This window comes from Streptomyces sp. NPDC088254 (assembly GCF_044740925.1).
Classification (GTDB): Bacteria; Actinomycetota; Actinomycetes; order Streptomycetales; family Streptomycetaceae; genus Streptomyces.
This window is the reverse complement of record NZ_JBIURQ010000002.1, coordinates 226,609-339,176: the sequence shown is the minus strand read 5'-3', so window position 1 is coordinate 339,176 and position 112,568 is coordinate 226,609. Positions and strand designations below refer to the sequence as shown.

The 112,568-nt window shown below is 70.7% G+C and carries 101 protein-coding genes, 1 tRNA gene and 3 pseudogenes (2 of these 105 only partly in view); 51 read left to right on the top strand and 54 right to left on the bottom strand.

Features of this window, described 5'->3' with window-relative positions; all coding sequences use genetic code 11:
• Nucleotides 1-1,493, bottom strand: partial view of a phage tail sheath family protein gene (locus tag ACIOC0_RS08420; RefSeq protein WP_402153753.1) — the 5' portion only. Its footprint begins 100 nt before the window's first position; only the first 1,493 of its 1,593 coding nucleotides appear in the window; the start codon lies at nt 1,491-1,493; the stop codon falls past the left edge of the window.
• A gap of 236 nt (nt 1,494-1,729) precedes the next feature.
• Here ACIOC0_RS08420 and ACIOC0_RS08415 point away from each other — a divergent pair, with 236 nt between their 5' ends.
• From ACIOC0_RS08415 to ACIOC0_RS08405, 3 genes are all read left to right on the top strand, one after another.
• Nucleotides 1,730-3,517, top strand: a complete 1,788-nt coding sequence (locus tag ACIOC0_RS08415) for a DUF4157 domain-containing protein (RefSeq protein WP_402153751.1) — start codon at nt 1,730-1,732, stop codon at nt 3,515-3,517.
• Between the two features lie 90 nt (nt 3,518-3,607).
• A complete protein-coding gene (locus tag ACIOC0_RS08410; protein ID WP_402153749.1) occupies nt 3,608-5,047 on the top strand; it encodes a hydrolase in 1,440 nt (479 codons plus the stop codon).
• A 122-nt stretch (nt 5,048-5,169) separates the two neighbouring features.
• On the top strand, nt 5,170-6,594 hold the full coding sequence (locus ACIOC0_RS08405; RefSeq protein ID WP_402153747.1) for a ricin-type beta-trefoil lectin domain protein: 1,425 nt from the start codon (nt 5,170-5,172) through the stop codon (nt 6,592-6,594).
• An 18-nt stretch (nt 6,595-6,612) separates the two neighbouring features.
• Here the strand turns inward: ACIOC0_RS08405 and ACIOC0_RS08400 are convergent, their stop codons facing one another.
• From ACIOC0_RS08400 to ACIOC0_RS08390, 3 genes are all read right to left on the bottom strand, one after another.
• Nucleotides 6,613-8,718, bottom strand: a complete 2,106-nt coding sequence (locus ACIOC0_RS08400; RefSeq protein ID WP_402153745.1) for an ATP-binding protein — start codon at nt 8,716-8,718, stop codon at nt 6,613-6,615.
• Complete coding sequence (locus ACIOC0_RS08395; RefSeq protein WP_130438923.1) at nt 8,715-9,377, bottom strand: DUF4255 domain-containing protein; 663 nt, start codon at nt 9,375-9,377, stop codon at nt 8,715-8,717. Before ACIOC0_RS08395 ends, ACIOC0_RS08400 begins: the two co-directional genes overlap by 4 nt.
• Before the next feature lie 156 nt (nt 9,378-9,533).
• A complete protein-coding gene (locus ACIOC0_RS08390; RefSeq protein WP_402154357.1) occupies nt 9,534-10,205 on the bottom strand; it encodes a LuxR C-terminal-related transcriptional regulator in 672 nt (223 codons plus the stop codon).
• Between the two features lie 282 nt (nt 10,206-10,487).
• Between ACIOC0_RS08390 and ACIOC0_RS08385 the strand changes: the two genes are divergently transcribed.
• The 4 genes from ACIOC0_RS08385 (at nt 10,488) to ACIOC0_RS08370 (ending at nt 15,762) form a co-directional block, all read left to right on the top strand.
• Entirely contained in the window at nt 10,488-10,625 is a 138-nt protein-coding gene (locus ACIOC0_RS08385) for a hypothetical protein (RefSeq protein ID WP_402153743.1), read from the top strand.
• The gene (locus tag ACIOC0_RS08380) at nt 10,622-13,717 is read left to right on the top strand and encodes an AAA family ATPase (RefSeq protein ID WP_402153741.1); all 3,096 of its coding nucleotides are present in this window, start codon (nt 10,622-10,624) and stop codon (nt 13,715-13,717) included. Before ACIOC0_RS08385 ends, ACIOC0_RS08380 begins: the two co-directional genes overlap by 4 nt.
• Nucleotides 13,718-13,845: 128 nt before the next feature.
• Nucleotides 13,846-15,321 (top strand): FAD-binding protein, encoded by a 1,476-nt coding sequence (locus tag ACIOC0_RS08375; RefSeq protein ID WP_402153739.1) that lies wholly within the window; start codon nt 13,846-13,848, stop codon nt 15,319-15,321.
• A 69-nt stretch (nt 15,322-15,390) separates the two neighbouring features.
• A complete protein-coding gene (locus tag ACIOC0_RS08370) occupies nt 15,391-15,762 on the top strand; it encodes a DUF952 domain-containing protein (protein ID WP_402153737.1) in 372 nt (123 codons plus the stop codon).
• 21 nt (nt 15,763-15,783) lie between these two features.
• On the opposite strand, the gene ACIOC0_RS08365 is transcribed toward ACIOC0_RS08370, so the two are convergent.
• Complete coding sequence (locus tag ACIOC0_RS08365) at nt 15,784-16,146, bottom strand: antibiotic biosynthesis monooxygenase family protein (protein ID WP_402153735.1); 363 nt, start codon at nt 16,144-16,146, stop codon at nt 15,784-15,786.
• A gap of 45 nt (nt 16,147-16,191) precedes the next feature.
• Nucleotides 16,192-17,472 (bottom strand): hypothetical protein, encoded by a 1,281-nt coding sequence (locus ACIOC0_RS08360; protein WP_402153733.1) that lies wholly within the window; start codon nt 17,470-17,472, stop codon nt 16,192-16,194.
• 166 nt (nt 17,473-17,638) lie between these two features.
• Here ACIOC0_RS08360 and ACIOC0_RS08355 point away from each other — a divergent pair, with 166 nt between their 5' ends.
• Nucleotides 17,639-18,223, top strand: coding sequence for a TIGR03086 family metal-binding protein (locus ACIOC0_RS08355; protein ID WP_402153731.1), 585 nt, complete (start codon nt 17,639-17,641; stop codon nt 18,221-18,223).
• Nucleotides 18,224-18,242: 19 nt separating this feature from the next.
• On the opposite strand, the gene ACIOC0_RS08350 is transcribed toward ACIOC0_RS08355, so the two are convergent.
• The gene (locus ACIOC0_RS08350; RefSeq protein WP_402153729.1) at nt 18,243-18,800 is read right to left on the bottom strand and encodes a tellurite resistance TerB family protein; all 558 of its coding nucleotides are present in this window, start codon (nt 18,798-18,800) and stop codon (nt 18,243-18,245) included.
• 132 nt (nt 18,801-18,932) lie between these two features.
• A complete protein-coding gene (locus ACIOC0_RS08345) occupies nt 18,933-19,121 on the bottom strand; it encodes a hypothetical protein (RefSeq protein WP_402153727.1) in 189 nt (62 codons plus the stop codon).
• A 139-nt stretch (nt 19,122-19,260) separates the two neighbouring features.
• Here ACIOC0_RS08345 and ACIOC0_RS08340 point away from each other — a divergent pair, with 139 nt between their 5' ends.
• Together ACIOC0_RS08340 and ACIOC0_RS08335 are read left to right on the top strand one after the other, a co-directional pair.
• Nucleotides 19,261-20,400: a glutathione-independent formaldehyde dehydrogenase gene (locus ACIOC0_RS08340; RefSeq protein WP_402153726.1), complete on the top strand. Its 1,140-nt coding sequence runs from the start codon at nt 19,261-19,263 to the stop codon at nt 20,398-20,400.
• Nucleotides 20,401-20,547: 147 nt separating this feature from the next.
• A complete protein-coding gene (locus ACIOC0_RS08335; protein ID WP_402153724.1) occupies nt 20,548-21,435 on the top strand; it encodes a polysaccharide deacetylase family protein in 888 nt (295 codons plus the stop codon).
• A gap of 202 nt (nt 21,436-21,637) precedes the next feature.
• Here the strand turns inward: ACIOC0_RS08335 and ACIOC0_RS08330 are convergent, their stop codons facing one another.
• The 4 genes from ACIOC0_RS08330 to ACIOC0_RS08315 form a co-directional block, all read right to left on the bottom strand.
• Nucleotides 21,638-21,958 carry a GYD domain-containing protein gene (locus ACIOC0_RS08330; RefSeq protein ID WP_402153722.1) on the bottom strand — a complete coding sequence of 107 codons (321 nt, stop codon included), beginning with the start codon at nt 21,956-21,958 and terminating at the stop codon, nt 21,638-21,640.
• An 87-nt stretch (nt 21,959-22,045) separates the two neighbouring features.
• Nucleotides 22,046-23,281 (bottom strand): serine hydrolase domain-containing protein, encoded by a 1,236-nt coding sequence (locus ACIOC0_RS08325; protein WP_402153720.1) that lies wholly within the window; start codon nt 23,279-23,281, stop codon nt 22,046-22,048.
• Nucleotides 23,282-23,376: 95 nt separating this feature from the next.
• Nucleotides 23,377-24,087, bottom strand: a complete 711-nt coding sequence (locus tag ACIOC0_RS08320; protein ID WP_402153718.1) for a response regulator — start codon at nt 24,085-24,087, stop codon at nt 23,377-23,379.
• Nucleotides 24,084-25,265: a sensor histidine kinase gene (locus ACIOC0_RS08315; protein ID WP_402153716.1), complete on the bottom strand. Its 1,182-nt coding sequence runs from the start codon at nt 25,263-25,265 to the stop codon at nt 24,084-24,086. Before ACIOC0_RS08315 ends, ACIOC0_RS08320 begins: the two co-directional genes overlap by 4 nt.
• Nucleotides 25,266-25,541: 276 nt before the next feature.
• Here ACIOC0_RS08315 and ACIOC0_RS08310 point away from each other — a divergent pair, with 276 nt between their 5' ends.
• Both ACIOC0_RS08310 and ACIOC0_RS08305 read left to right on the top strand, forming a co-directional pair.
• Nucleotides 25,542-26,873 (top strand): phosphatase PAP2 family protein, encoded by a 1,332-nt coding sequence (locus ACIOC0_RS08310; RefSeq protein WP_402153714.1) that lies wholly within the window; start codon nt 25,542-25,544, stop codon nt 26,871-26,873.
• Between the two features lie 316 nt (nt 26,874-27,189).
• Nucleotides 27,190-27,921 carry a polysaccharide deacetylase family protein gene (locus tag ACIOC0_RS08305; protein WP_402153712.1) on the top strand — a complete coding sequence of 244 codons (732 nt, stop codon included), beginning with the start codon at nt 27,190-27,192 and terminating at the stop codon, nt 27,919-27,921.
• Nucleotides 27,922-28,000: 79 nt separating this feature from the next.
• Here ACIOC0_RS08305 and ACIOC0_RS08300 read toward each other — a convergent pair whose 3' ends face one another.
• The 14 genes from ACIOC0_RS08300 to ACIOC0_RS08235 form a co-directional block, all read right to left on the bottom strand.
• A complete protein-coding gene (locus tag ACIOC0_RS08300; RefSeq protein ID WP_402153710.1) occupies nt 28,001-29,182 on the bottom strand; it encodes a S1 family peptidase in 1,182 nt (393 codons plus the stop codon).
• A 61-nt stretch (nt 29,183-29,243) separates the two neighbouring features.
• A complete protein-coding gene (locus ACIOC0_RS08295; protein WP_402153708.1) occupies nt 29,244-30,914 on the bottom strand; it encodes a hypothetical protein in 1,671 nt (556 codons plus the stop codon).
• The gene (locus tag ACIOC0_RS08290; protein ID WP_402153706.1) at nt 30,911-31,600 is read right to left on the bottom strand and encodes an ABC transporter ATP-binding protein; all 690 of its coding nucleotides are present in this window, start codon (nt 31,598-31,600) and stop codon (nt 30,911-30,913) included. Before ACIOC0_RS08290 ends, ACIOC0_RS08295 begins: the two co-directional genes overlap by 4 nt.
• The gene (locus tag ACIOC0_RS08285) at nt 31,597-31,833 is read right to left on the bottom strand and encodes a hypothetical protein (protein WP_402153704.1); all 237 of its coding nucleotides are present in this window, start codon (nt 31,831-31,833) and stop codon (nt 31,597-31,599) included. Before ACIOC0_RS08285 ends, ACIOC0_RS08290 begins: the two co-directional genes overlap by 4 nt.
• A 44-nt stretch (nt 31,834-31,877) precedes the next feature.
• Nucleotides 31,878-33,701, bottom strand: a complete 1,824-nt coding sequence (locus tag ACIOC0_RS08280) for an ABC transporter ATP-binding protein (RefSeq protein ID WP_402153702.1) — start codon at nt 33,699-33,701, stop codon at nt 31,878-31,880.
• Nucleotides 33,698-37,027, bottom strand: coding sequence for a lantibiotic dehydratase (locus ACIOC0_RS08275; protein ID WP_402153700.1), 3,330 nt, complete (start codon nt 37,025-37,027; stop codon nt 33,698-33,700). The genes ACIOC0_RS08280 and ACIOC0_RS08275 overlap by 4 nt, the downstream gene beginning before the upstream one ends.
• A gap of 62 nt (nt 37,028-37,089) precedes the next feature.
• A complete protein-coding gene (locus ACIOC0_RS08270) occupies nt 37,090-38,436 on the bottom strand; it encodes a lanthionine synthetase C family protein (RefSeq protein WP_402153698.1) in 1,347 nt (448 codons plus the stop codon).
• A 92-nt stretch (nt 38,437-38,528) separates the two neighbouring features.
• Nucleotides 38,529-38,708, bottom strand: a complete 180-nt coding sequence (locus tag ACIOC0_RS08265; RefSeq protein ID WP_402153696.1) for a hypothetical protein — start codon at nt 38,706-38,708, stop codon at nt 38,529-38,531.
• 142 nt (nt 38,709-38,850) lie between these two features.
• A complete protein-coding gene (locus ACIOC0_RS08260) occupies nt 38,851-40,683 on the bottom strand; it encodes an ABC transporter ATP-binding protein (protein ID WP_402153694.1) in 1,833 nt (610 codons plus the stop codon).
• A gap of 41 nt (nt 40,684-40,724) precedes the next feature.
• Nucleotides 40,725-41,312, bottom strand: coding sequence for a hypothetical protein (locus ACIOC0_RS08255; protein ID WP_402153692.1), 588 nt, complete (start codon nt 41,310-41,312; stop codon nt 40,725-40,727).
• Nucleotides 41,309-42,262 carry a T3SS effector HopA1 family protein gene (locus tag ACIOC0_RS08250; protein WP_402153690.1) on the bottom strand — a complete coding sequence of 318 codons (954 nt, stop codon included), beginning with the start codon at nt 42,260-42,262 and terminating at the stop codon, nt 41,309-41,311. The genes ACIOC0_RS08255 and ACIOC0_RS08250 overlap by 4 nt, the downstream gene beginning before the upstream one ends.
• Nucleotides 42,259-43,482 carry a phosphotransferase gene (locus tag ACIOC0_RS08245; RefSeq protein WP_402153688.1) on the bottom strand — a complete coding sequence of 408 codons (1,224 nt, stop codon included), beginning with the start codon at nt 43,480-43,482 and terminating at the stop codon, nt 42,259-42,261. Before ACIOC0_RS08245 ends, ACIOC0_RS08250 begins: the two co-directional genes overlap by 4 nt.
• A gap of 14 nt (nt 43,483-43,496) precedes the next feature.
• Nucleotides 43,497-43,931 carry a hypothetical protein gene (locus tag ACIOC0_RS08240; protein WP_402153686.1) on the bottom strand — a complete coding sequence of 145 codons (435 nt, stop codon included), beginning with the start codon at nt 43,929-43,931 and terminating at the stop codon, nt 43,497-43,499.
• Between the two features lie 145 nt (nt 43,932-44,076).
• Nucleotides 44,077-44,328, bottom strand: coding sequence for a response regulator transcription factor (locus tag ACIOC0_RS08235; protein WP_402153684.1), 252 nt, complete (start codon nt 44,326-44,328; stop codon nt 44,077-44,079).
• 433 nt (nt 44,329-44,761) lie between these two features.
• On the opposite strand from ACIOC0_RS08235, the gene ACIOC0_RS08230 reads away from it, so the two are divergent.
• On the top strand, nt 44,762-45,421 hold the full coding sequence (locus tag ACIOC0_RS08230; RefSeq protein ID WP_402153682.1) for a response regulator: 660 nt from the start codon (nt 44,762-44,764) through the stop codon (nt 45,419-45,421).
• A gap of 7 nt (nt 45,422-45,428) precedes the next feature.
• On the opposite strand, the gene ACIOC0_RS08225 is transcribed toward ACIOC0_RS08230, so the two are convergent.
• Nucleotides 45,429-46,547, bottom strand: a complete 1,119-nt coding sequence (locus tag ACIOC0_RS08225; RefSeq protein ID WP_402153680.1) for a sensor histidine kinase — start codon at nt 46,545-46,547, stop codon at nt 45,429-45,431.
• Between the two features lie 158 nt (nt 46,548-46,705).
• Here ACIOC0_RS08225 and ACIOC0_RS08220 point away from each other — a divergent pair.
• Nucleotides 46,706-46,975, top strand: a pseudogene (locus ACIOC0_RS08220) (GyrI-like domain-containing protein); the annotation flags it as partial.
• A 78-nt stretch (nt 46,976-47,053) separates the two neighbouring features.
• On the opposite strand, the gene ACIOC0_RS08215 reads toward ACIOC0_RS08220, so the two are convergent.
• Nucleotides 47,054-47,827 (bottom strand): polysaccharide deacetylase family protein, encoded by a 774-nt coding sequence (locus ACIOC0_RS08215; RefSeq protein WP_402153678.1) that lies wholly within the window; start codon nt 47,825-47,827, stop codon nt 47,054-47,056.
• Between the two features lie 241 nt (nt 47,828-48,068).
• Between ACIOC0_RS08215 and ACIOC0_RS08210 the strand changes: the two genes are divergently transcribed.
• From ACIOC0_RS08210 to ACIOC0_RS08200, 3 genes are all read left to right on the top strand, one after another.
• Nucleotides 48,069-48,542 (top strand): hypothetical protein, encoded by a 474-nt coding sequence (locus tag ACIOC0_RS08210; protein ID WP_402153676.1) that lies wholly within the window; start codon nt 48,069-48,071, stop codon nt 48,540-48,542.
• Nucleotides 48,543-48,743: 201 nt separating this feature from the next.
• Nucleotides 48,744-49,538, top strand: coding sequence for a hypothetical protein (locus ACIOC0_RS08205; protein ID WP_402153674.1), 795 nt, complete (start codon nt 48,744-48,746; stop codon nt 49,536-49,538).
• A gap of 52 nt (nt 49,539-49,590) precedes the next feature.
• A complete protein-coding gene (locus ACIOC0_RS08200; RefSeq protein WP_402153672.1) occupies nt 49,591-49,755 on the top strand; it encodes a hypothetical protein in 165 nt (54 codons plus the stop codon).
• A gap of 368 nt (nt 49,756-50,123) precedes the next feature.
• Here ACIOC0_RS08200 and ACIOC0_RS08195 read toward each other — a convergent pair whose 3' ends face one another.
• The 4 genes from ACIOC0_RS08195 to ACIOC0_RS08180 form a co-directional block, all read right to left on the bottom strand.
• Entirely contained in the window at nt 50,124-50,540 is a 417-nt protein-coding gene (locus ACIOC0_RS08195; protein WP_402153670.1) for a DUF5994 family protein, read from the bottom strand.
• A gap of 460 nt (nt 50,541-51,000) precedes the next feature.
• Nucleotides 51,001-51,561 carry a DUF5994 family protein gene (locus ACIOC0_RS08190; RefSeq protein WP_402153668.1) on the bottom strand — a complete coding sequence of 187 codons (561 nt, stop codon included), beginning with the start codon at nt 51,559-51,561 and terminating at the stop codon, nt 51,001-51,003.
• A 59-nt stretch (nt 51,562-51,620) separates the two neighbouring features.
• Complete coding sequence (locus ACIOC0_RS08185; RefSeq protein ID WP_402153666.1) at nt 51,621-52,004, bottom strand: hypothetical protein; 384 nt, start codon at nt 52,002-52,004, stop codon at nt 51,621-51,623.
• Nucleotides 52,005-52,038: 34 nt separating this feature from the next.
• Nucleotides 52,039-52,341, bottom strand: a complete 303-nt coding sequence (locus ACIOC0_RS08180) for a hypothetical protein (protein WP_402154355.1) — start codon at nt 52,339-52,341, stop codon at nt 52,039-52,041.
• Between the two features lie 877 nt (nt 52,342-53,218).
• Here ACIOC0_RS08180 and ACIOC0_RS08175 point away from each other — a divergent pair.
• From ACIOC0_RS08175 to ACIOC0_RS08155, 5 genes and pseudogenes are all read left to right on the top strand, one after another.
• Nucleotides 53,219-55,585 carry an N-6 DNA methylase gene (locus tag ACIOC0_RS08175; RefSeq protein WP_402153664.1) on the top strand — a complete coding sequence of 789 codons (2,367 nt, stop codon included), beginning with the start codon at nt 53,219-53,221 and terminating at the stop codon, nt 55,583-55,585.
• Between the two features lie 1,060 nt (nt 55,586-56,645).
• Complete coding sequence (locus ACIOC0_RS08170) at nt 56,646-57,302, top strand: PadR family transcriptional regulator (protein WP_402153662.1); 657 nt, start codon at nt 56,646-56,648, stop codon at nt 57,300-57,302.
• 204 nt (nt 57,303-57,506) lie between these two features.
• The gene (locus ACIOC0_RS08165) at nt 57,507-58,244 is read left to right on the top strand and encodes an ABC transporter ATP-binding protein (RefSeq protein ID WP_402153660.1); all 738 of its coding nucleotides are present in this window, start codon (nt 57,507-57,509) and stop codon (nt 58,242-58,244) included.
• Nucleotides 58,241-61,108 carry an FtsX-like permease family protein gene (locus ACIOC0_RS08160; protein WP_402153658.1) on the top strand — a complete coding sequence of 956 codons (2,868 nt, stop codon included), beginning with the start codon at nt 58,241-58,243 and terminating at the stop codon, nt 61,106-61,108. The genes ACIOC0_RS08165 and ACIOC0_RS08160 overlap by 4 nt, the downstream gene beginning before the upstream one ends.
• A gap of 99 nt (nt 61,109-61,207) precedes the next feature.
• Nucleotides 61,208-61,282 (top strand): annotated as a pseudogene (locus ACIOC0_RS08155) (DUF2587 domain-containing protein); the annotation flags it as partial.
• 108 nt (nt 61,283-61,390) lie between these two features.
• Here ACIOC0_RS08155 and ACIOC0_RS08150 read toward each other — a convergent pair.
• A pseudogene (locus ACIOC0_RS08150) lies at nt 61,391-61,570 on the bottom strand (hypothetical protein); the annotation flags it as partial.
• 373 nt (nt 61,571-61,943) lie between these two features.
• A tRNA-Gly gene (locus ACIOC0_RS08145) sits at nt 61,944-62,014 on the bottom strand.
• Between the two features lie 294 nt (nt 62,015-62,308).
• On the opposite strand from ACIOC0_RS08145, the gene ACIOC0_RS08140 reads away from it, so the two are divergent.
• The 3 genes from ACIOC0_RS08140 to ACIOC0_RS08130 all read left to right on the top strand — a co-directional run bounded on the left by ACIOC0_RS08140 (nt 62,309) and on the right by ACIOC0_RS08130 (nt 63,714).
• The gene (locus ACIOC0_RS08140) at nt 62,309-62,494 is read left to right on the top strand and encodes a hypothetical protein (RefSeq protein WP_402153656.1); all 186 of its coding nucleotides are present in this window, start codon (nt 62,309-62,311) and stop codon (nt 62,492-62,494) included.
• A gap of 126 nt (nt 62,495-62,620) precedes the next feature.
• A complete protein-coding gene (gene dcd, locus ACIOC0_RS08135) occupies nt 62,621-63,196 on the top strand; it encodes a dCTP deaminase (RefSeq protein ID WP_351090249.1) in 576 nt (191 codons plus the stop codon).
• Nucleotides 63,193-63,714 carry a phosphoribosyltransferase gene (locus ACIOC0_RS08130; RefSeq protein ID WP_402153654.1) on the top strand — a complete coding sequence of 174 codons (522 nt, stop codon included), beginning with the start codon at nt 63,193-63,195 and terminating at the stop codon, nt 63,712-63,714. Before dcd ends, ACIOC0_RS08130 begins: the two co-directional genes overlap by 4 nt.
• A gap of 41 nt (nt 63,715-63,755) precedes the next feature.
• Here the strand turns inward: ACIOC0_RS08130 and ACIOC0_RS08125 are convergent, their stop codons facing one another.
• From ACIOC0_RS08125 to ACIOC0_RS08115, 3 genes are all read right to left on the bottom strand, one after another.
• Entirely contained in the window at nt 63,756-64,259 is a 504-nt protein-coding gene (locus ACIOC0_RS08125; protein ID WP_402153653.1) for a hypothetical protein, read from the bottom strand.
• Nucleotides 64,260-64,473: 214 nt separating this feature from the next.
• Complete coding sequence (locus ACIOC0_RS08120; protein ID WP_402153651.1) at nt 64,474-65,475, bottom strand: Yip1 family protein; 1,002 nt, start codon at nt 65,473-65,475, stop codon at nt 64,474-64,476.
• A 272-nt stretch (nt 65,476-65,747) separates the two neighbouring features.
• Nucleotides 65,748-68,039, bottom strand: a complete 2,292-nt coding sequence (locus ACIOC0_RS08115) for a (Fe-S)-binding protein (RefSeq protein ID WP_402153649.1) — start codon at nt 68,037-68,039, stop codon at nt 65,748-65,750.
• 203 nt (nt 68,040-68,242) lie between these two features.
• Here ACIOC0_RS08115 and ACIOC0_RS08110 point away from each other — a divergent pair, with 203 nt between their 5' ends.
• The 5 genes from ACIOC0_RS08110 (at nt 68,243) to ACIOC0_RS08090 (ending at nt 73,840) form a co-directional block, all read left to right on the top strand.
• The gene (locus tag ACIOC0_RS08110; protein ID WP_402153648.1) at nt 68,243-69,577 is read left to right on the top strand and encodes an MraY family glycosyltransferase; all 1,335 of its coding nucleotides are present in this window, start codon (nt 68,243-68,245) and stop codon (nt 69,575-69,577) included.
• Nucleotides 69,578-69,672: 95 nt separating this feature from the next.
• Nucleotides 69,673-71,523: a molecular chaperone DnaK gene (dnaK, locus tag ACIOC0_RS08105; protein ID WP_352244707.1), complete on the top strand. Its 1,851-nt coding sequence runs from the start codon at nt 69,673-69,675 to the stop codon at nt 71,521-71,523.
• The gene (gene grpE / locus ACIOC0_RS08100; protein WP_352244708.1) at nt 71,520-72,173 is read left to right on the top strand and encodes a nucleotide exchange factor GrpE; all 654 of its coding nucleotides are present in this window, start codon (nt 71,520-71,522) and stop codon (nt 72,171-72,173) included. Before dnaK ends, grpE begins: the two co-directional genes overlap by 4 nt.
• A 33-nt stretch (nt 72,174-72,206) precedes the next feature.
• A complete protein-coding gene (dnaJ, locus tag ACIOC0_RS08095; protein ID WP_402153646.1) occupies nt 72,207-73,382 on the top strand; it encodes a molecular chaperone DnaJ in 1,176 nt (391 codons plus the stop codon).
• Between the two features lie 5 nt (nt 73,383-73,387).
• Entirely contained in the window at nt 73,388-73,840 is a 453-nt protein-coding gene (locus ACIOC0_RS08090; RefSeq protein ID WP_130438710.1) for a heat shock protein transcriptional repressor HspR, read from the top strand.
• A 139-nt stretch (nt 73,841-73,979) separates the two neighbouring features.
• Here ACIOC0_RS08090 and ACIOC0_RS08085 read toward each other — a convergent pair whose 3' ends face one another.
• The 13 genes from ACIOC0_RS08085 to ACIOC0_RS08025 form a co-directional block, all read right to left on the bottom strand.
• Nucleotides 73,980-74,243: a hypothetical protein gene (locus ACIOC0_RS08085; RefSeq protein ID WP_351090280.1), complete on the bottom strand. Its 264-nt coding sequence runs from the start codon at nt 74,241-74,243 to the stop codon at nt 73,980-73,982.
• 22 nt (nt 74,244-74,265) lie between these two features.
• Complete coding sequence (locus ACIOC0_RS08080) at nt 74,266-75,762, bottom strand: WhiB family transcriptional regulator (RefSeq protein ID WP_402153643.1); 1,497 nt, start codon at nt 75,760-75,762, stop codon at nt 74,266-74,268.
• A 133-nt stretch (nt 75,763-75,895) separates the two neighbouring features.
• A complete protein-coding gene (locus tag ACIOC0_RS08075) occupies nt 75,896-76,543 on the bottom strand; it encodes a hypothetical protein (protein ID WP_402153641.1) in 648 nt (215 codons plus the stop codon).
• Nucleotides 76,540-77,619: a hypothetical protein gene (locus ACIOC0_RS08070; protein WP_402153639.1), complete on the bottom strand. Its 1,080-nt coding sequence runs from the start codon at nt 77,617-77,619 to the stop codon at nt 76,540-76,542. Before ACIOC0_RS08070 ends, ACIOC0_RS08075 begins: the two co-directional genes overlap by 4 nt.
• Nucleotides 77,616-78,242 carry a hypothetical protein gene (locus ACIOC0_RS08065; protein WP_402153637.1) on the bottom strand — a complete coding sequence of 209 codons (627 nt, stop codon included), beginning with the start codon at nt 78,240-78,242 and terminating at the stop codon, nt 77,616-77,618. Before ACIOC0_RS08065 ends, ACIOC0_RS08070 begins: the two co-directional genes overlap by 4 nt.
• A gap of 24 nt (nt 78,243-78,266) precedes the next feature.
• The gene (locus ACIOC0_RS08060; RefSeq protein ID WP_402153635.1) at nt 78,267-78,896 is read right to left on the bottom strand and encodes a hypothetical protein; all 630 of its coding nucleotides are present in this window, start codon (nt 78,894-78,896) and stop codon (nt 78,267-78,269) included.
• Between the two features lie 39 nt (nt 78,897-78,935).
• Entirely contained in the window at nt 78,936-81,119 is a 2,184-nt protein-coding gene (locus ACIOC0_RS08055; protein WP_402153634.1) for a hypothetical protein, read from the bottom strand.
• Nucleotides 81,120-81,138: 19 nt separating this feature from the next.
• Complete coding sequence (locus ACIOC0_RS08050; protein ID WP_402153632.1) at nt 81,139-81,702, bottom strand: hypothetical protein; 564 nt, start codon at nt 81,700-81,702, stop codon at nt 81,139-81,141.
• A 12-nt stretch (nt 81,703-81,714) separates the two neighbouring features.
• Nucleotides 81,715-82,278, bottom strand: coding sequence for a hypothetical protein (locus ACIOC0_RS08045; RefSeq protein ID WP_402153630.1), 564 nt, complete (start codon nt 82,276-82,278; stop codon nt 81,715-81,717).
• Between the two features lie 68 nt (nt 82,279-82,346).
• On the bottom strand, nt 82,347-85,343 hold the full coding sequence (locus tag ACIOC0_RS08040; RefSeq protein WP_402153628.1) for an ATP-binding protein: 2,997 nt from the start codon (nt 85,341-85,343) through the stop codon (nt 82,347-82,349).
• A gap of 55 nt (nt 85,344-85,398) precedes the next feature.
• On the bottom strand, nt 85,399-85,884 hold the full coding sequence (locus ACIOC0_RS08035; protein ID WP_402153626.1) for a hypothetical protein: 486 nt from the start codon (nt 85,882-85,884) through the stop codon (nt 85,399-85,401).
• 76 nt (nt 85,885-85,960) lie between these two features.
• On the bottom strand, nt 85,961-86,224 hold the full coding sequence (locus ACIOC0_RS08030; protein ID WP_130438683.1) for a hypothetical protein: 264 nt from the start codon (nt 86,222-86,224) through the stop codon (nt 85,961-85,963).
• Nucleotides 86,225-86,287: 63 nt separating this feature from the next.
• The gene (locus ACIOC0_RS08025) at nt 86,288-87,943 is read right to left on the bottom strand and encodes a conjugal transfer protein (protein ID WP_402153624.1); all 1,656 of its coding nucleotides are present in this window, start codon (nt 87,941-87,943) and stop codon (nt 86,288-86,290) included.
• A gap of 320 nt (nt 87,944-88,263) precedes the next feature.
• On the opposite strand from ACIOC0_RS08025, the gene ACIOC0_RS08020 reads away from it, so the two are divergent.
• From ACIOC0_RS08020 to ACIOC0_RS07980, 9 genes are all read left to right on the top strand, one after another.
• Entirely contained in the window at nt 88,264-88,806 is a 543-nt protein-coding gene (locus ACIOC0_RS08020) for a hypothetical protein (RefSeq protein ID WP_402153622.1), read from the top strand.
• A gap of 23 nt (nt 88,807-88,829) precedes the next feature.
• Nucleotides 88,830-89,177, top strand: a complete 348-nt coding sequence (locus tag ACIOC0_RS08015) for a hypothetical protein (RefSeq protein ID WP_402153620.1) — start codon at nt 88,830-88,832, stop codon at nt 89,175-89,177.
• The gene (locus ACIOC0_RS08010) at nt 89,174-89,536 is read left to right on the top strand and encodes a DUF4913 domain-containing protein (protein WP_402153618.1); all 363 of its coding nucleotides are present in this window, start codon (nt 89,174-89,176) and stop codon (nt 89,534-89,536) included. Before ACIOC0_RS08015 ends, ACIOC0_RS08010 begins: the two co-directional genes overlap by 4 nt.
• 136 nt (nt 89,537-89,672) lie before the next feature.
• Nucleotides 89,673-90,356: a hypothetical protein gene (locus ACIOC0_RS08005; protein WP_402153616.1), complete on the top strand. Its 684-nt coding sequence runs from the start codon at nt 89,673-89,675 to the stop codon at nt 90,354-90,356.
• A 6-nt stretch (nt 90,357-90,362) separates the two neighbouring features.
• On the top strand, nt 90,363-92,435 hold the full coding sequence (locus ACIOC0_RS08000) for a peptidoglycan DD-metalloendopeptidase family protein (RefSeq protein WP_402153614.1): 2,073 nt from the start codon (nt 90,363-90,365) through the stop codon (nt 92,433-92,435).
• Nucleotides 92,436-92,443: 8 nt separating this feature from the next.
• Nucleotides 92,444-92,974, top strand: coding sequence for a hypothetical protein (locus ACIOC0_RS07995; RefSeq protein ID WP_402153612.1), 531 nt, complete (start codon nt 92,444-92,446; stop codon nt 92,972-92,974).
• 99 nt (nt 92,975-93,073) lie between these two features.
• The gene (locus tag ACIOC0_RS07990; RefSeq protein ID WP_402153610.1) at nt 93,074-94,804 is read left to right on the top strand and encodes a type IV secretory system conjugative DNA transfer family protein; all 1,731 of its coding nucleotides are present in this window, start codon (nt 93,074-93,076) and stop codon (nt 94,802-94,804) included.
• A gap of 237 nt (nt 94,805-95,041) precedes the next feature.
• The gene (locus tag ACIOC0_RS07985; protein ID WP_402153608.1) at nt 95,042-96,151 is read left to right on the top strand and encodes a sugar ABC transporter substrate-binding protein; all 1,110 of its coding nucleotides are present in this window, start codon (nt 95,042-95,044) and stop codon (nt 96,149-96,151) included.
• A 180-nt stretch (nt 96,152-96,331) separates the two neighbouring features.
• The gene (locus tag ACIOC0_RS07980; protein WP_402153606.1) at nt 96,332-97,378 is read left to right on the top strand and encodes a LuxR C-terminal-related transcriptional regulator; all 1,047 of its coding nucleotides are present in this window, start codon (nt 96,332-96,334) and stop codon (nt 97,376-97,378) included.
• Here the strand turns inward: ACIOC0_RS07980 and ACIOC0_RS07975 are convergent.
• Entirely contained in the window at nt 97,341-98,354 is a 1,014-nt protein-coding gene (locus tag ACIOC0_RS07975) for a helix-turn-helix transcriptional regulator (RefSeq protein WP_352244737.1), read from the bottom strand. The two genes, ACIOC0_RS07980 and ACIOC0_RS07975, sit on opposite strands and share 38 nt — an antisense overlap.
• 116 nt (nt 98,355-98,470) lie before the next feature.
• Between ACIOC0_RS07975 and ACIOC0_RS07970 the strand changes: the two genes are divergently transcribed.
• Both ACIOC0_RS07970 and ACIOC0_RS07965 read left to right on the top strand, forming a co-directional pair.
• The gene (locus ACIOC0_RS07970; RefSeq protein WP_402153604.1) at nt 98,471-98,689 is read left to right on the top strand and encodes a hypothetical protein; all 219 of its coding nucleotides are present in this window, start codon (nt 98,471-98,473) and stop codon (nt 98,687-98,689) included.
• Between the two features lies 1 nt (nt 98,690).
• On the top strand, nt 98,691-99,029 hold the full coding sequence (locus ACIOC0_RS07965; RefSeq protein ID WP_130438661.1) for a hypothetical protein: 339 nt from the start codon (nt 98,691-98,693) through the stop codon (nt 99,027-99,029).
• A gap of 212 nt (nt 99,030-99,241) precedes the next feature.
• Here the strand turns inward: ACIOC0_RS07965 and ACIOC0_RS07960 are convergent, their stop codons facing one another.
• The gene (locus ACIOC0_RS07960) at nt 99,242-99,655 is read right to left on the bottom strand and encodes a pyridoxamine 5'-phosphate oxidase family protein (RefSeq protein WP_130438659.1); all 414 of its coding nucleotides are present in this window, start codon (nt 99,653-99,655) and stop codon (nt 99,242-99,244) included.
• Nucleotides 99,656-99,772: 117 nt separating this feature from the next.
• On the opposite strand from ACIOC0_RS07960, the gene clpB reads away from it, so the two are divergent.
• The 10 genes from clpB (at nt 99,773) to ACIOC0_RS07910 (ending at nt 112,010) form a co-directional block, all read left to right on the top strand.
• A complete protein-coding gene (gene clpB / locus ACIOC0_RS07955) occupies nt 99,773-102,406 on the top strand; it encodes an ATP-dependent chaperone ClpB (RefSeq protein ID WP_402153602.1) in 2,634 nt (877 codons plus the stop codon).
• Between the two features lie 115 nt (nt 102,407-102,521).
• Nucleotides 102,522-103,052, top strand: coding sequence for a YbjN domain-containing protein (locus ACIOC0_RS07950; protein ID WP_402153600.1), 531 nt, complete (start codon nt 102,522-102,524; stop codon nt 103,050-103,052).
• Nucleotides 103,053-103,474: 422 nt separating this feature from the next.
• Nucleotides 103,475-104,029: a Uma2 family endonuclease gene (locus ACIOC0_RS07945; protein ID WP_402153598.1), complete on the top strand. Its 555-nt coding sequence runs from the start codon at nt 103,475-103,477 to the stop codon at nt 104,027-104,029.
• Nucleotides 104,030-104,687: 658 nt separating this feature from the next.
• The gene (locus tag ACIOC0_RS07940; protein ID WP_402153596.1) at nt 104,688-106,343 is read left to right on the top strand and encodes a recombinase family protein; all 1,656 of its coding nucleotides are present in this window, start codon (nt 104,688-104,690) and stop codon (nt 106,341-106,343) included.
• Between the two features lie 2,162 nt (nt 106,344-108,505).
• Entirely contained in the window at nt 108,506-108,790 is a 285-nt protein-coding gene (locus tag ACIOC0_RS07935) for a hypothetical protein (protein ID WP_402153594.1), read from the top strand.
• Nucleotides 108,790-109,272 (top strand): hypothetical protein, encoded by a 483-nt coding sequence (locus ACIOC0_RS07930; protein WP_402153593.1) that lies wholly within the window; start codon nt 108,790-108,792, stop codon nt 109,270-109,272. The genes ACIOC0_RS07935 and ACIOC0_RS07930 overlap by 1 nt, the downstream gene beginning before the upstream one ends.
• A gap of 396 nt (nt 109,273-109,668) precedes the next feature.
• Nucleotides 109,669-109,956 carry a hypothetical protein gene (locus ACIOC0_RS07925; protein WP_402153591.1) on the top strand — a complete coding sequence of 96 codons (288 nt, stop codon included), beginning with the start codon at nt 109,669-109,671 and terminating at the stop codon, nt 109,954-109,956.
• Between the two features lie 563 nt (nt 109,957-110,519).
• A complete protein-coding gene (locus ACIOC0_RS07920) occupies nt 110,520-110,732 on the top strand; it encodes a hypothetical protein (RefSeq protein WP_402153589.1) in 213 nt (70 codons plus the stop codon).
• The gene (locus ACIOC0_RS07915) at nt 110,725-111,354 is read left to right on the top strand and encodes a transfer protein spdA (protein WP_402153587.1); all 630 of its coding nucleotides are present in this window, start codon (nt 110,725-110,727) and stop codon (nt 111,352-111,354) included. The genes ACIOC0_RS07920 and ACIOC0_RS07915 overlap by 8 nt, the downstream gene beginning before the upstream one ends.
• 266 nt (nt 111,355-111,620) lie before the next feature.
• Nucleotides 111,621-112,010 carry a hypothetical protein gene (locus ACIOC0_RS07910; RefSeq protein ID WP_402153585.1) on the top strand — a complete coding sequence of 130 codons (390 nt, stop codon included), beginning with the start codon at nt 111,621-111,623 and terminating at the stop codon, nt 112,008-112,010.
• Between the two features lie 78 nt (nt 112,011-112,088).
• Here the strand turns inward: ACIOC0_RS07910 and ACIOC0_RS07905 are convergent, their stop codons facing one another.
• Nucleotides 112,089-112,328 carry a hypothetical protein gene (locus tag ACIOC0_RS07905; protein ID WP_402153583.1) on the bottom strand — a complete coding sequence of 80 codons (240 nt, stop codon included), beginning with the start codon at nt 112,326-112,328 and terminating at the stop codon, nt 112,089-112,091.
• A gap of 125 nt (nt 112,329-112,453) precedes the next feature.
• Nucleotides 112,454-112,568, bottom strand: partial view of a helix-turn-helix transcriptional regulator gene (locus ACIOC0_RS07900; protein WP_402153581.1) — the 3' portion only. It continues 1,100 nt past the right edge of the window; only the last 115 of its 1,215 coding nucleotides appear in the window; the start codon falls outside the window, past its right edge — the gene reads right to left on this strand; the stop codon is at nt 112,454-112,456.

The following is a 112,568-nucleotide window of genomic DNA, read 5'->3' as shown; positions in this document are numbered from 1 at the left end:
CGGCCGACGTCGACCGACTCCGGCGGGTTGGTCTCCTCGTCGCACTTGACGTAGAAGGCCTCCTCGGGCCGTGCGCCGAACAGCGCGCCGGACCGCCACTCGTTGACCAGGAACGCCGACACGTTGCGCCGGATACGGGCCCACAGAGCGTGGTCGTTGGGCTCGAACACCACCCACTGGGTGCCGATCAGGATCGACTCCTCCAGGTAGTTGAAGTACCGGCGGACGTTCAGGTAGCGCCAGGCCGGGTCGGAGGCGAGGGTGCGCGCGCCCCAGACGCGGATGCCGCGGCCCGGGAAGGCCCGGATGCAGTTGACGCCGATCGGGTTGAGAAGGTCCTGCTCGCCCCGGGTGATCTGGATCTCCAGGTCGACCGCGCCGCGCACGACCTCGTTGGCCGGGGCCTTGTGCACACCGCGCTCGAAGTCGTTGCGGGCCCACACGCCGGCCACGTGGCCGCTCGGCGGGACCAGGCGGGCCTGGCCGGTCGCCGGGTCGAAGGCCTTGATCCACGGGTAGTACAGCGCCGCGTACTTGCTGTCGTAGCCGGCGGTCTCCTGCCGCCAGACCCGGATCTGACGGGCGTTCAGGCCCGGCGGCGGGTCGATGACGGCGACGCGGTCGCCCATCAGCTCGCAGTGCGCGATCAGTCCGAGCTGGACCGCCTTGACGGCCTCCAGGTCGATCGCGCCGCGCTGGTAGGCGGCCATCAGGTCGGGCACCGCGACCATGGACACCTCGTCGATGGCCTCCAGGCCGCCGAAGCCGGTGCGGTCCGCGCTGTCGCCGAGGTACTGGGCCGGGCCGGCGGTCCCGTCCTGGGCCGCCGGGGCGGCGGGGGCGGCGGGGGCGGGCGGAACGGCCAGCGTCACCGTCTGGTTGTCCGGGCGGACCAGCTGCGCGGCGGGCGCGGCCTCGGTCACCGTGATGAGCTTGGAGCGCTCCTTGACCTGGGTGACCACGTAGGAGCGGTTGCCCTTCTTGGCGGTCACGTCGAACGTCTCGACGGCCTTGTCGCCGTCCTTGACGATCAGCCGGAAGCGTTCGGCGGGGCCCTCACCCTCCGGGTCGGCGACCTCCACGCTCAGCGGCGCGCCGCTCTGGCCGGCCGCGGTCGCCGTCACCGCGAACGCGCCGAGCTGCGTGGGCTCGCCGGCGGGCAGCGCAGCCGGGGCCTGCGAACCGCCCACGGCGGCGGGCGACTTGGCGTCACCGGGGGCGCCCGCGGGGCTGCCGCCGACCCGGACGACGTACGCGGCCGAACCGCCGTTGTTGAAGAAGCCGTAGACGGAGTGCGCCAGGTAGTACCCGTCGGTGAAGTCACCGAACGCCGCGACGTACTGGGTCCAGTTGGTGACCAGCGTCGGCTCGTTCAGCGGTCCGGTCGGCGCGAGTCCGACGAAGGCCGCGACGGAGGTCCCCACCCCCTCGATCGGGCGGGAGCCGCTGGCCACCTCCTCGACGTATACGCCGGGCGACAGGTAGGACGGCATGCTGTGCTCTCCTCGGGGTACGCGTCAGGACATCTCTCACGGTCACGCGCGAAGCGCGTCGGTCGAAACGTCCCCGGGTGCCGAACCGGGGGCAGACCGTCTGCCCCGAAGGGCAACACCCGCAGGCCGCGCCCGCCTCCTCTGCCCCGAAGGCCCTTGCCCCGCCGCCGAGTTCTCGGCCAGGCTGGTTCGCTGACGTGGCTTCTTCACCGTCAAGGCCGTCGAGGGGAGCGCCCGTGCGCGCGCAGGACAAGGGCAGTTCGGCGAAGGAACGGACGCCCGGCTCCCGGCCCGCCGTCCGCGCGGCCAGGCCCCCGGGACCGGCGGCCACCGTGCTCGACCTCCAGCGGCTCGCCGGCAACGCGGCGGTCTCCCGCGCCGTCGACGCGGAACGCCACCAGCACTCCGCCGGCTGCGGACACGAACAGCAGCCCGCCGTGCAGCGCAGCTCCCTGGTGCACCAGGTGCTGAACTCGCCCGGCCGCGCCCTCGACACGCCGCTGGCCGGTGAGATGTCGGCCCGGTTCGGGGGCGTCGACTTCAGTTCCGTACGCGTGCACACGGACGCCGTCGCCCAGCGCTCGGCCGCCGAGATCGGTGCGAGCGCGTACACCTCACGCGAGCACGTGGTGTGGAACGGCCGGGACAAGCACACCCTGGCCCATGAGCTCACCCATGTCGTCCAGCAGCGCCAGGGCCCGGTCTCCGGCGCCGACAACGGCGCGGGCCTGCGCGTCAGCGACCCCGGCGACAGCTACGAACGCGCCGCCGAGGCCAACGCGCACCGCGTGATGTCGGGCCCGGCGCCGGTGCAGCGGGCGGTCGGGCAGGACGCCGGGCACGACCACGCCGACCACGCGTCCCCGGACGCGGCGCACGCCGGCGGGACCGACGCGTTCGTCCAGCGCCGGGCGGAGACCCCGGCGCGGGTGGGCTTCGAGTTCCAGCAGCTGAAGAGCAAGGTCGACGTCAAGGGCGGCTCGGACTCGGAGTCCGGTTCGGACGACGGCCTCTTCGCCACGGAGGAGACGAAGTCGGCGTCGGAGTCCGAGCCTGAGGTGTACGAGATCAAGGCCGAGCACTACGGCAAGGGAAGCGGCCTCTGGTACGTCGTCAAGGACGGCCAGAACCTGGAGTTCGTCACCCGACCGTTCAAGAGCATGGACGAACTCACCAAGGTCATGAACGAGATCTGGCGAGTGGCGAAAAGCATCCACCAGGCGACCAGGGCAGAGCAGGCCGAGGACCCCAGGGCGAGGCCGCAGTTCGAGCTCCCCGGTGACACCTACGTGACCGTCCACATCGCCGACGACTCCGGTCAGCCTCAGGTCAACCCCGATGTGCCGCTGGACTCCCTGCCCGGCCTCTACCAGCACGCGGCCGGCGACGAACAGCACCTCCAGGAATTCTACGGCGCCGACCAGGCGTTCTGGAAGGCGAAGGACACCAAGGAGGAGATGCAGGAGAACGCCGCGGTCGCCGCGAACGTGCTCGCCCTCGACGCCGACGTCCTCGCCCGCACCTTCCGCATGGAGGACACGTCCGGGGAGAAGCTCGGAAGCGTCCGCGGTCTGCTGCAGGTGCTCACCGCGGCGGCCGTGCACCAGGCGTTCTTCCCCAGCGCGTTGCCCAAGGACCAGCCGGTCCTGCTCAAGACCCACATGGGCAGGCTGTGGCAGGACCTGGTCGCCGACGATGTGATCGGATCCGATGTGTCCCCGAACGACGTGGTGGCGCTGATGTGCGGGCTGCACGGGGACCTGGTCGAGAAGGCGGGCGTCTGCAAGGGCATCGTCAGGAAGGTGATGCAGGGAGTGGACCCGGTCTGGGCAGGTCCGCTGGACTCCGTCGACATCGGTGCCCCGACGCAGGCCGGCGGGCCGGCGACGGCCGACCGCAAGCAGGTGCTGGTCGAGCTGCGGCGCGTTCCGGTCCTCCCCGTCGACGAGTGGCGGAGCTTCGCGGCCACCGCCTTCTCCCACTTCATCGAGGACACCGCCGACCGCTACCACCAGGACCTGTGACGCCCGGGCCGCAGAGCTGCCCGAACGGGCACACCCCCCTGCCCCTGGGCCTCATGACGCCCCCGGCGGGCCGGACGTAGCCTCGCCGGGGTGACCCTGTGGACTTCTCTCGAACCCGCCTCCGTCACCGTCGACCCCGGCAGCCGGGCGACCGTGCGGCTGCGGGTGCGCAACACCGGTGACGTCGTCGACGAGTACCGCTTCGAGCCCGTCGGCCCCACCGCGCCCTGGACCACGGTGGAGCCGCCCACGCTGCGCCTCTACCCGGGTACGACGGGCACGGTCGAGCTGACCTTCGCCCCGCCGCGCACCCCGGACGCGACGGCCGGCCCGAACCCGTACGCGGTGCGGATCACGCCGACCGAGCATCCGGACGCGGTCACCGTCCCGGAGGGGAACCTCACGGTCACGGCGTTCACGGAGGTGCGGGCCGAGCTGGTCCCGCCGACGGTCAAGGGCCGCTTCCGCGGCCGGCCCCGGATCGCCGTCGACAACCTCGGCAACACCCGCGTCACCGCCTCGCTCAGCGGCGGCGACACCGGTGACCGGCTGTCGTACGAGCTGAAGCCGTCGAACGTGCAGATCGAGCCGGGCAGGGCGGCGTTCGTCGACGCGACGCTGCGGCCCCGCGACATCATCTGGTTCGGGTCCAAGGAGGAGCACCCCTACTCGGTGGCGGTACGGCGTTCCGGCGCCGAACCCCTCCCGGTGGACGGCACGTTCGTGCAGCGCGGCTTCCTGCCGCGCTGGCTGGCGACCGCGCTGAGCGTCTCCCTCGCGTTGGCGATCGCGTTCGTGATGATCTGGATCGCCTACAAGCCGCAGGTGCGCAGCCTCGCCGAGGAGCGGCTCGCGCAGGCCGGGGTCAGCACCCTCCCGCCGCCCAGCCCCAGCCTCAGCGCCGCGCCGAGCGCGCCCCCGTCGGCGGCCGTCCCGGTGCCCGCGGCGAAGCCCGAGGGGCCGGCCACCGCCGACGCCGACGGCACGGGCGGTTCCGGTGGCGGCGGCGAGAGCGGCGGCGGGGGCGCGAGCGAGGCGCCGAAACCGAAGCCGAAGCCCAAGCCGGAGACCGCCGCCACCGCCGTCAAGCAGCTCGCCGCCCGCAGCGAGGGCCGCCACATCTGCTACCGCGCCTATGTGGCCGACCGGGGCTGGCAGAAGCCGGTGTGCGACGGCTCCGAGGCCGGCACGACCGGCAAGGGCCTGCCCATCAAGGCGCTGAACATCGCGGTGGCCGGCACCGGCGGCGTCAGCGGCAACGGCGCGCACGTCGTCGAGGACTGGCTGACCGGCGACAAGTGGTCGAGCGCGGCCGACGGCAAGGACATGTACATCGGCAGCAGCAAGGAGGCCGTCTCGCCGCTCCAGGGCTTCACCATCAAGGTCAACGACGGTTCCGTGTGCCAGAACGCGAACGTCAAGGGCAAGGGCTGGATGGGCCTCGGCTGCACCAAGCCCGGCGACTGGCGGTACGGCGGCAGCAACATGGACGAGGGGCTCCAACTGGAGGCTGTCGAGTTCACGGTCTGAGGAATCCTGAAGTCCGTTGTCCCGCTGGGGACTTCGGGGGCAGGGCAGGTCGTCCCCTTCGGGCAGCGGTCCTGCCCCGCCGCTTCCTGACGGGCCGCCGCCCTCCCCCATAGCGTCGACAGGTGACTCTGTGGACCTCCCTGGAACCGGCGGCGGCGACCGTGGACCCCGGCGGCAGCACGACCGTCCGCCTGCGGGTGCGCAACACCGGTGACGTCGTCGACGAGTACCGCTTCGAGCCGGTGGGCAGCGTGGCGCCCTGGACCACGGTGGAGCCGCCCACGCTGCGGCTCTACCCGGGCACGACAGGCACGGTCGAGCTGACCTTCGCCCCGCCGCGCACCCCGGACGCGACGGCGGGCCCCAGCCCCTACGCGGTGCGCATCACGCCCACGGAGCACCCGGACGCGGTCACCGTCCCCGAGGGCAACCTGACGATCACCCCGTTCACCGAGATGCGGGCCGAGCTGGTCCCGCCCACGGTGAAGGGCCGTTTCCGCGGGCGGCCCCGGCTCGCCGTCGACAACCTCGGCAACACCCGGCTGACCGCCTCCGTCGCCGGCTCCGACAACGGCGACTCCCTGTCGTACGAGATCCGGCCGGGCAACGTGCAGATCGAGCCGGGGCGGGCCGCGTTCGTCGACGCGACGCTGCGGCCCCGGCAGATCATCTGGTTCGGGTCCAAGGAGCAGCGGCCGTACGCCCTCACCGTGCAGCGTTCCGGTGCGCAATCCCTCGTCCTGGACGGGACGTTCGTGCAGCGCGGGTTCCTGCCGCGGTGGCTGGCGACCGCGTTCAGCGTCGGTCTGGCGCTGGCGATCGCGTTCGTCATGATCTGGCTGACGTACAAGCCGTCCGTCACCAGCCGCGCCACCGAGAAGCTCGCCGAGGCCGGCAGCACCGCGCTGCCCAGCCCGGTCGCCTCCGCGCCGGCCGCGCCGAAGGCCGACGCCTCCGCCGCGCCGCTGCCCGTCCCTGAGGCGCCGTCCGCGCCCGCGCAGACCCTGGACCCCGGCTCCGGCACGACCGGCGCGGCAGGCGCGCAGCCGGACTCCCCGAGGTCGGGCTCGGGTGCGTCGGGTTCGGGGACGTCCGGGTCCGGCGGGGGCAAGCCGGCCACCGGCTCGACGCCGAAGCCGAACCCGAAGCCGGTCCCCGGGCAGCTGATCATCGGGCAGGCCTCCGGGCGGTGCGTCGACGTCACCGGCGCGGCGGACGGCAAGGGCAAGGACGGCACCCCGCTCCAGCTGTGGGAGTGCGCCGGGACCGCCAACCAGAAGTGGGTGTTCCACGGTGACGGCACCGTCCGCACGCTCGGCATGTGCATGGACGTCGCCTGGGGCTCGCGGGACGACGGGGCCGTGATCCAGCTCGTCCGGTGCAGCGGCAACCCGGCGCAGCAGTTCGTGCTGAGCACCCGGGGCGACCTGGTGAACCCGCAGGCCGACAAGTGCGTCGACGTCAAGGACAACGGCACCGGCGACGGGGCCCGGCTCCAGCTGTGGACGTGCGCGGGCACACCGAACCAGAAGTGGCGCGTGCAGTAGGGCACTCGGCGAGGTGCGCTACCAGCCGGCCTCGCCCGGCACCAGGCGGCCCGCCTTGCGGTACTCGCGGCGGGCCCCCTCCAGCAGGTCCCCGTCGCCGACCGGTTCGCCCCGGCCGGCGGCGAGGTAGGCGGCGGTGACGACCGCGCTGCGGATGGAGCCGCCGGCCAGCTCGAACTGCGCGGCGAGCGGGGCGGGGTCGATGCCGTCGGCGCACGGCACGTGGGACAGCCCGTGCCGCCACAGCGCGAGCCGCTGCCCGGCGTCGGGGAACGGGAAGTCGACGACGAGGTCCAGCCGGCGGGTGAACGCCTCGTCGATGTTGGCGCGCAGGTTGGTGGTGAGCAGCGCGATCCCGTCGAAGGACTCCAGCCGCTGGAGCAGGTAGGCGCTCTCCATGTTGGCGTACCGGTCGTGCGCGTCCTTGACCTCCGACCGCTTGCCGAAGACCGCGTCGGCCTCGTCGAAGAGGAGCACGGCGTCGGTGCGGTCGGCCTCGGTGAAGATGCGCTCCAGGTTCTTCTCGGTCTCGCCGACGTACTTGTCCACGACCGACGACAGCTGCACCACGTACAGGTCGAGGCCGAGTTCGGCGGCGACGACCTCCGCGGACAGGGTCTTGCCGGTGCCGGACTCGCCGGCGAACAGCCCGAGCACGCCCCGGCCCCGTCCGCCGCCCGCGCTGAGCCGCCAGTCGCCGAGGACGCGGTCGCGGTGGCGGGCGCGCAGGGCGAGCTCCTGCAGCTGGATCAGCGGCCGCTCGGGCAGGACGAGGTCCTGCCACCCGACCGCGGGCCGGATCCGGCGCGCGTGCCGCTCCAGCCCGGACGCGGACTGCTGACGTGCGGCGAGCCGGATGTGCGCCGCGGTGAGCGGGCCCCCCTCGAACGCGGCGAGCCCCTGTGCGGCGCGTGCGGCCCGGACGATCCGCTCCCCGCCGAGCCGGTACGGCGCGACGGCGGCGGCCAGGTCGAAAGCGCCGGTGTGGCCGTTGTCGTCGGCGGGACTGTTGACGTCGGCGGGACCCTTGTCGTCGGCGGGACTGTTGACGCCGGCGGGACCCTTGTCGTCGGCGGGCTCCGTCTTCCGCGTCGCCGCCGCCTCCAGTGCCGCCGACCACGCCGCCGTGCCGCCGGTGCGGCGGCGGGGGGCGTCCAGGGTCAGCGGGTCGTGGGGGGACCAGTGCGGGTCGTAGGGGCGGGGGTCCGTCAGGAGGACGGTGACGTCGGTGGCCGCGGTGAGTGCCGTGACCAGCGGGCCGGGGCGTTCGGGCAGGCCGGACAGGACGAGGGCCAGGCCGCCGAGGCGGGCCTCGCGCAGCAGTTCGGGCACCCGGTCCTCGGGTCCGGTGAACCGCAGCGCGCGCACACCGGCCGCCTCCAGGGCGGCCGCGAACGAGGCCACCCCGTCGCCTTCGCGGTGCTCGCGCAGGTAGGCGGTGAGGGGGCCGTTCCTCAGCAGGGCGGCGAGGCGGGCGGTGAAATGCTCGTCGTCGGCGGGGAGCGGCTCCGGCAGGGGGTGCAGACGGCCGTGCAGGGCGGCGTCCGGGGTGTCGTCGCCGAGCAGATGGCCGAGCACCCGGTCGGGGACGCGCAACGGGCGGGAGAGGAAGGGCCGTTCCGGCTCCTCCACGTCCAGCAGGCCGAGCGCGCGCAGCGGTGCGCCGGCGTGGAGGCGGGCCCGGGCGGCGGCGAGATGCGCGGGCACGGCGCACAGGTCGAGGGCCAGCCCGGTGGTGGCCCGGCGCCGGCTGACGTCGTCGTTGAGGTAGCCGTAGAGCGGCTCGAAGCGGCGGTCCAGGTCGGGGGCGAGGGCGACGAGCAGGATCGCGGTGTCGAGGTCGGTGAGGGAGAGGCGGGCGGCGAGGGCGGTGAGGGGGTCGGGGCCGGGGGCGCCGAGCGGGGAGTCGGGCGCGTCCGGGGCCGCCGTCGTCGCCGGGGCGGTCAGCAGGTGCCGTACCGCCTCCTCCGACAGGTAGAGGCCGCGCAGGGGGTCGTCGGCCGTCGGGTCGGTGGCGGCGCGGCGGTCGACGAGGGCGGCGACGCGCTCGCGCAGCCGGGCGAGACGGGCGAGGAGGGGGCTGACACGGCTGTCGGCGGGGGCCTCGGCGCGCAGGTCGGTCATCGGGGGTTCCGGGTCTCGCGGGCGGCGCGGGCCGCCGCCACCTGGTGGGGACGGTGGACGCGCTCACCGGACTCCGGCGGCTCGCCGTCCATGCCGCGCAGGCGCACCGCCGCGCCCTCGGTGACGGGCGGCCCGGCGTCGTACTCGGGGTAGGCCGGGAACGGCGCGGTGACCACCAGGTCGAGGGACGGCTTGAGCTCGCCGCCGAGCGCCGACCAGATCTCGGCGAGGGAACGCGACTCGGTGTGCAGACCGGCCACGGTCAACGGCACCGCGAGCCCCAAAGCGCCGAGAGCACCCGGGAGTTCCTCGGCGGGGAGCAGTTCACGTGGGATGAGCGTGGCCAACACCGCCGACAGCAGGCGGTGTTCGTCCTGCGGGGTCTTCGTCCACGCCGTCACCAGGTACGACAGCCGGAACCAGCGCGGGGGTTGGCGGCGGCGTACGACGAAGTCCCGCTCGTCGCGTACCGGCATCTGCCCGCGCTGCCGCCGGGCCACGTCCTCCCGGATGTCGTACAAGTAGGCGTTGACGACAGGGGCGTTGCGGCGGGCGGCCCAGTCGCGGGTGGGCGCCTCGAAGGAGACCTCGATGCCCGAGCCGGTCAGCGCGCCGCCGCCGAGCAGCCCTTTGAGGACCTCGTCCACCTCGTGGATCACGTCGTGCTCCTCAACTGCCCTGCTGTAGCCGGTCGTTCACGGGCGTCCCGCCCTGTCGTCGATCGTCCCCCGAACGCCGCGGGGGCCGCACGCGCGGCGGGGTCGGCGGACGGGCAGGTGTGCTGCCCGCGTGTCCGCCTTCGATTGCCCGTTCGGTCAGATGTAGCCTTCCCGAAGGGCATATGCCACGGCGTGCGCCCTATTGCGCAGATGCAGGCGCGTCGTGAGTCCGTGCATCACGTTCTTGACGGTTCGTTCGGAGTAGGACAGCTTGCTGGCGATCTCCCCGGTGTCGAGGCCCTCGGCGACCAGCCGCAGGACGTCCACCTCCCGTGGCGCGAGCCCCAGCGAGGGGGTGCCCGCGCGGCTCGCCGCGCCCCGGTGCAGGGTGCCCACCTGGCTGATCAGCCGGCCCAGCAGGTCGGCCGGCAGGTCGCCGTCACCGCGTGCGGCGGCCTGGACCGCCGCCACCAGCCGGTGCGCGGTCGCCTCACGCCGCCAGACGATGGCGCCGACGCCGCATTCGATGACGTCCAGCAGCTCGTTCTCGCGGATCGTGCCGACGACGAGCACGGCCCGGCCGCCCTCGCTGCGCACGATCCGGCGCAGCCGGGCGAGGGCGGCCTCGTCGAGGGCGTCCTCGACCAGCAGGGCGACCGTGTCGACGCCGCTCTCCTCGCGGATCTCTATCTCCGGGCGGGCGCGGAGCTGGCTGACGGCGCCCTCATGGCTGATGGGGTCGCAGGCCTGTACGACGACGGGCGTGCGGCGCGGGGTCCGTACGGCGGCGGAGTCCCCGGTGCGGTCCTGCGTTCTCGGCGTGGGCAGGTCGTGCGTCCTCGCCGTCGGGTGGTCTGGCGTCCGGGGCGCGCTGAGCAACCGAATCCCCCCTGTTCACGGACCCGCCGACCGGCGCGGGACCGGTGACGGGAGATCGTGCCCCACATTTCTGCGCGGGGCGCGGCGGCGCAATCGTGGAGCACCACGAGGCGGACCACGAGAGCAACGCCGGTACGCCACCACGAGAAGCGTCCCGCGTGAGTATCACCGCAGGTCAGAGAACGTCTGCCGATGCATCGGCGGCTCTCGGGCGCGGGTCCGCGTCCCGCCGTGAGCCTCACCACAACCGCCGTCCGCGCCGCCCCCGGCCGCGACCCCGCACACGTCACCGACGTCTACCACGCCGTACGCGTCTCCACCACCGTCCGCGAGTACACGAGTCACCACGAGCACAGGAGGCAGGGATGACCGCACCACCGTTGCCTGAGCGCGAGGAGGCGCACGCGCTGCTCGTGGCCGAGACGGAACGCGCCCTGGCGGGCAGCGGCCGGCTGGTCCTGCTGCGCGGAGCCACCGGGACCGGCCGCTCCGCCGTGCTGGAGGCGGCCGCGGCGCACGCGGCTGGGCGCGGTCTGCGGGTGCTGCGGGCCCGCTGCTCCCCCGAGGACACCGGGGTGCCGTTCTCGGCGGTGCTCCATCTTCTCGGCCCCGTGCCGGAGTTCGCGGACGTGGCGCCCGGTCCTGACGACCGGGGCAGCGCGGCACGGCTGTGGCGGGTGCTGCGCTCGTACGCGGCGCGGTCGCCGCTGCTGGTGGCGGTGGACGACGTCCATCTCGCCGACGCGGCGTCACGCCGTTGGCTGGTGGAGGCGGCCCGGCGCATCGACCGATTACCGGTGCTGGTGGTGGCCACCGAGCGCAGCCAGTACGACATCGGTCCGCAGCCCAGCGGTCTGACCCACGCGCTCTCTCCCTCCCTCGTCCGCACCCACACGCTCGCGCCGCTCTCCGACACCGCGTCGGCGGAACTGGTCGTGTCCGCCGTCCCGACGGCGCCGGCGGACTGGACGGCGGACTGCGTGCGCGCCGGGGCGGGCAGCCCGCTGCTCCTGCGCGCCCTCCTGGAGGACCTGCACGGCGCTCCGCCCCCGGCCCCGGTGCCGGACACCTGCGCGGCCCTGTACCCGGGGGCCTACCCGGCGGCGGTGAACTGGTGGCTGGACAACACGGACCCGGACACAACAAACCTGGCCCGAACCCTGGCAACCCTGCAATCACCGCTCCAGCCCCGCCCCACCATCCCGGCCGCCTGCGCCCCCCCGGGAGGCGACGACGGAGTTTCGTCCGGCGGCGCACCGGAATCCGATACTCCGGTCTCGGCCTGCGCCCGCCAGGGCGCCGCCTCCGCGGCCCCGCCCACCCGGCAGGGCGCCGACGCCCCCGCCCCCTCCCAGTCGGGAGCCGGCGCCTGCCCCGTCCCGGGCACCACCCCCGCAGCCCAGGACGCCCCGCAGGGCGCCGACGCCCCGGCCTGCGCCCAACCCGGCCTCGCCGGCCCGGCGGGCGGCCACCCGGCCGAGGGGTGGCGGTCCGGTGCGGGCCGGGTTGTGGCCTTCGCCCCTCCGCCGGAGGCGTTCGTCGGGTTGCTCGCTGATGCCACCGGGTCTGATCCCGCGCGGGTGGCCGGGTGGCTCACGGCGATGGTGCGGCTGGGGATGCTGCGGCCGGGCGGGGAGGGGGACGGGCGGCCGCGTTACGCGCATCCGCTGCTGCGGGACGCCGTCCTCGCCGGCTGGTCCACCGCCCGCCGGCAGGAGGCCCACCGGGCGGTCGCCGAGGCGATGCTGCGGCGTGGCGACCGGGTGGAGGAGGTCGCCCGGCAACTGCTGCACAGCGGCCCGGTCGGCCTGCCCTGGGCGCTGCGCGTCCTGCGCGACGCCGTCACCGTCGCCGAGCGCGAGGCCCGCCCCGGCGACGCCGTCGTCTACCTCCGCCGGGCGCTGCGGGAACCGCTCGCCGACGACCTCAGGCAGCGCCTGCTGACCGAGCTCGGCTCGCTGGAGTACGCCTCGGCCGACGCCCCCGCCGGCATCCCCCGCCTCGCCGAGGCACTGACCCTGACCGCCGAGCCCCGCGACCAGGTCCGTACCGCGATGGCGCTCGGCACCGCCCTCGCGGGCCACGGCGAGGTCCGCACGGCGATGGAGGTGATGCGCCGGCTGGAGACGCGGCTGACCGACCACCCCGAGCTGGCCGGCACCGCGCGGACCGCCTCCGCGTTGCTGTCGGACCAGGACCAGACGGTCCGCCGGGAGGAATACCGCCGGCTGACGGACATCGCGGAACGCTCCCCGGAGCTGGCCGGCGCCACCGGCCAGGCCCTGCTGGTCCGCTACGCGGCCACCGCGGGCGCGATCTCCGCACGGGCGGCGATGAACCGGCTGCGCGCCCTGCTCACCGAACCCGCCGACCCCCTCGCCGAACCCTTCCTGCTGGGCACCGCCGGCGCGGTCGCCCAGTGGGCCGACGAACTCGACGAGGCGGAGCGGCTGGTCGAACGAGGCCTGGCGGGGCAGCGTGCGTCCCTGCTCCATCCGATGCACCGGGCCCTGCACGACGTCACCCTGGACATCGCGGCGGCCAGGGGCGAGTACGGCCGTCTCCTGCCCCCGCACCCCGGCCCGCCGGCCGGGGAGAACGCACGGCACGCCCCCGCCAACGCGGACGCCCACGCTCTCCTCGCCCTCGTGGAGACCGGCCGCACCCGCCAGGCGCGTCGGCTCGCCGACGGCTTCGACCTGCGCCAGGCGCCCGACTCCTGGGAGCTGAACCGCTTCCTCTACGCCCGCGGTGTCCTGCGCCTCACCGAGGGCGACGTCACCGGCGCCCTGCACGACTTCCTGGAGTGCGGCCGCCGCCAGTCGGCCCGCACGGTGCTCAGCCCGGTCGTCACCCCGTGGCGCTCGGCGGCCGCCGTGTGCCGGCTGGCCCTGGGCGACCGGCGGGAGGCCCTCGCCCTCGCGCAGGAGGAACTGCGGCTGGCCCACGTGTGGGACACGCCCCGCACGACCGGCCGCGCCCTGCGGGTCCTGGCAGGGGTGACCGGCGGACGGCGCGGTGCGGAACTGGCCGACGACGCGGTCGGCGTCCTGCGCGACACCCCGGCCGGTGCCGAACTGACCGCCGCCCTCCTCACCCAGGGCCGGCTGCTCACCGCCGCCGGGGACCGCTCCCGGGGGCGGGACGTCCTGCGCGAGGCCGCCGAACACGCCGAACGCCTGGGCGCCGTACGCCTTCGCACCCGTGCCGAGGAAGCCCTCCGCGCCGGAGGCGCCCGCCGCACCGCCGCCGCCCGCACCGGCTCCGGCGCCCTCACCGACAGCGAACGCCGTATCGCCGAACTGGCCGCGGACGGCCGCACCAACACGGAGATAGCCGACCTCCTCCACATCGCCCGCCGCACCGTGGAGACCCACCTGACCAGCACCTACCGAAAGCTCGCCATCCGCCGCCGCACCGAACTCCCCACCGCGCTGACGGAGGAGGACCCGAGCGGCTGAGTCCACGGGGCGTGGCGCGAAACAGTGCCGCGGATGGCCGGACTGCACCGCATGCGAGGGGCCCAACTGCCTTACGCTGGCGCAGATTTGATCATTCCTCCCGCACCGCTCGAAAGGTGGTATCGCGCATGCCCCGCACACCGTCCAGACGCAACGTCCTGCGTGGACTCACGGTCGCCGGCACAGCCGCGGTGGTCGGCTTCGACACCGTCTCCCGCAGCTGGGCCACCGACGGCACGACGTCCGTCGCGTTGACCGGCATACCCGCGCTGGACGGCACGCTCCTCACCGACGCCGCATCCCTCACCGCCGCCGCCGACGACTTCGGCCACATCGTGCACCGAGGCCCCCGCGCCGTCCTGCGCCCCGGTTCCGTGCGCGACGTCGTCAGCATGGTCCGCTTCTGCAACACCCACTGCCTCCCCGTCGCCCCCCGCGGCCAGGGACACGCGCCGTTCGGCCAGGCCCAGGCGGAAGGCGGCCTGGTCATCGAGACCACGCCCCTCGCGAGCATCGGCCCCCTCGGCCCCGACAGCACCACCGTCACCGTCGGCGCGGGCGCACGCTGGAGCGAGGTCGCCCGGGCCACCCTGGCCCACGGCCTCACCCCGCCGGTCTTCACCGACTACCTCGAACTGTCCGTCGGCGGCACCCTCTCCGTCGGCGGCCTCGGCGGCCAGGCCCACCGCCACGGCGCGCAGGTCGACAACGTCACCGAGCTCCGCGTCGTCACCGGCGCCGGCGAACTCGTCCGCTGCTCGCCCACCCGCCGCGCCGACCTCTTCCACGCCGTCCTCGCCGGCCTCGGCCAGTGCGCGGTCATCGTCGAGGCCACCCTGCGCCTCGTCCCCGCGCCCGAGACCGTGCGCCACTACCACCTGCCGTACACCGACCTGGAGACCTTCCTCGACGACCAGCGTCTCCTCATCGAGGAGGCCCGCTTCGACTACGTCGACGGCCAGGTCTCCGCGGACGCCGACGGCGCGTTCCGCGTCTACACCCTGGAGGCGGTCGCCTATGGTGCGCCCGTCGGCCCCGCCCCGGACGACGCCGCCCTCCTGCGCGGCCTGCGCCACGACGCCGCCCGGCTCAGCTACGAGGACAAGCCCTACTTCGACTTCCTCAACCGGCTCGCCCCCTGGGCCGCCGCGCTGAAGGCCGCCGGCGTCTGGAACTTCGCCCACCCCTGGCTCAACCTCATGGTCCCCGGCACCCGCGCGGCCGCCCTCGCCGCGCCGCTCCTGGACGACCTCACCCCGGAAACCCTCGGCCCCGGCGGCGTCGTCCTCTTCTACCCCCTGCTCCGCGACCGCCTCACCACCCCCCTGCTGCGCGCCGCCGACGAGCCGACGTCGTACCTCTTCGACATCCTGCGGGCCGTCCCGCCGGGCGACACCGCCGCCGTCGACGGCGCCCTGGCCGGCAACCGCGCCGCCTACGAGTCCGTCGCCGCCGCCGGGGGCACGCAGTACCCCGTCGGCAGCATCCCGTTCACCCCCGCGGACTGGCGCGCCCACTTCGGCCCCGCCTGGCCCGCGCTGAAGGCGGCCAAGCGCACGTACGACCCCCGGGGCATCCTCGTCCCCGGCCAGCACGTCTTCTGACGTCCCCGGCCCCGGCCGAGCGGTCGGGCCGCGGTCCCACCGCCCTGACCGCTCCCGGACAATCGGACGATGATCTACCACGTCATGCCGAAGGACGAGAAGGACGACTGGGACGCCAACCCCGGCCGGCCGTACGCCCCCGCCTCCCTCGCGGCGGACGGTTTCGTGCACTGCTCGCCGGACGAGCGGACCACGCTCGCCGTCGTGAACGCGTTCTACCGGACCCCGGGCAGGCCGCTGCTGGCGCTGCTGCTGGACGAGGAGCGGCTCGGCGCGCGGTGCGAGTGGGAGGCGGCGGCGCCCGCCCCGCCGCCCGGGGTGGCCGAGGACGTCCGGTTCCCGCACGTCTTCGGCCCGCTCGACCGGGAGGCCGTCGTCAGCGTCCTGGAGGTGGTGCGGGACGAGGAGGGGCGGGCGACCGCTCTGGCCGCGACCGGCTGACCGGCCCCTCCTCGGCCGGTGTCAGTCCTGCTTGGGGCCGGCCTGCTGGACCACCTCGAAGGACCACAGCGTCGCACCCGTCGCCGCGGGCTTCGGCCGCTCACCGCCCTCGGCGGCGTGCCCCTGAGCCGATCCTGCCCCGGCGCCGGACGCGCCGGCGTGGGCCGCTTGGCCGCGGCCCGACATCCACGCCTGGAAGTCCTCCTCGCTGCGCCAGCGCGTGTACACGAGGTAGGTGTCGGTGCCCTCGACAGGGCGGAGCAGCTCGAACCACTCGAAGCCGTCCGAGCCCTCCACCGCGCCGGCGCGGGCCGCGAACCGCTTCTCCAGCGTCTCGCGCTGCTCCTCCGGGACCGTGAGTACGTTGATCTTGACGATGCTCATGGGCCCATTGTCACCCCCGAGGGCGGCCGGGAGCGGCCCGGCGGGCTAGGAGCCGTCCGCCCGCACCGCGTACACGTACCGCGTGCCGTCGTACTCGCTGAGGTTCCAGATCACGGACTCAGGGAACGCCCAGCCGGACGCCGAGCTGCTGTGGAAGCTCAGGTCCTCGCAGCCGATGGCCAGGTCGCAGACGGTGGTGGCGGTGTTCGCGCCGGAGTTGAAGGTGCGCAGGGCGCCCTTGCGGGTGCGGCCGTCGCTCACCGAGAGGTAGTGCTTGCTGTTGCGGGAGACGACGCCCTGGATCGACTTCTGGCTGATGCTGACGGCCTCGGACGCGGTCAGGGACGACGGCTGCCGGGTGGTGTAGTCGAGGTTCCAGCGGACCACCTTGGGCGCGGTGACGCTGCCCTTGCCGGTGCCGATGTAGCCCTTCTCGTCGTAGTCGACGATGCCGGCCTCCGAGTACTCGCTGATCACGAAGCTGTCGGGGCTGCTCGCCCGGTCGAGGCCGATCGCCGAGTAGCGCAGGTAGGTGCCCGCGTTGTCGTAGGCGTGGCTCTGCGGCAGGACGTACTGGTAGCCGTAGCCGTAGTACTTGCCGTCGGTGTGCAGTCCGCACACGTCGGCCTCGGCGGTGTCGACCCTGAGGAAGTTCCGCAGGTCGAACACCCGCAGCCCCTTGTACGTGTCGACGACGTACAGCAGGTCCCCGTACCAGAGGATGCCGCCGGCGTGCCGCTGCACGGGATTGAAGGAGTAGGCGCCGGAGCTGGTCCTGACCGGTTCGACCAGCAGGACGTGCCGGTAGGTGGGGGCGGCGGCGTTGCTGTAGTCGACGAAGCTCAGCCGGATGCCCTTGTCGAGCGGGTACTCCGGCTCGGGGTCGGTGTCGGTGTTGGTCTGGAAGTACCAGGAGACGATCAGGGCCTTGTTGTTGCCGTTCGCCGGGTAGAGGCCGTTGCCGTAGGCGTCGGCGCTGGTGGTGATGCCCTGCGGGATCCAGTAGTCGACCCCGTTGTCGCCGCTCTCCCAGGCGAAGCCGGTCTGGAACGCCTCGACGGTGCCCGGGGCGGAGGTGAGGCGCTGGGCGTTGCGGTTGGTGTCGGCGAGGACGGTGGCCGCGTCCACCTTGGGCAGGACGGCGGCCAGACCGGCCGTCAGGTCGGCGAACTCGCCGTGGCTGTTGCGGGACCGGCTGGTCAGACGGAACTGGCCGGCGTCCACGGTCGCCGCGTGTGCGGTGGCCGGTGCCAGCACGCCGGCGCCGGCCGCGATCACCGGTGCGGCGGCCATGCTCTTCAGGATTGCCCTGCGGGTCGTGGTCATGACGCGCAAAAGTAGGCGCATTCGATCAAGCGGCACAAGCGGGCTCCGGCGGTCGCCTTTCTTCAAGACGCCCTCCGCCGGGCCGTTTTACGCTGATGACCTCACAGAACGTCAGGATGAACCGCGCGGGGAACCGGCGCGGCATTGCGGAAGCGGAGGGTCTCGCATGCAGCCCGCAGACGTCATGACCCGGGCCTCGGACACGGCCGTCGCCGTCGTGCGCGCCATCACGCCGCAGGACCTGGACCGGCCCACGCCGTGCCCCGAGCTGACCGTCCGCGGTGTGGTGAACCACCTCGTCCTGTGGACCGGCGTACGAGGACGCGCCTGCGCCCTCAAGCAGCCCCCGGAGGAGGTGGCCGACGACCACGACTTCACCGGCGACGCGGACTGGGCGCGGCTCTACGCCGTCCGCTCGGCGCAGACGGCCGCCGCCTGGGGCGACCCGGTGGCCTGGGAGGGCGAGACGTCCCTCACCGGCGCGGGGAGCATGCCGGCGCCGTTCGTCGGCGGCATCGTCCTGTGCGAGTGGGTGCTGCACGCCTGGGATCTCGCCGTGGCGACCGGCCAGGAGCTGACCGTGGACGACGATCTCGCCGCCGCCGTGTACGCGGACGTGGCGGGCCGGGCCGAGATCGCGCGCCGGTACGGCGCCTTCGGCCCCGAGGTGCCCGTGCCCGCCACGGCGCCCCTGTTCGCCCGCACGCTGGGCCTGTCGGGCCGCGACCCGTCGTGGAAACGGCCCGCCTGACGGACCCGGCCCCGTCGCGTTAGAGCCCGAACTCCTGCGCGGACAGCCCGAGCACCTGGCACGCCTCGCGCAGGACCTGCTCCTCCGCCGGTGCCACGTACCCGTCGGCGCCCGCGACGACGAAGCCGGTCTGGACGACCGCTCTGGCCTCCGTCGGCTTCTTGGCGGCCTTGGCGATCTCCTGGAGCGCCTCGGCCTTGCCCTGCGGGAAGTCGAAGGCCAGCTGGTCGACGTGCTTGTTCAACCGCTGGCGCAGCTGCTCGGACGGGAAGTTCTGCAGGACGTCGTTGTGCAGGATCAGCGACTCCACGTGCTGCCGCTCGGCCGGGTCGACATGCCCGTCGGCCGCCGCGACCAGGGCGCACATGGCCATGCTCGCGTCCCGGTAGGCACCGCTCTTCAGCTCGGTCTTGAGCGAGGTGAGCTGTGACTTGAGCGCGCTGACCAGCTGGGCGCGCGAGCCCGACCCGCCCGGGGAGCCCGCGCCAGGCCGGCCGTGCCCGCCGGCGCCCCGCGCGCCCTGCGCCTGCTGCTGCAACCCCTTGGCCTGGTCCTTGATCCGATCCCACATCGCCACGCGTGCCACCTCGGCTTCAGCCCATGTCGTTCCGGTCGTCCGCGCGCCTCGCACGCGTCATTCCGTCAACGGCCGGCCACGGCGCGGAGTTCCACTTGTGCCCCACAGGCACCCGGACGGGGACGGGCCGCCTCAGATCCGGGGCGCTTCGTCGGGGTGGGTGTCCGCGAACTCCCACCAGGCGAGCGGCAGCCAGTCGCCGTCCACGAAGCCGTCGACGGACGATCCGGTGCCGCGGATGGACACCTTGGTCCCCTCGGGGTAATTGGTGCCGGACAGCCCGCACACCGGGACGAGCAGCACGCCGAGACGTCGGGTCACGTTCCTGGTCCTCTCCACACTGGGTTCGGGTAAAGCCGAACGAACGATCCCCCTGGATGCAAATCATCCCAGCATGGACGAATCTGGAATATGAGGAATCGCACACAGGGGCAGTCGAGCTGAGTGGAGGTGCTCGACAATGAGGGCTGTCGTGTACAAGGGACCGTTCGAGGTAGCGGTCGAGCAAGTGGAGGATCCCCGGATCCAGCATCCGAACGACGTGAAGGTACGGGTCACGTCATCCGCCATCTGCGGATCCGACCTGCACATGTACGAGGGTCGCACCGCCGCCGAGCCGGGCATCGTCTTCGGCCACGAGAATCTCGGCGTCATCGAGGAGACCGGCGAGGGCGTCACGACGCTCAGCCGCGGCGACCGGGTCGTGATGCCGTTCAACGTGGCCTGCGGCTTCTGCAAGAACTGCAGCGCGGGGTACACCGGCTTCTGCCTGACCGTGAACCCGGGCTTCGCGGGCGGTGCCTACGGCTATGTGGCGATGGGCCCCTACGCCGGTGGTCAGGCGGAGTACGTCCGCGTGCCCTACGCCGACTTCAACTGCCTGAAGCTCCCCGAGGGCACCGACCACGAGTCCGATTTCATCCTGCTCGCCGACATCTTCCCGACCGGCTATCACGGCAACGAGCTGGCCGACGTCCGTCCCGGCGAGAGCGTCGCCGTCTACGGCGGCGGCCCGGTCGGGCTGATGGCCGCCTACTCGGCGATGCTGCGCGGCGCGAGCAAGGTGTTCGTGGTCGACCGGGTGACCGAGCGGTTGCAGAAGGCCGAGGAGATCGGCGCCGTGCCGATCGACTTCAGCAAGGGCAACCCGGTGGAGCAGATCAAGGAGCACACCGGGGGCGAGGGCACCGACAAGGGCATCGACGCCGTCGGCTACCAGGCGCAGGCCCAAGGCGAGGATCGCGAGGAGCCGGCGACGGTGCTGAACTCGCTGGTCGAGTCGGTCCGGGCGACGGGAGCCCTGGGCGTGCCCGGGCTGTACGTCCCGCGTGACCCGGGCGGCCCGGACGAGCACTCCAAGCAGGGCATGCTGATGGTGGCCATCGGCCGCCTCTTCGAGAAGGGGCTGAGGATGGGCACGGGGCAGTGCAACGTCAAGCGCTACAACCGTCAGCTCCGCGACATGATCATCGAGGGCAGGGCGCGGCCGAGCTTCGTCGTGTCGCACGAGCTGCCTCTCGAAGAGGCGCCGTCGGCGTACGAGAAGTTCGACAAGCGCATCGAGGGCTACACCAAGGTCGTCCTGCACCCGCACGCGTAGGGCACATGCGCCCGCACGCGTGAGTCGTCTCGAATCCCCAGGTCGATGACCTGGGGATTCGTCGTGTGATCGCGCCCACCGGGGACAACGGAACTCTGGACACCCGTTCGTCGTCAACCAGTGCGAACGGGTTGTGGTGCGGACGACATGGGGTGGGGCGCGGTGGACAGGCGGATCAGGGGGGCGGCGCTGGCCTGCCTCCTCCTCGCGACGGGCGTGACGACGGGCTGCACGACCGAGTCCTCCACGAAGAGCTCGAAGTCCCCGTCCCCCACCGGGTCACGCGCCTCCGGGGCGCCCTCGGGGAGCGCGGGCAGCGCCGGGGGCGGCTCCGGCGGGCGGGCCGCCGTCGCGGCCGCCTACCGCAAGTGGGGCCTCAAGCCGCTCGCGGCTCCGCCCGCCCCGCCCGCGGCCAAGCCGAGCCCGTCGTCGCAGGCCGGGCCCGGCGTGCCGGTGGTCAGCGAGATACCCACCGACCAGAAGATCGTCTTCCTCACCATCGACGACGGGGCCGAGAAGGACCCGGAGTTCGTGACGATGATGCGGGAACTGAAGATCCCCTTCACGATGTTCCTCACGGACTCCGCCATCCGCGGTGACTACGACTACTTCAAGCCGCTCCAGGAGTTCGGCGGGGGAGTCCAGAACCACACGCTGACCCACCCGAATCTGCGCACGCTGGGCGCGGCGGCGCAGAAACGGGAGATCTGCGGACAGCAGGACAAGCTGAAGGAGCGGTACGGCACCCGGCCGCGGCTGTTCCGCCCGCCGTACGGCAACTGGAACGAGGACACCCGGGCCGCGGCGGGGTCGTGCGGCGTCGAGGCGATCGTCCTGTGGCGGGAGTCGATGCAGATCAAGAACATGCAGTACCAGCGGGGGGACAAGAAGCTGCACCCCGGCGACATCATCCTGGCCCACTTCCGCGGACCGTCCGACCTCAAGGGGACGACGATGACGGAGATGACGGCGAACCTGCTGCGGCACATCCAGGAGCAGGGGTACACGGTCGCCCGGCTGGAGGACTACCTGTAGACCCGGGCCACGTCCGCGGATGCGCAAGGTGCTGGACGCGGAGGGCGACCGGGGCGCGGTGCCGGCGAGCTTCGTCACCGGGCTCGGCCCGGACGACGAACGCCTGCCGCGGAACCTGCTCGGCCGGGCAGGGGACGAAGGGGCTTCGCAGCTGCTGCTGTGGGTGCAGAGGTGTTCCGGTAGGCCCCTCTTGCGGGGTTTCTCAGACGCCGGGCGGCCGGAAGGAGACCTGACGGCGGGCGGCCTCGTCGATCTCCTCGACCGTGAGGAGCGGGGTGGCCCGGGTGTGCAGGCCGCCGCCGGCCTTGACGGCGAGGCTGACGGCGGCCATCGAGACCGGGTCGGGGAAGTCCACGAGGAGGATCACGTCGGCCTCCCCGAAGGCGAAGTACATGGCCTCGACGCTCCCGCCGAGGCCGGAGACGACCTGCTCCACGGCTGCTCGGCGACCGCTCCCGCCCTCGCCGAGCAGCCCCTGGGCGCCCTCGGAGGTGTAGGTCGCCTGGATGAGAAACCTCGGCATCGTGGGACGCTCCTGCCGTCGCTGGTCCGGTGTGCACCATGCCCTTCCCACCGCGAGGCGGCGCCTTACGCCTTAGCTGCCCGGGATTCACTCCTCGGAGGGCTTCCCGTACACCGCCACCAGGATGTTCAGCGCCACCGGGTTCATGCCCCGGCCCTTGGCGTCGGTGGAGTTGACGCTGTAGACGAGGGTGCGCGAGCCGTCACGGGTGGATGCGATGGCCGCGTTGTAGCCCCAGCGGCCGCCCGTCTTGCCCCACACCTCGCGGCCGCCCAGCTTCTTCATCGACAGGCCGACGGCGTACGCGGCCCGTTCGCCGCTCTCGACGTCGGTCACCTTCGGCAGGGTGAACATCTCCTCCAGCAGCGGGCCGCGCACGACGCGTCCGCAGAACAGGGCGCGGGTGAACCGCTCCAGGTCGGCCGTGGTCGAGACGATGTCGCCGGCGGCCCAGCCGTCCGTCGCCCCCCACACGGACACGTCGCGCAGTCCCTTCGTCCCGTCGTCCAGCGTCATCGTCTGGTAGCCGTGGTTGTGCGGGCCGACGATGTGCGGGTTCTTCCCCGGGAAGTACGTGTCGCGCAGCCCGAGCGGCTTCAGGATCCGGCCGGCGACCTGGTGCTCGTAGGTGTCGCCCGTGACCTTCTCGATCAGCAGACCGGCGATCGTGTAGCCGATGTTGAGGTAGTGCTGCCGCTCGCCCGGCGCGAACTCGCGCTCTTTCGCGGTGGCCGAGCGGACCATGTCCTCGGGGGCGTGGATCCGGAAGCGGTCCGCGTACCACTCCTCGACCGTCGTCCCCGGGAAGTCGGCGGCCGGGATGCCGTGCGTGTGGTTGAGCAACTGCCGTACGGTGACGCCCTCGTACGAGGCGGGGATCAGCTCCGGCAGGTAGGAGCGGGCGCTGCGGTCCAGGTCGAGCCGGCCTTCGGAGGCCAGTTGCAGCGCGACCGCCGCCGTGAACACCTTGGTCACCGAGCCGGCGCGGAAGCGGGCCGCCGGGTCGGCCGGGCGGCCGCTCTCCAGGTCGTGCACGCCGGAACTGCCCCGCCAGACGCCCTCGGTCCCCCCGACGCGCACCAGCGCGGCCGTCGCGTCCGCCGACGGCAGGCCCGCGAGGGCCTTGTCCAGCGCGGGGATCGCGGACTGCGCCGGAAGGGTGTGGGAGGGCGGGGCCGACGGGGCGGCCGCGACGGCGGGGCCCGTCGCCGCGCCCAGGACGAGCGTGGCGGCGAGCAGGGCGAGGGCGCCACCGCGTGCGCCCCTCTTCCTCGCCGTGCTCGCGTTCCCGGCCGGACGCTGGTTCTTGCGCGTGCTCCGCATGGTCAACTCCGTTGATGTGAGCCGTTGTCGGTGATGGCTCCATCCTTGTGACCGGCGGCGTCCGGCGGACCGCCCGCGCGGGCGGTCCTGGAGGCTCAGTCGCTCGCCGACGCGGGGGATGCCCCGGGCCGGTGCGCTCCCCCGGGCGGGGGATCGCCGGCCGCGACCAGGCCCGTCTCGTACGCGCAGATCACGGCCTGGATCCGGTCCCGCAGTCCCAGCTTGGAGAGCACGTTGCCCACGTGCGTCTTGACCGTGTGGTCGCTGACGACCAGCTCGGCGGCGATCTCCGCGTTCGACAGCCCCCGCGCGAGCAGCAGCAGCGTCTCCCGCTCCCGGCCGGTCAGCGCGTCCAGGCGGGCATCGGGACGCCGGGGCCGGGCGGCGGGCCGGGTGTACTGCTCCACCAGCCGCCGGGCGACGGACGGCGCGAGCAGGGAGTCGCCCCGCGCGACCACCCGTACCGCGTGGACGAGGTCGTCGCGGCGGACGTCCTTCAGCAGGAAGCCGCTCGCGCCCGCGTGCAGCGCCTCGTAGACGTACTCGTCGGAGTCGAAGGTCGTCAGCATCACCGTCCGGCAGTCGCCTGCCGCACTGATCGTGCGGCAGGCCTCGATGCCGTCCACGCGGGGCATCCGGATGTCGAGCAGCGCCACGTCCGGCCGGTGCCGCCGCACCGCCTCGACCGCCTCGGCCCCGTCGCCCGCCTCCGCGACCACCTCGATGTCGGGCTGGACGTCCAGGATCATCGCGAAGCCGCTGCGCACCAGCTCCTGATCGTCGGCGACCACCACACGGATCGTCACCGGACCACCTCCGCCGCCGCGCCCGCCGCGGCCGGCGCCGGGATGCGGACCCGTACCGTGAAGCCGCGTCCGTCCGGGCCCCGTCCGGTGACCGTCGTGCCGCCGTGCGCCGCCGCGCGCTCGCGGATGCCGACCAGCCCGTGGCCGCCGCCCCCGCGCCCGGAGGCGGACTGCGGCCCCCGCCCGTCGTCCGTCACCTCGATGGACAAGTCGCTCTCCCCGTAGTCGAGATGTACGGACGCGATGCCGGCGTCCGCGTGCTTGACGGTGTTCGTCAGCGCCTCCTGGACGATCCGGAAGACGGTCGCCCCGGTCGTGCCCGGCAGCGGCCGGGCGTGCCCGGACGTCCGGTAGCGGACGTCCAGGCCGCCGGCCCGCACCCGGTCGAGGAGGCCGGGCAGGTCCGCGAGGCCCGGCTGCGGCTCGCGCGGCGCGTCTCCCGCGTCGTCGGGCGTGCCGCCCTCCCGCAACACCCCCAGCATGCGGCGCAGTTGGGTCATGGCGTCCCGGCCCGTCTCGGAGATCGCGTCGAAGGCGGCCTCCGCCCGCTCCGGCGCCGTGCGCACCGCGACCGGCCCTGCCTCCGCCTGCACGATCATCAGGGCGACCGCGTGGGAGAGAATGTCGTGCATCTCCCGCGCGATCCGCGCCCGTTCGCGTGCGGCGGCCTGCTCCGCCTCCACCCGGTGCGCCCGCCGGCGGGTGTCGGTCAGCCGGCCGAAGACATAGGCGGCCGCGAACACGAAGACGGAGAAGGTCAGTTCACGAGCCGACCGGGTGTTGAGCCACACACCCACGGGCACGGCGACCATGAGCAGCAGCCCGGTCACCAGGCGCCTTCGTGGCGGCGACAGCGCGGCGATCGTGTAGACGATCACGAGCCCGGTGTACGGCAGCGGCTGCCCGGGCCCGTCCAGGGTCAGCCGGTACAGGACGTTGGTCGCCAGGATCGCCAGCAGCACGCCGACCGGGGCGCGCCGCCGCCAGATGAGGGGGACGACGGTGAGGGTGGTCAGCCCGTACGCGGGCCAGGTCGCCGGTTCGAGCTCGGGCGGGCGCGGCACCACGAACGGCATCGTCATCGCCGCCTGCACCAGCAGCGTGATCCCGATGTCCACCAGCAGCGGATGGGCCGCCCCCAGCGTCCGGCCCCGCTCCCACCACCCCCGCGCGATCATCCGCCCTCCCCGGCCCGCGTCCCGTTCCGGCCCGAGCCGGAAGCACGAAGCCACACGGTAACGGCCCGGTCTCCCGGGCGGCGGCGGAGCAACCTTTCGGGGCTTCTCCTCGTCTATGACGTGGCTGCCGGACGGACGACCCCGACGGCGGCGCGCGGCGTCCCACCTCGGGACTTCGGACTCCCCCTACCGGCTGAATGATTGATATCCATGACATCGCGGTCATCTGCGCGAATAGAAGACAGACTCCCGACCCCGGTGCGTAGCCGGTCGCGGATGATCCTGTGGGCCGCGGCCGGCGCGCTGGTCCTCGGCTTCCAGATCGCGATGGAGATCGTCGCGCACCGGTACGGCCTTCCGGGTCCGCTCACCAACCAGGCCCGGGAGGCGCTGGCCGCCCCCAAGTCGGGATACCTGCTCTACGCGAGCCTGGTGCTGACGATGGTGGTGCTCACCTGGCGGCAGCGGTTCATCGCCACGGGCCTCGCGTTCGGCATCGACATCGTCTTCGTGCTGGTGCGGTGGGCGCTGGGCATCGAGGTGACCGAGGGCGACCCCTTCGGGAACGGCGCGCTGTGGGTGGTCCTCGGCTGCGGGGTCGTCGCCGTCACCCGCCGTACGGGAGCGGAACGCGTCCTGCTGCTGAAGGGCGTGGGGCTGGGTCTGCTGCTGGTGGCCGGCCGCAAGACCGGCGACCTGTGGCTGCTGCTCACCGCCGAGACCCGGCACACGGTGCTCGACCAGTACGTGGCGACCGCCGACCACGCGCTGGGCAACCCCTCGTGGGTCATCGGGCGGATCGTCTACTCCACCGGCCCGGCGGGTTACCGGTTCCTGGAGTTCGTCTACGGCCAACTCGCCGTGGCCGCGGTCCTCTTCGCGCTGTACCGGCTGCGTCACGTGGCGGTCGAGCGGCGCTTCCCCCGCCATCACCTCGTGCGCACCTTCCTGATGATCGGCCTGCTCGGCCCCGCCATCTACATGATCTTCCCGGTGGTCGGGCCGATCTACGCCTACGGCGGCGGCAGCGAGAACTGGGCCTCGCCCGACCACTGGTCGCAGTCGCCGTCCGTGGTCCACTGGGCGGTGGCCGACTGGTGGCCGGAGACCCCGCCGCCGGTCGGCGTCCCGGAGCCGATGCCGTACGACAGCGTCACCGCGCGCAACTGCATGCCCAGCCTGCACACGGCCTGGTCCGTCGCGATCTTCGTCCACTCCCGGAAGGCGCCCCGGCCGATCCGGTACGCGGGCGCGTTCTGGCTGGTCGCCACGCTCACCGCGACGGTGGGCTTCGGTTACCACTACGGCGTGGACCTGATCGCCGGCGTGGTGTTCGCGCTGACCATCGAGGCGGCGCTGCGCTCGCAGGCGTACGGCTGGGACCGGGCGGGCCTGCTGGTGGTCGCCCACGGCGCGGCCGTCTTCGCCGCCCTGCTGCTGTCGTACCGCTGGCTGCCGGTGGAGATGGCCGAACACGCCTGGGTGGCGGGCCCGCTCCTGCTCCTGGCGACGGCGTCGGTGGTCTACGGCTACGTCCACGCGTTCGCCCGCCGGGAGCCCTCGGCCGTACCGGCCCCGCGAGCGGAGCCACAGCCCGAACCGGCGTGAACGCGCCGGCGCAAGGGCTTCAAGTGCACGTTCGTCTGACCGTGATCGGCTCCTCGTACGACAACCCCCGAGTTCCGCCCGGGGGTTGTCGTCGTCCGGGGAGTGAGGCAAAGCGCGGCCCGGTGTCCTGAACCGAACGGATCCCGAAACCGTACGGAAAGTCCTCGAACGTCAGTGCATCCATGGGCGGTTCGTGTGCGTCCTACAGACAAGTCACCGCTCATGCGGGCAAGTCACCGCTTCCAAGCGCAAGTCCAGCGCCTGAACGGGCAAGTTCGTTGCTTGCGCGGGAAGTTCATCGCTCCGGGGGGATCCGATGCACCGACGTCTCGTCGTCTCACTCGTCACCGCCGCACTGTGCGCCACCACACTGACCGGCGCGGCCGGCGCCGCTTCCGCCGCCGGCTCGGCCTCCGCCGCCGCCGCCGTCAACTGCCGCAAGGTGAAGTGCGTCGCCCTCACCTTCGACGACGGGCCGGTCGCCGACACCCAGCGGCTGCTGCGCGTCCTGAAGGACCGCAACGTCAAGGCGACCTTCTACGTCGTCGGCAGCAACGTCCAGCGCAACCCGGCCGTCGTGCGCGCCGAGGCGCAGGCCGGCCACCAGGTGGGCAACCACAGCTGGGACCACGCCGACCTCACCAAGCTCAGCGCCGCCAAGGTCAGGTCCCAGTTCTCCCGTACGGACGCGGCGGTCAAGAAGGCCATCGGCAAGAACCCCACCACCGTGCGCGCCCCCTACGGCGCCGACAACGCGACCGTCCGCAGGGCCGCCGGCCGGCCGCTGGTGCACTGGAGCGTCGACACCCTCGACTGGAAGTACCGCGACTCCGCCCGGATCGTCCGGACCGTGACCGCGCAGACCAGGCCCGGGGACATCGTCCTGCTGCACGACATCCACAGGACGACGGTCAGCGCGGTGCCCGGCATCGTCACGGCCCTCAAGGCCCGCGGCTACCACTTCGTCACCGTCGACCAGCTCTTCGCCCCGGCCAAGCTGCCCGTCGGCAAGGTCACCTACAGCAACCGCGCCGCCTACCGTCCCTGACCCAGGGGGCGATCGCCGGCCGGCCCACGGCGGTCGCGCCCCGCGCCGGCCGGGCGAGCTCGGCCCGGGGCCCTCAGGCTCACCGGACCGACTGCTCGGGCAGCCGGGTGCCCGTGGCCTTCATGATCGTCAGCATGTCGGTGAAGTAGACCCGCCACGAGCAGGCGCGGCCGTTGCCGGTGGGGGCACCGGAGCAGGGGGCCGTCTCCTGCCGGTCGTAAGCCGTGATCATGCCGTGTGCCGTCACCGGTCCGGTGCTCGTTGCGGCTGAGTAGACCGGAGCGCCGCTGTCCCCGTTGCCCGCCGCAGCGGTGTGCTCGGTCTGCTCGGCCTCGACCTGGCCGGGAACCTCCGTGCCGCCGATGGACAGCACCACACCGACGCGAGTGACGCGCAGACCGCAGTGCGTTCCGGAGACGGCGCCCGAGGTGCACAGGTACTGGCCGATCTCGGGGGTGCGGGCCCCGCTCACCGTCCGTGCCGTGTCGTCGATGCCGTCGAGGTTCTCGGTCACCTTGCCGTGCCACACCCGGTCGGTGCTCTCCACGTCGACGACCAGGGCATCGGCCTCGGGGTGGCGGGCCGCGGCGTTGCCGAGGAACTCGCCGTCGCCGTTGAACCAGGGGCTGCCGACGGGCCCGCAGTGGCCGGCGGTGAGCAGCTGCCTCCTTCCCGTCGCCTCGCTGACCACGCCGAACCCGGTCGTGCACGTCTCGGCCTCGGTGATGATCAGAGCGCCGCCGGAAACAGGCGCCCTGTCGTTGACGCGGCCCGCCGGACGAGGCGCGGGATCGGTGTCCCCGGCCACGGGCTCCGTGGAGGTCCGGGCCGCCACCGACACCGTGGGCGGGGCGACGCCTGCCGCGGGCTGCGGCGACTCTGCCCGGTGCACCTCGATCCGCACGGAGGGGCCGCTCAGCTGCCGCACCGTCCGCTTCACCGATGCCGGGAGGGAGCCCTTCCACGCCAGGCGCAGGGTGGACCGCTCCGGGTCGACCCTGATGCCGGAGAAACCCTTCAGGGAGGCGACGCCCCTCCGCCGCAGTTCATGTGCGGCGTCCAGCAGGGGTTGTTGACGCCGCATCAGTTCGCCGGCCCCGGCCTCGGAGACGGCGGAAGCCGTCACAGGCCGGCCCGCGACTGTGTCCTGCGGGGGGTGGGAAGCGGGGGAGGCGGCGGACGCCGGGCTCGCCGCGCCGGTCAGCAGGCCGAGACCGAGAGCTCCGGCACACAGGAATCTGGACAGGACTGTGGTGTTCACATGGCTCCTCGAAGGACGGGAAGGCAGCGGAGGGAGAAAACAGACGCGTCGGTGCGCCGGTTCAGCCGCGCACGTGCGACCAGGCCCGTACACCGGCCCAGAGCACGAGCCCGGCGGTGCCGAGCGCCAGCCCACCGGCCAGCAGGAGGCACGCAGGAAGGCTCGGTGTGCCGCCCGCGCCGGCGCGGAGCCCGAAACTCAGGAAGGGGAACAGCACGGCGCAGGCTGCGAGGGGGCCGCGCAGATACCAGACGGCCACCTGAAGCACCGCCGTGTTCCCCACGGCCGTGTCCGAGCCGATGAGCAGTTCGAACGGCAGCGTCCCCCGGCACGCGGAGATCAGCGCCGCTGCGACGAGGGCGGGGAAGGAGCAGAGCAGCAGCACGGCGGGCAGGATCGGTCGGCCGAGCGCCGTGAGCAGCCCGCAGGCGAGAGCGCCGGCCGCCAGCAGCAGCACGAGCGGCAGCACCCCTTGGCGCAGGATGATGCCGGGGTACGTCCAGGGCAGCGCCCGGGAGCGGTTCACGTCGTCGCCGTCCAGGCGCGCCGCCTCCAGCAGCCCGGCCGCGGCCCCGTACCCGGCCGCCACGGCCGCCAGAACGGCCGCGACCCGGTCCATGCCCTCGGTGGCCGGGGAGATCCTCAGCGCGGTGTACGCGCAGACCAGCCACACGAGCGCCCAGCCGAGACGGGCCGGCCCCGCGGCCCAGCCGATCGCGGTGCGCCAGGCGACGATCAGTTCGGCGCGGCGGGGCGGAGGCAGCCAGGGCCGCCGCGACCTACCCCCGTCGTAGCCGGACTGACGGGCCGCAAGGCGGGCCTGCCGGAAGTCCACGGTGACCACGGCCGCGGAGACGGAGTCCGCCGAGCGAATGCGCCTGAGCAGTACACCCACAGGCATCGCGGCGACCTCCCGGTCGGCCCGGGCGACCACCCACCCGGCACAGAGCGCCAGCAGCACCCCTGCCGCCGGCCATCCAGCCGGAGGGCTGCCCGACGCGGCCGCCAGGCACTGTGCCACCCAGCCCCAGGGCCCCGACCACAGGAACAGCGCCTCCACCCAGGGCGGGGCGTCCAGCACCGCGCAGAGCGTCGCCGAAGCAGCCAGCATCGTCAGCGCCGTCGCCGCCCGGCGTGCGGCCCCGAGGGCGTCCCGGCACACCGTCAGGCCGGCGGCCCCCGCGGTGAACGCGCCGAACACCGCCGCGGCCACCGCACCGAGGCCGATGCCCGCCGTGGGCCTGCCGAGCACCACCAGGTTCAGGAAGTACATGGCCACCGCGGTCGGAAGACCGGCCCCGGCGCCGTGCAGCAGGACCGCACGCCGCAGCCGGGGCCGCAGGAGACGGCCGCGGTCGACAGGCGTGGGCAGCAGCCATTTCGCGGTGGCCGCGTCGAGCAGCACGGGCCCCCGCCACCGCGCGTCGCCCACCGCGACCCGCAGCCAGGCCAGGGCGACCGCCGTACCCGCGAAGGGCAGCCCCTGGCGCACGTACGAGGCCCAGGGCTCCATCGGACTGCCCGCCTTCCCGTACGCGACCGCCGCGAACGGAACGAGGTAGACGACGGTGAGGAGCAGGACGACATAGACGTGGAAGGCCGTGTCGCGCCGCTTGCTCCGGCGGTGCTCCCGGCGCGCTCCGCGCAGCTCGTCGAGCAGGACGTCCGTGGTGTCCCGCCATGTCGCCTGTTCACCGGACGGTACGGCTTCCGCCGCGAGGTGAGGTGTCACCGGGCGGCCTCGTGCAGGACTCGCCCGGGTGGCCCCTCTCCCACGAGACGGCCGTCCGCCAGGACGAGCACCCGGTCGGCCGCGTCCATGGCCAGTTCGGTGTGGTGGGTGGCGAAGACCACCGCGACGCCGCGCTGTCGCTCCTGCCGGATGTGTTCGGCGAGGCGGGTACGGGCCTCGGGGTCCAGCCGCTGCTCCGGCTCGTCGAGGACGAGCAGGTCCCGGGGACGCACCAGGGAGGCGGCGAGCAGTAGTTGCTGGGACTGCCCGGAGGAGAGCGCGGAGGGCAACAGCCCGGCCTGCCCGGTCAGCCGCGTGAGCTCCAGGGCCTCGTCCACGAGCGCGGCCGCGTCGCCGCCCGCCCCGTGAGCCACGGCCACCAGCTGCAGATGCCGGCGGACGGTGAGGTCCGGGTAAAAGGCGGGACCGTCGATGACCGCGGCGATACGGGCCCGCACCCGGGGATCGTCCTCGTGCAGCGGGTTCCCGTCGAAGACGACGTCGCCCTCGCTCGGTCGGTCGCGGCCCACCGCGATGCGCAGCAGGGTCGACTTGCCGGAGCCGTTCGGCCCCATCAGGGCGACCGACTCGCCGGGGCGCAGCGTGAAGTCGAGGGGGTGCAGCACCGTGCGCTCACCGTAGGTGCGCTGTACGCCGGTGAGCTGGAGCAGCGGAACTCGGGTCATGTGCGCTTCCAGCCCCGTGCGAGGCACCACGCTCCGCCGCCGATCGTCACGAGCGTCACCCCGCGCATCACCAGGGTCGCCATGAGACGGATGTCCTCCGACATGTCGGGGGCCTGGAGCTGCGTCACACGGATCAGAACGGCGCTCAGGACGATGAGCACGACACCGCCGGCGATCCAGGCGGCCCGGACGGACGGCGAGGTGGTGGACTGGTCGCGCTGCTCGGACGGCATGATGCCTTCGCCTTCGTGTGGGGGGATCATCGGTGCGGAGCGGGTCATGGCGCTTGCGCCGCAGTGTCGTCGAGGTATCCGGCCGCCTGGAGGCGGAACAACTCGGCGTAGGTGCCGTCCCGTTGCATCAATTCTAGGTGGGTGCCCTCCTCGAGCACCTGCCCTTCGTCCATCACCACGATGTGATCAGCCACACGCACCGTGGAGAAGCGGTGAGCGATGAGCAGTGTGGTGGCCCGGCCGGAGATGTCCTTGAGTTTTGCGAAGATCTCGGCTTCGGCGGCGGCGTCGATGGACGCGGTGGGCTCGTCGAGCACCACCACGGGCGCGTCGCGCAGGAAGGCCCGGGCCAGCGCGATCTTCTGCCACTGGCCGCCGGAGAGCTGTCGCCCCCCCTCGAACCAGCGTCCCAGCTGGGTGTCCAGACCCTCGGGGAGGCGGTCGAGGAAGCCGGTCGCGTCGGCCTGGTCGGCGGCCCGGCGGATGCCCTCCTCGTCGTGGAGGTCCGTCACCCTGGCGTAGCCGATGTTCGCGCGGGCGGACTCCTCGTACTGGACGAAGTCCTGGAAGATGACCCCGATGTTGGCGCGCAGCTCGTCGAGGTCGTACTCCTCCAGAGGATGTCCGTCGATGAGTATGGTTCCGCGGTCCGGCTCGTACAGCCGGGAGAGCAGCTTCACGATGGTGGTCTTGCCGGCCCCGTTCTGGCCGACCAGCGCCACGCAGCGGCCGGCCGGCAGCGTGAGGTCGAAGTCGTCGAGGACGGGGGCGGCGCCGCCCGGGTAGGTGAAGGTGACGCCGCGGAACTGGATGCCCTGGGTGAGCCGTGCGGGGAAGCGCCTGGTCCCGGAGGTCAGGGCACGTTCGGGGATGTCCAGGAACGCGTAGAGGTTGCCCAGGAAGAGGTTGTGCTCGTACAGCTCGCCGAAGCCGGAGAAGAGCGTCTGGGCGGTGCCCTGCACCAGGGTGACGGCCGCCAGGTAGCCGGCGAGCTGCCCGATGCCGCCGCTGTCTATGGTGCTGCTGATGGCGAACAGGACGGCGCCGCTGGTCGCCGCGACCCCGAGGAGGCCGAGCAGGGCGTTGGCCGTGGACTGACGGCGGGCCAGCGAGCGGTCGACGCGGTAGAACCGGCCGATGAGGTCGCGGTAGCGGTCGAGGAAGAAGCCCCCGAGGGCGAAGAGCCGGGTCTCCTTGTAGGTGCGGTCGTTGGTGACCAGGTACTGCAGGTAGGTGGTGCGGCGGCGGTCGGCTGAGCGCTCGTTCTCCACCTGCCAGGTGATGCGGCCGAAGAAGACGGTGGCGCCGACCGCGGGTATCGGTGCGCAGAGCACGGCGAGCGCCACCCACGGGTCCCAGGACAGCAGCACGACGGCCACCGAGACCAGTGTGACCGCGTTGGACATCACCGAAATCAGCTCGGTGAACAGCTGATAGGGGCGGTAGGCCGCCTCCCGGTTGGCGCGCTGCAGACTGTCGTACGTGCTGGAGTCCTCGAAGTGCTCCAGCCGGAGCCGTACGGCCTTCTCCATGACCCGGGTGTTGATCCCGTTGGCCATGCGGTACTGCAGCAGGGCCTCCAGGTAGCCCTGCGCGGTGGAGCACAGGTGGCCGAAGAGGGCGACCGCGGTCAGCAGGATGCCGACCTGCACGGCGGCGTCGGCGGAGGCTTCGTCCCCTGCTACGGCGTCGGCCACCTTCTGCACGGCCTCGGTGGTCAACTGCACGGCGGCGGCGGGCAGCAGGGCGGCCAGAACGGTGGTGACGACGACGCCCAGCATGTGGGCCGGGCTGATCCGCCAGAGCAGACGCAGGGTGCGGGCCCAGTGCCGCCCGGACGGCTCCGGACGCTCCTCCGGCGAGGTCATCCTCGGTCCCCCCCGGCCGCCGGCGGTGCGATGTGCGTGACGGGGCGGCGGCGTATCGCCTCGGCGGCCAGGATCCACAGGTCGTGGCAGAGCCGCTCACGGTCCTCCCCCAGACCGAGGAATCTGTTGGCGTGCATGTGCGCCAAACTTGCCAGCATCTGCTGTTCGTCCCCCATGAGTCGGCTTGCCGAGGCGAGCGACCGTATGCGACCGCCCACTTCGGACAGCACTTCGCTTTGGCGGGAAAGTATAACTTCGAGTTGATATCCGTAGGTTCGTGCCATGGGGGCCGGATGCGCGTCCCAGGGGACGAGCAGGTCGCACAACTCCCGCTGCACACGGCGGAAATGCTTGCGGGAGGACTCGGGAATGCGCCGTGCGGCGGGCGGCGGCAGCAGCTCCAGGGGGTCGAGTCCCCAGTCGCGGTAGAGCGCGTGCATCCCCAGGACGCACATGAGCTCGCTGTCCGTCTCCACACCACCGTGACGCCGGGCCGCCACGAGCTCGGCGCACACCTCACTGTTGACCTGGAACACGCGCTCGACGGCGTCCATCGCCTCCGGGCCGCCGTAACGCTCCACCTCGCGGTCGTAGCCGACGACGGCAACGTCGTGCGCGAGGCCCGCGGAGATCAGCCCGTGCGCCCACTCCAGGCACGCGGCGAGCACGGGTGCGGACAGCTCCGGCCGGGCGGCGCGGAAGCGGATCCGCAGGTGCGGCATCGGATCGGCGTAACGGAGGAAGAACCACCGGTCGACGGCCCCCTGCGAGCGCAGCCCTTCGACGAGTTCACGCAACGGCCCGGCGACGACATCGTCCTGTGCGTCCACCGCGCAGTACAGCTTCAGGTACGTCCACTCGCTGCCGGGCGGGAAGGCTCGGGGAGACGTTGGAACGGCGAGATCAGTGAGCGGCGACGAGTCCGCGGCGGGAGCCGTCCGGGCGGCGGCGGCCGGAACGGCGGAGCGACGGCAGCGCCCGGGATCGCGGGCCAGCAGGGGCACGACGACCTCGTTGAGGTACTGGCCTCCCGCCGGGTCGCGCAGCCACGTGCGGGGGAAACCGGTCAGGGCCTCCTGGACGATCACGTGTTGCCGGTCCGCACCGCTCAGGGCGGCCACCTCGTCGTAGAGCTCGTCCACGCACAACGGGTGCTCCAGGTCCAGAGCCAGCCAGTTGTCCATGTACATCAGTGAGACGTGCCGCGGCACGTTCCACCGCTCGCGCCAGCGCTGCACGGCCGCGTAGAAGGCGTCACGGTCGGGCAGGGCGCCCTTCCCGGTGGAAAGGCCCAGGCGTTCGGGGGTGAGCGACCACTGGGCGGGGTGCAGCACCGTGCGCCCGCGGGTCACCCGTGGCAGGAAGGGGGACATGCGCTGCGACCCCCAGTCGAAGCCCGCGAGGGGTGCGTATCCGTCCTCGGAGAGCTCCAGAAGCAGCCGGCAGATGTTCGGAGCCTGTAGTGCGCTGAGCATATGGCCCTGGGAGACGACCAGTTCCTTGCCCAGTCGTGCCGAGCGCAGGAAGAAGCGGTTGGCCGTCGCGCCCACCAGGATGTCGCTGAGCGGGATCTGCCGGTCGGTGGGAAGCGTGGGGGTGGTGTTGACGCAGATCTCATAGCGCCGCAGGCCGGGATGGAGCGCCACATTGTTGGAACGACCGTGCGGGTGAGTGTAGTTGAGGTCGGCGAAGACCGCGTCCGGGCACAGGTCCTCCTCGGCCCGCGCGTACTGCCGCAGCCGCTGCAGCGTTCCGTCGTCCAGCAGGTCGAAGAAGCGGCCGAAGGTGCGGCCGCCCTCGGCCATGCCCGCGGGAGCAAGCACCAGCCGCCAGTCGTCGTCGCGCAGGGCCTGCGGTGACTCGGCCGCGATCTGCGCGTACAGGTCCAGGGCCGGGCGCACGCGCGGCTGCCGCTCGCCCGCCTGCCACACCGACAGCTGCTCCAGCCGCTCGTCGGTGATCTCCAGCTCGGACGCGCCCGTCCAAAGGGTCTCGGCGACCAGCGCCGCCAGACGTGTCTCCTTGGCGAGGGCGCGGTCCTCGCCGACCGGAGGCAACGGAAACGCCCGTGCCGGGTTGGTGTACGAGTTGGGCGCGTCGATCCCGGTTTCGGGGCTGAGCACCTGAAGCAGGGGAATCTCGGAGTCGACGCCGAAGCGCTCGAGGAAGGCAGAGTGGTATTCGGCGATGTGCTGGGGGCGGGAGGGGAAGCTGCCCATGCGCAGGAGCGCCTCGGCCGCGCTCGCCGCCGCGTCCCCGATCTCCTTGGGCAGACCCGTGCCCGTCACGGCGAGTTCGGTGTCGAGCTGGAAGGTCTCCTTGGCGTAGCCCGGGACCATGGACCTCTGGTGATCGGCGAGGTCACGGAGCGCGGACACCGGTGCCGTGCCCCGAGCGGAGTCGACACGGTCCGCCAACCGTCGCGTCGCGCGCAGTCGCTCCAGCACCGGGGCGGCCGCGTCCAGGCCGGTCAGCGCTTTGGCGAGCGCCACTTCGGGGTGCGGGTCGACGAGCGACGGCCGCAGGTCCCCGGTCAGCGCGTGCAGGTCCCACAGCTGGGCGAGGAACGCCTCCGCCTTGTCCGGGGTCGCGCCCGGGACGGTGGCCGTGATGCTGTCGAGGATGTCCGCGTAGGTGGTGCCCGGCAGCCGGGCGAGCCGCATCGCCAGTTCCGCGGGTTCGGTCATGCGGAAACCGGCCAGCCGGTTGTCCTCCTCGCCGTAGACGTCGGCGCCGGGCAGCACACCCCGCTCGCCCACCCGGTAGAGGGCGGAGTTGATCCGTGCCGGCAACTGCGCTCTGACGGCCGGGTCGTTCTCCAGTTCCTTGAGCAGGGCCAGGAACCAGCCCAGATCGGCGCGGGTGCGGGTTCTGGCGACCGGATCGGCCGCCATCGCCAGTCCGGCCGTGTCGGTGAAGACCCCTGCGGCGACACCGGAGAACAGGCCGTACGGGGTGGATCTGGTCGACATGCGGGTCAGATAGCGCAACAGCGTGGAGTACGTGCGCCTGGCCCTTCTGCCGTCCTCCGGGGATTCGCCGAGCCGCTCGAGCCCCGCCGTGACGGAGCCGCTGGCGATGTGCAGGGCCTGAGCCACTCGCGGCCTGCTGGCCGCATCGCGCAGCAGCTTCCGGCCGTGCCGCCGTGTCCGCTCCAGCCGTGCGGCCGCGTCGTCGTGGCCGGCGGCAGCGTCGCGAGGCTCCGGGCCCGAGGTGATCGCCAGGAAGTCCTGCACGGGCAGCACGGGCGCACGCAGCAGGAAGAAGCCGGCGGCCCGGTACAGCGGGTCGCCGTCGGAGGCGGAGGGGGGACGTACTTCCTGCAAGTGACTGTTCTCCTTGATGACCCGTCGACGACCGTCTCGGCGGTCTGGCGACGTACGTGCTCTCACGCGATCAGCAGCGCGCGTGTCCAGCGGGGCTCGACGGAAGTGGAAACGGCCCACAGGGCCAGGGCGACACCGTCCGCGCCGGTCAGGATCCCGGGGCTGTCCAGCAGTACGCCCGGCTGCTCCAGGTCCTGCACGCCGAGCAGCAGGCTCGGGTCGCAGTGCGTCAGAAGGTGCTCGGTCAGGGACACGAGGGACGTCCGGGCCTTGTCGCTCCCGGTGCGGCGCGCGAACTCGGCGCACATCACCACCAGGCCGGCGGCCCCGTGGCACACGGTGGCGGAGGGGATGTGGCCCCTGGCGTCGAACCGGCGGAGCACCGCTTCGAAGGCGTCCACGGCGGTGGCGCGCAGGTCGGGGTCACCGAGTGCGTCGGCGGCGTTCAGCAGGGCGCAGGCGATGCCGGGGGCGCCGTAGCACCACGAGGCGCGGGCGGGGGCAAGACCGGTGGGCTGCTCGGCTCCGGCCGGGTCCAGGGGAACGCCGGTGGGCCAGTTGCGCCCCCACTCGTCCTCGAAGGAGACGGACAGCACGTAGTCGGCGATCCGGCGCACGGTCTCGGCGAGCCGGGGTGTGCGGTCGCCGCCGACGAGGGCCAGAGCGAGCGCGGAGAGGATGCCCGGGACTCCGTGGGCGAGCCCGAGGTTCACGTAGCCGTGCGGGAACGCCTCGCGGTAGCTGTCGAGGGGGTAGTGACGCGGCGGTACGTACCAGCTCGGGCGACCTTCGGCGGTGCGGGCACCGGACAGCGCTGCCAGCTCGGCGGTCAGGAGCCCCGCCGCCCGGGCGACGCCGTCCTGTTCCCGTCCGCTGGGCGTGGACGCGAGATGGGCCAGCACTCCGGAGAGGCCGGCCACCGCGTCGTAGGAGTCGAAGCTGACGCCGTCGCCCGCCGTGGTGTGCCCCGGTGGCAGATCGGCGATCTGCGCGGCGAGTTGGGCGTCGAGGCTCGCCAGCGCCGGCGCGTACCGGGAATCGTCGGCCGCGAAGTCGGCGAGCGCCAGGGCCAGGCCCGCGGTGCCGCCGGCCATCCCGGGCTCCTCGACGGGGGTGTCGTGGGTGGAGCGCACCACGGCCGCGAGGCGCTGGTGGGCCAGGTCCGTCCAGTACTCGGCAGCGTCCGGAAGGGCCCGCGCCGCGTACCGGAACGTCAGTGCGCTGCCGGTCTCCCCGGCCAGCAGGGAAACGCCGCCCCACAGGAATTCATTTGCGGCGTTCTGTTCGCAGGCGATCAATGCCTGCTGCATCAGGTCCGGGTCGGCGAGGCGGTGCACGATGATTTCCGCGAATTCACGGCAACGCGCCGCCAGGGCGTCCGGGACGAGAGGCTGCACACTTATGGACAAGGCCGGGATTTCTTTCGGAAGGGGGTGGAGGGGGAGGGTGTGCCGCCGGTGGGGCAGCACACCCTCTGGGCCGGGTCAGCGGCCCGTACCGGCTAGAAGCAGGAAACCGGCGTCTGCGTCAGGCAGGAGGCGCAGGTGCAGCTGCGGCAGGTCACCTTGGTGACGACCTTCGCCGTGGTGCGGACCACGACGGTCCACGAAGCGGGCTCGGCGCCCGTCTGCTGCGGGGTGGCGACGCGGACATCGAGGTTGAACGGGTCGTTCGAGGACATGAAATTCTCCTTGAAGAAATCAGTAGTGAATCAGAGAAAGGGGGGAGAATAATCTCTGCAAGGGAAGAGAATCGCCTTGCGATGTCGATCCGGTAATCGATCGAAACCCCTTGGTGATCATTGCATGATTTATCTTCGGCGGTCAAACTCTGAGACCTTTTGAAGAATGGTCTGCGGGATATTCCTGCTCGGTGGCGGGAAGGAATTGAGTGCGGGCGAGATGCGCGTACAGCTCGTCGTCGCGCAGCAGGCTCGCGTGCGTACCGCGCGCCCGCACCCGGCCGCCGTCCATGACGAGGATCTGGTCCGCGTCCCGGACCGTCGACAGACGGTGGGCGACCACCAGGACGGTGCACACGCGCGCCGCCTCACGCAACGTCTGCTGCAGCAGGTGCTCGTTCTCCGCGTCCATCTGGGACGTCACCTCGTCGAGCAGCAGCACCCTGGGCTCCTTCAGAAGCATCCGGGCTATGGCGACGCGCTGCCGTTGTCCGCCGGACAGCAGTACGCCGCCGTCCCCGACATCCGTCTCCAGACCTTCCGGCAGCGAGTCCACGAAGTCCGTCAGATTGGTCTTGCGCAGCACGTCGGCCAGTTGCTCGTCAGAGGCGTCCGGACGGGCGTACACGAGATTCGAGCGCAACGTGCCGGCCAGTACCGGCGACTCCTGCTCGACGTGCCCGATCATCCCCCGCAGCTCGTTGAGCGGCATGTCACCGATGTCGCGCCCGAACAGCCGGACCGAGCCGGCGGCAGGGTCGTACAGTCTGCCGATCAAGGAGAGCACCGTGGACTTCCCGGCGCCCGAAGGGCCGACGAGGGCCGTCCGAGAGAACTCGGGCACCTCGAAGTCCAGCTCCTCGAGCGCCGGTACCCCGCTACGGCTCGGGTAGCCGAAGCGGACTGCCCGCACCGAGACCGCCGAGACGTCCGCCGATCCCCCCTCCGCCGGTGACGGGGCCCCGTTCGGCGGGTCCGCCTCCAGCGGCTCCCGCATCACTTCCTCCACCCGGGCCAGGGCCGCCCGGCCCGCCTGGAGGTCGGTGATCGAGGTGAACAACGTCCCCATGGGCACGGCCAGATAGAGCAGATACAGCAGAAAGGCGATCAACTCGCCCAGTTCCATGGTTCCTCGGGCCACCCGCGCCCCGCCGATGCCGAGGACCAGCACCAGCGCGCCCTGCACGGCCACGGAGGTGACGGGATGAATCAGTGCCTCGAGCTTCGCCTGCCGGATGCCCGCTCGGTAGGCGTCCCGGACATCGCCGCACAGCCGCTCCTCCTCGCGCTGTTCAGCGGTGCTGAGCTTGACGGTTCGGATGGATCTGAGCGCCCGCTCCAGACCGGCGCTCAGCCTGCCGACGCTGCGCTGCGCCTGGAGGGTGGCCCCCATGAGCCGCAGGGACACGGCGAAGACCGCCAGCACCGCCACCAGCAGGCAGGCCAGGGTGAGGCCCAGCATCAACGGGTCGAGCACCAGCATGAGGGCCAGTGAGCCCACGAACGTCAGCACCCCGGCCAGGATGTCCGTCAGGCTGGACGCCAGAGCACCGCGCACCGACGTGGTGTCCGTGCTCACCCGTGAGATCAGGTCCCCCGCCCGGTGCCGTTCATGGGTGGACAACGGCCACCGCAGCAGCCTGGCCACCAGCGTGGTGCGCAGATTCAGCACGATGCCCTCGCCGATCCTGCCCAGCAGATAGCTCTGCGCCGCGCCGAGCAGCGCCTCGGCGAGGAAGAGCACCACGACGATCAGCACCATGGTGGTCACCGGCCGAGAGGCCGACAGGTCGCTGAAGACCCGCTTGACCACCAAGGGCTGCACCAGCGCCAGCACCGCCGCCAGACCGCTCAGTACGGCTGCCGCCACCAATGCGGGCGCCTGCGGCCGGGCATGTGCCAGCAACGTACGCAGCGGCACCTTCTCCAGTGACGCCTCCGGGCGCCCGGAGGCGTCGGTCGGCTCTTTCCCCACGGCTCTTCCCTTCTTGCCTGTGCCGCGTTCGCTTCCTCAGGTCAGGACAGCGAGAACGCCCCGAGGGACACCACCAGCAGCAGGACGACCGGTACCGTCGCCTTGCCGCCCGGCCAGTGCAGCGTGCGCACCAGACCCAGCCAGACGCCCGCCGTCATCAGCAGGTTGGACAGGCTCAAGCCGCCGAGCGCCGGCACATCGGTCCAGCGCGCCGGCGAGATGGCGAGCACGGTCGGCGCGTCGCCGGTGGCGAGCAGCTCCACGAAGACCGCCGCCGCCTCCGCCCCGGTGGCTGCCAGCAGTGCGCACGAGGTCACCGCCAGCACGGCGGACAGCCGGTTCTCCGGCACGCGCAGGCACGCGCCGCACAGCCACACGGCGACACCGCATCCCAGCGTCACGAACACGGCGTCGAGGAGCCCCAGCACGGCCGCCGTCGCATAGGCGGCGGCGCCGCCGCCCAGCCCCAGGTCGGACATCAAGGTGCCGTACCGCGTCTGCGTCAGGGCGATCACCACGGACAGCACCGTCGTCACTCCGGCGGCGACCAGCGCGGTGCGGCCGGCCGCCCGGCCCGGCCCCGGGCCGTCGCCGCGGACGGCGCCCGACGCGGAGAACGAAGCACTCATCGGTCGTCCCTTCGAAGGTTGCGGTACGGGGCGAGCGGATCGATGCCCCGGGACACCAACTCGGCGGCCAGCGCCGTACGCAGCTCGTCGACCGGGCGCCCGTGGTGGGCGGCCAGCACCCGCGCCACCGCGTCACAGCGCTGCTCGCCGAAACTCAGCCCCGCCGTGTCCCCCTCCAGCGGCTCCTCGGCGTAGCCCACCTGCGGCAGCACTCGCAGCGTCAGTGGGGGAAGGTCGGTGCCCGCCGGGGCGGGCAGCTCCGGCAGGATCTCCTCGAGCGCCGCGACGGCCCCCGGCCGGAAGCGGTCCTCGGTGTAGAGCACGGTGCCGTCCCTGCGCCCGTACGCGTGGACATCGGCCAGGGTCTTGAGTGAATACCGCAGCCCGGCCGCCTCGAACCGCTGCGTCACCTGGGAGAAGAAAGAGCACACCGACACGTGGGGCAGGTTCAGATAGAAGCGCACCAGCCTCTCCCGCGGCGCCCCGAGCGTGCCGGTGGCGAGGAAGAAACCAGGAGACAGATTGGGCCGGCACGGCGGCATCCGTACGGTCACCAGGCTGCCCGCGGTACGGGGCGTACCCGGTGCGAGATGCCGCTCCGGGGTGATCAGCATGCGTACACCGTCCCGCTCGACCGACAGCTCGCCGCCGGGCACTTCGCCCCGCACGAGCCAGCCGGGGTCCCCGGTCCACGGGATCCGTACCGACTCGCTCAGAAGCCGCAGGAAGTCCTCGTCCGGTTCCGCAGCGGTGGCCGTGGCCGGCCGTCCCGCGTGGAACGTCTCGTACAGAGCGCGACGCAGGCGGGGCAGCGCCCGGACACCGCGGAGGTCCACCTCGACGGTTCCGGCCGGTCCGTGCACGGCGACGGTGCGGGGCCCACGCCATTCCACGGCGTTGAGCACGGAGAGGAAAACGGGCGCCAGCAGGGCCCGGTCGGTGGGCGTCATCGGGCACCGTCCGGATCCGCCAGGAAACGGACCCTGGCCGACAGCGGATCGACCAGCAGCTGCCTGGCGATGCCCACGACCAGCAGGTCCCTCGGGGTCAGTTCGCCCGTGGAGCGCAGATCGCCGGCGATCCGGGACAGCATTGTGGATCCGGCGTGATGCATCGTCAGCAGCGCCAGGAGGGGCAGCCGGTCGGCGAAGTCGCCCGCGCCGCGCCGGTAGCCCTGCCAGAAACCGCTGGTCATCCGGGCGACGGCGGACATTCGGGTGTCCGCGGCGGTGCGCCAGGAGTCCACGGTGGGGTGCTCTGCGCGTACCGCGTACAGCACCCGGTGCAGCAGGCTGCCGATGAAGTAGCCGAGATCCACCGCCGGGTCGCTGAACCGGCACAGCTCCCAGTCGATGAGAGCCATGCGGTCGTCGGCGCCCTCGGGCAACAACACGTTCTCCCCCCGTAGATCTCCGTGAATCAGACAATGCGCCTCGATCGTCAGCGACAGCCGCGCCAAAGCCGCCGTGAGCGCCCGGTCGCGCTGCACGGTTCGGGCCAGTCGGAGTTCTCCCACGGAGAACTCCGCGTAGTGCTCCGGAGTCAGCCGCGCGAAATCCACCATCTGCATGCGCTCCGTGTCCACGGCAGGTGCCGCCAGTACACCCGGAACGTCCAGGGAGGACGTACGACGATGAAATTCGCCGATGAACGCGCCGAGTTCGGCGAACCTCTCGACGGGAACACTCTTCTCCGCGCCGAGTGCACCTTCCGCGGCCGTTCCTTCCTTCCGCGCCGTATCGCCGCTTTCCGCGGGCACGCCGCTTTCGCCGGACGCCTTGTGGCCGGCGACACGGTCGGCGAGGCTCACGGCTCCCGGCACGAGCTCGAATTCCAGCAGCCGGTCCTCGGGCCGCACGCCCAGAAGCCGTGGCACGAAGATCCGGTCGTCGCCGGCCGGTGGCGTCAGCCGGCCGAGAAGCTGCTCGTGCACGGCGCGCTCGGCGGGCAACCGGTCGTCCGACCGCACACGATGCTGCTTGATCAGCACTCCGTTGCCTTCGGCTCCGGCGAGGGAGACGACCACATTGCGACCCGCGTTCACGGAGATCCGCGTGTAGTCGTCCAGCCGCTCGCCGCGACGATGGAGCAAACCGGCCAGCCCGTACGCGGAACCGAGGTCCACCGGCGCCGCGTCCCGGGTGCCGGGGCGCCCCTCGGCGCCCGGCACCCCTCGACGGTCGTTCAGCAACCGGCCCACTTGGTGGCGCAGTTCTTCGCGATGGTCCGCTTGATGATCGTCCTGGTCACAGCGCTGGAGACCGGGCCGATCATCTGCGGGTCGGTCAGGTCCAGAGCGCCCTCGGCCTCCAGGATGCGGCGGGCCTCGGCGTCGTACGCGGAAGCGTCACCGCCGTCGACCGCGCTCTCGGCGAGCCCGATCAGGGCTGCCTCGAGCACGAGGTCCATGTACTTGCGGCCACCCTCGTCGAGTCCCTGGTACCACTGCTCGAACGACACCCAGACGTCGTTCTTGCGGCGCAGGATGCCCAGCCCTTCGGAGACACCGACCTTCTTGGTGGTCCCCGACAGCCCCTCCTGTGCGATGACCTCGCGGACGACGTCCTCACTCAGGAATTCGAGCTCCGCCAGAGTGGCGACCTGCTCAGCAACAGCCATGAGTCAACCTTTCGCTCAGGAGAGCGGCGTTCATAGCGCACGTCCTCCCCCCAGAAGTGCGCCCGGCCGGGGTGATGGGACCGCGACCGGTCGCGCTGTCAGCTCGCCCATTCGTTGGACGATGCGTTCAGCATGGCCGTCTTCGTCATGCAGCCGATAGTGGACTTTGGTACACACCCGCCGGGGGGAATGAGTGGCACAGCACGTCGTGATAGCGCAGTGCGACTATCGCCGCCTCCGTCCGGGACTGCAGGCGGAGTTTCGCCAGAATCCGCGAAAGGTGCGCTTTGGCCGTGCGTTCGGTGATGTCCAGATTCCGGGCAATGGCGCGGTTGCTGTCACAGAGGGCCAATCGGTTGAGAACTTCCTTTTCCCGCGGCGTGAGTTCGGTCAGCATCCGCTCGAAATCCCCGGAAAGGGCGGATACTGCACTCAGACAATGACACACATGCCCGAACCGGGTGGTTCCACAGGCGCCGGACGGTTCCCCTCCACCATGTTGCCCCGCGTCGTTCTCCGCGCCGTGCCCTCCGCCGCGCGCCCCCGAGCGCTCCATGCCGTGCCTCACGATGACTCTCCCTGTGCCATGACCCCGCCGGAAGCGTCGGCCCGGCACCGGAGACGAACTCCTGGACGACCGGACCACAGGGCTCCCTGCCGCCGCGCGCCCGCCGTCGAGGACCGGGCCGGTCATGCCCGTGTCGGGGCGGCCTGAGAAGGCGGCTTACGATCGGTTCCATACTGACCCGGCGCCCGATCACCGCGCTCCGACCAAAGGATGACTTCGGCTCTACGACTTCAGGTCGGACGCCGAGGGCGGGAGGGAACCCATGGTCCGCGTACTGCTCGTCGACGACGAGGAGCTCGTACGGGTTGCCCTGCAACGCATTCTCGACATCGCTCCGCATGTCGAGACGGTGGTCTGCGACGGTCCCGATGCGGTGGACCTGGCGATCCGCACCACGCCCGATGTGGTGCTGCTCGACGTCAACATGCCGGGCAAGGACGGCTTCACCGTACTGCGCGAGCTGCGCGCCCTTCCCGAGCCGCCCGCTGTCGCCATGCTGACGCTGCTGGGCTCCGACGAACACCTCGATGCCGCACTCAGGTTCGGGGCCTCCGGCTATCTGCTCAAGGACGCCGAGCCGCAGCTCCTCATCGACTGCGTGCGCATCCTCGCGCGGGGCGGTGTTGTCTATGCGCCGCCGCGGAGTCGCTCCGTGGTCGAAGCCCGCGTCAACACAGCGCTCCCCAGCCGGACTTCCGGCGACCTGCGGGGACTCATCACCGACCGGGAGCACGAGGTGCTGGTGCTCCTCTCGGCCGGGCTGACCAACGCCGAGCTGGCCGCACGACTAGGCATGGGCATGGCGACGGTCAAGACGCACGTAGGTTCCCTCAAGAAGAAGCTGAACGCGCCGAGCCGTGTGGCGATCGCCGCCGTCGCCCATCGGGAAGGGCTGCTGGAGTACCCCACCGACCGCCGTTAGCCGCCTGTCAGCCGAGCGGCAGCGACGCGCTGACCAGGAAGCCACGGTCACCCGTGGGGTGTGCCACCAGCGTGCCCCCCACAGTGTGCGCCCGCTCCTTCAGTCCCACCAGCCCGTATCCGGAGCCGGTGCCGCGCTCGGGCGCCTCCTCGGACAGCGGCGGTCCGTTGCGCACCTCGACCCGCAGTGAGTCCCCGTGTCCGTCCAGCGTGAGCAACACGTGTACGTGCGCGGTCGGTGCGTAGCGCCGGACGTTGGTCAGGGCTTCCTGCACCGTCCGATAGGCGGCCCGCTCGACGGCGTCGGGGAGACGGAAGCCGTCGGGAACGTCGTTGCGGTACGCGACGTCGAGCCCCGACCGGCCGATCATCTCGGCCACCTCCGCCAGACGCGGCCGATGCGGTCCGTCGACGGTGCCCGCGCCGTTCTCGCGCAGCACACCGACCATGTGCCGCAGTTCATCGAGGGTGCGCGCGGACAGTTCCCGTATGGTGCGCGCGTCCTCCTGCGCCTTCGGGTCCTCGGTGGTGAGCTGCAGGGCACCTGCCTGCATGCTGATCAGGCCGACCTGGTGGGCGACGACGTCGTGCATCTCCCTGGCGAGCCGGGCCCGCTCGGCGGCCAGCACCTGGTCGGCGAGCAGACGACGCTCACTGGCCTGGCTGCGGTGCAGCGCCGTCAGGTTGGTGATCAGCTTCCGGCGTGTACGGATGAGCAGACCCAGGGCCAGGGGAATGGCCACCGCGCCACAGGTGTCGATCGCGGCGAGAGCCGTCTCCCGGGGTTCGTCGGTGAGACCGACGAACGGGTACGGCAGGAAGTGAGCGGTGGCGAAGAGAACCCCGGCCGCCGCCAGCAGCCAGTGCTCCTTGCGCAGGGCGGCCACCGTGTACAGCGCGATCAGCGGCGCGAACCACACGTAACCGAGGTACAGGCCCGGCAACGTGACCAGGAACACGAGAACGGGCAGCCGTCGACGCAACACCAGCACGGCGGCCGCCACGAGGCCCGTGTACAGCCCGAACCCGATGTCGCTGCCGTGCACGAGCAGAGCGTCCAGCAGCCCGAGAAGCACCGGCGTGATCAGGCCGGCGCGCCGCCCCCACAGAGGACCAGCTCGCAACACCGAAAGCATGGTTCCCCCTGCCTCCGTCGATGTACGCGGCACAAGTCGAAGTCCCGGCTCGCGACGCGAGCCAGGGCGCTGCCATGCTACTTCTGCCTCGTCGCGCATTCGTTCGACGGACTCGCGCGGCAAGAACCCAGGCACACAGCCGAGTTGAAGACCCGAGCCGCACCGGGGGCACCGAACTCGACTACCGCCAAGGGGTGATCACGTCGGCGGACGCTCCCGAGGGCACGACGCCCCTCCCCGTCCCGGCCGGTGCCACAGGCCGTCCAGGAGCTGTGGGTGGGACGTGTTCACGCAGTGGTCGCCGTCCCATCCGTACCGCAGCCGCCCCGGCCCCGAGATCCTGCGCACCCGGCTGTCCCCCGGACGGGACAGAGGTCGACGCCGCACTGTGGCTTCCGGTGGAGGGGGAGCGGGGCTGAGCACCGAGTAGCACGGGGCGCCGCTGATCACGGCCCCGTAGGCGTACCCGGTGCGCCCGGACAGGCGAGTACCGACACTCAGCGCACAGGGAAGCCGCAGGTGTAGCCCTGCTCCTTGAGCCAGGGGAGGATCCGGCGCAGGGCCGCCACGGTCTGCGAGCGGTCGCCGCCCGCGTCGTGGAAGAGGAGCGTCGGTCCGTTGGACAGCTGCTGCCGGACGGTGGCGACGATGGCGTCCGCGCCAGGCTTCTCGAAGTCCTTGGAGTCGACGTTCCAGCCCAGCGGGCGCATGCCCCGGGAGGCCGCGAGCGCGCGGCTGGAGGGGGTGAAGGCGCCGCCGGGCGCGCGGTAGTACATCGGCCGGACGCCGCCGGACGCTTCGGTGATCATGCGTTCGGCGTCGAGTATCTGCTGCGACTGGTAGGCCTCGGACTTCTTGTCCATGGCGGTGTCGTGCGACACCGAGTGGTCGCACAGCCGGTGCCCGGCCGCGACCACCTGCTTCACGAGGTCCGGGTGGGCCTGCGCCTGCGTGCCCACCATGCAGAACGTGGCCTTCACCCCGTTCTCCCGCAGCACGTCGAGCATCTGGGGAGTCCATCGGGGGTCGGGGCCGTCGTCGATGGTGATGTTGACGCCGCGCGCGCCCTTGTCCGAGGCGTGCGCGATGCTCGCCGCGACCGGCTCGGCGGCGGCGCTCGGCGTGGCCGACGCGGTCGCCTTCGGCGTCGGGCCGCCCACGATGCCGGCCTGCGCGCTCCACACCGAGGCGCCGGTGGCGAGCACCGTCACCCCCAACGCCGCCCCGATGAGCTTGCCGTACCAGCTCCGCCCACCACCGTGCCGTGCCATGCCCGCCCCGCTTTCGCCCAGTCCTCGCCGATCCCCGGTCACTTCCCGACCACTTGGCATGACGGCGTCCGCCCCCGGAGGGATCCCTCCGTTACCGATCACGGACAATCCCGGGGAGGTTCACGGACAACTCACGCGGGGAACGCTCCGACGACGGTCCGCCTACACGACGAAAAGCAGCGCTGTCATGAAAATTACGAAGAAGCACCTGATGCCGCGTCGCCGCTGCCACGCTTGAGGCGTGACATCGTCAACTCTCGCGCCGTTCATCGGCGTTGTACTCGGCGGGCTCGTGTCATGGCTGGCCCAGCACTCGTCGGGGCGGGCGGCGGAACGCGCCGAGGAGCGCCGCAGCGCCCGCGACTGCGCCGAGGCCCGACGCAGCGAACGCCTGGCCCACCTGGTCGACTTCCTGTCCGCGGCGCAGGAGGTCGAACGGGTCGCCGTCGACCACTACCAGCACCAGGTGGCCGACGAGCGGTGGCAGGAGCGGGCCCGACAGACCGTGGACCGCATGTGGGTGTCCCAGAAGACGATCCACATGCTGTGCCCGACCGAGGTGAACGAGGCGGCCCGCCGCCTCGCGTACGCCGTGCAGAACGTGCTCAGAGAAGGCCCCGACGATCCCGGGGAGCCGCAGGACGAGAAGATCTGGGCAGCCATCCGCCCGAGCCGACGCGAGTTCTTGGACGTCGTACGCGAACATCTGCACTGAATCCCGGCTGCCTCTCGTCGGCCGACCCCGTCGACCGGCCGCCGTCGCCCGTTCGGGCGCGCACCCTGCGCGCGGGGCGGCTGTGGGCTCGAGGATGGGCCGTGCGACGTGTTCCCGCACGAAGGTGGAAGACCATGCAGACGTCCGTCACCTCGCCGATCCGCCGTACGGGGCCCGCGACGACGCGGGGCAGGTGACGGGGTGACCTGGTTGACCTCGCTGCCGGCGGTGGTGCTGGTCGTGGGCTGGCTCGCCCTGGCCCTCCTGGTCGCGGCCGCGGCGCGGGTCGGCGTCCGGGCGCTCGTGCCGCCCGAGGAACGGGACCGGGTCCCGCAGATCGCCACGCCCCTGATGCCGACACTCGGCGCTTCCTTCGCCATCTTCGCCGCGCTCACACTGGCCAGCGAGGCCGGCTACCTGCGTGCGGCCGAGGGGCTGGTCAGCGACGAGGCCGCCGCGGCCTCCCGCCTGGCCTGGGCGGCGACCAGTCCGCGCGTCCACTCGGAGCCGATCCACACGGCACTGCTGGACTACCTGCGCGAGACGCGGGCCGAGGAATGGAAGGCCGACGCGGCGGCGTCCGGCGACGACCCCGCCACCGCCCGTACGATCGCCCGGCTGGAGCGGACGGTCCGCGCCGAGGCGGCCCGCCCCGAGGTGGGAACCCCGACCGGCACCGAGCTGGTGGCCTCCATGGACGGCGTCACCAGCAGCCGCCGCGCCCGCATCGCCGCCGCCTCCCGCGAGGTCCCGGCGCTCTACGTCGTCACGCTGGTGGTCAGCGGACTGGCCCTGATCGTGAACTCCGGGGCACTGGTCTTCCGCAGCAGCCTGCGCACGTCACTCCTGATCGTGGGCGTGGCGAGCGTGGTCGGCCTGAGCCTGGCCCTCCTCTTCGCCCTCAGCGCCCCCTGGAACGGCCCCCTCCTCGTCAGCGGCCACCCACTGGACGCGATCATCGCCAACCTGAGGTCGGGCTTCTTCAACGGACCATAGGCGACGGGCGCGATCAGTTCGCCCAACTGGCACGGGAATCCGAACTCACTCTATGCAGAGGCATTTCACGTCCTCCGACGTCAATCTCGCTCTGCACTTCTACGCCGAGCAGCAGGAGCGCGCGGCGCGCATCAGCCGTCACTTCGAGCGTGCGCGCGAATGGGGTGCCGTCGAGGACGCCGAGCGTCTGCACAGGGCGGAGAGGCACAGCAGGTGATCTACTTGCTCGACACCTCCGGCCTGGTCCGGCTGCGGCCTCGCTGTCCTCCACGACGATGCCGGCTACCGGGCCATCGCCCGCCAGGCAACCGACCTGCTCGAGCACAGCGTCCACGACGTCACCTGAGGTGCTTTTCGCGCTGAGCGGCGACCAGACCCACCACTCCGGCCCGGCCCGCAGGGCCCACTACCGCTGGTTCACCGACTCCGCCGAGCGCCTGATCCACCCCGAGAGGACCGCGAGCGCCCCGGTCGTACCCAGGCCGCCCGCCTGCGCGCCGCATGGACGGCGACGACGCCGACCGGCGAGCCGCCCGGGAGGTGGTTCCGGCGTCACGAGGACCGAATGGGCGAGGATGCTCCACGTCAGACGAGGTCGCCGAGCACGGCGGTCATGATCGGTTCGGCCGCATCCTCGGTGGTGTCGGGCGGGACGACCAGCAGGTCCCAGCGGCCGTGGCCGGGGGCGAGCAGGACCACGGTGTCCGGGGCGTGCGCTGCGACCGTCTTCCGCAGTCGTACGACCTGGTTGGCGACGAGTATCCGGCCAGGCGCCGCGGACCAGGCCGTTCCGTTCACCGTGACGCCGGCGATGTGTCCCCAGGCGCGCGGCAGTGCGGCGAGCAGCTGCGGAAGCTCCGCCAGGAGGTCGTACGAACGTGGCCACCACACCCCGTCGAGGCGACGTGGCAGCGCGCTGTGGGGCGCGAGCCGCAGGCGGAGGAGAGGGCGGATGGACGGTGCGGGAGGCGCGGGCGGTGCAGGCGGCGCTGTGGTGATCATGGTGTTTCCTTCGACGGTTGTGGAGCGGTGGGTTCGGGTCAGGTCCGGCGGACGGCGAGCCGGTCCGATGTGGGCCGGCGACGGTGACGCCGAGGCCCGTGACCACGTAGAGGACGAGCGCAAGGCCGGGGAGGCGCGGCCGGTGCCCGGCTGCTGTGGTGGCGTGGATGGGCGGCCGTCGGGTGAGGCCACGCTGTCCTGCGCGGCTGAGGGGGTCCGGCTGCGCTGTGCGTGCCGGTCCCCTGTGAAACGTGGTGCAACGACATCCGCGTCGAAGTCGGGCGGCAAGGCTGCCGTGAGGCGGAACCTGTCCGGGCGACGAGCCGCCCGGAGTCGTGGTGCGCCGGGAGCGAAAGCCGGTCCGTCGCCGGTATGCGTCGTGCCCTCGGTACCTTCAGCGTACCTGGCGGGAAGCGAGAAGGGGGGCGCGGACCGTAACAGTTGCCGGAGCCAAGGGGGCTCAGGGTCGCCCCGGTGCCCCGCCCTCGGCCTCCCACTGCTCCGTCTGCCCCTGTTCGCGTACGGCCTCTTCCTTGGCGTGGAGGCGTGTCTCGGCCGCCAGGAGCTCGCTCGCGGTGAGGTGGAGCGCGGGGTCCGCAGCCGCGGCCATGAGCCGTGCGGCCGTGGCGGTCTCGGTCCGGGGCGGGACGACGAGCAGGTCCCAGCGCCCGACGCCGTACGAGAAGAGCCGAATCATGTGCGGGTCGAAACCGGAGGCGAACCACGCGGCCTTCACCGTGTGCCCGGTCACGGGCAGGTCGCAGGGTGCCGTCGGCCAGGTGTCGCGGTGGGACGCCATGCGCGACACGCGGCCTCGCGTCGCGTCGAACGCCTCGGTGAGTACGGGCAGTTCGGCCGTCAGGTCATCGGTGCGGGGCCACCAGGCGCCGCAGAGGGGGCCGGGCGGGAAGGTCGGCGGGCGCAGGGCGAGCCGGGCAGGGCTCGGTGGCGTGCGTACCGGGTGGCTGGGGGCGCTGTCGCCGGTCCTCGGCGGTGGGCCCGTGCCGGTGTGCGGGTTCATGGTCGCGGTTCCTGTCCTCGGGCGGCCGTTCAACGACTGCCGGTGCTGCCGGGCCGGCGTCAGCCAGGCTCGTCGGTGTGGACGCGTCGTGCCTGGGTGTGGCTGGTGGCCAGCCAGGGCGGCTGGGCAAAGGTCTCTTCGCCGACATGCCCGGTGTCGACGGTGAGATGGAGCAGGGTGCCCTGGCCGTCGGGGCCCGCGGGGTAGCTGCGGGGCTCGTCGCAGCGGAGGTTCCTGCGCAGTAGCTGCGCCACTCGTTGGGCGATGTCGGGGCTGGCGGCGATGATGCGGACCTCCGCGAGGTCGCCCGTGGGGAGACCACCGGCGCCGGTCTCGTGCACCGGCGGATCTTCGCTTGTGCCGTGACTGCTGCCGGTGCCGGTGCCGGTGCCGGTGCCGGTGCCGGTGCCTTGGCTGCGGCTTCGGCGGAGCGATGCGGGCATGGACGTGACCTCTGTTCTGTCGGCCATTTCGACCTCAACGCCTCACGGTGTTCCGCTTGTTGTGCGTCGTCCGTTCCCGGTGGCGGCGCGGTGGGAAGCGCCCCCGCCCACCGTCGCGATGGTCGCGACGTTCGAGCGCGGCGGTGGGGGTGGAGTGCGACGGGGGCGGCGAGGTGGTGCAGGCGGCTCGGTCGGCGGCGGCTGGGGGGCCGGGAAGGAAGCGGCTGTCGGAACGCATGGCGATCCTTTCGCTGTGTGCGGAGTTGAGCCGGTGGATCACGTACGCTCCGGCGGCGATGAGCACGAGGAGCGCGGCGATGCTGAGGTCGATGTCCATGGCGGTCACGACCTGACAGTCGGTAGAACGGGAGAAGGGCTTGGGAGAGGCGGGCCCGTCGTGCCTCGAGCGCGTGGTGGTGCATGGGTGCCGGTGGTGCCGCTCGTGCTCGTGGCGCCCGTGGTGAAGAGCTGCAGTACGGCCCTGCGCGGGTCGGGCACCGGCCACGCGTCGGCGGCGGGGAAGGAATCGAAGGCCGGGGCCATCGTGCTGACCTGTCTCCGGCAAGCTCCTGCGCTGCGCGAGGCTTCCGGCGAAGTGTCTTGCCGAGGACGAGACCAGCGCGGAAGCCGGTGTGCGACGTGCCCTCGGTACCCCCACCGTACTCCCGTGCGCCCCCGACTGTCGGGAACAAGCGGACGGAACCGCCGTACCCGCACTCGAAGTCCCGGTCCCGGTGGGGAAGAGTCAGCCTCTGCAGCTCGGCTGTGGCGCCACCACGAGGTCGACGGCTCCAGCACTGCGGTGCTGTCCGCGCTGTGTGCGGAGAACGCGCCGCCGGGTTTCGAGCAGCTCGCGCAGGGGGGTGCCGACCGCTTCCTTCTTGGTGCGGGTGCTGGTGCCGAGGGCCTTGGCCACGTCAGCGGCCAGCTGATCGTCAAGTCGGATGACCAGCCCAGACTGACGCAGGTTCTCCCCAGCTACCCCCTTAACAAACAATGTTTCTCGCCTTCTGACGATCGGGCGGCTGAAGGGAGCAGTGGAAGGGAAGAATGGCTGTTGAACGCCTGGAAGGCCGCTGAGAATCGGCCCTGCGGGCAGAGTGCCCCGCCCGGCTGCCGATCTGCGCACCGTCGGTGCGCTGTTTGACGCTGCTGTTGTGGCCTCTCTACCGTTCCCTCATCGAGAGCAACCAGGACGGTGTACGGGGGGTTTCATGGACGGCACGGGTCTCAGCGACGATCGCTTGCTGTCGAGGGCCGAACTGGCAGAACTGGCCGGGGTGATGCGTCCGGCGGTCACCAATTGGCAGCGGCGGTACGAGGATTATCCGGAGCCGATCAGGACGGGGGAAGCAGAACTCTTCAGTCTACGGGCGGTCCTCGGCTGGCTTGACTCCCGTCAGATCCCGTCGCGTGCGCGTGCGTCTGACGAACCGCCTGGATTCACCTATGCCGACCGTATGCGGCGGAACCTCGTTGCATCGGACGATGCCTGCCGGAGAACAGCTGCGCTGAGGGGTGAGGCAGGCGGCAGCGGTCCGTTGAGCGACGAAGAACAGCGTTCGCGGCAACTTGCGCAACTGCTGGGACCGATGGCAGACGCCGTGCGCGGCGGCGGATCGATGACGGACTACCTGGCCTTGCTCCTCTCCCTGGTCTTCCTGCGGGTGAGCGGAAGCCCCCGCTCAGCGTCGCTCCCGCGTACGGTGCGGGCTCGATCCAGGGCTGACACGGTGGCGTTGTTGCAGGAGATCGGGGATGCAGCCGACGAGGCACTGCGCCTGCGCGGTGTGCCGCCGGGCATGCGGTCGGCCATCGTCAAGTTGGAGCCTCGGGATTACGGGGACGTCGTCGAGGTGATCCGCCTGACCGACGGCTTGGGGATCGACGAGTTCCGACAACTGGTTGATCAATTCGGCTCCCGAGCCGGGCTTCCCAGCGGAGAGTTCTTCACCCCACGTGCCGTCGTGCGGCTGATGCGGGACGCTGCCATAGGGGACGAGGACTCCGCGCAACGCGTCTACGACCCGTATGTGCGCGCAGGCGAGATGCTTGACGCAGCCGCTGAACGTCTCAGTGGCGTTGCGCCTCTGACTCTGCGTGGTGAGAGCCCGCAGCGCGGCACACTTCGGCTCGCTGGAATGAACCTCGCGCTGCACGGAGTCCCGGTCGAGCTGGAGGCCGGCACCGCGGCCCCATGGAACGAACGTATCTGGCCGAAGAGTCACCAGGCCGACCTGATTCTGACCAATCCGCCTTTCAACGCCCGCGGGGCCGTGCCGAAGCCGCGCGAGGGCATCGACTGGCCGTACGGACCGCCTCCCCCCGGCAGTCCTGCGTTCGCTTGGCTCCAGCATGTCCTGGTGTCTCTCAAGGACGAGGGCCGTGCAGTCGTGGTGATGCCGGTCAGCGCGGGCGCCTCCGCAGACGTCCGGGAGCGGGAGATTCGAGGCGGGCTGGTGGAGGACGGGGCTGTCGAATGCATTGTCACGCTGCCGCCTCAGCTCTTCTCGGGGGCTCAGGTGTCCGTTTGCCTGTGGTTCCTGCGACGTTCCGCGGCGGTGTGCGAGGAGATCCTCTTCGTGGACGCCCGGGACCTGGGTGACAAGGCGGCTCGCGGACCCCGAGTCCTGTCCGACGAACATGTTCGGGCCGTCACGAGAACCGTCCAGGCGTGGCGGCGAGGCAGCGGCTTCCGCCTCGGTCGGCAGAGCGCGGGCCATCTTGCGGTCGCCGCTCCGCTGGAGGCGGTGCGGGTTGCCGGTTACTCGCTCAGCCCCGCCGACTACGTGGACAGATGGATGTCCACGGCGTCACCGACTGATGCGGCAACTGAGGCAGCAGCCACCAAGCGGGCGCTCGACGCGGCGAGGCGTCGGACGGATGCCGTGGACAGCGCGGTCGACGCGCTCTCGTACGGCCCGTTGCCGTCAACCGTCGCGCTCTCGTACGACGGGCTACCTCGTGACTGGCGCCGGGTTCCGCTGGGAGACCTGGTCGACATCATGGCGGGTCCGTCCTACTCACGCCTGCCGGCCGAGGTGCGCTCCGCGGCAGGCGATCTACCTGTCGTGATGCCCAAGCACCTGCGTGAGGGACGCATCGACGATCGCGACATGGAGAGAGTCAGTGTGGATGTCGCCCGCGCACTGACAAGGTTCCGTCTCAGCCCCGGAGACATCCTGTGCGTGCGTTCCGGCGCCCAGATGCCTCCCGCCTTGGTCGAGAGGGCGCAGGACGGCTGGCTGTTCAGCACCAACCTGCTACGGCTGCGAGCCCTGGAATCGGGTGGGGAGCCACTTGTCCTCCCCGGCTACCTGCTTGCCTACTTGTCCCTGCCGGAGACAGTGCACTGGCTCAAGGAGTACGCCCGCGGCACCGCCGTTCCTTCTCTCAGCGCCGCCACGCTGGCACTTCTGCCCGTACCGCTGCCGCCACTTGCCCATCAGCGGCGAGTCAGCGCCGCGCTGGATGCCGTGGACGTACAGATCACCGTGCATCGCGAACTCATTCAGGCCGCGACGCATCACCGCAGCACACTCGCCGCCCATCTGCTGACCGGCGTCCTGGTCCCGGAATGACAGGCTCCTCTGCTTTCAGTCCCTTCGAGAAGGAAGACTTCTGTGAACGCTCCGTCGTCCGAGCCGCGATCCGGAACGCGGTACCTGTGGCTACTCGTGGCAACGTTGTTCTCGCTTGTAGTGGCTCTTGTCGCTGGGATCCTGAAGGCAAGCACCGGAGCCGGATTCGCCGAGGCAGTCCTTTACGGCGGCACGGCTTTTGCCACGTCGATGGGCCTCTGCTTGCTTGTCCTGTCCGCAGCCGGCCAACTCTGAACGGCCGACGTGCCCCGCGCATCAGCCGTCTCAGCTTGGAAAGCGACGGCGCTTGCGCGGCCACAGGGCAGCTGACCGGGGCGGATTCGTTGCAGGCGGCAGGTGTGAGGGGCCGGTTGCACCGCTGTGACCGTGGTTGTCCGCTCTGAAGGGCACCCTGTGGGCACGAGGCAGGGATGGGGGAGCTCAGGCCTCCGGTTGGCTGCCGGAGACCGGGAGTGGCTCCGACTCGAACGACGGCAGCCGAGTGAGGGCCTCGCGACTGCCCACATGGCTTCTTTCGGATCCGCCCCGTCGGCGTCGCCTTCCTCCGGACCCGCCGGACCCGCCCGTCCGACGCGTCCGCGCCCAGCGACTCCGCCTCCCTCGGGGGCGCCGGCGGGGGAGGGCCGGGAGCGGCCCGGCCGACCGGCCGACCCCTCCGGCTCGCCGTCCTCCACGAGCCCGGTGAAGCCCGCTCGTACTAAAACGGCAACAGAGGAGGAGCCCGCCGGGGAGTCGGACGAGGGGGTCGAGGTGGTACCCAAGACGGACGCCCCGGCCGCCGAGAACTCGCCCGCGGACCTGTCGGCGGGCCGCTCACCGGACCGGCGCCGAGGCCCCCCTCGACCTCTCCGACCGGCGGATTCCCGTGTCCACACCGGGCGTGGGGCTGGCTCTGGTGGGCCTCGGCATCGGCTTCCCAGGGGTGCGGATGCGCCGCCGCTGAGCCGCTCGCGACGGGCCGGGTCCCCCTTGAGTCGGACCTCCGGCGTCCGCCTCAGGACGCTTGTCCACGTGGACTTACTCGGTATACATACTCGGTATGTCGATCCGCCACGGGCTTCTCGCCCTCCTCGAACGCGGCCCGCGCTACGGCTCACAGCTCCGTACGGAGTTCGAGTCCCGCACCGGCTCCACCTGGCCGCTCAACGTGGGTCAGGTCTACACGACGCTCAGCCGCCTTGAACGCGACGGCATGGTCGTGCAGGACGGCGAGGACGAGGCCGGCCACCCGCTCTACGCGATCACCGACAGCGGTCGCGTCGAACTTCGCAGCTGGTTCGAGAATCCCGTCGACCGCACCAGCCCGGCCCGTGACGAGCTGGCCATCAAGCTGGCCATGGCCGTCGGAACGCCCGGGGTCGACATCCGTGACGTCATCCAGTCCCAGCGTCGGCACACCGTGAAGGCCATGCAGGACTACACCCGGCTGAAGGCGCAGGCCCTCACCGCCGTGGAGAAGAACGGGGTCCGGGAGCGGGACGACATCGCCTGGCTCCTCGTCCTGGAGCAGCTGATCTTCCAGACCGAGGCCGAGGCGCGCTGGCTCGACCACTGCGAGTCCCGGCTGATCCGTCTCTCGTCGACCGCCCCGGCGGCGGGGCCGGAGCCGGCCTCGCCGGGGGCGGGAGCGGGAGCGGCGGGGAGGGGGGCGCGGGCGGGGGCCGGGGCAGAGGGGGCCGCACGCCACCACCCGTGATGTCCGCCCTTCACGACCGGCCCTGAGCACCCGAACGACCGGATCCACAGGGCCGACCGAGTCCACCGGCTCCACCCGACCCACCCGTAGCACCTGAAGACTCCGAACCACCCGACCAGACCCATACCGTACGCACGGCACCGCCAACGACCGTCCGTCGCACCGACGTCCGGCCGTTCGCCGGCGTACGCCCGAGGGGGAACCATGTCCACACAGCAGCAGCCCGTGCTGCGTCTGCAGAACCTGACCCGCGTCCACGGCTCCGGCGCCACCGAGGTGCACGCCCTGCGCGGCATCGACCTCGACGTCCACCCCGGTGAACTCGTCGCCGTCATGGGCCCGTCGGGCTCCGGCAAGTCCACCCTGCTCACCATCGCCGGCGGCCTCGACGCCCCCACCTCCGGGCAGGTCTTCGTCGAGGGCACCGACGTCACCGCCCTCGGCAGCAAGGGGCTCGCCGCCCTGCGCCGCCGCAGCATCGGCTACGTCTTCCAGGACTACAACCTCATCCCGGCCCTCACCGCCGCCGAGAACGTGGCCCTGCCCCGCGAACTTGACGGCATATCGGCCCGCAAGGCCCGCACCGAGGCCCTCGCCGCCCTCGCCGAGATGGAACTCGGCCATCTCGCCGACCGGTTCCCCGACGAGATGTCCGGCGGCCAGCAGCAGCGCGTGGCCATCGCCCGCGCCCTCGTCGGCGACCGCCGGCTCGTCCTCGCCGACGAGCCCACCGGCGCCCTCGACTCCGAGACCGGGGAGTCCGTGCTGGCCCTGCTGCGCTCCCGCTGCGACGCCGGAGCCGCCGGCATCATGGTCACCCACGAGCCGCGGTTCGCCGCCTGGGCCGACCGGGTCGTCTTTCTGCGGGACGGCGCCGTCGTCGACCAGACCATACGTAGCGACGCCGAGTCGCTCCTGACCGGCCGGGCGGCCCAGCGGTGACGGCCTGGTTCCACTCATGGCGGGCCGCGGTCCGCATCGCCCGCCGTGACGCCTGGCGCTCCAAGGGTCGCAGCTTCCTCGTCCTCGCCATGATCGCGCTGCCGATCCTGGGCGTGAGCGCCCTGGACCTGACCGTGCGCAGCGCCGAACTCACCCCCGCGCAGCGGATGGAGCGCACCCTGGGTGCCGCCGACGCTCGCTTCTCCGACGCCCGGACGGCCGGCGTGGCCATCCTGCAGGACCCCGACGGCGAGCAGCACACCCCGGCCGGGGACTACGACTCGCCGGGCAAGTCCTGGCCCGACGGCCCGACCGATGTCACCAAGACCATCCCGGCCGGTTCGACGGTGCTGACCGACAGCAGGGGCAGCGCCAAGCTGACCACCAGGCACGGTCTGCTCCAGGCCGAGGTCCGTGAGCTGGCCGCCGCCGATCCCGTCGCCCGGGGCATCATGCGGCTGCAGGAGGGCCGCTTCCCCGAGAAGAACGACGAGATCGCCACGACCACCCGGTTCCTGGAGAGCAGCGGGCTGTCCGTCGGCTCCACCCTCACCGCCCGCGGCTTCGACCGCACCTATGTGATCAGCGGCTCGTACGAGCTGCCCAGCGACCTCACGGCACAGCAGGTCAACGCCCTGCCGGGGGCCTTCCTCGCGCCGTACGCCAAGGCGGTCGAGAAGGCCGGACTGCTGAAGCCCGACGTCTCCACCGCCTACCTGGTGAAGAAGTCCGGTGGTTTCACGTGGAACATGGTCCAGGCGGTCAACGTCAAGGGTGTCCTGGTCACCTCACGCGCCGTGGCCCTCGACCCGCCCGCCGACTCCGAGGTGCCGCTCTACCAGAAGGAAGGCTGGGCCAACTACGAGAGTAGCGGGGCCGCCGACGCCGCCGATCTCGCCGCCGTGGGCACGGTCGTCGGTCTGGCGATGCTGGAGATCTGCCTGCTCGCCGGTCCCGCCTTCGCCGTCGGTGCCCGTCGTTCCCGCCGCCAGCTGGGCCTCGTCGGCGCCAACGGCGGTGCCCGCAGCCACATCCGGGCCATCATGCTGAGCGGCGGCCTCGTCATCGGCGTCGCGGCGGCCCTGGTCGGCACGGTCCTCGCCCTGATCCTGACCTTCGCCCTCCGGCCGCTCATCGAGGACTACATGGGGCAGCGGTTCGGCGGCTTCACCGTCAAGCCGCTGGAACTGCTCGCCATCGCCGCGCTCGCCGTCCTCACCGGCCTGCTCTCCGCGATCGTCCCGGCCGTCACCGCCTCCCGGCAGACCGTCCTGGCCTCCCTCACCGGCCGTCGCGGCGTGCGCCGCAGCAACCGGGTGCTGCCGCTGATCGGCCTCGGCGCCTTCCTGCTCGGCGCGGCCATCGCCCTGTACGGCTCGGTCGTCTCCGACCAGTTCGTCCTGGTCGCGGGTGGCTCGGCCATCGCCGAGCTGGGTGTGGTCGCCATGACGCCCGCCTTGGTCGGCCTGTTCGGCCGGGCCGGCCGCTGGCTGCCGCTCTCGCCGCGCCTCGCCCTGCGGGACGCCGTCCGCAACCGGGGCCGTACGGCACCCGCTGTCGCCGCCGTCCTGGCCGCCGTCGCGGGCACCGTCGCCGTCTCGACGTACGCCGCGAGCCACGACGCCCAGAGTCTGGCCGAGTACCGGGCCAGCCTGCCGTACGGGGCCGTCGCCGCGCTCGTCACCGAGGAGGGCGGCCAGGACGTCCCCGAAGTCCGCGACGCCGTGCAGCGGACGCTGCCCGTCGACGTCCGCGCCGACGTGTTCCGGATCGCCGTCGGCAAGCCCGGCTGCGCCCCGTATGGCAAGGACGAGGGCTGTGGCCGCTTCGAGGTCGTCACCCCGCCGGCCAACGAGTGCCCGCTGTGGGTCAGCACCCCCGACGGCTCCGACCCGGCGGAGAAGTACACCAAGGAGCAGCGGCGCGCGCTCGCCAAAGACTGGCGCTGCCTCTCGCGCGACGGCCACGGCATCTACGTCGAGGGCGGTCTCCTCGTCGCCGACGCCCCGCTCCTGAAGGTCCTCGGCATCGACGACCCAGGCGCGGCCAAGGCCCTCGCCGACGGAAAGCTCCTCAGCTTCCACAAGCCCCAGGTCGACAGGAACGGCACCGTCGGCATCAAGCTGATCACCGATCTGAAGGCCGCCGACCGCGCCGCCGAGCAGAACAGGCCGGTCCCGGGCGAGCTGAAGTCCTTCCCCGCCTACCAGGTGGCCGGCTCGCCCGACTCCTACGGACTGCAGAGCGTGCTCAGCCCCGCCGCCGCCAAGGCCGCCGGGCTGACCACCGTCCCCCTCGGCGCCTTCTTCAGCACCGACCGGATGCCCAGCACCGAGGAGCGGCAGAAGCTCGACGCCGAGATCGCCAAGCTCGGCAGCAACGTCGAGCTGACCGTGGAGCAGGGCTGGGTCGACAAGAACGGGATCGTCCTGCTCGCGCTGACCGTCTTCGCCGGCTTGGTCACCATCGGTGCGGCCGGCATCGCCACGGGTCTCGCCCAGGCCGACGCGGAGGCCGATCTCAAGACGCTCGCAGCGGTCGGCGCCCCGCCCCGGGTGCGCCGCACGCTCAGCGGCTTCCAGTGCGGTGTGGTCGCCGCGATGGGTGTGGTCCTCGGCTCGGCTGCCGGTGTCCTGCCCGCGGTCGGGCTGCGGCTCACCGAGGAGCGCGAGCAGATGCGCTTCTACCAGGAGGCTCTCGACAGTGGCTGGGGCGGCGCCGGTGACGCCCCGCCGTACGTGCCGATCGTCGTCCCCTGGGAGACACTCGCCGCCCTCCTGGTGGCCGTGCCCCTCGGCGCCGCCCTGCTGGCCGCGCTGGTGACCCGCTCGCGCGGGGCGCTGGCCCGCCGCGCCGCGCACTGAGCCTCCGTTGCCGGACCGTGCCCCTGACGAGGGTGGATCACCCTCGTCAGGGGCACACCGTGTGGGAAAGCATGCGTGCGAGAGAATGGCGGCACGGAGATGCCGAGGAATGACAGGTCGCAGAAGAGGCCCCAGCTCCTCGTCCTGGGCCAGGACGGGATGGCGCTCGGCGGCGCTAACCGGGGATCACCTTCCGTCCCGGCCGTACTCCTTGGTCGGTCATCACGCTCGCCCCAGGCGGAGTAAGCATCCACCGACGGCGATGCCCTGCTCTTCGGCTCACGTGATGAAGTCGGCGACCACGACGAAGTAGCCGGGGCACCCCATCTGGATGATGACGTCCATCTCGTACTCGACGGCTTCTGGTAGCCCTCGCCCCCCCGGATACCGGCGCCGCACACCCCGGAATACTTCTTCCTGGAACCAGGTGACCTCGGTGCAGCCCTCCAAGATGTCGAATTCCTGTCCGGTGAGACGTTCGATCTTGCAGTGGCCCGATAAGGCGTTCCGGGTGCTCCCTGACGACCTTTCTCTCTGACGCAGGACCCTCGGCGGTCAAGTATCCGTTCCCGCAAGGGGATTGTGTGCCGCCCACGACGAAACAGGTGCAGGACGGGCGTCCGCCGTCGCCCGGGAACAGCGGGCTGAGGGCTCGCCTCCGGCTCATCTGTGTGAAAGTCAAGGTCAGCGCCGTGCTGCGACGTGATGGGGGCGCCCTCTCAAGGCGTGCGTGCCCTCTGCGTGCCCAATCTCAGGGTGCGGGAGTACTCGCAAACCGCAGCAACGACACCGCTATGAAACAAGCCCCGGGTCGCTGACCTGGGGCTTCGAGAAGAGCGGGTGACGAGAATCGAACTCGCGCTCTCAGCTTGGGAAGCTGATGTTCTACCATTAAACTACACCCGCGTAAGACGTCGGCCGGGCCGGTGTCCGATTGCCCCGTCACTGTACCCCATGCCGAGCCCTCCGCGCTGAAGCCGGCGCCTTGGAGGGGCCGTGCGTCATGTGGGTTTCAAGCGTGGGATCCGGGTACACGAAGCCGGAGTTGGGGCGTACCGTGGGGCCGCGCGTGGGGCGGACCAGGGGGGTGTCGCGTCCCGGAGTGCCGCTTGTGGAGCCGTCCTGAACGTCCCGTAGTGTGGCCTTTGTCCGGCGGGCAGCAGCCGGACCTGGCTCGTGGGGAAGGGACTCTTGGACTTGATGGAGCGCACCGTCGTCCGTTGTGCCGATGGGCACGTGTTCAGCACCGCTTCGTTCCCGATGCAGAAGGCCGAGCGCCTCGGCCCGGGGCGGCTCGTCCGGTGTCCTCGCTGCGCGCGGATGCGCAGCGTGGTGCCGGTGCCCCTCGAAAGCGTCGTCGGCAGCGCCGGCGGCGGGAACAGGTGAAGCAGCAGTAAGGCAGCTCAGCTGAGCAGCCAGGGCTCTGCAGTCGGCCGTAGCGGGCCGTAGCGGGGTCGGCGCGCGGAGTCGTCCGATTGTGGTCGGTCCGCGCGCCTTGCGTATCCTCGGGGCGTGCTTCTCTCAGACAAGGACATCCGGGCCGAGATCGACGCCGGGCGGGTACGGATCGATCCCTACGACGCTTCCATGGTGCAGCCGTCGAGCATCGACGTACGGCTCGACCGTTACTTCCGGGTGTTCGAGAACCACCGGTACCCGCACATCGACCCCTCCATCGAGCAGGCGGACCTCACGCGCCTCGTGGAGCCGGAGGGCGACGAACCGTTCATCCTCCACCCCGGTGAGTTCGTGCTCGCCTCGACGTACGAGGTCATCACGCTCCCCGACGACCTCGCCTCCCGGCTGGAGGGCAAGAGCTCCCTCGGCAGGCTCGGTCTCGTCACCCACTCCACCGCCGGGTTCATCGACCCGGGGTTCTCCGGGCACGTCACCCTGGAGCTGTCCAACCTCGCCACCCTGCCCATCAAGCTCTGGCCCGGGATGAAGATCGGGCAGCTGTGCATGTTCCGGCTCACCTCGCCCGCCGAGCACCCCTACGGCAGCGAGCGGTACGGGTCCCGGTACCAGGGTCAGCGCGGTCCGACCGCCTCCCGGTCCTACCTCAACTTCCACCGGACCCAGGTATGAGCAGCGAACCCGCGCCCATACGCGAGAACCTCACCTACGAGGCGTTCGGCACCGCCGTGCGCGACCTCGCGCAGACGATCGCCGACGACGGCTACGAGCCCGACATCGTGCTCTCCATCGCCCGCGGCGGCGTCTTCGTGGCCGGCGGGCTCGCCTACGCCCTCGACTGCAAGAACATCCACCTGGTCAACGTGGAGTTCTACACCGGCGTCGGGACCACCCTCGACATGCCCGTCATGCTCGCGCCCGTCCCCGACGTCGTCGACTTCTCCGACAAGAAGGTCCTCATCACCGACGACGTCGCCGACACCGGCAAGACGCTCAAGCTGGTGCGCGACTTCTGCCTGGAGACCGTCGCCGAGGTCCGCGCCGCCGTCATCTACGAGAAGTCCCACTCCCTGGTGAAGTGCGAGTACGTCTGGAAGCGGACGGACGACTGGATCAACTTTCCGTGGAGTGTCCTGCCTCCGGTGCACAAGTCCGGGGAAGCGGCCAAGCCGAACACTGAAGCCGTTTGACCTGCTGCGTCTGCTGTCACTTGGCCGTGAGCCCCGTCGCGTCACATGTCCCGGCAGGCCCTCGCCCCGAACTCGGGCATCGGGACGGTGGCCGCGGTTTCGTCGCCGTCCTGCGAGATGCCGAGGTAGCGGACTGATCCCGGGGTGAGGCGGTTCCGGTCGGCGAGGGTGAAGGAGACGTCGCCCGACGACCACGAGTTGTCCTTGGTCCAGCCGTAGAGACTGTAGGCGGTCTTGGGGTTGAGCGGGGTGAGAGGTGGGGTGGCGGTCCAGCCGGGGGCGGGGGAGCCGAGGGTCCAGGTGGTGAGATCGGGCGTGAGGTGACGTTCCGCGGTCCATGAGCCGACCGTCACCGATTTCTCGGGGTCGCCGTCGGCCACGTAGAGCGTCGCGCCGTCCATCCGGTGTCCGCACACCATCATGACGCCGAGCAGACGGCCGTCCTCGGTCACGGAGATGCCGGCGACGGCGTCGACGGGGACCGTGCATGCCGAGGTGGCGGCCAAGGCGACGCAGGCCGCGAGGGAACGAGGAAGCGCCTGCACGCCGGCCGCGAAGTCGTCGACCGCACAAGCCCCCCTGCCCGGAGCGCTGTCGGGCCCTTTTCTTCTGGATGGTAAGGGCGAGTGGCGTCCCGCGCTTCGGCGTTGACCTCACCCGTTGCGTGCTCGTTGTCCCTTCGTAGCGCCACGCAAAGGCTCCCCGCCGAACAGACAGGCGGGGAGCCTCACTTGAGCCCCTGAGGGGTGCGGCAGGCCGCTAGAACGTGCCGAGCTTCACGATCGACAGCAGTGCCACCAGCTGGATCGCCGACGCGCCCAGCGCCTTCGGCCACAGCAGGTCGTGGGAGCGGCTGACCATGAGGGTGAGCAGGACGCCGGCCGCGACCCAGGTCGCCCAGCCCAGCATCTGGACGAACGCCGCGTCGCCGCCGACGAACATCGCGACGATCAGGCGCGGGGCGTCCGTGAGACACATGATCAGCATGGAGAGGCCCACTGTCGGCTGCCATGCGCCGTCGCCGCCGAGCTGGCGGGCGAGGGTGTGGGTGACGACGCCCAGGATGAACGCGCTCAGCACCATCGCGACGCCCGTCGTCAGGACGATCGGGATCGCGTTGGACAGCGTCGCGTTGATGGTGTCCTTGCGGGTGTCGTCGAAGCCGAAGACCGCGATCAGGCCGTAGAGGAAGGTCACGATCAGGGCGGGGCCCCACATCGTGTAGTCCCGCATCCGCAGGAACGTCTGATTGGGGGAGAGGACGATCCCCTTCAGCAGCTCCTTCCAGGGCAGGCGCGGACCGATCGGGCCCGCGGGGGCGCCGGAGCCGGCCTGGTAGGTCCCACCCTGGTTGTACCGGTCCTGCTCGTCGATCGAGAAGGCCTGCGTGTGACCCGGGTTGTTCGCCGCGTACGGGTCGTGCGGGGCGCCCGCACCCGCGGGGCCGGCGTAGGGGTCGCCGCCGCCGAAGTACTCCGGCTCGCCGCCCTGACCGCCGTATCCGCCGTGCCCGCCGCTCGGCCCGTGCCCGCCGTAACCGCCGCCCCGGCCACCGGCGTTGGCCGGAGGCCACTGCCCGCCGCCACCGCCGCCGTGGGGCGGCTGCTGGCCGCCGCCGCGGTACTGCGGCCGCTGCGGCGTCGAGGGAGAGCCGTACGGCGGCTGCCCCTGGGGCGCCTGCTGCCCGTACGGAGGGTTTTGGGGTCGCGCTTGCGCAGCGCGGCCGTCCCGGCCGCCGCGTCCGATCCTGAATCCAGCCACGCCTTCGAACGTACCTGGTCCCGCGGAGCGACGTGCCCGGCCCTACCCTCCGGTACCGGCTTTGCGGCCGACCTGTGACATCCCCTAAGGGAGACCCGTACGCCCACCCGTACCCCACCGGCACCTGAGCCCGCGCCCGCCTCCCAGCTCACCCCTACCCCGACCCGTACTACCGCCTCACCCCCCGCCCTACCCCCCAAGACGAACGCCCCCCGTCCGTCGCGCGGGAAGCGCGCTGGACAGGGGGCGTGTCAAAGAGCCCTGGAGAAAGCTCACTTCACCGGCTGCGGCTCCGGCTCGTTCTCCGTCTCCCCGGCGGCGGCCGGGGGCTCGTCCTCGGCGGGGGTCTTGACCGACTCCAGCAGGAGCTGGGCGACGTCCACGACCTGGATGGACTCCTTCGCCTTGCCGTCGTTCTTCTTGCCGTTCACGGAGTCCGTGAGCATGACGAGGCAGAACGGGCAGGCCGTCGAGACGATGTCGGGGTTCAGAGAGAGAGCCTCGTCGACGCGCTCGTTGTTGATGCGCTTGCCGATCCGCTCCTCCATCCACATCCGCGCGCCGCCGGCGCCGCAGCAGAAGCCGCGCTCCTTGTGGCGGTGCATCTCCTCGTTGCGAAGACCCGGGACGTTCGCGATGATCTCGCGCGGCGGCGTGTAGATCTTGTTGTGCCGGCCCAGGTAGCAGGGGTCGTGGTAGGTGATGATGCCCTCGACCGGGGTGACGGGGATCAGCTTGCCCTCGTCCACCAGGTGCTGGAGCAGCTGGGTGTGGTGGATGACCTCGTAGTCGCCGCCGAGCTGCGGGTACTCGTTGCCGAGCGTGTTGAGGCAGTGCGGGCAGGTGGCGACGATCTTCTTGGCCGACTTCGGCTTCTTCGACTCGGGCGTGACCTTGCCCTCGTCGTCCGTCTCCTCGCCGAACGCCATGTTCAGCGCCATGACGTTCTCCATGCCGAGCTCCTGGAACAGGGGCTCGTTGCCGAGACGGCGGGCGGAGTCACCGGTGCACTTCTCGTCGCCGCCCATGATGGCGAACTTGACGCCCGCGATGTGCAGCAGCTCCGCGAAGGCCTTCGTGGTCTTCTTGGCGCGGTCCTCCAGGGCGCCGGCGCAGCCGACCCAGTACAGGTACTCGACCTCGGACAGGTCCTCGATGTCCTTGCCGACGACCGGCACCTCGAAGTCGACTTCCTTCAGCCACTCCAGGCGCTGCTTCTTCGCCAGGCCCCAGGGGTTGCCCTTCTTCTCCAGGTTCTTGAGCATCGTGCCCGCCTCGGAGGGGAACGACGACTCGATCATCACCTGGTAGCGGCGCATGTCGACGATGTGGTCGACGTGCTCGATGTCCACCGGGCACTGCTCGACGCAGGCGCCGCAGGTGGTGCAGGACCACAGGACGTCCGGGTCGATGACGCCGTTCTCCTCGGCCGTGCCGATCAGCGGGCGCTCGGCCTCGGCCAGCGCGGCCGCGGGGACGTCCTTGAGCTGCTCCTCGGAGGCCTTCTCCTCGCCCTCCATGGTCTTGCCGCCGCCGGCCAGCAGGTACGGCGCCTTCGCGTGCGCGTGGTCGCGCAGCGACATGATGAGCAGCTTCGGGGAGAGCGGCTTGCCGGTGTTCCAGGCGGGGCACTGCGACTGGCAGCGGCCGCACTCGGTGCAGGTGGAGAAGTCCAGCAGGCCCTTCCAGGAGAACTGCTCGACCTGGGAGACGCCGAAGACGTCGTCGTCACCGGGGTCGGCGAAGTCGATCGGCTTGCCGCCGGAGGTCATCGGCTGGAGTCCGCCGAGGGCGGTGCCGCCGGTCGCCTCGCGCTTGAACCAGATGTTCGGGAAGGCCAGGAAGCGGTGCCAGGCCACGCCCATGTTGGTGTTCAGCGAGACGACGATCATCCAGATGAAGGAGGTGCTGATCTTCACCATGGCGGTGAAGTAGATCAGGTTCTGCAGCGCGCCGACGCTCAGTCCCTTGAAGGCCAGGACCAGCGGGTACGAGGCGAAGTAGGCCGCCTCGTAGTGCTCCACGTGGTGGATCGCGCCCTCGAGGCCGCGCAGCACGTAGATGGCGAGGCCGATGGTGAGGATGACGTACTCGACGAAGTACGCCTGGCCCGCCTTGGAGCCGGCGAAGCGGGACTTGCGGCCCGGGCGGGACGGCAGGCTCAGCAGGCGAATGACGATCAGCACGGCGATGCCGAGAATCGTCATCACGCCGATGAACTCGATGTAGAGCTCGAAGGGCAGGAAGCCGCCGATGACGGGCAGCGTCCAGTCGGCCTCGAAGAGCTGTCCGAACGCCTGCGCCAGGGTGGGCGGCAGGGTGAGGAAGCCGACGGCGACGAACCAGTGGGCGAAGCCCACGATGCCCCAGCGGTTCATGCGCGTGTGGCCGAGGAACTCCTTCACCAGGGTCACGCTGCGCTGGTAGGGGTTGTCCGTCCGGGTGCCCGCCGGGACCGGCTGGCCCAGCTTGAAGTAGCGGACGAACTGGCCGATCGCGCGTGCGAGCAGCGCGACGCCGACCACGGTCAGGACCAGCGACACGATGATCGCGGCGAGTTGCATGGGGGCTCCTCGGGCCTGCGAGGGGGATGTTCGAGATTACTAAGCGGTAACTTATGCAGTCCGTCTGAGACTACCCCGATCTCCCGCCGCACTGTAGCCGGGCATGGCGTGATCTGAATCGCTGAGGGTCACCTCAGAAATCCCTTCCGATCCCGACCGTGTTATTCGTACCAAATTGGTACATTCATGACTAATTTATATCCGTGCTCTACGGGATCGTCGCCGCCACCAGCGCCCTGCTTCTCACCGCCGTCCTCGCCGTGCTGCTGCGCGCGCCCGCGCTGCGGCTCGGACTGCTCGACCGCCGGCACCGCCAGCGGCGCGTTCCGCTGTCCGGGGGCGCCGCCGTCGTACTGGCCACCTGCCTGGTGGTGGCCGCCGGGGAGTGGACCGGATACGCACCCCTGCGGGACGGCATGGGCGTGCTGCTCGCCGCGGCCGCCGGGGTCGCCGTGCTGGGACTGGCCGCCGACCTGTGGCGGCTCAAAACGTGGCTGCTCGCCCTCGGTACGGTGATCGCCGCGGCCTTCGTGGTGCCGTACGGCGACACCGGCGCCGGCGAGGGAGCGGTGGCCGTGTGCTGGATCGCGTGCGTGGCGCTCGCCTTCCGGGCCCTCGACCACGCCGACGGGGTCGCCGGGACGGTCGGGGTTGTCACCGCGTTCGGAGTGGGCGCCTGCGTCGCGGCCGAGATGATGGACGGGCTCGCGGTGCTGCTCAGCGTCCTGGCCGCCGCGCTGACCGGCTTCCTGATGCACAACTGGCCACCCGCGCGCGTGGCGCTCGGCGGCTGCGGCTCGCTGTTCGCCGGGTTCGTGCTGGCCGCGGCGGCCGTGTCCGCGCGCGCGGGACAGGAGGCGGCCACCGGCGCCGCCGTGCTGTTCGCGCTCACCGCGGTCGCCGTCGCCGACGTCGCCCTCGTCCTGCTGGCACGGCGCGTCGCGGGCCGGCCGCTGACGCGCGGCGGCCGGGACCATCTCGCGCACCGGCTGCGGCGGCTCGGCCTCACACCCCAGGGGGTGACGATCGTCATCGGCGTCACGGCATTCGCCGGGGTACTCGTGGGAGTGCTGGTGCATTCCGGCTGGGCGGACGCCCACGCCGTGCTGTGGGTGGCGGGCGTGACCTCGCTCGTCGTCCTGGGGCTGTGGCGGGTGCCGGTGTACGGGCGTGCCGGCGAAGGGCGTTGGGCGGAAGGGCGCGTCGGTGAGGGGCGCCCGGCGGAATACCGCCCGGTGGACGGGCGTGCGCCTGACGGCCGCCTGGCCGACGGCGGCTCGCGTCGCGCGGGGGACGTGGGCGCGCGCCGCGCGGGACAGGGCGTCGTACGCCGTACGGAGGAGGCCGACGTACGCCGGGCCGGTGAGGTGGATGCCCGCCGCGCCGGTGAGGCCCCTGGGCGGGGCGGGCAGCGGCCACGGCGTCAACCTGTGTCCGCTGTGAGTCCCCCTCGCAGCTCGGCCGAAACGGTCGTCCGAACAGCTCGTCGGATGGATTCCTCGCAGGTCAGCGGCCCCTTGCGTGTAAGGAACGGATAAGAGTTGAGTCAGCTCGACTCACGTCTGTTGACCGCACGGAAGCCGTCGTGCACACTTGAGTCCGTTGCACTCAAGTCAGTTGGAGGAAGATCACCATGGCACGTGCGGTCGGCATCGACCTGGGCACGACTAACTCCGTCGTCAGCGTTCTGGAGGGCGGCGAGCCCACCGTCATCACCAACGCCGAGGGTGCCAGGACCACGCCGTCCGTCGTCGCCTTCGCCAAGAACGGCGAGGTGCTGGTCGGCGAGGTCGCCAAGCGCCAGGCGGTCACGAACGTGGACCGGACCATCCGCTCGGTGAAGCGTCACATGGGCACCGACTGGTCCATCGAGCTCGACGGGAAGCCCTTCAACCCGCAGCAGATCTCCGCCTTCATCCTGCAGAAGCTGAAGCGGGACGCGGAGGCCTACCTCGGCGAGAAGGTGGCCGACGCGGTCATCACCGTCCCGGCCTACTTCAACGACTCCGAGCGCCAGGCGACCAAGGAGGCCGGCGAGATCGCGGGCCTGAACGTCCTGCGCATCGTCAACGAGCCCACCGCGGCCGCGCTCGCGTACGGCCTCGACAAGGACGACCAGACGATCCTCGTCTTCGACCTCGGTGGCGGCACCTTCGACGTGTCCCTCCTGGAGATCGGCGACGGCGTCGTCGAGGTGAAGGCCACCAACGGCGACAACCACCTCGGCGGCGACGACTGGGACCAGCGCGTCGTCGACTACCTGGTGCAGCAGTTCAAGACCGGCCACGGCGTGGACCTCGCCAAGGACAAGATGGCGCTGCAGCGTCTGCGTGAGGCCGCCGAGAAGGCGAAGATCGAGCTGTCCTCGTCCACCGAGACCTCGATCAACCTGCCCTACATCACGGCGTCCGCCGAGGGCCCGCTGCACCTGGACGAGAAGCTCACCCGCGCCCAGTTCCAGCAGCTGACCGCGGACCTGCTGGAGCGCTGCAAGACGCCGTTCCACAACGTCATCAAGGACGCCGGGATCAACCTCTCCGAGATCGACCACGTCGTTCTCGTCGGCGGTTCCACCCGTATGCCCGCCGTCGCCGAGCTCGTCAAGGAGCTGACCGGCGGCAAGGAGGCCAACAAGGGCGTGAACCCGGACGAGGTCGTCGCCATCGGCGCCTCGCTCCAGGCCGGTGTCCTCAAGGGCGAGGTCAAGGACGTCCTGCTCCTCGACGTCACCCCGCTGTCCCTCGGCATCGAGACCAAGGGCGGCATCATGACCAAGCTCATCGAGCGCAACACCACGATCCCGACGAAGCGCTCCGAGATCTTCACGACGGCCGAGGACAACCAGCCGTCCGTGCAGATCCAGGTCTACCAGGGCGAGCGCGAGATCGCGGCGTACAACAAGAAGCTCGGCATGTTCGAGCTGACCGGTCTGCCGCCGGCGCCCCGCGGCGTCCCGCAGATCGAGGTGTCCTTCGACATCGACGCCAACGGCATCATGCACGTGACCGCGAAGGACCTCGGCACGGGCAAGGAGCAGAAGATGACCGTCACCGGCGGCTCCTCGCTGCCGAAGGACGAGGTCGACCGCATGCGCCAGGAGGCCGAGCAGTACGCGGAGGAGGACCACCGCCGCCGCGAGGCCGCCGAGGCCCGCAACCAGGGCGAGCAGCTGGTCTACCAGACCGAGAAGTTCCTCAAGGACAACGAGGACAAGGTCCCCGGCGAGATCAAGACCGAGGTCGAGGGCGCCGTCGCCGAGCTGAAGGAGAAGCTCAAGGGCGAGGACACCGCCGAGATCCGCACGGCCACCGAGAAGGTCGCCGCCGTCTCGCAGAAGCTGGGCCAGGCCATGTACGCCGACGCCCAGGCCGCGCAGGGCGCGGGCGGCCCCGAGGGCGCCGCGGGCGAGGGCGCCAAGGGCGCCGACGACGACGTCGTCGACGCCGAGATCGTGGACGACGAGCGCAAGGACGGTGCCGCGTGACGGAGGAGACCCCGGGCTTCGACGAGAAGCCCGACGTCCCCTCCGGCGCCACCCCCGACGACGCCGAGCCGAAGGCCGACTCCACCGCTGACGCGGAGGGGGCGGCCCCGGCCGGGGACGCGAACCAGACAGCCGGACTGGTGGCCCAGCTGGACCAGGTGCGCACCGCGCTCGGCGAGCGCACCGCGGACCTCCAGCGCCTCCAGGCCGAGTACCAGAACTACCGCCGCCGGGTCGAGCGCGACCGGATCGCGGTCAAGGAGATCGCCATCGCGAACCTCCTGACCGAGCTCCTGCCCGTGCTCGACGACATCGGCCGCGCGCGGGAACACGGCGAACTCGTCGGCGGCTTCAAGTCGGTCGCCGAGTCGCTGGAGACCGTCGCGGCGAAGATGGGCCTGCAGCAGTTCGGCAAGGAGGGCGAGCCCTTCGACCCGACGATCCACGAAGCCCTGATGCACAGCTACGCGCCGGACGTCACCGAGACGACGTGCGTGGCGATTCTGCAGCCCGGGTACCGGATCGGCGAGCGCACCATCCGCCCCGCGCGGGTGGCGGTGGCCGAACCCCAGCCCGGCGCCCAGACGGTCAAGGCCGAGGACGCCGAGAAGTCCGACGACAAGGAGAGCGGTGGCCCGGACGAGGGCTGAGCTTGAACCGACAAGGAAGGAGGGGCGTCGAGGATGAGCACCAAGGACTTCATCGAGAAGGACTACTACAAGGTCCTCGGCGTCCCCAAGGACGCCACCGAGGCCGAGATCAAGAAGGCGTACCGGAAGCTCGCCCGCGAGTTCCACCCGGACGCCAACAAGGGCAACGTCAAGGCTGAAGAGCGCTTCAAGGAGATCTCCGAGGCGAACGACGTCCTCGGCGACCCCAAGAAGCGCAAGGAGTACGACGAGGCGCGCGCCCTCTTCGGAAACGGCGGCTTCCGTCCGGGTCCCGGCGCCGGCGGCAGCTTCAACTTCGACCTGGGTGACCTCTTCGGGGGCGCCCAGGGCGGAGGGGGAGGCGCCGGCGGCTTCGGCGGCGGGCTCGGTGACGTCTTCGGGGGACTGTTCAACCGCGGCGGCACCGCGGGGACGCGCACGCAACCCCGGCGCGGACAGGACATCGACACCGAGGTCACCCTCAGCTTCACCGAGGCGATCGAGGGCGCGACGGTCCCGTTGCGCATGACCTCCCAGTCCCCGTGCAAAGCCTGCTCCGGCACCGGCGACAAGAACGGCACACCGCGCGTGTGCCCGACCTGCGTGGGCACCGGGCAGGTGGCGCGCGGCTCGGGCGGCGGGTTCTCCCTCACCGACCCCTGCCCCGACTGCAAGGGCCGCGGCCTGATCGCCGAGCACCCCTGCACGGAGTGCTCGGGCAGCGGCCGCGCCAAGTCCTCCCGCACGATGCAGGTCCGCATCCCCGCGGGCGTCACCGACGGGCAGCGCATCCGGCTGCGCGGCAAGGGCGCCCCCGGCGAGCGCGGCGGCCCGGCGGGCGACCTGTACGTCGTCGTCCACGTCGGCTCCCACCCGGTCTTCGGCCGCAAGGACGACAACCTGACGGTGACCGTGCCGGTGACGTTCACCGAGGCGGCGCTCGGCGGCGAGATCAAGGTGCCCACCCTGGGCGGTCCTTCGCTGACGCTGAAGCTGCCGCCCGGCACGCCCAACGGGCGCACCATGCGCGCGCGGGGCAAGGGAGCGGTCCGCAAGGACGGCACCCGCGGCGACCTCCTGGTCACCGTGGAGGTGAGTGTTCCCAAGGACCTGTCGGGGAAGGCTCGTGACGCACTGGAGGCGTATCGCGAGGCGACCGCGGAGGAGGATCCGCGGACGGAGCTGTTCGAGGCGGCGAAGGGAGCATGAGAGGCATGGACGGCCGTCGGCGCAACCCGTATGAGCTGACCGAGGAAACCCCGGTCTACGTCATCTCGGTGGCGGCCCAGCTCTCCGGTCTGCACCCGCAGACGCTGCGCCAGTACGACCGCCTGGGCCTGGTCTCCCCGGACCGCACCGCCGGCCGGGGCCGCCGCTACTCGGCCCGCGACATCGAACTGCTGCGCACCGTCCAGCAGTTGTCGCAGGACGAGGGTATCAACCTGGCCGGCATCAAGCGGATCATCGAACTGGAGAACCAGGTCGCCGCACTGCAGTCCCGGGTGGCCGAACTCCAGTCGGCCCTGGACGGCGCGGCGGCGGCCATGCAGCAACGAGAGGCCGCGGTACACGCCTCGTACCGCCGAGACCTGGTGCCGTACCAGGAGGTACAGCAGACCAGCGCGCTGGTGGTATGGCGCCCCAAGCGCCAGCAACAGACCGACTGAAAGGGCCGGGAGGCAACAAGCCTCCCGGCCCTTTCGTTTGCGCTTGAGCGCGTCGTCCACCGTCGAGAGGAAGCCGCCGGCGTCGCCCTCGTTCTCACGCGGGTCGCGCAGGCGATCTGCGGGCGAACTGGCGGATCCGTCAGGTGAGTTGTTCCGTTGATCCGTCCGGGTGGATCAGGAGGCGGATGGCGCCGCCGTAGCGGTTGTCGGTGATGGTGGCGGGGGTGGGGGCGCCCAGTTGCTGGGCGCGTTGCTGGAGGATCGAGAGAATGACCTCCTGGATGTCGCCGTAGGGCGGTGCGGTGACCGGTACGCCGTCGACCAGGCCGGCGTTGGGGGAGAAGACGTGCACCTGGGCGTCCGCCGTGGCCGGCGGCGGCGTCGGGGTGGTCGGTTCGGTCATCGGGTTCCGGGTTCCTTCCGGCTCAGGCGCTCTTCGCCTGGTCCTGACCGGGCCGTGCGGCCGGGTCGGGCAGAGCGTGGTCGGGGACGGCGAGGGTGCGAGCGTACGTGCCCCGGGCGAGGCGTCGCAGGCGACCGGACTTGACCATGGAGGAGAGGACGTTGCTGATCGTCTTCGAAGGGTCGCCGTAGACGCCGGGTGGCAGGGCGCGCAGCACGTCCCGGGCGGAGAACGGGCCGGGGAAGGTGGACACGGCCGTCTCCACGGCGGCGCGGATGCTGGGCGCGGTGGCCGGACGGCGGTGCGGTGGGGCGGCCGCGACCCGGCCCGGGGAGCCGGGCGGTACGCCGGGGGCGGCCGGAAGGTGGGTGCGCAGGTCGCGCAGGGCCGTACGAAGGGGTTCCAGGCCAGGGTCGTCGGCGTCCTCGGTGGCGGCCAGCATGGTCGCGACCTTCTCGATGTTGGTGAGGGAGGCGGCCAGTTCGCGCAGAAGCGGCTCAAGGAAGTCGCGGCGCAGCGCCGCCACCGGGTCGGTGGCCGCGAGCTCGACGGAGACCGAGCCGGTGAGGGTGCGCAGGGGCGCGGCCTCCGCGGTGGCGTCGGGGCCGGCCGTGTCGCAGGGGGCCAGCTTCGCCACGGCACGCCGTACGGCGCCGACGCCCCGGAGGAGTTCGGGAGTGACGTCCCCGCCGGGGACGCTCGTCAGCATCGTGGCGAGCTGTTCGAGGCTGGTGAGGGCGGGCAGGGCGGAGCGGATCAGCGGGCCGAGCAGGGTCTGTCGTACGGCCTGGGCGGGATCCTCGTACGAGAAGGCGATCCGTTGCCCGGACTCGGCCGCTGCCATGTCCTGTGTCCTGCTTTCGAGTTGTGGTGACGGGGGCGGGGCGGGTCGGTACGTCGGCTGTGTGCCGGTGTGCTCGTGCAACGGGGTGGGGATGTCGGACAGGGAGCGACGCAACATCCTTTTTTGTGCCGCCAGTTGCTCCTGCCGGATGTCGAACGCATCGAGGATGGCGTCGATTTCGGGCCAGCCGTGTTCGAAAGGGTGGCGGGCCGCCGGGTCGGTGGTGCGCGAGCGCAGGCGCATCAGCCGGCGGGAGGGGTCCCCGGTGCCGGTTGCGGCTTCGGGGCCGGATCCGCGGTCCTCGGGCGCCGGCGGGGCGGGGAGGTCGCCCGCGGCGTCGCCGATGCCGAGCGTGCGGCGGATCCAGCGGCGGTCCTCCAGCGTGGTCGCGGCCGCGTAGCCGTACGGCTCGGCGTGGACGACGGCGTCCTGGAGGCACTCGGCCCACAGCGGGCAGGAAGCACACAGGTCACGGGCCGTGCGGGACAGGACGAGGTGCTGGCGGCGCAGTGCGGGTGAGCTGTCGGGCAGGTCGGTCGACGGTTCCAGCAGCGGGTGCTGGAACACGTCCGGGCGGCGCTGGCAGGGCAGGGCGGCGTCGGCTGTGCGACCCGTGTGAGCCCCCCGTGCAGGCCCGCGCGGTGGACGCGCGGGCAGCGCCGTATGGCTGGCCATACGCATGTGTGTAGTCCCCCGTGGTAATGCCTGATGCGGGTGGACTCTAGTTCGATCCTTCAATGCCGTGCAACGCATCTGCAAAGCACGTACAGAGCCGGCACAGTGACGAGACCAAATATTCACAGGCGCCTCAACTGTCCTCGGAGTCAGTGGCGTTGCGCCGACGGAGGCGGGCGACGGCCTTGTGGGCACGGGTCGTAACCGCTTTCGCGCCGTTGCCGCGGGCCGCCAACACACCGATGACGCCCAGGAAACCGAGCGGGACTCCGGCCTGCGGCCAGAACATGCCGACGGCGGAGACGATGACGAGGATCACATCCGCGATGCATACGGTGACCCCGCGCCGACCGGGGTGTTCCTTCACCATCCACGCGCCGAGGAGAGCCATGCCGGCGAGCGCCCAGTAACCGAAGGCGGCCTGTCCGGTGACGGTGGCGCTGGTGCTCATCCGGGCCGAGTCGCCCACCTCGGAGAAGTAGCCGGTGAAGGCGGCGGTGAGGATCGTCGCACCGAGGGCGAGCAGCAGCTGCCCACGACGGCGCAGCAGCCACAGGACGCCGCCGAGGCCGAGCAGGACGCAGACCGTGACGAAGCTCGAGCCGCTCTGGGAGGCGATGGCGAAGAGCGTGTAGGCGGCGGCGAGGCCGAAGACGAGACGGGGGAGCAGGCGGGTGGCCCAGGAATCGTTCGCCTCCTGGCGAAGGAAACGCCGAACGAGCCGGGCCCGGCTCCCGACGGGCGGGGCGGCCCGCTGCGTGGACCTTCCTTTCACGCTCATCCCAGCCCCGTGCCGGTGGTTTGTCTGCCGAGGTCGGGGGAGGGCGGGGCCTTCGACTCGGCAGCGGACGCGGTCGGGGCGGCTTCGGCTTTGACGGGGGTGGGCCTGAAGCCCAACTGCCAGACGGGCAGGGAAGCCGGCGGTTTCGCTGTCTGCTCCGGTGTTTCCCTCGCCGGTGCCTCGGCTTCAGGAGCCTTTGGCTCCGTCGCTTCTGTCGAGGTGTTCGTCGCTCTCTCGGCGGCTCGTTGCTCGCGCTCGTCTGCTACCGAGGCGCATTCAGCCTCGAGTGCGGCCTTGCGGGCGACCGGATCCTGCGTCGCGTACGTCGCTGGATCGATGTAGTGCGGGAGGGTCGGGTCATCGACCTGGACCTGGGCGCGCACCGCGTCCGCGCCGAGTTCGTCCCGCGCCTCTTGTGACCATCCCTGCGGGGCGCTGTAGGCGAAGTGGATTTCCTCCACGCCGACACGCTGGTTGGTGTGCAGGGTGGGGAGCTCACTCTTGTAGAGGATCGATCGTGTGTGGGCGGTCTCGGCGAAGACCACGACGGGGCCCTGGGCGGCTTCGGCGTAGGTCTGCGAGATGTCGCCCCAGCAGTCGCGTGCCCACTCGTATGTGTAGCCCTGCTCGTCGCCACCGAGGGCATTGCGCACCGAGTCCTGGAAGAGGTACATCGCGTTCAGCCGACGGCCGCCGTCCGTCGTCTCGAGAGTCCGGGCGGAGCCGGGACTGCGCTTGTTCTGTGAAACGGCCCAGGCCTCAGCGACGTAGCGATTGTCGAGGAAGTTCTCGCCCAGCCAGTTCGGGGGCGCCTCGGCGTGGGGTGTCCCGTGTGACCAGAAGGCGCTGGTGGGTTGCGTGCCCTCGGCGGGGGCAACGCCCTGCGGGTCCTTCGTAAGGGCCGCGATGTACTCCTTGACAGACGGAAAGCCGCCGGCCTCACTTTCAGCTTCCAGACGACGGGCGATTTCCCGGGCACCCTCCCTCGTGTTGGCCTGCTGAGCCTTTTCCGCTTCCGTGTTGGCCAGTTTGAGGGCGAGCCGCTCGATGTACTTGGGTATCGGCTGGGGACTCACAGTCCTCCGATCTCGATCGGCCTCGGGTGGAAGGCGACTGACAGGTTGGCGGCGCCACGGCGCGGCGCCGGTCCGGCGGTGTCCACCTTGAGCGAGATCTCCATGACGACCAGCGGGGCAGTCGCCTCGCGCGGCAGCCAATACGCCAATCGGTGGGGGTCCTGCTGCTCATGCCGGTAGTCCCGTGAGCCGACATCGTGGTTTCCGAGTTCCTGCGGGAAGTCGTCGGCGTCCCAAGCTCCCTCCCAAGTCGGTTCGCCCAACTCGGCGGAGGCGGCAGTCACGTACAAGGGCCAGACGCGGGCTGCCTCCCCCAACAGGGCGGGGTTGTCCTCGACGGTTTCGGCACTTGCTCCCCAGAGCCAATGGCGCACGTGTGTCACAGGAGCCCAGCTGCCGCCGAGGTTGTTGAGCGTGAAGGCACCGCCGGTGTCGGTACGGATCTGCAGGACGCGTTCGAAGCTTGTCGGGACCCAGCCGAACTGGGCGCACCACATGTCCAGGCCCTCGCCCGGGTGCGGCGGGCCGGCCCAGACCGTCGGCCAGTCGACGTCCGTCAGTCCGCGCAGTTCGGTGACCAGTTCCTGCGGGGTTCGGTCCTTCGGACCTGAAGTGAGTCCCATGTCAGCTCCTCTGGTTCCTCGTCGTCACAACAGCCAGCCGGGGCCCTCGTCCCCGGAGTCGGCCGGCCCGTGGCAGGCCAGGGAGATCGTCGCACTGCCCGGCCCCCAGCCCGCCGCCGTACCGGGCGAGAGGCCCGCCTTGAGCACGAACAGCGGAGCTCCCGGCGTACGGAAGGACCAGACCGCCAGGCGGTACGGGTCGCGGTGTTCCCGGCGCCACTCGTCGTCGCCCCAGTACGCGCGGCCGGGCGGGGCCGGAAAGCCGGGCGTGTCCCAGTCGCCGTTCCAGGTGGGGGTGCTCAGCACTGCCCGGACGGCGTCCAGGTAGCCGGGCCATTTCGTCGCGGCGAGCGAGGACACGGACTCGTTCTCCGCCGTCGAGGCGGCCCGCACCGACCACAGCACCTGCTCGACGCGGGTGACCGGACGGCCGGGGGCGACCGTGGTCAGGTGGAGGCGTCCGCCCTGTTCGGTACGGACCCACAGGCCGCCCTGGAACCACAGCGGGCGCCACCCGAAGCCCGCGCACCAGCGTTCGCGCTTCTCCTCGTCCTCCGGGACTCCCGCCCACACCGTGGGCCAGTCCACGCCGATGAGCCGCTCGAGTTCCGCGACCAGTCGGTCGGGGCTGCGGTCGGCGGTCAGGACGGGCATGCGGTGGCTCCTCGGGGTGAGGCGGACGGGCGGTCGGGGTCAGACGCGGCCGCTGGGGCCGCGGGGGTCGCGCGGGGGTGGGGGCGGGGTGGGAGCGGCGGGTGCGGGCGGTTGAGGCTGAGCCGCCGGGCGGGGGATCGACGGTTGCTGCGCAGGCGGTTGGGCCTGGGTGGCCGCCGGCCTCGGCTGGGGCTGCGGCTGGGCGGGCTGCTGCCCCGTCGGCTGCGGTGCCGCCGACGGGTCGGCGCCCTTGTTCGGCACCGCCGCGCTCACCCGGCCGGTGCGCCGGGCGCGCTTGGCCTCTTCGGCTTCCTCCCGCTCCTGTTTGTTCTCCTTGACCATCGACCGGTAGTTCTTGTGCGTCATCCGCGTGCCCTCGTAGGTGGCCTGGCGTTGCTCACGCTGGCCCACCGGGAGGAGCCCGGCGCGCTGGAACCTGGCCCCGAGCAGTCGCCGGTCGACGTTCCGGGCCGCCGTGCCCGCCACGCGTCCCGCGACCCGGCCCATCGCGCCGTCCTTGGGCTTGACCAGACCCGCGGCCTTGTCGGTCAGGTTGCCGCCGGCTGCGCCGGCCGCCTCCCCGACGCCCAGGGCGTCGTCCGCGCCCGCGACCTGCGGGGAGAACTTGCCGGACAGCAGGTTCTTCAGCAAGGTGATCACGGCGACGGTGACCAGGAGAAGCATCAGCAGCTGCATGCCCAGCGGGACCTGGAGCGGCAGGATCAGCTGGTAGAAGAGCAGCAGGATCGTGAGGATCACGCCGAATCCCGCGCGCAGGACGAAGCTGTGCACGAAGGTCTGCCACCAGCCCCGAAGCAGCTTCTGCTGGGTCGGGTGGATCGAGATGATCGCGACCAGGGGCAGAAGGATCACCATGATGAGCGTGACTGCGTGCCACAGGAGTGTCAGAGCACTGAGCACGATCACCATCAGGCCGACGATGAGGGAAGCCACCAGAGCGTAGACGCCGATGCTGATGCGGTTGGCGGGCTTGTGGCCGGCCCACTGCTCGTAGACACGGGCGCTCTCGTTCTTGGCTATGTAGTTGCGCAGTTCCCCGTACTGGTTCTCCTTGGCCTCGATGATGTCCTTCTCGTCCTGCTCGATCTCAGCCTGCGACGGGTTCTGGTAGTACTCGATGTTCGACACCGACTGGACGGACACCTGCTTGGCGCGCAGGTCCGTGCATCGTTTGCCCGTGCCGAACTCGCATTTCCCGCCGCCCTTGTACTCCATCCGGTCCTTGCCCGGGTCGCCGAACTGGCCAATGGCCCACGGCCGGAAGGCAAGCGTGTCGTACATGGCGCAGCTCGATATCCGCATGCCGCGCTGGGGCGCGTTGGCGGGCAGATCACACGGTGGGTTGACGTCGTTCACCGAGCCGTCCAGCACGGCTTCGGCCAGCGCGGCGTTCACCTGCGCGATGCCCGAGTCGGCCTTCTCGACCACGGTCACGTAGTTCCCGTCGACCAGGAACGCGGACACCGCGATCACGACGAAGGCGGCCCAGCCCACGCCCGACCAGACCTCACGCATGTCGCCCTTGCGCCACTTGCCGAACACCCACAGGCCGGTGAGCAGGATCATGGTGGGCACGGCCAGCTTGAAGACGCCGTTGTTCAGGCGGTCGACCACGCTGTCGTCACCTGAGACCGAGCCGTCGTACAGGGCAGCCAGGGGGCTCGGGTTGGAGGAGATCTCCTTGATGCTGATCGCGGCCCGGCTCACGATCTTGCTCATGTCGAAGATGGCCTGGGCGATGCTGTTGTAGATCTCGTTCTGGAGGCTGCAGTCGTCGCCGCCGGCCGGCTTGCCGCGCTCGTCCTGCTGGGCCTGGCTCCGACTCTGCTGCGTAGAGGCCCAGTTGAGTCCTCGCATGGCGCTGAGCTCGTAGAGGGTGTACTTCGACGCGGGGCCGTCCATCCGGGTGGCGCCGGAGACGAGTTCGCGCTTGCCGTCCCACTGCTTCACCGAGGGGAAGACGTTCTCCGCAGCGGGGCCGGGCATGTCGGCCATCTGGTCGATGCTGTCCGACGTCCAGTCACACGTGTCGAAGAGAGCGTGTGCCGGCTGCGGAGCGGAGAACGAGAGCGCGACCACCGCGAGTACCAGGAACAGCATGGCCCGCGCGGCGACACCGGTGGAGACGAGTGCCTTGCGCAGGGATCGCCTCGTCCGAGGGCGCGTCGGACGGCCCGGGCGCGGCCGGATGCGGGTCAGCATGAGAAGCCCTTCGGAGGGATCAGATTTCGGCGGGGAAGTAGTCGGTCAGTACGCACCCCTCGACCAGTGCGGGCTCCTGCTTGTAGCCGCTGGGCAGGTGGAGGCCGGGATCGCACGAGAGGTACTTGAGGCCGGACGCCTTGAGTTCCTTGACCGTCTGGTCGTCGCCCGGCTGCACCAGGAAGTTCTTTCCTGCCAGAAGGCCGCTGTAGTTCTTCGCCTTGAGCGTGGCCTGGAACTTCTTCATGTCCGATACCAGGACCAGGGTGTTGGAATCGTGGTACGCGTCCCGGCAGACGGCGCGCTCCTTGATCCCCCAGAGATCGTTGTCCAGGTCCTCCCCCCAGGCGGGGTCCTTGTCCTGCAGGGCGGAGTCGTCGTACTCGTCACCGGGGGTGAGGCCCGTACAGGACGTGTACTTGTTCATGAACTGCTCGACGGACGCCATGTCCGCCGCCTCCGGCAGCCCGGGGCTCCTCGCTGTCCCGTCGCCGTCGCTGTTGCCGTCGTCGCCTCCGCAGGCCGTCAGGGACGCCGACATGAGGAGAAGGGCGCCGACGGTGAGTGCTCGCTTGATGCGCATGGTGTTACTCGCTTATTCGGGAAGATGATCGGTCAGGACGCAGCCGTCCACGAGGCTCGGCTTCTTCTCGGCACCGCTCGGGGCGGAGAAGTCCGCGTCGCAGGTCAGGAACCGCAGGCCGGACCCCTGCAGGCTGCGGACGGTTTCGTCACCCACCGGGACGACCGCGAAGTCCTCGCCGACGAGGAACTCGGAGCCGTCCTTCTTGACGGATGTCTGGAACTTCGTCATGTCGGAGACGAGCAGGAGGGCGACGGGGCGGCCTGACCTGTCGGTGCAGACGCCGCGCTCCTTGATGGCCCACGACGGATCCGCGGCCTCCTCCGTGCCCCAGGCGCGGCCGTCGCCCTGGTGACCGGCGTCGTACTCGGCGCCGGCCGTCAGGTCCTGGCAGGAGGTGTACTCGTTCAGGTAGGACGCGACGGACGCCAGGTCCGCGGCCTTCGGCAGCCCGCTCGCGGAACTCCGGTCGCCGCCGGCGCTCGCGCCCCCGTCGTCGTCACCGCCTCCGCAGCCCGCCACTCCCGTCAGCGCGATGAGGGCGGCGCCTGCCGTGAGCGCTCGCTGGGTTCGCATGGTGTCCGTCCTTGGCGTGATGGCGTTGTGGGGCGGTGGCGTGACAGGGGCCCGGCCGGGGCAGTACGTCATGCCGGCTGGGCGGCCGGTTCCGGCTGGAAAGGAGCAGCCGGGTCCTCCTCCGCCTCCTGCAGGAACGTCCAGTCCCACACGCTCAGCGGGGGGTTGACGCCCTGGCGGGCCGGGCGGGTGGTGCCGTTGGTGTCGGTGGCGGCGAGGATCTCCTTGAAGACCAGGTCGACGGCGACCGTGCCGACGCGTTTGTCGGCGTCGCGCTGGAGGCAGACGCCCGTGCGCAGGTCCTGGAGGGCGGCGATGACCTTGGGGTCGTCCTCGGGGCGGCCGAGGAGCGGGGCCACCAGGGACGCCTCCTGGGCCGACTTCTGCTTGAACGCGAACACGGTGTGGATCTGGTTCGCGCCGCCGCTGCGGGCCTCGGAGTCCTCGATCTGCACGAGGTCGATGGCCTGCTGGGTGATCAGGACCGTCACGGCCAGGTAGGAACGGCCCTGCTTCAGGGCCCTGCGCATCAGGTCGCGGCCCGACTCCGTGGCCGTGACGACGTACGCCTCGTCGACGAAGAGCGCCTTGGGGCGCAGACCGACCTGGCCGGTCACCGGGTTCTTCTCGTAGCCGACGTCCAGCATCTGGCTGCCCAGCTCCACGACCGCCATCAGGGCCGTCGCCGCGAGGCGCTCCGCCGGGTTCCAGTTGCGCGGGTCGGAGGCCGCCGGCGACTGGAAGCCGCGCAGGGTGATGACCGTGCGGCGGCCCCGCATGCTGGACAGCGGCTGCGGGTGCTCGGCGAAGGCCAGCCGGGCGTAGGGGAGCGTGCGCAGCTCGGTGAGGAGCATCTGGGCGAGCTTGAGGTCCTTCTGCGCCTCGCGGTCGCCGGACGCGACCGCGTGGTCGTACGCCGCCACGACCTCGTCGACCACCTGCCACAACGTCGGCCGTGGTACGGCGAGTTCGGCGTCGCGGGCGGTGTGGCCCTGCTCGACGGCCTGGCGGATCGCGGAGTTGTAGCGGCCGATGACGGTCGCCATCGCCTCGATGACGGGCAGGCGTACGCGCTGGTAGTCGTCGTCGCCGAGGAAGCCCCGGAGCATCGACTCGGCGAGCAGGCGGCCCGCCGGGACGTCCCTCGCGATCACCCACGGGTCGAGCACGCCCGCCTGGCCCTTGAGGAGGTCGACGACCTCCGTCTCGGCCCAGAACTCCGGGTTCACCGGCTGGAACCGGCTGGCCGGCGTGCCCAGCACGCCCGACTCCGCGTCGGCCGCGAACGCCGGGTCGTTCACCTGGGCGCCGAAGGCGAGGTAGTAGCACAGCTGGGCGAAGTCGGTCTTGGGGTCGATGACGAGGCAGCGGACGCCGGACTCCGACTCCTCGTAGAACTTCTGCAGGGCGAGGGAGGACTTGCCGCCGCCGGACGCGCCGACGATGGCGAGGCCGCCGCCGTCGTTGCGGGCCGGGCCCACGTGCAGCGAGTAGTGGACCGGCATCTTGCCCGCCCAGCCGACCAGGTTGCCGACCCAGCCCAGACGCTTGCCGGAGCGGGTCTCCGGGTTGTCGCCCAACTCCGTTCCGGCGGTGGGCAGTCCGGCTCCCAGCTGCTCCACCTCCTGGAGGCGCAGATACGGCGCGATCGGCAGCTTGGGTGCGTCACCCGGGAGTTGGGACTGCAGCAGCCGCCACTGCTGGCGGCTCGGACGCAGCAGCGTGACCTTCAGGTCCTGCTTGAACTGCATCTCCAGAACCCGGCGGCGACGCTCCAACTCCCTTACGTCAGAAGCCGAGATGGTGAAGCGGATCTGCGCCTCCATGCCCGGCATCTTGTGCTCGTCGATGTCGTCGACGAGTTCCTGCGCGCGGGTGACCTGGCTGGCCAGCTTGGTGTCGGGGGTGCGGCCGGAGTTGGCCATGTCGTTCATCTCGTCGACGAGGTTGCCGCGGATCTTGTCGGCGCGGTCCTTGAACCTCAGATACGGGATGAGTGTGAACCGCATGTCGATCTCGACGGGGAAGTCGACGTGCTGGGCGGCGTAGCGGGCCCAGGCCGTCGACTGACGGAAGCGGGTCTCGGCGGGCCAGTTGGCGGCGACGAGGGTGGTGGTGTAGCTGGTCTGCTGCTCGCCCGTCACCTCGTCGTACTGGTGCAGCACGATGTGCGTCTTGCGGTTCTCGCCGGAGAAGTCGACGACCAGGTCGAACTGGTCGGGGCCCCAGGCGCGCGAGCCGAGCACCGGCTCCGGCGGGACCGGCAGGTCGCCGTGGAGCGGCTTGCGGATCAGCCAGACGAGCTCCTCGCGGCTGAGCGGGGACCCCTTGAGGCCTTCCAGGCTCTCGTGGACCTCGGTGGCGACCTGCGCCCACTCGGCGACGACGTGCGGGGCCAGGTGCTCGTCGGCGACACCGGTCGCGGTGGCGGCGGCCTGGTCGGCGGCGCCGCGTACGCCCTGGAGCACGCCGGGCTCGTCGTACGGCTCGTCGTCCTGGGCCATGACCCCGGTGCCGCCGCTCGCGCGCTTGAGCGAACCGAGCTTCACCAGCAGGATGTTGCGCTCCCGCTTGGCGCCGATGCGCTCCTGGTACTCGGCCTTGCGCAGGTTGTACGCCTTGTAGTTCTCCGTCGGGTCCCAGGCGACCGCGTTCAGCTCCTCCGCCCAGGTCAGCGCGGTGATCGGCTGGTACACCTTGCGGTAGTGGCACTCCACGCCCCGGTCACCGCGGGCCAGGTTGAGCAGACCGCGGGCCGGGCCCTCGGCCATCGCCTGGAGCTCGCCGGCGTTGAGGTACTCGTCGATGGCGTTGGGCAGGACGAGACCGGTCCACACCGAGTCGCCGTGCACGAAGATCATGTCGTCGGCGTAGCGGTAGGGCAGGCGGAGGTCCTCGCGGCGTGCGGCGGAGGACGAACCCGACTGCCGGGCGCGCGAGGAGCTCCGCGACGAGGACGACTGCGTCCGGCCGCCCTGGCCCTGCTTCTTGCTCGAGGTGGCGGCCATGATCATGGCGACCACGAAGAAGGCGGCCGCCCCGCCCAGGAGGATCAGCATGAACATGGAGTAGTCATCCTGCGGATAGAAGACGTCGGTCAGTGGTGGCGGAAGCGATGGGTCAGCGCCTGGCCGCGGCGAACGCGCTGCCACGCTCGGCGGCGACCCGCCGGGCGGCGTCGTAGCGGGCCTGCCAGCGCGGCGAGCCCGGGGTCCAGAGGATGACCTGCCAGTGCAGCTCCTCCGGCTCCTGGTCGGCGGCGAGGCCCTGGAGGCGCTTGGGCTGGAGCCACCAGTCGGCCCACACCACCAGTTGCTGGCTCAGTGTGAGCGCCGACGGCAGCGGCCGGCCCCAGATGAAGTAGACGGCGAACGGCGGCCCGAAGTAGAGGACCGACGTCCACATCGACATGCCCAGGAAGGGCAGGAACGCCGAGACCGTGAACAGCGTGACGAGCCAGAGCAGTCCGAAGCCGAAGGCCGCGCCGAGCGCGGGCAGCAGCAGGCCGGGCAGCGGGATGTTGCCCCAGTTCCAGATCCGCTTGGGGCGGTTGACCAGGTCGGTGTGGTCGTAGGCGACCAGCGGCTCCGGCGCCTCCTGGCTCATGTCTGCGAACTCCCCTGCAAGGGACGGCTGTACGGCGGCTGCTGGCGGGTGGTCGGGGCGCGGCCCGTGCCAGGCGTCAGTTGCCGCCGCCGATCTGGGTGCCGAGACCGATGAGCACACCGGCGAGACCGCCGGCGCCGCCGATGATCAGGGCGGCGAGCGCGATCATGCCGAAGCCCTGGAAGGCCTCGCGCATGCCGTCGCCGCGCTTCATCGACAGCAGCATCCGGATGCCGAGGATGAGCAGGGCGATGACGGCGACCATGGTGCCCGCGTTGCGCAGGATCGTCTCGATCTCGCCGAACATGTCGTTCAGCGTCGTACCGGCGGCCAGGTACATGGTGGTTCCTCTCGGGTGGTGACGTGGTCGTGAGTGCTGCGGGATGCGCCGGGGCGTTTCCCGTCAGGGCTTGCCGGGCTGCTTCGCGGACGGCCTGGGGGCGGCCGCGGAGGGCGACGGCGAGGGGGCGGGGGCGGGGGCACCGGACGGGGCGGGGGCCGAGGGGGAGGCCGTCGCGGGGCCGCTGTCGGCGTCGCCGTCGGCCCGGCCGCCCTCCGCGTCGAGGACACCGCCCCGGACGTCCTTGATGAACCAGCCCTGGGCGGTGTTCACCACCGTCATCCGGTAGGCGCGGCGCACCACGACGCCCTTCGCGTCGGTCCAGTCGACGGACACGCGCACCTGGACGGCCTGCCCGGCGTCGTAGCTGTACGGCTTGCTGTTCTGCACGCTCGGCGGCGCCAGCGCGACGACGGCGCCGACCTGCGGGGCGGTCAGCCGCCCGGAGAGGCCGGTGGTCGCCGTCAGCGTGGCGTCCGGGGTGATGAAGCGGGCCATGGCGGTCGTGTCGGAGGCGCCCCAGGCCGTGAAGTAGCCCGGCAGCACCTTCTGCTGGAGCTGCGTGGACAGGGCGTCGTCGACGACCTCCCCGCGCTGGTCCACCTCGGGCACGTCCGCGGCCGCCGGCATCGGCATCTGGCCGACGTCGCCCGCGACCCGCATGCCCTCGCCGGTCTTGAGGTCCTTCACGTACACGGGGACGGTGAGCGTGGTGAGCGTGCCGTCCTCGGAGCGGACCTGCACGCCGATGTAGCGGCCGTGTTCGCCGTACTCGGGAAGCTTCTCGGCGGTGCCGTCCCAGGCGGTGGACACGGCCTTGCCGGAGCCCTCACCGCTCCAGCCGCACTCGGGGTCGACGCCGGCGGAGTTGTACCGCGCGAGTTCGGCCCGCCGGGCGGAGGAGGTGTCCGGCGAGAACGTCATGCACAGCTGGGCGTACTGCTCCGCGAAGGCGGCCGCCCGCTCGGTCGGGAACTCGGTGAGCCGGTACCGGGCGGCGTCGCCGGCGTCCAGGCCCGCGGCGGTGGCGCCGGACGACTTGCCGACCACGAGGCCCATCACGCCGCACGAGCCGAGCGCGAGCGCGCAGACGGTGATGAGGAGGGTGGCGCGCAGGGCGACGTGCGTACGACGCCCACCGCCGGGGATCCGGCCGCCGGGGCGTGGGACGTCGAAGCTGCGGGGCGGGGCGGGCTCGGGGGCGGCGGCCGTGGGGGTGAGGGCGGGAGCGGGTGTGGGGGTGACGGCGGGCGTCTGTGGGCTCACGGCCGCCGCCGACGCGGCCGCGGCAGCCGTAGTGGCCGAGGCCGTCGGCGTCGCGCCGCCCCGCTTGCGCTGCTCCTTCTCCGCCTTCTTCCTCTCGTACGCCGCCTTGCGCTCCGCCCGCTCCCGCTCGCGCTTGTCCTTCTTCGACTCGCCCTGGGGGCGCGTCTCGCGCGGCGGCAGCGACGGTACGGCGGCCTGGCCGGCCCGGGGGGCGTTGCGCACCCAGGCGGCCGCGACCTGGGCGCGGGCCGCGTCGGAGGGGAGTTGCTGCGGCGGGGAGGCCTGCGGGATCTGTGCCGGGGTCTGCCACGCCTGCTGGGGGTCCTGCGCGGACTGCTGGGGCTGCGCCGCGGACTGCTGCTGGGGCTGCTGCTGGGAAGGACCGAAAGACCCGGGCTGCGCCGAAGGCCGGTCTCCGCCGACCGCGCCGGCAGCGCTGTTGTGGTCTGTCATCGAGTCGGTCACTCCAGCGAGTCGGTTCCCCGTCCGTCTGCGCGGGCGTGACCGCACCGCATGACGGGCCCCTGGCCCTGCCAGGTGCGCTGGCAGTGTGGCAAAGACACGTCACGCGACCGCCGCGCTTTTCCCTGCCGGGAGAGCGGGGATTCCCGCCGGGCCGCCGGGAGGAAAGCCGCCGGGAAAGGTGTCAGGAACGCGTCGGGAGAGTGGGGCCGTCGCGCCGGACCGCCCTCGGCCCACAATGCGCTGGGCGCGTCTGTCCGACGTACCCGGCAGCATCCTCTGGCCCCCACGGACCCGGCGAAGGACGAGAGTTGAGCGACCACAGCGGGAACCCGCAGCAGCCCGATCCCCGCGCCGCGGGCATCCCCCGGCAGCCGCAACCGGTCGAGCCGGTCCCGCAGGTCACTCCGGAGCCCGAGCCGCCCCGGGCTTCCCTCACGCCGGCGGCGCCCCAGACCGAGCAGGTCCTCCAGGCCGACCACGCCTGGGTCGACGGCTACGAGCCCGGCAACCCCTGGCAGTCACGGCTGTGCGTGCGGACGCCGTACGGCACCTTCGCCTATCCCCTCACGCCGAACACGATTCCCGAACTGCTCGAACAGATGGTGCTGGTGGCGCAGGAGCAGCAGGGGCTGCCGGTCGGCTTCGACGAGGACCCCGAGCAGGGTCCTGCGGAGGGCCGGGACGACATGGGGGAACCGCAGGAGGCCCCCGGCGTCCACGGCGGCCGCGCCGCGCGTCTGACGGGCTGGGCGGTCGTCCACGACCTGTGGGAACGCGAGGATCCGACCGCGCGGATCGTGATGGGCGCGATCGTGGTGGCGTTGCTGCTGCTCGGTATCTTCCTGACGTGATGGCCTGGTCGAGAGGGGTGGCCATGCTGACGGAGACGACCGGCCGTACGGCTCAGGACCTCGCCGCCGAGCTGGCGGTGCTGCGGGAGGCGGACTGGGCCTCGGTGTGGCCCGGACCCCCCTGGGGGCCCGAGCGCGAGCTGCGGGAGTGGTGCGGGCGGCAGAGGTGGGAACCCCTCGCGTTCGTCAGAGCCGAGCCCGCGCGGCGGGTCGCCGGCAGTGAGTTCCTCCCCGGCGTCGACGTACGCCCCGTCGCCAATTCCGCCGCACCGCGGGGCCCGATGGCGGGTCATGGAGTCCTGAACCCGGCTGCAGCCCTCACCCTGCCGCCGCCCGTCGTCCAGCAGCAGCCCGTGGGAGTCGAACGATGACCGGTAGCGAACCCATCTCCGATGAACCGGAGTTCTTCTTCCCCGACGTGTTCGTCTTCGTTTCCGACTACCTGTCCCAGGTGATCCGCCGCCGCGTCAACGGCTCCTCGGCGACCTGGTGCCCGAAGTGGTGGGAGCACCCCGAGGCCGGCGCCCGCCTCTCCGCGCTCTGGCTGGCCTGGGAGCACCTGCGCCAGGACGCGGCGCTCGGCATGTCGACGTGGTGGCTGCACCACACCGACCCGCACCTGCGCGTGCTGATGGACCCCGACCTGGGCCCCTTCGCAGCCTGCTCCCCGAAAGACGGCCACACGCCCTACCCGTTCGACCCACTGCCGGTGGATCCCCGCCCGGAGTGATCCGCCTCTCCCGGGCTGCCGCCTCCTTTTCCCGGACTTTCCCCGCCGGGAAAGCCCGCGGCTGTCTCGGACCGACGCCCCCTACCGTGTCCCGGTCACCCGCCGTACCGGCTCAGCACAAGGGAGGCGCAAAAGCGTGGACTTGCCTGAGGAGAACAAGCGCACAGGGCTTCTGGCCCTGGGGGTGCTCGGGTTCCTCCTGATCGCCGTGCTCACCGTGTTCACGGTCTTCGACGGGGACGACGGGGACGACGGCGCTGACGCGCACGGCGGTTCGGCCGTGCCCAGCGCCACCGCGGGCCACGACAAGCAGACCTCCGGCGACGCTGGACAGACTCCCGGCAGCGCATCGGCGGGCGCCGCGGTCGCCCCGATCGTGTCCGCCTCCCAGGCCGCCGAGGCCCACGCCGTCATGGTGCGGTACATGGCCGGGCTCACCACGTACAACCACACGAGCCGGCCCGCTGCCTGGAGTGCTCCCCTGCTCGCGCTCACCACGCGGGACACGCGGATGAAGCAGGCGACCGCGTTGCCCACCGGCAAGGAGTGGGCGACCTGCCGAGCCGGACAGTGCTCCTCCGAGGGCGCGGCCGTCGTGGTGCGGGACGCCGTCGTCTCGGCCGACCTGGTGGGCGACAGCGGCCGTTCGATCTCCAGCCTGGTCGAGGTGACGGCCCGGTACACCGTGGGCGGTGAGACCACCGTGGAGTCCAACAAGTGGCTGGTGACGGTCAGGGAGGACAGCGGCGACTGGCTGGTCTCCGGGTTCGACGTCTTCGGCCTCGGCGACGTGGGCGCGTCCGACGACTCGGGGGCGTGAGCCGGCATGGTGGCACCGGCGGTACTCGCCGCAGCCGGCAAGGCCGCGAAGGTCGCCAAGGCGGCCAAGGCCGCGGCTCAGCGCGGTTCCGGGGGACAGGGCGGCGACGGCAACAAGAAAACCAAGTGGCTGTGGCTGCTCGGCGGTGTCGGATGCCTGCCGGTCGCCGGCGTCGGCACCCTCGTCCTGGCCATCCTGGGCGGCCTCGTCGGCGGCGTCGGCGCCGGCGCCGCGGCGGCCGACTGCGGTGACTACTCCGACAACGCGAACGCAGGCAACACCGGTGACGCCGCGGCCACCAACCCGGTCATGCCGGCCGGCAAGATGTACATGCCGAGCGAGACCGCGCGCAACGAGATCCCGCCCAGGATGATCCTCGCGGCGATGCGTGCCGCCGCCCGCTACGACGGCCTCGACTGGACGCTCATCACGGGGCAGATGTACCAGGAGACCAAGTTCGGCCAGGACAAGTCGGCCGCGCCGGGCGGCAGGAACTCCGCCGGATACATGGGCATCCTCCAGTTCGGCACGCCGGCCTGGAAGGACTACGGCGCCGACGGCAACGGCGACGGCAAGAAGGACCTCTACAACATCGACGACGCGGCCTGGGCCGCCGCCAACTTCCTGCACGCCAAGAAGGCCGAGACCGAGCCCTGGAAGGCGCTGCTTACCTACTCCGGCTCCACCGCGTCCAACACGATCTACCCCCGTGTGGTCCTCACCCAGGCCGCCCGCTACCGCGGCACGCTGACCGGCGACCAAGCCCTCATCAAGCGCTGGTACGCGCATCTGAAGGAGACCATCGAGAAGAACCCCGGCTTCCCCACCCTCGGGCAGCAGTCGGACATCCCCGAGCCGATCGGCAACAACGCCCAGCCCGGCTCCGCGCTCAGCATCGCCGCCACCTCACCGCGCTCCTGGTCGACACCGGCGTTGGACGAGGGCGGCGATGGGGAATCCACCACCGCCATGGCTCTGGCCGCGTACTCGGGCGGGACCGGCCGCGTCACCACCGTGTCGTTCGCCGACGAGCCCGCCACGGGCAAGGACTGGCAGTGGCCCATGAAGCAGGGCTCGTACACGGTCGGCACGCCGTACCACAAGAGCGGCCGTATGTGGAGCCTCGGATACCACACCGGGCTCGACCTCGTCGCGCCCTCCGGCACGCCGATCTACGCTCCGGCCGACGGCAAGGTCGTCCACGCGGGCCCCGGCGGCTCGTACGGGAACATGACCAAACTTCAGCACACAGGCGGCGTCATCACCCTCTTCGCCCACCAGACCTCGATCAAGGTGTCCGTGGGCCAGAGCGTCAAACGCGGACAGCAGATCGGGACGGTCGGGGCGACCGGCAACGTCACCGGGCCCCACCTGCACTGGGAGGTGCTGCTTCCCGGTGTCGACAACCCCTTCGTGGGCGGCCGGGACCAGGGCCCGGGCATGGTCGACCCCGACGGGTGGATGCGGGGCAAGGTCACCGCCAACCCCGACTACGGCACGGTCCCCGGCTCCGACGAGGGAGGCAAGGACGCGGAGTACGCCGACTGCGCCGCCGACACCGGCGGCGCGGCCGTGGCCCCGGACGGCGCGGGCGCCTCGGGTGTCCTGCCCGACTCCGACGACCCGGTGATCCGCGCGGTCCTCGGCTGGGCTCAGCGCGGCATCGGCGTCCCCTACGTGTACGGCGCGCCGCGGCTCCAGGGCCGCAACCCGACCAGCTTCGACTGCTCCAGCTTCACGCAGTGGGCTTACTACATGGCCAGCGATGGGAAGATCGACATCGGGACGACGACGCGCAGTCAGGAGCCGTACCTCAAGAAGTACGAGGTGCCGTTGTCCCAGGCCCAGCCCGGTGACGTGATCTTCTTCCGGCCGGAGTCCGACGGGTCCTCGGGCCACGTCGGCCTCGTCTGGGACCCGAAGGGCCACAAGATCCTCCACGCCCCGCGTCCGGGCAAGGCGGTCGAGTTCAGCAAGTGGGACTACCAGGACAAGATCACCGGCGTCTACCGCGTCCCCGTCCCACGGGGCACGAACGCGGTCGAGGGCGACGGCACACAGAACGAAAAGGGAGCATGAAGTCACCGATGAAGCGTCACCTCCTGCACGCCGCGAGCGCCTTCACATGTCTCGGGCTGGTCGCCGGCTGCGGGGGCGGCGATGACACGGCCAAGGCCGGCGCCACCGGGAAGGCGACGCCCAAGGCATCGGCGTCCGCCGTCCCGGGCCCGGTGTACGGGGGCGCCGCGCTGCCGGGCCTGTCCCGCAAGCCCGTATGGGCTGTGAAGACCGGTGCCGTGAAGGGCTGCCCGGGGGACCCGGTGCAGCGGGCCACGAGCCGGGTCGTCGGGGACAAGGCGCAGACCTGTGTGCTCGGAGACGCCGTCGTCCTCACCGAGGACACCACGACGTACCCCGACAACACGGGCGGAACGCCGGAGGAGTACCGCTTCCGGGCCCGCCTGTTCGACGCGGCAACGGGCCGGGAACGCACGTCGGTCGAGGTCGAGATCCCCGGCAGCGGCTGGTCGAGCGAACGGGACCTCGTCCCCGCCGAGTTCTTCCAGATCAGCCAGTGGAAGGACGGCACACCGGCACGAGCGACGGCCACACTGTGATGGCGACGAGTGAGGGCGTCTTCGTCTTCGCCCCGGACAAGGCCTGACCGCGCCCCGGAAGACCCGCACACCCCACCCCCAGAAAGGCCAGCCCCACCGGTGAGTGCTGAGCAGCAGAAGAAGCCTCGGGCCGAGGACGACTGGACTCTCGAGATCGTCATCGTCGTCGCGATCGTCCTCCTGTGCGGCGCCGGCGCCTGGCTGGCCGCCGAGGTGGGGGCGTCGTACGCCGACGCGCCCGCGCCGCCCTCGAACCCGCTGTCGTTCCTCGTGGCCGTCGTCAAGGGCGACTACAGCTGGCCGGGTTCGGCGGCCAGTGCCGTCGCCGCCGGGGAGGCCGTGCTGGTCGGCGTGCTGGTGCTCGCCGCGTACCGGGTGCGGCAGCGGATCCGGAACAAGCCCGGCGTGGACGGCGCGGCCCGGCACCTCGCGCGCGGCGAGGAGCTCGGCAAGCTCACCATGAAGGGCGCGGCGGCCACCGCCGAGCGGCTCGGGGTGCGGGCGGGCACGCCCGGCGTGTTCATCGGGCGGTCCGTGAAGGGCCGGCAGCCGCTGTTCGGGTCGTACGAGGACATGCACGTCGACATCTGGGGACCGCGGACCGGCAAGACCACCCGGCGGGCGATCCCCGCGATCCTCGACGGGCCGGGCGCGGTGCTCGTCACCTCCAACAAGCGGGACGTCGTGGACGCGACGCGCGGCCCGCGCAGCGCCCGCGGTCCGGTCTGGGTGTTCGACCCGCAGCAGGTCGCCGCCGAGCCGCCGAGCTGGTACTGGAACCCGCTGACGTACGTCACCGACGTCGCCAAGGCCCGCAGGATGGCCGACCACTTCGCGAGCGGGTCGCGGGACGCGAACGCCTCCACCGACGCCTTCTTCGACCCCGCCGGCCAGGACCTGCTGGCCAACCTGCTGCTCGCCGCGGCCTGTGCGAAGGCGCCGATCACCCAGATCTACACCTGGCTGTCCAACCCCAAGGACGACACCCCGGAGCGGATCCTGCGCGGCGCCGGGCACACCATGTCCGCCGACGGTTTCGCCGGCGTCGTGAGCGCCCCCGACAAGCAGCGCAGCGGCATCTACGGCGTCGCCCAGCAGATGGCGTCCTGCCTGGTCGACCCGGAGGTCAACCGCTGGGTGACCCCGCCCGCCGACCCGCACGCGCCGCAGTTCGACCCGCACGCCTTCGTCCGCACCGGCGGCACCCTGTACTCGCTCTCCCGGGAGGGGCGCGACTCCGCGGGGCCGCTCGTGACCGCGCTCACGGTCGCCGTCGTCGAGGCCGCCGAGGAGTACGCCACCGCCCAGCGCGGCGGCCGGCTCCCGCTGCCGCTGGTCGGCGTGCTCGACGAGGCCGCCAACGTGTGCCGCTGGCGCTCCCTGCCCGACCTGTACTCCCACTACGGCTCGCGCGGCATCATCCTGATGACGATCCTGCAGTCCTGGGCGCAGGGCATCGAGGTGTGGGGCGAGCGCGGCATGGAGAAGCTGTGGTCGGCCGCGAACGTGCGCGTCTACGGCGGCGGCGTCTCCGACACCCGGTTCCTCGGTGATCTGAGCGAACTGGCGGGCGAGTTCGACCTGCGCGAGTACCAGACGAGCCGTGAGTCGGAGTTCGGCGGCTGGTCCGGCAACCGTACGGTCAGTGAGTCCACGCGTCGTGAACGCGTCCTCGGGGTCTCCGATCTCGGTGCGATGCCCCCGGGGCGGGCCCTGGTGCTGGCGTCCGGTATCAAGCCGGTGTTGGTGGAGACGATCCCGTGGTGGGAGGGGGCGTACGCCGCCGAGGTGCAGGCGTCGCTGAAGAAGCACGACCCCGGGGCGCGTTGAGATCCGCGCCGGGGCGAGTTGAGGAAGCGCCCCTGTGAAGTGCGCGGTTCTTCGCCCGTTCGTGACGTGCCCTCCGTGTCGTCTCCATGTGTCTTCACATGCTGAGCGGAGGGTGATGTTGTTACTTCGTTAAGTAGTTTGGCTTGACGTCGACGGTCGCCGCCGCGTTGTCTTTTCAGACACCTGGGTCAGCATGTCGCACCCGATGTCCGGAACGCACCTGAAGTGAGCCCCCGAATGCGTCGTATCGCCATAGCCGTGGTTGCCTCCACGCTGTCCCTCTCGCTCGCCGGCTGCGGCATGCTGGGCGCGACGGAGGAAGCGGGCGAGGCGACACCGACCAAGGGTGACGACCTCACCGTGGGCCTGCTCATGCCGGAGGAGACGAACACCCGCTACGAGCAGTTCGACTACCCCATCATCAAGTCCAAGGTCGCCGAACTCACCAACAACAAGGGCAGCATTCAGTACGCCAACGCGAACGCCAAGAACTCCACCCAGGTCACCCAGATGGAGCGGATGATCGAGGACAAGGTCGACGTCATCCTGCTGGACGCCGTCGACTCCAAGGCGATCGCGAGCACGGTGAAGAAGGCCAAGGACGCGGGCATCCCCGTCATCGCCTACGACCGCCTGGCCCAGGGCCCGATCGACGCGTACGTCTCCTTCGACAACGAGCTCGTCGGCGAGGTCCAGGGCCGCACCCTGGTGGAGGCCCTGGGGGCGGCCGACCTCAGTGACCAGATCGTCATGATGAACGGCTCGCCCACCGACCCGAACTCCGCCCAGTTCAAGCAGGGCGCGTTGTCGGAGCTGAACGGCCGGGTGAAGATCAGCGAGTCCTTCGACACCAAGGACTGGGACCCGAAGGAAGCCAAGGCCAACATGGACAAGGCGATCTCCAGGATGGGCGCGAGCAAGATCGCCGCTGTGTACTCCGCCAACGACGCCATGGCCGGCGCCGTCATCAAGGCGCTGAAGGCGGCGGGCGTCAGCGACGACGACATGCCCCCGGTCACCGGCCAGGACGCGGAACTCCCGGCCGTGCAGCGGATCGTCAGCGGCGAGCAGTACATGAGCGTCTACAAGCCCTACCCGCAGATGGCGGCTGCCGCCGCGGCGATGGCCGTCGCCAAGGTCCGGGGCCGTGACCTCCAGTTCGAGTCCCTGACCCGCGACACGGTCGACAGCCCCACCGACAAGGGCATCCGGGCCAACCTGGTCCCCGTGGTCGCGCTGACGAAGAGCAACATCAAGAGCACCGTCATCGAGGACGGCATCTACAAGGTGTCCGACATCTGCACCTCGGAGTACAAGTCCGCCTGCAACTCCATCGGCCTGAAGTAACCCACCTGGGCTCGGCGACAACGGCAGGGGGCACGCACACCGCGTGCCCCCTGCCGTTGTTGCGGAGCCGGTCCGGGCCGCGCATAGTTGCGCTGCGGAAGTCAGGCGCACAAGCGCCGGCGGCACCGGCACCGACACCTGCGGCGCCGACGGCCGCGGGCAGCGGGGGTGGGACGGGCGATGGCCGGGCACGGGGCGCAGGACCATCCGCACGGCGCCGACCGGCTGTGCGAGGCGGGGGACCGTGTGTACTCCCGGGCCGTGCGCCGAGGCCGGGTGCCGCGCGGTGACGCCGAGCAGGTGCCCTGTCTGCTGGAGCTGGCCCTGCTCCACCCGGACCCCGACGACATGGACTGGCTGGTGCCGACCTCCCCGCAGGAGGTCATGACCCGGCTGCTGCACGGCCTCTACGACGAGGTGAGCGCGAGCCGGCGGCGGATGGGCACGGCGGTCGCCGCGTTCGAGCGGTACGCGGGCCTCGGCGGGCCGGCGCCGTCCGCCGCCGTCGCCGAGGGCGCGGCGATCCGCGTCCTGGACGGCGACGCACGCATCCAGGCGGCCCTGGACCAGGCGACCGGGGCGTGCACCACGGAGGTGCTGACCGTCCAGCCGGGCGGCATCCGGCGCGAGCACGAACTGTCCGAGGGGCTGCACCGGGCGCTCGCGCTGCGCGGCCGTGGCGTGCGCATGCGCGACCTGTACACGCATGTGGCCCGGCACGGTCAAGGGCTGTTGAACTACCTGGAGTTGATGGGCCCGGCGGTGGAGGCCCGCACGCTCGACGAGGTCATCGACCGGCTGATCCTCTTCGACCGCACGGTCGCCTTCATCCCCGCCAACGCCGACCGCACCATGGCGCTTGAGCTGCGCCACCCGGCGCTGATCGCCTACCTGGTCACCGTGTTCGAGCGGCTGTGGCGGCTGGCGATCCCGCTGACCGCGCCGCTGCCCGACACCCGTATCGAGGGCGTCTCGCACCGGGAGCAGTCCATCGCGGCGCTCCTCGCGGAGGGGCACCAGGACGCGGTGATCGCGGAGCGCCTCGGCATCAGCGTCCGCACCTGCCGGGCGCACATCGCCCGCCTCTCGGAGACCCTGGGCGCGGCGAGCCGTACCCAACTGGGCGTGCGCATCGCACAGGTCGGCCTGGACAAGCCGCTCGGCGGGGCGGCGCCGCCCCCGGCGGGGATCAGTCCTCGCGCTCCAGGATCCCCGACTGGGCGATGAGGAAGCCGAGTTGGGCGCGGCTGCCGCTGCCGAGGATCGCCGCGAGCTTGGCGATGTGGGCGCGGCAGGTGCGTACGTTCATGCCGAGGCGGCGGGCGATGGCCTCGTCGACGTGGCCCTCGACGAGGAGCTTGGCGATGGAGTACTGGATGTCGGTGATGCCGCCGGGGTCCGTCTCGTAGGGGGCGCCGGCGCTCAGCGGGACCGCGCGGGCCCACATGAACTCGAAGACCTTCACCAGGTAGCGGACGAGGCCGGGGTGGCGCAGCTCCAGGGCGACCTGCTGGTCGTCGCGGGCGGGGATGAAGGCGACGGTCTCGTCGCAGACGATGAGGCGCTCCACCACCTCGGCGATCGTGCGGTACTCGACCTTGCCGTTGGCCAGTTGGGCCACGTACCCCAGTTTCTCCGGGCTGTGGCGGGCGGTGTGCTGGTAGAGGGTGCGGATGCGCACCCCGCGCTCGATCATGGGGCGGTCGCGTTCGAGGCCCAGGGCGAGGCTGCGCTCGGAGAAGCGGTCGTCGCTGGGCTGGATGGTGAGCATCTCCGAACGGCACTGGCCGGTGGCGAGGTTGAGGGCCTCGTTGATGCGGGCGGCGCCTTCCAGCACGGTGATGGAGTGGTCGGTGGTGGCGGACTGGGCGCTCAGGGCGAGGAACGGCTCGAAGACGTCCGCGAGTTCGACGGACAGCCGGCGGCGTTCGTTGATCTCCTGCTCGATGGGGTGCAGCCGCTGGGCGAGCGCGACGCTGGGCGGAACCGGACGCAGCCAGTCGGCGTCGTCGGGGTCGGGGACGAGCAGGGCGAGGTCCACCAGGCAAGGCGCGGACTCCGCGTCCACACGGGCGACCCTCCCCGTGCGCAGGGCGTTGGCGTAAAGTCGGCCACCTTCCTCGCACAGTTGGGTCACCGCATGGGGATGCGTTGCTTTGGTCCGGTTTGCCACGAGATCTCCACCCCCCAGGGTCCTGAACATGCAGGAACATGATGCATCGATCCTGTGGTCATGACGTGCCCGAATGAGCCATCGTCTTTACCGACGGGGGAAGAGGAGACTTTCAAGTGAGGACGAGGCCGACCATGTGCCACAAAATGCTTCGCTCGGTACTTGTTGCCGCCCTCTCCGCCGTGGTGGCCATCGGGGTGCTGAGCGCCCGTTCCGACGTGAAGGACGAGGTGACGGCGGACAGCCACTGGCCGCAGTCCGCCACGACCGTCACGCTGGCGGACAGTCACTGGCCGGCGGCTCCCGTCGCGGGGCCGGCTCCCGAGGAACCGACGTCCGGCACGGCGGACGGATCCGGAGCCTGATGTGACCACTCCACCCGACGACCGCTCCTTCCGTCGCGAGATGGCCACGGCCTACCGCTCCGGCTGGCACTTCATCGACCTGGTCACCGCGATCCCGCACAGCGGCGACTCGCTGATGGTGGCCGTCTTCGGAGAGCCGGTCGTGGTGACGCGGGACGAGGAGGGCGACGTACGGGCGTACAAGTGCCTGCGGCGGCCTCGGGGGGCGCCGCAGCCCGTGAGATGTGCCATCCGGTACGGAATGATCTTCGTGAACCTGGATCAGCGCGACCACCAGCTGGCCGAGCCGGCCGGTCCGGCCGCCTCCAGGACAGTTTCAGCCACCCCCCGCAGTGCCTGACGCGATTCCCCCGTCGTAACAGATCGCTCAGGTACTTCCCCCCGCAGCGGCGTCACCGTGACCTGAACACGGTGACGCCGCTGCAGTTTCCGGCGATATTTCCGGACCTGTGCGGACGCGACGACGATCCGGCAGTGGCCGGAAACCACCCACACGATTCGGTCACACGCCCACCGAACGACAAACGGCCCGCTCCGCGGGTTTCCGGGACCTCAGCCCTTCCCCATCGCTCGGGTCAGCTTGATCTCGATCACCGCGCGTGTGGGGTTCGGGCGGGGCGGGTGGCCGTAGCGCTCCTCGTAGCGGGTCTCCGCGTCCTTGACGCGCTCCGGGTCGGTGTGGACGAAGGCGCGGCCCTCCAGGGTGGCCCAGCGGCGGCCGTCCACCTGGCAGACGGCGACGCGCGCGCCCTCGGGGCCGGCCGCCAGCACGTTGCGCACCTTCCGGCTCGCCCGGTCGGCGATCACCCGAGCCGTTCGCCCCTCGGGGTCGTATGTCACTCCGACGGGCACCACGTGCGGTGAGCCGTCGGGGCGGGGCGTGGTCAGCGTGCACACGTGCCGTTCCCGCCAGAAGGCGAGGTACGGCGCGTCGGGAGAGCCCGGGTCCTGGGGGTATGCGGCCATGGTGGGGAACTTAGCGGCCGTGCGGCGCCCGTCCGCGCCTTGAGTGGACTAGACTCAAGTTTGTGTACGTCGTGTGAGTCAGGTGCTGACGGCTGACGCAAGGAGGAGACAGCGAACGTGGACGCCGAGCTGACCAACCGGAGCCGGGACGCGATCCAGGCGGCCGGCAACCGGGCCCTGTCCGGGGGCCACCCCGATCTGACCCCCGCCCACCTGCTCCTGGCTCTCCTGGAGGGCCAGGACAACGAGAACATCGTCGATCTGCTCGCCGCCGTGGACGCCGACCAGGCAGCCGTGCGGGCCGGCGCGGAGAAGGTGCTCGGCTCGCTGCCCAGCGTGGCCGGCTCCACCGTCGCGCCCCCGCAGCCCAACCGCGAGCTGCTCGCCGTGATCGCCGACGCGCAGGCGCGCGCCAGGGACCTCGGGGACGAGTACCTGTCGACCGAGCACCTGCTCATGGGCATCGCCGCCAAGGGCGGCCAGGCCGCCGAGGTGCTTTCCAGGCAGGGGGCCACCCCGAAGAAGCTGGTGGACGCCTTCCAGAAGGCCCGCGGTGGGCGCCGGGTGACCACCGCCGACCCCGAGGGGCAGTACAAGGCGCTGGAGAAGTTCGGGACCGACTTCACCGCCGCCGCGCGCGAGGGCAAGCTCGACCCCGTCATCGGGCGTGACACCGAGATCCGGCGCGTGGTGCAGGTGCTCTCCCGCCGCACCAAGAACAATCCCGTCCTGATCGGCGAACCGGGCGTCGGCAAGACCGCCGTCGTCGAGGGCCTCGCCCAGCGGATCGTCAAGGGCGACGTGCCCGAGTCGCTGAAGAACAAGCGGCTCGTCGCGCTCGACCTGGGCGCGATGGTGGCCGGTGCCAAGTACCGCGGCGAGTTCGAGGAGCGGCTGAAGACCGTCCTGGCCGAGATCAAGGACTCGGACGGGCAGATCATCACCTTCATCGACGAGCTGCACACCGTCGTGGGCGCCGGCGCGGGCGGCGACTCCGCCATGGACGCGGGCAACATGCTCAAGCCCATGCTGGCCCGCGGCGAGCTGCGCATGGTCGGCGCGACCACCCTCGACGAGTACCGCGAGCGGATCGAGAAGGACCCGGCGCTGGAGCGCCGCTTCCAGCAGGTGCTGGTGGCGGAGCCGACCGTCGAGGACACCATCGCCATCCTGCGCGGTCTCAAGGGCCGCTACGAGGCGCACCACAAGGTGCAGATCGCCGACAGCGCGCTCGTCGCCGCCGCCACCCTCTCCGACCGGTACATCACCTCCCGCTTCCTGCCCGACAAGGCCATCGACCTCGTCGACGAGGCCGCCTCCCGGCTGCGCATGGAGATCGACTCGTCCCCCGTCGAGATCGACGAACTCCAGCGCGCCGTGGACCGGTTGAAGATGGAGGAGCTGGCCCTCGACAAGGAGACCGACCCGGCCTCCCGGGAGCGTCTGGAGAAACTGCGCCGCGACCTCGCCGACAAGGAAGAGGAGTTGCGCGGTCTCAACGCCCGCTGGGAGAAGGAGAAGCAGTCCCTCAACCGGGTCGGCGAGCTGAAGGAGAAGCTCGACGAACTGCGCGGCCAGGCCGAACGCGCCCAGCGGGACGGCGACTTCGACACCGCCAGCAAACTGCTCTACGGCGAGATCCCTTCCCTGGAACGCGACTTGGAAGCCGCCTCCGAGGCCGAGGAAGAGGCCGCCAAGGACACCATGGTCAAGGAGGAGGTCGGCAGCGACGACATCGCCGACGTGGTCGCCTCCTGGACGGGCATCCCGGCCGGCCGGCTGCTGGAGGGCGAGACGCAGAAGCTGCTGCGCATGGAGGACGAGCTCGGCAAGCGCCTCATCGGCCAGACCGAGGCCGTGCGCGCGGTGAGCGACGCCGTGCGCCGCTCGCGCGCCGGGATCGCCGATCCCGACCGGCCCACCGGTTCGTTCCTCTTCCTCGGCCCGACCGGCGTCGGCAAGACCGAACTGGCCAAGGCGCTCGCCGACTTCCTCTTCGACGACGAGCGGGCCATGGTCCGCATCGACATGTCGGAGTACGGCGAGAAGCACAGCGTCGCCCGCCTGGTCGGCGCCCCGCCCGGCTACGTCGGCTACGAGGAGGGCGGCCAGCTGACGGAGGCGGTGCGCCGCAGGCCGTACAGCGTCGTCCTGCTCGACGAGGTGGAGAAGGCGCACCCGGAGGTCTTCGACATCCTGCTCCAGGTGCTCGACGACGGCCGGCTGACCGACGGGCAGGGCCGCACGGTCGACTTCCGCAACGTCATCCTGGTGCTGACCTCCAACCTGGGCAGCCAGTTCCTCATCGACCCGCTCACCAGCGAGGCGGAGAAGAAGGAACAGGTCCTGGAGGTGGTCCGTACCTCCTTCAAGCCGGAGTTCCTCAACCGGCTCGACGACCTGGTCGTCTTCTCGGCGCTGTCCAAGGACGAGCTGAGCCGGATCGCCAGGCTCCAGATCGACCGGCTGGCCAAGCGGCTGGCCGAACGCAGGCTCACCCTGGAGGTCACCGACGCGGCCCTGGCCTGGCTCGCCGACGAGGGCAACGACCCGGCCTACGGCGCCCGCCCGCTGCGCCGGCTGGTCCAGACGGCCATCGGCGACCGTCTCGCCAAGGAGATCCTGTCCGGCGAGGTCAAGGACGGTGACACGGTCCGCGTGGACGCCTTCGGCGAGGGCCTCATCGTGGGCCCCGCGACGGGTCCGGCGACAGGTGCCGAGACGGGTCCCGCGACGGGAAAGACGGTGTAGTCGGGGCACACCGGCCGGGCAGGTTGCCGGTCACGGGGCAAGAGAGAGAGGGTGGGTTGTACGTCTGGTCTCACTGATGGCCGGACGGACCAGACGACCGCAGGAGTGTTCACATATGTCCATCGACCCGTCTTCGATTCCGAACTTCGGGGGCCAGCCCGAGCCGCAGCCCCAGGGACCGGCGGGCCCCGTCGTTCCGGATCAGGACCTGGTGAAGCAGCTCCTCGACCAGATGGAGCTCAAGTACGTCGTAGACGACGAGGGCGACCTCGCGGCGCCGTGGGAGGAGTTCCGCACCTACTTCATGTTCCGCGGTGAGGGGGAGCAGGCGGTCTACTCGGTGCGTACGTTCTTCGACCGGCCGCACAAGATCGACGCCAAGCCGCAGCTGCTGGAGGCGATCGACGACTGGAACCGCCGCACCCTGTGGCCGAAGGTCTACACCCACACCCATGACGACGGCACCGTCCGCCTCATCGGCGAGGCGCAGCTGCTGATCGGCGCCGGTGTGAACATCGAGCTGTTCGTCTCCTCGACGGTGAGCTGGGTGCGGGCGGCCATCGAGTTCGACAAGTGGCTGGTGGAGCAGCTGGGCCTGGAGCAGGAGGTCAACGACGCGGAGAAGCCCGAGGAGGGCGACGAGTAACTCCGCCCCGCGCGCACCACTTGACCCCCGCGCCCCGCGAGTCACACCTCACGAGAGCCCGGCCCACCCCGCGACCACGCGGCCCGGCCGGGCTCTCGCCGTCCACGCCCCGGTTCTCGCGGTGCACGGTTCCCAGCGCTCCGCCGCGCTCGGATTCTCACAGCCTGCGGCCGCCGCCCCTGAGGCGACCGGGTCGCGGCGGCCGTCCACCTCCCGGACTCACCGAACCCTTGTCCGCGAGGGCCCGGCAGGCCACTGACCTCCTGCGGCAAAAGCGAAGCCATCGGTCTCGCCCAGGGGGGCGGGTGTCCGCGGTGGCGAAGTTCGTGCCCGCCGGCGGTAGACCGCGAAGCCCGCCGCGGCCAGTCCCGGGACAGAGCGCTGTCCGCCGTATCCTGACCACACACGGGAAGGAGCCGTCCATGAGCGTCGACGCGATCGTGCACACCCAGTTCCCCAAGGGATACACGGTCCTGTTCGGGGCCGACGGAAAGGTGATCATGACTCCGCAGAGCGAGGAGTACTCCAGCACCATCAGGTCGATGCAGATCGACTCCGCTCTCGCCCTCGGCCGTCACGCGAAGGTCACCTCCGATGTCTACATCGACTTCCCCGCCGACGAGAACTCCGCCCCCGACCTCGCGATCATGCGCGAGGACGCACGCAAGGAAGGCAAGCGCTACAGCTTCGAGGACGTCCTGCTGATCTCCGAGGTCGTCTCGACCTCCTCCGCACGCAAGGACTACGACGACTGCACCGCCAAGTACGGCCGCTACGGCATCCCGATCTACCTGGTCGTCGACCCGTACGCCCAGGAAGTCGTCCTCCACACCCAGCCGACCGGCACCGGTTACATCGCGGCACACACGCACAAGTACGGCACGGGCAAGCTCCCCATCCCCCTGGCCGACGGCCGCACCTTCACCCTCGACCTTGACGAGCTCCCGCGCCCGGAGCCCGAGGCGGACGCCCGCTGACGAAGGACCTCCGTGGTGTCGCTCGGTAATGCCGTCTCGACCCCGGGCTCGTCACGCGACTGACCGTGACGTCCTCGTCCGGTGCCTGCGCCGCATCGCCGACCTGCCCGCCGACGCGATCGAGACACCTTCCCCGCATGGAGGCGCCGCGGTCGGACATTGACTGAAAGGCGCCTCCGCAGCGGGATTGCCTGCGGTGTTCCTGCGGTGCGCCGCCTTGCCAGTGGTTCGCTCTTGGGCTCAGCGGACATGGCGGAGCACCGAGGGGACCAACCAGCTCTGGCACATATCGCTGACGCCAGGCGAACGTCAGCGGTTTTCGTCTCGCCCGGCCCGACCGACCGTGGATCGGCTGCCGCCCCCCGGCCGATGCGCAGACGCCGTCGACAGGTGACAGCAGTCTCGACCGGCTTCACCCCGCCCTGCGGCGAAGGGGTTTGCGCCAGGTGGCCGTCAGGCCTGATGGCCCTGGGCGGACAGGGCCATCAAACGGGCTACCGCCTCCTCCAGCACACCCGTCCGCTTGCAGCCGGTGAAGACGTGAGCACGGCGCTTCACTGGCTCCCTCTCTGTAGGGCAGACCCACAAGCGCCGCGCTCCCAGTAGGGGCAACCCGCCCCCCGCTGGCCGGGTCTTCACCCGGATGCAAGGGGGTTCCGTGAGCGTTCCGACGTTCCGGCCGATGACGACGCCGTTTAAGACGATTGATCCGAACGGTGATCTCGATATTTACGCTCGGAAGTCCGTTGCCCGAAAGGGTCAGCGGGACACCGAACTGAGCGTTGGGCAGCAGATTGAAGACGGCATTCGTTGGGCCAAATGGAATGGCTACACCCCGCGTCATGTGTGGGTGGATCACGGAATCAGCGGATCAAAGGATGTGAAGCGACCTGCGTACGACGCTGGCCTTAACGCACTGGAGACCGGCGAAATTAAGTGCCTTTGGTCGTACAAGCTGGACCGATTCAGCCGCCGGGGCGCGCTCGCTGTCCTCACCATCATGGAACGGCTAGAGGGTCGACGAATCTTCTTCGGCGCTGACAATCTCGACACCAGCGAACCGAAGGACCGTCGCATGATCATGTGGCGCGCGGAGGACGCAAAGGAGTTCAGCGACCAACTCTCAGACCGTGTAACGGACTCCTGGCGCTACTCGAAAGACCAGGGCTATTGGCTGGCTCCGCGTGTTCCCTACGGGTTGGCCAAGACCAAGGATCGGAAGCTCGTTGCCGACAACACCCCCGCCATTCCCGAAAAGGAAGGCAGTCCGACAAAGGCAGACGTGATCCGGCGAATAGTCTTCGAGATTGCGGCGGGAGCGACTGCACCGAAAGTGGCGGAGCGGCTCAACGCCGAGGGGATCTCGTGCCCGAGTGGCGGCAAGTGGTCACCGCAGTACATGTATCGCGTCGTCAAAAACCCCGCGTACATCGGACTACAGCCGTCCTCTCAGTGGTTCGAGCGGGAAGACCCGATTCACCGGAACGCCGAGGGACGCCGTATCAGCGTCGGGGAAGCACTCGTCAGCGAGGCTGAGCAGATGCGGGCCCGTAAGGCTGTAAAGGGCCGCACAAAGCTGCTGGGGGACAAGTCGAGCCCCGCCCGCCGTGGAGTTCGTAGCCTGCCCCGGCACCTTCTCTCGGGACTCCTGTCCTGCGCCGGGTGCGGCCGCAAGATGGTTCGGCGCGGCATGTCCTACAACTGCCCGCACAAGACGACTGGGGGACGGCCGTGCGATGCACCCGCGTCGGTCATGGCGAAATACGCCCACGACTTTGTGTTCGCTGCGTTCGTCGGCCGACTTACGACAAGCGAGCCGGACGACGCGCTGATTCTCGCCGTGGCAACTCGCTGGCTGGCTGCGAACCGTCCCGATGCAGTGAGCGAACGAAAGGAACTTGCCGAACGCGTGGAAAACACTAAGGCGGAACTTAGCGACCTGCTCGACGCCCGTTACAAGCGCGGGGAGTTCAGCGGCCCTGCGGCGGAATACTTCCCCGGATTGCTGGCCGAGGCCGAGGACAAAGTGAGGCAGGCCGAGAAGGCGCTCAGCGCGCTGCCCGAGCCGACAGCGGATGTGTCTTTCCTCTTTGAGGCAGAGCAGATCCAAGAGGCTTGGCAGGCAGCGACAGAGGAAGAACGACGCGGGTTGCTGGCGCTGGCGCTTGACGGTGTCTGCGTGCGGCGGAAGTTCGGGGCCGGACGTACCAAGGTGACGGCCGAGCGATTCCACTACGCATGGGCAGGGTTCACGCGCGTTGTGGATCTGCCGGGTTCCGCAGCGACAGAGGCGGAGGTAACAGTGGCCGAGTAGGACGCGCTGAGAGCCTGGCAGAGGCCCGGTGGGACAACTTCCTGCCGGGCCTTTCCCATGCCCGCAGACGGCCGTACAGGGGCTCTCAACGACCGGCCAGCGCCGAGGGGTTCGCCGCACTTGCCGACAACGGCCCCGAAGGAGGCCACAGACGGCCGTCTGAGCCATTCCCGTTGCCTCGCCGCCCGGCACGCCGAGAGAGCCACAGACGGCCCGCAGGCGGCCGCACAGAGCTTCCGCCAAGTTATCTGACGGTGCGTCAGAAAATGCCACTTAACCCACACGCTCTCTGGACCCCGAACCCGCAGCAGGAGAGACGACAGGGAGGTTGCGCGGTGCCCATCACGAACACGCTTGACCTGGAGACGCTGAGCGCGCGTATGGACGCGTGGGCCAGCGAGAGGGACAGCAAGCGCGGCCGACTCGTGCGAGCGTTCCGAAAGAACCTCGGGAACTCCCCCGATCTACAGGCGGCACGGCTCGCGCTGCTTATCGCGGAAGCTGCCTAAGGGGCCCGCTTCACATACAGCCCCCCCGTCAGTGATGGCGGGGGTTTTCTTTGACCTACTTTCGCGGATAACGCGGAACCGGTCAGGCGTTACGGCGAATTAAGCGGAACGCATGGACCCCTTCTGAGGATTTAGAGGAGACACCGCAATGACAGATCGACGTTTCGAGGAGATACGCGGAGCGCTCCAGCGAGCGGAAGAAGCGGCATGGGAGGCAGGCCCTATAGCGGAAGACGCTCACGCACACGTACGCCACGCGCTGAAAATCGTTGAAGCCGTTCTATTCCCTGCCGATGGCTGCGCCGGTCCGGATTGCTCAAACCCCGTGCCTGACAAGGGTGTTGGGCGACCGGCGCTCTATTGCTCGACTCGTTGCAAGGATCGGGCGGCCTACCTCGCTAGGAAGCAGCGGGCACAGCGAGGAGCGGGAGAGGGCTAATCAAGAAACTCTCTATATGTACTTATGTAGTTCTGTACCTACATTCAACAACATCTATAGGAGTCCTACTAGCAATACCGGAACTAGGTACAACTACATGCCGCAACGTAACACCCCTCTGGAAGGAGTGCCCCGCCCTTGATTATCGGTGATCCTCGGTGCGAGGTATGCGACACCGTCCTAACCGGCCGACAGCGGGCCGTCTGCTCAAATGCGTGTCGGCAGGCCCGGAAGCGCGCACGCAAGCTGACGGCCGCTGAGTACGCGGCAAAGCTCTTGGGACGGGACTGCGAGCGCTGTGGAGACGCGTACGAGCCGAAGAACAACCGTCAGCGGTTCTGTTCCGAGGAGTGCGCCGAGCAGGCAAAGGCTGACGCGGAGGAATCCCGCTGGGAGGCCGTTTGTGAACTGGACGGGTGCGAGAACAGCGCCGGTTGGGACGGTGCTACGCGTGCCCGCCGCTACTGCTCGAACGCTCACAAGCAAAAGGCTTACCGACAGCGGAAGCACGCGGCCTAGCTGAAAGCCTCTGTGCGGCTCTGTGAGCGCCTTTCCCCGTCCCGCTGCCCCCTCGCGTCAACGCATTCCCCGGAGGCCCGTAGAAAGGCGCTGAGGGTCAGTGCCGGCTCGTAACGGTCGGATATCAATGCGCGCACTGCCGTCGGATATTCCGGCAATTCAGGCTCTAGCACTTAGCCAACTCACTCTCTGGACTCCGGACAGCCGGAAACTGTGTCCATAGGTGATGACTGGTCAGGCTGGTGCGCCACATGCCCCCTGACCGGTCGCCACCACCTAGGAACGTTCCTAGGTGCTCTCTCTGCGGCGGCATCCGCAACCCTTCCCCATTCTTCGGTGGGTAGATCTACGTGCGCGCAAAGCGGCGTAGTCCTCGCCGGTAAGACCCCCTTGTTTGGCCTATGCCGAGGCCGAGCGAGGGGGTCTTTTTGTTTTCCCTGGAGGTTTCCCGCGATGCATGACGATGCCGCGTACCGGGCTGTCGTGTTCGCTGCCCTGCGTGCGGTCACGGCTGACGCCCCCGCAGTCGTTGACCAAAACGAACTGTTCGGCGCTGTGAATAGGTGGGCCGCGCGAAACGGTGTGGGCCCGGTCCCGCTGGGTTCGTTTACGCGGCTCGTGCGCAGCGCTGGATACCGACACTTTCGAAGTGACCGGCGAAAGTACTTCGCTGGTCTAGCGATCAAGGAGGATTCATGACTACTCGCGATCACATTGACAGCGGGATGACCGACGCGACCATTGCAAGTGTTCTGCGCGCTCGTGCGGAGTCCTGGCGTTACAGCACTGCAATGGAGAATGCCGCCGCAGTTGTGGCCAATGGCGGATCTCTTAGCCCTGAGTCGCGTATGGCGCTGGGTTACTACCAGGACGGCAAGAAGGCTGCTGCCGCTTCCGGCCGTGACGTTTCCGGCCCTGCCGACTCGACGGGTGGGGATCGAATTGCAGCCGCTTACAAGAACCTCGGAGGCAACGCCTGATGACTGACGCGAAGCTAGAGAAGGCCCGTGCTGCCGCTGAAAAGGCGGCGCAGGAGCTAGCGGCCCTTGAGGCGGCCGAGGCTGAGAAGGCTGCGACGCTGGCCGCTGAGCGCGATGCACGAGAGATCGAGTACGCCCACCGGGTCAAGGAGACTTGGCGTGCTGAGGAGGAGGCGAACAGCGAGGCTGAAAAGGCGGCGCGAGCACGGTTCTATGAACTGGTCTCTAACGAGCCGTGGTTTGTGGCGTTCGCTGAGTACCGGGCGCACCGTTTCAAGCGCGGACACATTCTGAGTGCCGCACAGGACGCGCAGAATCGCTTGGGCGAGACGGCGACCATTCCAGAGAATCGCATCTATGACGCGACGATCATGGACGACGTAATCAATGCGGCCGAACAGCGCGCGAACGAGATTGCCGCTGATTTTGCCGATGAGCTAGAGGCTAAGCGTGAGGCTTACGTGAGCGGCGGCAACGAGTAATGCCGCAGGACGCTCTAGACCCTGGCCCGAGGGGAGATTACCCGTACTTCCCCCGCCTGCCTGATGGTTCCCCGGCATGGGCCGATTCGGTGCCCGCTGGTTATACCGGTTCCGTAATGCGGCGGGGTGTGGAATACGTGCGAGTGTGGGGCGGGACCCGGCACGGCGAATTGGTTGGATTCGACGTGACCCCTCGGGACGCTGCGGGTATCCCGATCAACCCGCCGGTTATCCCGCCCGCTTAGCGCTGTGGCCGTGTCATTTTCACCCGTGGCGCGGCCGTTCGCTGTTGCAAGATCACACCCCGAGCCGGCCGGGAACCACCGGTTTTCTGACCTGCGGCTTTCACTGCTTGTCACTTCCCTGCCACGTGTGCCCCAGCGAAGGAGTTGCCCCATGCTGGCCGACGATTGCGCCCCCTCGCACGCTGAGTCTCTCACCCAATCCTTCGGCTATGCGCATGGATACGCGGATGAAATCCGGCGCATGCTCGCTGAGGGGAAACCTGATTCTGAAAGAGCGGCGCAACTCGTACAGGCAATCCATGACGTGATCCTCGCTGCGTTGGATGACCTGTACGAACTGGACGACGTACAGCAAGAGATGGACGTCATAGAGGAAATGCAGGGCCTCACGGATGAGGAACTGTTCAGCGCTATTACCTGCCCGCCCTTCGGAGTGTGAGCCTCCATGCCGAGTAAGCCACCCCGCCCATGTTCTCAGCCGGGGTGCCCCGAGTTGGTAAGCGGAAGAGACGGCGCGTGCGCTGAGCATTCAAAGCAGCGAGCAGCGCAGCGACAGAATCGGGGCGGTAGTTCATACGGCCGTGACTGGCGTGAGCGCGTGCAGCCAAGGTTTATCTACCGGAATCCTTGGTGTGTTCTCTGCGGACAACGGGCGCAGGTTGCCGACCATTGGCCGATCAGTCGACGTGACTTGATAGCGAGGGGCGAGCCTAATCCCGATGCCGTGACGCACCTTCGGCCATTGTGCAAGGCATGTGATGCCAAGGAGCGACCTAAGCGCGAGCCGGGCGGTTTCCTCGCTGAGCGTCGTTCGCAGCGCGAGGCAGAACAGCGCGTGCAGCGTGGTCGGTTCGATGACGTGCCGCCATTCTGACCCCTCCCCCTGGGGGGTGCCTCCCCTCGCCCCCAAATGCGGCGCGGCAGGGAGGGAAAAACCTGTGATGGCTAATCAAACCATTTCTGTGGGCCCTTTCTGCCCGCTGGATTGTTGGGAGTTGACCGATGATTGATGACGAGTTCCGCGCCAAGGTGGCCGAGTGGGCCGAGCTGATGACGGCAGCACGGCGGAAGTACCGGGAGCGGGAAGCAATCGAGAACCGTAGGCACGCGACGCGTATGCAAGCCATTGACAACATCCGCTATGCCGGGGTGCCTGCTCACCTCGTACGCGAATACCAGGATGCACGACGCAAGAGGGAGGCGGGGAATGTTTAAGCGCCTGTCCATAACCGGCCTCGTCCGGTATGCCGCGCCCGCTGCGGCCATGGTCATTAGCTTCGCTGTGGAGCGTGACCTAGCGCTGTCTCATGGCGTGCCAGAGACCGTTGCATCGGCCGTTCCCGTGGCCATTGACCTATTCATGATTTGGGCTGTCCGGTCGGGCCGAGACGTTGCGCTGAGCGTGGCCGTTGCCGTGGCCGCGAATGTGGCCGGTGTCCTCACGACGGAATCCCTGTCCGCTGTCGATACGTGGGTGTCCGCTGGATTGCACGCCGTGTTCCCGCTGACCGTGTGGCGAATGCATAGGGCTGAGCGGCCCGCTGAAAGCCTTACGGGCGACTCGGCGAGCACGGACACCGAACAGCCGGCGGTAGCCGCTCAGAATGGTGTATGGCCGGACGTTGACCTATGGCAGGACTTTGCCGACGCTGCACCGGACAGCGAGACGGACGCCGAGGAGGAATTGCCGGTCACTCCGCCGACCGCTGAGGACGTACGCGCGGCCCTGGCCGTTCTCGATTCGCGGTATGGCCGACCCGTGACCGGCCGCATGGTGGCTGACCATTTCGGTGTGTCCGAGCGGACCGGTCGCCGGTATCTCGCAATGGCCAGTTGACCACCTAGGAACGTTCCTGGGTGCTCTCGACAGTGAGCCGAGGAGTATCCGAGAATGCCGCCATGGATGCCGGACTAGCTGCGGTACTAGGTGGGATAGCCGGTGCGCTCGGGGGCGTAGTTGGCTCCGTTGTGACGGGGAGGGTGCAGCGGGAGGGAGTGCTGATCTCGGTACGCGCTGAGCACCTGAGAGAGAGACGACAACCCCGCCACGACGCCTATAGAGCTTTCATTCAAACAATGTTGGACCTAAAAGAGCGCGTCGGTTTGGATAGCTATGAAAACACGGACCCACGGGAAGAAGAAGCCTTGAGGAAAGAGGTTAATTCCCGTTGGATTGATCTAAGCCTCTTCGGCCCGGAATCGGTTATCACGGATGCCTCACAAGTGCGGGATACCGCGCTGGACCTTGTCCACGAAATGGGCTTGGCTCGTGAGGCGGCATCGGAAATGCTGGGCCTGGACGAGGATGACCTCCGGTTCGACGACGCGCAGAATGCGGCGGGCCTCGCAGTTGACCAGGTTCAGTCTGCCGCTCACGTTTTGGCCGAGGCTGTCGATGAATTCGCATTGACCGCTAGTGCCGTGCTGAACGATGACGGCACTAGACGACCGAGATTCTTCCGTTGGGGTCGCATTCCCCAGCGGACCACCTAGGAACGTTCCTAGCTGCCCGCCCCGCACCTCGCTGCCTCACTGGCGGCCGGGTGCGGGGCTTTGGCGTTTCTAAGTCACTCACAAATTCTGTTGCACGAAATCGTCATCGTAGTCAACCTCGCCATTCATCATGAGGATCGCGGTACCGTGAGCCTCATATGATGAAGATTGTGCTGCGGCACAGCTTCCGCACATGCCCCCTTCGGGGTATTGGTCGTCGTAGTCGACTTCCCCGCCGAACTCGGCGTTGTACTCCTCTCGCGCGTCGGAGATGTCGAACTCTTTGTCGCACTCGCCGCAATTTTCCATGTTGGTCACTTGTTCCCTGTCTGGTGTTGGCGGTTGAAAATAGGCACCTTTTGCCGGCATCGGGTTCCTGGTGCCCTGACCTGCGATTTTTCTGTCTGGTGCCTTTGCTTCTGTGTGCGCTGGAGTGAACGCGCCTACGCGGCCGGATGTTCGGCTAGCAGGGAAGCGACTTCCGGCACGTCCTCATATTCAGCGAGCCGAGCGAGAACGACCCGGCCCCGTTCCGCAGTCCTCTCGCTGGCAATGTCG

What these genes read in the sequence shown, in the direction of transcription:
- ACIOC0_RS08330 (WP_402153722.1), bottom strand. Translation starts at nt 21,958, where the DNA reads ATGCCGAGGTTTCTCATCCAGGCGACCTACACCTCCGAGGGCGCCCAG.
- ACIOC0_RS08255 (WP_402153692.1), bottom strand. Translation starts at nt 41,312, where the DNA reads ATGAGTGCTTCGTTCTCCGCGTCGGGCGCCGTCCGCGGCGACGGCCCG.
- ACIOC0_RS08085 (WP_351090280.1), bottom strand. Translation starts at nt 74,243, where the DNA reads ATGACCGAACCGACCACCCCGACGCCGCCGCCGGCCACGGCGGACGCC.
- ACIOC0_RS08025 (WP_402153624.1), bottom strand. Translation starts at nt 87,943, where the DNA reads ATGACAGACCACAACAGCGCTGCCGGCGCGGTCGGCGGAGACCGGCCT.
- ACIOC0_RS08375 (WP_402153739.1), top strand. Translation starts at nt 13,846, where the DNA reads ATGCCCCGCACACCGTCCAGACGCAACGTCCTGCGTGGACTCACGGTC.
- ACIOC0_RS08340 (WP_402153726.1), top strand. Translation starts at nt 19,261, where the DNA reads ATGAGGGCTGTCGTGTACAAGGGACCGTTCGAGGTAGCGGTCGAGCAA.
- ACIOC0_RS08130 (WP_402153654.1), top strand. Translation starts at nt 63,193, where the DNA reads ATGAGCAGCGAACCCGCGCCCATACGCGAGAACCTCACCTACGAGGCG.
- ACIOC0_RS08045 (WP_402153630.1), bottom strand. Translation starts at nt 82,278, where the DNA reads ATGCGAACCCAGCGAGCGCTCACGGCAGGCGCCGCCCTCATCGCGCTG.
- ACIOC0_RS08380 (WP_402153741.1), top strand. Translation starts at nt 10,622, where the DNA reads ATGACCGCACCACCGTTGCCTGAGCGCGAGGAGGCGCACGCGCTGCTC.
- ACIOC0_RS08195 (WP_402153670.1), bottom strand. Translation starts at nt 50,540, where the DNA reads ATGATCACCACAGCGCCGCCTGCACCGCCCGCGCCTCCCGCACCGTCC.
- ACIOC0_RS08035 (WP_402153626.1), bottom strand. Translation starts at nt 85,884, where the DNA reads ATGAGCCAGGAGGCGCCGGAGCCGCTGGTCGCCTACGACCACACCGAC.
- ACIOC0_RS07995 (WP_402153612.1), top strand. Translation starts at nt 92,444, where the DNA reads ATGAAGCGTCACCTCCTGCACGCCGCGAGCGCCTTCACATGTCTCGGG.
- ACIOC0_RS07985 (WP_402153608.1), top strand. Translation starts at nt 95,042, where the DNA reads ATGCGTCGTATCGCCATAGCCGTGGTTGCCTCCACGCTGTCCCTCTCG.
- ACIOC0_RS08065 (WP_402153637.1), bottom strand. Translation starts at nt 78,242, where the DNA reads ATGGGACTCACTTCAGGTCCGAAGGACCGAACCCCGCAGGAACTGGTC.
- ACIOC0_RS08090 (WP_130438710.1), top strand. Translation starts at nt 73,388, where the DNA reads ATGGACGGCCGTCGGCGCAACCCGTATGAGCTGACCGAGGAAACCCCG.
- ACIOC0_RS08315 (WP_402153716.1), bottom strand. Translation starts at nt 25,265, where the DNA reads ATGATCGCGCGGGGGTGGTGGGAGCGGGGCCGGACGCTGGGGGCGGCC.
- ACIOC0_RS08370 (WP_402153737.1), top strand. Translation starts at nt 15,391, where the DNA reads ATGATCTACCACGTCATGCCGAAGGACGAGAAGGACGACTGGGACGCC.
- ACIOC0_RS08000 (WP_402153614.1), top strand. Translation starts at nt 90,363, where the DNA reads ATGGTGGCACCGGCGGTACTCGCCGCAGCCGGCAAGGCCGCGAAGGTC.
- ACIOC0_RS08185 (WP_402153666.1), bottom strand. Translation starts at nt 52,004, where the DNA reads ATGCCCGCATCGCTCCGCCGAAGCCGCAGCCAAGGCACCGGCACCGGC.
- ACIOC0_RS08030 (WP_130438683.1), bottom strand. Translation starts at nt 86,224, where the DNA reads ATGTACCTGGCCGCCGGTACGACGCTGAACGACATGTTCGGCGAGATC.
- ACIOC0_RS07980 (WP_402153606.1), top strand. Translation starts at nt 96,332, where the DNA reads ATGGCCGGGCACGGGGCGCAGGACCATCCGCACGGCGCCGACCGGCTG.
- ACIOC0_RS08140 (WP_402153656.1), top strand. Translation starts at nt 62,309, where the DNA reads ATGGAGCGCACCGTCGTCCGTTGTGCCGATGGGCACGTGTTCAGCACC.
- ACIOC0_RS08075 (WP_402153641.1), bottom strand. Translation starts at nt 76,543, where the DNA reads ATGAGCGTGAAAGGAAGGTCCACGCAGCGGGCCGCCCCGCCCGTCGGG.
- ACIOC0_RS08365 (WP_402153735.1), bottom strand. Translation starts at nt 16,146, where the DNA reads ATGAGCATCGTCAAGATCAACGTACTCACGGTCCCGGAGGAGCAGCGC.
- ACIOC0_RS08230 (WP_402153682.1), top strand. Translation starts at nt 44,762, where the DNA reads ATGGTCCGCGTACTGCTCGTCGACGACGAGGAGCTCGTACGGGTTGCC.
- ACIOC0_RS08215 (WP_402153678.1), bottom strand. Translation starts at nt 47,827, where the DNA reads ATGGCACGGCACGGTGGTGGGCGGAGCTGGTACGGCAAGCTCATCGGG.
- ACIOC0_RS08015 (WP_402153620.1), top strand. Translation starts at nt 88,830, where the DNA reads ATGCTGACGGAGACGACCGGCCGTACGGCTCAGGACCTCGCCGCCGAG.
- ACIOC0_RS07920 (WP_402153589.1), top strand. Translation starts at nt 110,520, where the DNA reads ATGATTGATGACGAGTTCCGCGCCAAGGTGGCCGAGTGGGCCGAGCTG.
- ACIOC0_RS07935 (WP_402153594.1), top strand. Translation starts at nt 108,506, where the DNA reads ATGACTACTCGCGATCACATTGACAGCGGGATGACCGACGCGACCATT.
- ACIOC0_RS08170 (WP_402153662.1), top strand. Translation starts at nt 56,646, where the DNA reads ATGTCGATCCGCCACGGGCTTCTCGCCCTCCTCGAACGCGGCCCGCGC.
- ACIOC0_RS07975 (WP_352244737.1), bottom strand. Translation starts at nt 98,354, where the DNA reads ATGTTCAGGACCCTGGGGGGTGGAGATCTCGTGGCAAACCGGACCAAA.
- ACIOC0_RS08055 (WP_402153634.1), bottom strand. Translation starts at nt 81,119, where the DNA reads ATGCTGACCCGCATCCGGCCGCGCCCGGGCCGTCCGACGCGCCCTCGG.
- ACIOC0_RS07960 (WP_130438659.1), bottom strand. Translation starts at nt 99,655, where the DNA reads ATGGCCGCATACCCCCAGGACCCGGGCTCTCCCGACGCGCCGTACCTC.
- ACIOC0_RS08280 (WP_402153702.1), bottom strand. Translation starts at nt 33,701, where the DNA reads ATGACCTCGCCGGAGGAGCGTCCGGAGCCGTCCGGGCGGCACTGGGCC.
- ACIOC0_RS08190 (WP_402153668.1), bottom strand. Translation starts at nt 51,561, where the DNA reads ATGAACCCGCACACCGGCACGGGCCCACCGCCGAGGACCGGCGACAGC.
- ACIOC0_RS07970 (WP_402153604.1), top strand. Translation starts at nt 98,471, where the DNA reads ATGCTTCGCTCGGTACTTGTTGCCGCCCTCTCCGCCGTGGTGGCCATC.
- ACIOC0_RS08240 (WP_402153686.1), bottom strand. Translation starts at nt 43,931, where the DNA reads ATGGCTGTTGCTGAGCAGGTCGCCACTCTGGCGGAGCTCGAATTCCTG.
- ACIOC0_RS08115 (WP_402153649.1), bottom strand. Translation starts at nt 68,039, where the DNA reads ATGCAACTCGCCGCGATCATCGTGTCGCTGGTCCTGACCGTGGTCGGC.
- ACIOC0_RS08355 (WP_402153731.1), top strand. Translation starts at nt 17,639, where the DNA reads ATGCAGCCCGCAGACGTCATGACCCGGGCCTCGGACACGGCCGTCGCC.
- ACIOC0_RS07925 (WP_402153591.1), top strand. Translation starts at nt 109,669, where the DNA reads ATGCTGGCCGACGATTGCGCCCCCTCGCACGCTGAGTCTCTCACCCAA.
- ACIOC0_RS07950 (WP_402153600.1), top strand. Translation starts at nt 102,522, where the DNA reads ATGTCCATCGACCCGTCTTCGATTCCGAACTTCGGGGGCCAGCCCGAG.
- ACIOC0_RS08335 (WP_402153724.1), top strand. Translation starts at nt 20,548, where the DNA reads ATGGGGTGGGGCGCGGTGGACAGGCGGATCAGGGGGGCGGCGCTGGCC.
- ACIOC0_RS08200 (WP_402153672.1), top strand. Translation starts at nt 49,591, where the DNA reads ATGCAGAGGCATTTCACGTCCTCCGACGTCAATCTCGCTCTGCACTTC.
- ACIOC0_RS08265 (WP_402153696.1), bottom strand. Translation starts at nt 38,708, where the DNA reads ATGTCCTCGAACGACCCGTTCAACCTCGATGTCCGCGTCGCCACCCCG.
- dnaJ (WP_402153646.1), top strand. Translation starts at nt 72,207, where the DNA reads ATGAGCACCAAGGACTTCATCGAGAAGGACTACTACAAGGTCCTCGGC.
- ACIOC0_RS08060 (WP_402153635.1), bottom strand. Translation starts at nt 78,896, where the DNA reads ATGCCCGTCCTGACCGCCGACCGCAGCCCCGACCGACTGGTCGCGGAA.
- ACIOC0_RS08400 (WP_402153745.1), bottom strand. Translation starts at nt 8,718, where the DNA reads ATGACCGACCTGCGCGCCGAGGCCCCCGCCGACAGCCGTGTCAGCCCC.
- ACIOC0_RS07915 (WP_402153587.1), top strand. Translation starts at nt 110,725, where the DNA reads ATGTTTAAGCGCCTGTCCATAACCGGCCTCGTCCGGTATGCCGCGCCC.
- ACIOC0_RS08040 (WP_402153628.1), bottom strand. Translation starts at nt 85,343, where the DNA reads ATGTTCATGCTGATCCTCCTGGGCGGGGCGGCCGCCTTCTTCGTGGTC.
- ACIOC0_RS08305 (WP_402153712.1), top strand. Translation starts at nt 27,190, where the DNA reads ATGCACCGACGTCTCGTCGTCTCACTCGTCACCGCCGCACTGTGCGCC.
- ACIOC0_RS08175 (WP_402153664.1), top strand. Translation starts at nt 53,219, where the DNA reads ATGGACGGCACGGGTCTCAGCGACGATCGCTTGCTGTCGAGGGCCGAA.
- ACIOC0_RS08310 (WP_402153714.1), top strand. Translation starts at nt 25,542, where the DNA reads ATGATCCTGTGGGCCGCGGCCGGCGCGCTGGTCCTCGGCTTCCAGATC.
- ACIOC0_RS08080 (WP_402153643.1), bottom strand. Translation starts at nt 75,762, where the DNA reads ATGGCCAGCCATACGGCGCTGCCCGCGCGTCCACCGCGCGGGCCTGCA.
- ACIOC0_RS07930 (WP_402153593.1), top strand. Translation starts at nt 108,790, where the DNA reads ATGACTGACGCGAAGCTAGAGAAGGCCCGTGCTGCCGCTGAAAAGGCG.
- ACIOC0_RS08165 (WP_402153660.1), top strand. Translation starts at nt 57,507, where the DNA reads ATGTCCACACAGCAGCAGCCCGTGCTGCGTCTGCAGAACCTGACCCGC.
- ACIOC0_RS08010 (WP_402153618.1), top strand. Translation starts at nt 89,174, where the DNA reads ATGACCGGTAGCGAACCCATCTCCGATGAACCGGAGTTCTTCTTCCCC.
- ACIOC0_RS08235 (WP_402153684.1), bottom strand. Translation starts at nt 44,328, where the DNA reads ATGCTGACCGAACTCACGCCGCGGGAAAAGGAAGTTCTCAACCGATTG.
- ACIOC0_RS08180 (WP_402154355.1), bottom strand. Translation starts at nt 52,341, where the DNA reads ATGGACATCGACCTCAGCATCGCCGCGCTCCTCGTGCTCATCGCCGCC.
- ACIOC0_RS08050 (WP_402153632.1), bottom strand. Translation starts at nt 81,702, where the DNA reads ATGCGCATCAAGCGAGCACTCACCGTCGGCGCCCTTCTCCTCATGTCG.
- dnaK (WP_352244707.1), top strand. Translation starts at nt 69,673, where the DNA reads ATGGCACGTGCGGTCGGCATCGACCTGGGCACGACTAACTCCGTCGTC.
- ACIOC0_RS08290 (WP_402153706.1), bottom strand. Translation starts at nt 31,600, where the DNA reads ATGACCCGAGTTCCGCTGCTCCAGCTCACCGGCGTACAGCGCACCTAC.
- ACIOC0_RS08285 (WP_402153704.1), bottom strand. Translation starts at nt 31,833, where the DNA reads ATGCCGTCCGAGCAGCGCGACCAGTCCACCACCTCGCCGTCCGTCCGG.
- ACIOC0_RS08325 (WP_402153720.1), bottom strand. Translation starts at nt 23,281, where the DNA reads ATGCGGAGCACGCGCAAGAACCAGCGTCCGGCCGGGAACGCGAGCACG.
- ACIOC0_RS07945 (WP_402153598.1), top strand. Translation starts at nt 103,475, where the DNA reads ATGAGCGTCGACGCGATCGTGCACACCCAGTTCCCCAAGGGATACACG.
- ACIOC0_RS08250 (WP_402153690.1), bottom strand. Translation starts at nt 42,262, where the DNA reads ATGACGCCCACCGACCGGGCCCTGCTGGCGCCCGTTTTCCTCTCCGTG.
- ACIOC0_RS08360 (WP_402153733.1), bottom strand. Translation starts at nt 17,472, where the DNA reads ATGACCACGACCCGCAGGGCAATCCTGAAGAGCATGGCCGCCGCACCG.